A 111720-nucleotide genomic window follows, 5' to 3' on the forward strand; every position below is an offset into this window, starting at 1 on the left:
CTGGGGCGCAATCTGGGGCTGGGGCTGGTGCTGGCGGCCTTTGTCGTGCTGGTCTTTGGCCTGACCGTGGTCAAGGTCACCCGCGGCGATCCGATGCAGGCCTTTGACCATAGCGCGCGGCCCGAGATGGTGCCGGCCGATGCGGCGCAGGGGGCGGGGCAATGAAGCTGTCGCCACAGAACCGCACCGCGGCCTGGCTGGTGGGCGTCGCCGTCACCATGGGCGCGCTGAGCTTTGCCGCCGTGCCCTTCTATGACTGGTTCTGCCGCGTGACCGGCTTTGCCGGCACCACCTCGGTTGCAAGCCAGGGGTCGGATACCGTGCTGGAACAGACCGTGCTGGTGCGCTTTGACGCCTCGAAAGAGGCCGGCATGCCCTGGATCTTCAAGGCCCAGCAGCATTCGATGCGGGTGCGCATCGGCGAAAACGCCATGGCCTTTTACGAGGCGCATAACCCGACCGACCGCACCGTCGGCGGCACCGCCAGCTATAATGTGACGCCCGATGCCGCGGGCGGCTATTTCACCAAGATCGAATGCTTCTGCTTTACCGAACAGGTGCTTGCCCCCGGCGAGACCGCGGTGATGCCGGTCGTGTTTTTTGTCGATCCCGAGATCGTCACCGATCCCGAGGGCAAGTTCGTGAAGGAGATCACGCTCTCCTACACGTTCCACGAAACCCCGCTGCCGGAAAACCAGGCGGCGCTGGCGGTCCCGCAAGGCGGGGCGGTCAACTGAGATAACAACGAGGGAACCCACCATGGCCCACGCCAAGAATCACGACTATCACGTCCTTCCGCCGTCGATCTGGCCCTTTGCGGGCGCGGTCGCCGCTTTTGTCATGCTGTTCGGCGCGGTGCTGTGGATGCACGGCTCGGGCCCGTGGATGGGCCTCGTGGGCTTTGTCGGCGTGCTGTATGTGATGTTCGGCTGGTGGGCCGATGTGGTGCATGAGGGCCAGACCGGCGACCATACCCCGGTCGTGCGGATCGGCCTGCGCTATGGCTTCATCATGTTCATCATGTCCGAGGTCATGTTCTTTGCCGCCTGGTTCTGGTCGTTCTTCAAGCATGCCATGTATCCGATGGGGCCGATGTCGCCGCTGGTCGATGGCGTCTTTCCGCCCGAGGGCATCCAGACCTTCGACCCCTGGCACCTGCCGCTGATCAACACGCTGATCCTGCTCTGCTCGGGCTGTGCCGCGACCTGGGCGCACCACGCCCTTGTGCATGAGAACAACCGCAAGGATCTGGTGAACGGCCTGGCGCTGTCGATCATCCTGGGCCTGTGCTTCACCGTGCTGCAAGCCTATGAATACAGCCACGCGGCCTTTGGCTTTGCCGGCAATATCTACGGCGCCAACTTCTTCATGGCGACCGGCTTTCACGGTTTCCACGTCGTGATCGGCACGATCTTCCTGACCGTCTGCCTGATCCGCGCGCTGAAGGGCCATTTCACCCCCGAACAGCATATCGGGCTGGAAGCCGCCGCCTGGTACTGGCACTTCGTGGACGTGGTCTGGCTGTTCCTGTTCGCCGCCGTCTATGTCTGGGGTCAGGGCTGACCCTGCGTTCGGGGGCGCCTGCCGCCCCCGGCATCTTCCCTCGGAAGCGCGGGCCCTGTAAGACGGGCGCGCGCTTTTTCATTTCAGGGGCCCGCATGCACCGCCGGATGATCCTTCCCTTGCTGTTCGGCCTGATCGGCGCCGCGATCCTGATCGGGCTGGGCAGTTGGCAGGTGCAGCGTCTGCATTGGAAAGAGGGGCTGATCGCCCGCGCCGAGGCCCGCATCGCGGAGGCGCCGGTACCGGTGCCCGCGCAGCCCGACCCCGACACCGACCGCTATCTGTCGGTCACCGCCGCGGGGCGGGTCGCGGGGGCGGAGCTGCATGTGCTGACCTCGATCCAGGGCGAGGGGCCGGGTTTTCTGGTGATCACCGCCTTCGATCTGGCCGATGGGCGGCGCATCCTGCTGGATCGCGGTTTCATCCCCGAAGCGGCCAAGACCGCCGCGCGCCCCCCGCGCGACCTGACGGTCACCGGCAATCTGAACTGGCCCGATGACGTGAATGCCTCGACCCCTGCGCCGGATACGGGGCGCAATATCTGGTTCGGGCGCGATGTGGCGGCGATGGCGGCGGCGCTTGGCACCGATCCGGTGATGCTGGTCGCGCGCGAAGATACCGGCGACGGCATCCGCGCCCAAGGCGTCACCGCCACCTTTCGCAACGATCATCTGGGCTATGCGATCACCTGGTTCTCGCTGGCGGTGGCATGGTTGGGGATGACAGCCGCCTATCTCTGGCGTATCAGGCAACGGACCATATGAGGGCAGACATGCAGTATATCTCCACCCGTGGGCAGGCGCCCGCGCTGTCTTTCGGCGAAGCGATGATGACGGGCCTGGCGCGCGATGGCGGGCTGTATGTGCCGCAGACCATCCCGACCTTCACGCCGGACGAGATCGCCGCCCTGGCCGGCCTGCCCTATGAAGAGATCGCCTTTCGCGTCATGTCCCCCTTCATGGGCGACACCTTTGCCGAGGCAGAGTTCCGCGGCCTGATCGCGCGCGCCTATGCCGGGTTCGGCCATGCCGCGCGGGCGCCGCTGAAGCAGCTTGGCCCCAACCATTTCCTGCTGGAGCTGTTCCACGGCCCGACGCTGGCCTTCAAGGATTTCGCCATGCAGCTCATCGGGCAGATGATGCAGGCGGCGCTGGCCCGGACGGGCGAGCGGATCACCATTGTCGGCGCTACGTCGGGCGATACCGGTTCGGCGGCGATCGAGGCGTTCAAGGGCCTTGCCAATGTCGATGTCTTCATCCTGTTCCCGCATGGCCGGGTCTCCGAGGTGCAGCGCCGCCAGATGACCACCCCGGCCGAGGGCAATGTGCATGCCCTGGCGATGGATGGCGATTTCGACGATTGCCAGGCCCGCGTGAAGGACATGTTCAACGATTTCGCCTTCCGCGATGGCGTGCGGCTGGCGGGGGTGAACAGCATCAACTGGGCGCGGGTTCTGGCGCAGGTGGTCTATTACTTCGCGGGCGCGGTCAGCCTGGGCGCGCCGCATCGCAAGGTCAGCTTCACCGTGCCGACCGGCAATTTCGGCGATATCTTCGCGGGCTATATCGCGCGCAAGATGGGGCTGCCGATCGACCGGCTGGTGATCGCCACCAACCAGAACGACATTCTGGACCGGGCGCTGCGCTCGGGCGATTACATGACCGACGGGGTGAAACCCTCGATCAGCCCGTCGATGGATATTCAGGTCTCGTCCAATTTCGAACGCGCGCTGTTCGATGCCTATGGCCGGGACGGCGCTGCCGTGGCCGCGCTGATGTCGGAATTGAAATCGGGCGGTTTCCACATCAGCCAGGGTGCGCTGGAGGCGCTGCGCGCGCAATTCGACTCGGGCCGCTGCTCCGAGGAGGAGACCCGCGCCACGATCCGCACCATCGCCGCTGCCACGGGTGAGGTTCTGTGCCCGCACAGCGCCGTGGGCGTGAAGGTGGCCGAGGAACATCTGGGCGCCGCGCCGATGATCACGCTGGCCACCGCGCATCCGGCCAAGTTCCCCGATGCGGTGGAACAGGCGACCGGCCACCGCCCGGCGCTGCCCGCGCGCATGGCCGATCTCTTTGCCCGGCCCGAGCGGGTGACGCGGGTGCCCAACGATCTGGCCGCGATCCAGGCACTGATCCGCGCGCGGATCTGACGCGGCCTTGCCGTGCCCCGGGAAATGCCGGGGCAGGCGCGCGTGGCAGAAACCAACGCAAGCCCGCAAATCGTTGCGCCGCCCCTTTCGCCAGGGGGGGCCGCGATGTAAGAACGCGGGGTTCACACAAGGTTCACAGGTGTTTCCTTGACGCTTCGCATCACCACGCTTCCCAACGGCTTTCGCATCGTGACCGAGGATATGCCGGGGCTGAAATCCGCCTCGGTCGGGGTCTGGGTCACGGCGGGCGGGCGGCATGAGCGGGCCGAACAGAACGGCATCGCGCATTTCCTCGAACATATGGCCTTCAAGGGCACCGCGACCCGCAGCGCCCTGCGCATCGCCGAGGAGATCGAGGATGTCGGCGGCTATATCAATGCCTATACTTCCAAGGAAATGACCGCCTATTACGCCCGCGTCCTGTCGGGCGATGTGGCGCTGGCGCTGGACGTGATTTCCGACATCGTGCTGAACCCGGTATTCGACCCGAAAGAGATCGAGACCGAGCGCCATGTGATCTTGCAGGAAATCGGCCAGTCGCTCGATACGCCTGACGACATCATCTTTGACTGGCTGCAAGAAGTCAGCTACCCCGACCAGCCCTTTGGCCGCACCATCCTTGGCCCGTCGGAACGGGTCAGCGCCTTTGGCCGCGATGACCTCGTGCGCTTCGTGCGTGAACATTACGGGCCGGACCAGATGATCCTGTCGGCCTCGGGCGGGCTGGATCATGACGCGATCGTGGCGCAGGCCACGGCGATCTTTGGCGGGCTGAAACCCGTGGGCAACCCGCTGCTGGAGGGCGCGCGCTTCATGGGCGGCGAACGGCGCGAGGTCAAGGCGCTGGAGCAGGTGCATTTCGCCCTTGCCTTCGAGGCGCCGGGCTATCGCCACCCCGATGTCTATACCGCGCAGGTCTATTCCACGGCGCTTGGCGGCGGCATGTCCTCGCGGCTCTTTCAGAAAATCCGCGAGGAGCGGGGGCTTTGCTATTCGATCTTCGCGCAATCGGGCGCCTATGAGGATACCGGCTCGATCACCGTCTATGCCGGCACCTCGGAGGAGGAGATCGGCGATCTGACGCTGCTGACGCTGGACGAGATGAAGCGCGCCGCCGATGACATGTCCGAGGCCGAGGTGGCCCGCGCGCGGGCACAACTGAAGGCCGGGTTGCTGATGGGGCTGGAAAGCCCCTCGGCCCGGGCCGAACGCAATGCGCGGCTCTTGTCGATCTGGGGCCGGGTGCCGGATGTGGACGAGGCCGTGGCGCGGATCGACGCCGTGGGCACCGCCGATGTGCGGCGCTATGCGGGCGAACTGGCCGGGTCGCAGGCGGCGCTGGCGCTTTATGGTCCGGTGGCCGATGCCCCGGGGCTGGAGGCCATCCGTCAGCGTCTGGCCGCCTGACATGATCGGCCTGCGCCGCAAGGTCCGCATCGAGACCGAGCGCATGACGCTGCGCCTGCCTGCGCATTCCGACTATCGCGCCTGGGCCGAGTTGCGGGCGGAAAGCGCGGGCTTCCTCGCCCCGTGGGAGCCGGTCTGGTCTTACGACCATCTCTCGCGCAAGGCCTTTACCAACCGGGTCTATTGGGCCAGCCGGGCCGAGGCGCAGGGCACCGCGCTGCCGGTGCTGATGTTCCGGCGCGAGGATCAGCAGTTGCTGGGGGCGATCACGCTGGACAATATCCGCCGTGGTCCGGTGCAGGCCGGGACGCTGGGCTATTGGGTGGGCGAGCGTTTCACCCGGCGCGGCTATATGCGCGAGGCGATTCTGGCCATGGTGCATCACGCCTTCACGCGGCTCGATCTCAGCCGGATCGAGGCCGCCTGCCTGCCGGAAAACGCCGCCTCGCGCGGGGTGCTGGAAAAGACCGGCTTCAAATATGAAGGCGTCGCGCAAAGCTATCTGCAAATCGCCGGGCGCTGGCGCAACCATGTGCTTTACGCCAATCTGCGGGCCGACCGGCGCGGCCGCACCGATGTCGGCTGATCCCGGATGGGGCGGCGCGTGATCGCGCATCGGCGGAAAGCCGTCGCTGCGCGCGTGCTGACGCGAAGCTGAGCTTTCCGCCGCGCGGTTTCGTGCTATGCCCTGCGGCATGAGCCAAGACCCCGGGCCATCGCGCCGCAAGAGGGTCGCAGGAGCGGTGCCATGATAGTCGATCTGTTTCCCGCGCTGATGGGCGCGGTCGCTGCCTTTGCCGCGCATCTGTTCTTTGATGCCGATCCCGTGCCGGAGGATGACCCCGCCGAGACGGGCGGATCCGAGGCCGACCCTTTCGGACACGGTTAGGGCTTTGCGCCGGGCGCCGCGCGCGCTAGGTCAGGGGCAAGGAGATGCCCGCCATGACGACGCTCAACCCCGCCGATGACGCCTTTCTGGCCCGCCTGCCGGCCGCGCTGCTGCGCCCCGCGACCCCCGCCGATCTGGAGGAGCCGCGCGGCAGATGGACAGGGCAGGGCGCGGCGGTTGCCCGGCCTGCCTCGGTCGATGAGGTCGCGCTGATCCTGCGGGCCTGCGCGGCGGCAAGGGTGGGGGTGGTGCCGCGCGCCGGCGGCACCGGGCTTGTCGGTGGGCAAGTGATGCCCGAGGGACCGGCACCGCTGATCCTGTCGCTGGAACGCATGACCGCGCTGCGCGGGAGCTGGCCCGACGAGGGCGTGATCGAGGTCGAGGCCGGCATGGTGCTGGCCGATGTGCAGGCCGCGGCCGAGGCGGCGGGGCGGCTGTTCCCGCTGACGCTCGCCTCGCAGGGATCGGCGCGGATCGGCGGGCTGCTGGGCACCAATGCGGGCGGGGTCAACGTGCTGCGCTATGGCAATGCCCGCGATCTGGTGCTGGGGGTCGAGGCCGTGCTGGCCGACGGATCGGTGCTGCACGGGCTGAAACGGCTGCGCAAGGACAATACCGGCTATGACCTGCGTCATCTGCTGATCGGGTCCGAAGGCACGCTGGGCGTGATCACCGCGGCCAGCCTGCGGCTGTTCCCGCGCCCGGTGGCCGAAGGGGCGGCGCTGTTCGTGGTGCCGGGCCCCGAGGCCGCGTTGCGCCTGCTGGCGCTGGCCGAAGACCGGCTGCCCGGCATGGTTTCCGCCTTTGAGCTGATCCACCGGCAGGGGCTGGATTTCCTGCGCGAGACCATGCCCGACCTGCGCCAGCCCTTTGCCGCGCCGCCGGAATGGATGGTGCTGGTCGATCTTGGCCTGCCCGCCGGCCTGGACCCGGCCGAGGAACTGGCCACGCTCTATGAGGCCGCGGGCGATCTGGTGACCGATGGCGTCATCGCGCAAAACGGCGCGCAGCGCGCGGATTTCTGGGCCTTGCGCGAATCGATCCCGCTGGCCAATCGCCGCATCGGCGCGGTGTCGTCGCAGGATGTGGCACTGCCGCCGACGCTGTTTCCGGCCTTCATCGCCGAGGCGCGGGCGGCGCTGGCCGAAATCGGCCCGTTCCGCGTCAACTGCTTTGGCCATCTCGGCGATGGCAACCTGCATTTCAACGTGTTCCCCCTTGCCGGCCGGCGGCGCGAGGAGGATGCGCCGCTGGCCGGCGCGGTGAAGACCTGCCTGCATGACATCGTGCATCGCTTGGGCGGTTCCATCAGCGCCGAACACGGGATCGGCCGCGCCAAGGTGGGCGATCTGGAACGCTATGGCGACCCGGCCAAGCTGGCGGCGATGCGGGCGATCAAGGCCGCGCTGGACCCGATGGGCATTCTCAACCCCGGGGCGGTGCTGCGCGGCTGATCCGCCTCAATCGGTCTGGGTCGCGAGCCAGTCCATCACCGCCGGGCGCACCGTTTCCACGCCCTGCGCCATGGCGGCAAAGACCACCTCGCGCGCCTCGGCCAGGTTGACCTGGCGCAGCACGGCCTTGACCGGCCCGATGGAGGCCGGGCGCATCGACAACGTGCTGATCCCGATGGCCGCGAAAACCAGCGCCTCCAGCGGGCGACCCGCATCCTCGCCACAGAAAGACAGCGCGGTGCCACTGTCGCGGCAACGGTCGGTGATCAGCCGCAGAAAGCGCAGGAACGAGGCATTGAGCGTATCGTAACGCCGGCGCACCCGTTCATTCTCGCGGTCGGCGGCAAAGAAGAACTGCTTGAGGTCATTGCCGCCGATCGAGACGAAATCGGCCAGATCGAAAAAGGCCTTGGGCGCATAGGCGAGGCTCGGGGTTTCCAGCATTGCCCCGATGCTCAGATCCGACGGCACCGCATGGCCCATGGCCGCCTCGCGGTCGCGCTGACGCAGCACGCAATCGCGCGCGGCGGTGAATTCGCTCAGTTCGGTGATGAAGGGGAACATGACCTGAAGCGGCCGCCCGGCCGCCGCCCGGATCAGCGCCTGCGCCTGCATCTGCAACACGCCCGGCTTGTCCAGCCCCACCCGGATCGCGCGCCAGCCCATTGCGGGGTTCGGCTCGTCCTGCGGCTTCATATAGGGCAAGACCTTGTCCGACCCGATATCCAGCGTGCGAAAGGCGACGGGCCGGCCCTTGGCGGCCTCGATCACCCGGGCATAAAGCCGGGCGAGTTCGTCCCGCTTGGGCATCTGGTTGCGGATGAGGAACTGCAATTCGGTGCGGAACAGGCCCACCCCTTCGGCCCCCGAGCTTTCGATCGAGGGCAGGTCGGCCATCAGCCCGGCATTCATGTTCAGCCGGGTCACGGTGCCGCATTTCGATTGCGCCGGCAGGTGGCGCAGCACGGCATAGCGTTCCTGCGCCTTGGCCTGCATCGCCATCTTGTCGCGGAAACTGCGCACGACCATTTCGTCGGGCCGCAGATGCACAAAGCCCTGATCGCCATCGACCAGGATATGATCGCCGTTCAGCGCCTCGGCCACGATGCGTTCGGCATGAATCACCAGCGGGATCGCCAGCGCCCGCGCCACGATGGCGGCATGGCTGCCGACCGAGCCTTCCTCCAGCACCACCCCGCGCAGCTTCTTGCCATATTCCAGCAATTCCGCCGGGCCGATATTGCGCGCGATCAGGATCGGGTCTTCGGGCATCTGCGCGCCGGTATCCTGGCCCTGTCCGGTCAGGATGCGCAAAAGCCGGTTCGACAGGTCATCCAGATCGTTCAGCCTTTCGCGCAGATAGGCGTCTTCCACCTGTTGCAGGCGGGCGCGGGCGGCGGATTGTTCCTTTTCCACCGCCGCCTCGGCCGACAGGCCGCGCGCGATGTCTTCCTCCATCCGCCGCAGCCAGCCGCGGCTGTTGGCGAACATGCGATAGGCCTCCAGCACCTGCCGCTGATCCTTGTCGAGCGATTCCGCGCGCAGCAGATCGTCGATCGACACGCGCAACTGGCCCACGGCGTCACGGATACGCTCGATCTCGGTCAGCGGATCGTCGGCGACCGGATTGGTGACGACGACGCGGGGTTCGTGCAGCCAGACATGGCCTTCGGCGCTGCCCTCCTGCGCGATGCCGCCCCGGAACAGCCGGGGCCGGCGATGCAGCGCGCCCGGCCCGTCGCCTTCGCCCAGAAAGGCGCCCAGTTCGGTCATTTCGGCCAGCACCATGGCCACGACCTCAAGCGCATAGACCTCGTCTTCGGAATAAAGCCGCGCGGTCTTTGACTGCACCACCAGCACGCCCAGCTTTTCGCCGACCCGCTGGATCGGCACGCCGAGGAAGCTGGAATAGATCTCCTCGCCCGTTTCGGGCATGTAGCGGAAACCCTTTTCCGAGGGCGCGTCGGCGGTGTTGATCGGCGCGGCCGAACGTGCGACGCGGCCGACCAGACCTTCGCCCACCTTCATGCGGGTCTGGTGGACGGCCTCTTTCTTCAGCCCCTCGGTCGCGCAGAGTTCCAGCGTATCCTCGTCGCGGAACAGATAGATCGAACAGACCTCGGTGCGCATCGAATCCGCGATCAGATGGGTGATGCGGTCCAGACGGTCCTGCCCCTTGCCGGGCAGGGCCAGACTGTCGCGCAGGCGCCGCAGCAATTTGCGGCTGTCACTCTCGCTGCGTTCGGTCATGATCCCCGGTCGTCGTTCTGAAAGGCTTTCCGCCCTTAGATCATAGCGCAACCGGAAACGGAACGCCCCTGCGAACTGCGATTGCGCAGAAATGCGTCACATCGCCCGAAAAACATGCGATCTGGTCGCGGAATGGGCAGGATGCGGCTGGTCAGCCAGAGCCGAGCAGGGGTTTCACGCTGGCCGCTTCGGAAAAGCGCGCGATCACCCGGTCGGCGCCATGGTCTTGCGACAGCCGCAGCAGGCGAAAGCGGATGCGCGCCAATTCGCGGTAATGCGTCAGGAAGGCCGCGTTCAGCGCCGCCCCTGAAACCGCGCCCAGCACCGGCACCGCCTGCGCGGCAAGCTTCTGGCTCAGGGTGGCTGCGATTTTCGGTGCCAGCGCCGTGACCAGCCGGTTCAGCGCCGCCCCCGTCACTGCGAAGCGCGCGCCGACAAAGGCGGTGTTCACCCCGTCATCGCCGCCCAGGGGCGTGCCCGAGGCAAAGCAGCGCAGGATCTCGGCCTTGGTGGCGGGATCGTCGGGGTCAAAGCCCTCGGCCTCGGCGGCGGCGCGGATGGTGCCCAGGATCAGCGTGATCGTCACCGGCAGTTCCGCGACCGAGGTGACCAGCCCGCCCGCGCCCCCGGCGGCCCCGCTCAGCGCGGCGGCGATCGGGGCGGCGGTTTCGCCCATGTCGGGGGCATGGCGGCCCAGGGCGGCCAGCCCGAGCGCGCGTTCCAGCGTGGCCAGGGTCAGCGCCTCGACCTGCTTGCGCAGTGGCGCGGGCAAAAGGCCCATCTGCGCCTCGACCTTGCCGCCCAGCTTTTGCAGGATCGACATCATCGGCCCATTGGCCTTGCGCGCGCGCCGCGCCAGTTCGGCGATCTCGAATTCCGGAAAGGGCGCCCGTTTCACGGCGGGCGGGGGCGGGCTGGCATCGGGGTCGGGTGTGATGTCGCTCATATCCGCAAGGTAGGAAGGGCCGGGGGCCACCGCAACGGGCAAGGCGCGGTGCGATGCGAATATTCCCGCAGCTCAGGACCGGGCCTTGGTCACCGTGCCGGTGACGCCCGCCCAGGCGCCGCGCACCAGTTCCAGGCCCAGCACGCGGTCGGGGTTGGTGGGGGGCGGCATCACCACCCCTTCCAGCTTGTGAAAGCCGAAGCGGCGGTAATAGGGCGCGTCGCCCACCAGCATCACCCGTTCCCATCCCAGGCGCTTGGCCTCGGCCAGGCTTTCATTGATCAACAGCCCGCCCAGCCCCTCGCCCTGGCGGGTGGGGTGAACCGCCACCGGGCCGAGCAGCAGGATGTCATATTCGCCCACTTCGGCCGGCCAATAGCGGATCGCGGCGGCCAGAACGCCGCCCTCGTCGCGCAGCACCAGACAAAGCGGCGCCACCGTCGCCACCCCGTCGCGCAGCCGGTAGGAAGACAGCGCCGTGCGGCCCGGCGCGAAACAGAGGTCATAAAGCGCCTCCACTTCCCACCAATCCGCCTCGGTCTCTTCCTCAAGCTGATACATCCGGCGCCTCCTGTTCGTGGAACGCGGGTAACATGCGAGGGTGACAGGGAAAAGACGCGATTTTGCGACGCAATGCCCCCTCGCGCCCCGCCTGCCGCTGCTCTAGGCTGACCCGCGAACAGACGGAGCAAAGCCATGCAGCGCAGGATCGGGGTCATCGGCGGGTCGGGTGTCTATCAGATCGACGGGCTGGAGGGCGCGGGCTGGCGCGCGGTGGAAACGCCATGGGGGCCGCCCTCGGACGAGATCCTGACCGGCCGCCTGGCCGGGCTGGAGATGTGCTTTCTGCCGCGCCATGGCCGGGGCCATGTGCATCTGCCCGCCGAGGTGCCGGCCCGCGCCAATATCGCGGCGCTCAAGATGCTGGGCTGCACCGATGTCGTGGCGGTCTCTGCCGTGGGGTCGCTGCGCGAGGATTTCCGCCCGGGCGACATGGTGGTGCTGGATCAGCTGATCGACCGCACCACGGGCCGGCCCGGCACCTTCTTTGGCGCGGGCTGTGTCGCGCATGTCAGCCTCGCGGATCCGTTTTGTGCCGAACTGTCAGCGGCTTGCGTCGCGTCCTTGCGGCAGGTCGGCGCGGTGGTGCATCAGGGCGGCACCTATCTGGCGATGGAGGGGCCGCAATTTTCCACCCGCGCGGAATCGCGGCTCTATCGGCAATGGGGCTGCGATGTGATCGGCATGACCGCCATGCCCGAGGCCCGACTCGCCCGCGAGGCAGAGCTTTGTTACGCCTCGGTCGCGATGGTGACGGATTACGATTGCTGGCACGAAACGCATGGCGCGGTGGATGTGGCGCAGGTCATCGCGGTGCTGGGGCAGAATGCGCAACTGGCCCGGTCGATGATCGCGGCGCTGCCCTTGCATCTGGGGGCCAGCCGTGTGCCCTGTCCCTGCGGCTGCGACCGCGCGCTGGATCATGCGGTGATGACCGCGCCCGACCGGCGCGACCCGGCCACGCTGGCGCGGCTGCGCGCCATCGCGGGGCGTGTGCTGTGAAGGTTCTGGTGCTGGGCGCCGATGGCTTCATCGGGCGGCATGTGGCCTTTGCCCTGCGCCGGGCGGGGCATGAGGTCACCGCTTCGGCCCGCCGGCCGGGGCGGCTGGCGCGGATGGGCTTTCCGGTGCTGGCCGCCGATCTGACCGACCCCGCCACCCATGCGCCGGACTTCTGGGCACCGCATCTGGGGCCAGGCGTGGCGGTGGTCAATCTGGCGGGCCTGCTGACCGGGACCGAGGCCGCCTTTCGCGCGGTGCATGTGCAGGCGCTGACGGCGGTGCTTGCCGTGGCCACCGGGCCGTGCCTGCATGTCTCCGCCGTGGGGATTGATGCCGACACCCCCTTTGCCCGCTGGCGCCGGGCGTCCGAACAGGTGGCGCTGGCGGCGGGGGCGATGGTGCTGCGCCCAGGGCTGGTCATGGCCGATACGAGCTATGGCGGCAGTTCCGCCCTGCGCGCCTTCGCGGCCTTTCCGGGCATCGTGCCGGTGGTGGGGGACGGGGCGCAGCGCTTCAACCCGATCCATGCCGAGGATCTGGCGCAGGTGATCGCCACCCTGCTGGCCGCCCCGGTGCCGGGTGTGCATGAGGTGGGCGGCCCCGAGGAGATCAGCCTCGCTGCGCTGACACAGCGCCTGCGCGCCTGGCTGGGCCTTTCGCCCGCGCCGCTCTGGCATGTGCCGGGATGGCTGGCGCGGGGGGCGGGAAGGCTGGGCGCTGCGCTGCGGCTGGGGCCGATCAACACGACGGCGCTGCGGCAACTGGATCACGGGGTGCTGGCCGATGTGGCGCCGCTGCTGGCACGGCTGCCCGCACCGCCGCGCGGGGTGTCGGATTTCCTGATGGCGCGGCCCGCCGGCACGCAGGACATCTGGCAGGCACGGCTTTACCTCTTGAAACCCGTCATCCGGCTGGTGCTGGCCGCGCTCTGGCTCGGCTCCGGCCTGCTGGGCCTGCTGACGCCGGTCACGGGTTTTGCCGGCGATATCGGGCTCCCGGCACCGCTGGCCCTGCTGCTGGCGCGCGGCGGGGGGCTGGTCGATCTGGCGCTTGGGCTGGCACTGTTGCGCGACTGGCGCCCGGTGCCGGTGGGGCTGGCGCAGCTGGGCATGGTGCTGGCCTATACGGCCGGCCTGACGCTGCTGGCGCCGGGCCTCTGGCTCGACCCCTTCGGCGGGCTGTTGAAGAACCTCCCCGTCCTAGCGCTGATCCTCGCGCATCTGGCGCTGGCGGAGGAGCGGTGATGGAGCCCTATCTGCTGGCAAAATGGCTGCATGTCCTGTCCTCGACCCTGCTGTTTGGCACCGGCATCGGCACGGCATTCGCGATGGTCTGGGCGATGCGATCCGACCGGGCCGAGGTGGTGGCCCATGTCGCGGGCGGCGTGGTGCTGGCCGACTGGATCTTCACCACCCCCGCCGGGGTGGCGCAGCCGCTGACCGGTCTGTGGCTGATCCACGAAACCGGGTTCAGCCTGACGGAGGACTGGCTCTTGCTGACCTATGCCGCCTATGCGCTGGCCTTCCTGTGCTGGGCGCCGGTCGTCGCACTGCAAATCCGCATCCGCGATCTGGCCCGCGCGGAAGCACCCGGCCCGCTGCCCGCCCCGGCGCGGCGGCTTTACCGGTTGTGGTTCGCGCTTGGCTGGCCGGCCTTCACCGCGCTTGTGGGGGTGTTCTGGCTGATGATATCGAAACCCGACCTGTTCTGAGAGGCGTGCCATGACCAAGACCGTCCGGGATTACATCCGCACCATCGTCGATTTCCCGCATGAAGGGATCCTGTTTCGCGATGTGACGACGCTGTTCGCCGATCCGCGCGGCTTCCGCATGGCGATCGACCAGTTGCTGCACCCCTATGCCGGCACCCGCATCGACAAGGTGGTGGGGCTGGAGGCGCGCGGCTTCATCCTGGGCGGCGCGGTGGCGCATCAGCTCTCCACCGGCTTCGTGCCGATCCGCAAGAAGGGCAAGCTGCCCGGCCAGACCATTTCCCAGGCCTATACGCTGGAATATGGCGAGGCGGTGGTCGAGGTGCATGACGATGCGATCGCGGCGGGCGAAAAGGTGTTGCTGGTCGATGACCTGCTGGCCACTGGCGGCACCGCCGAGGCCGGTATCAAGCTGGTGGAGCGGCTGGGCGGCCAGATCATCGGCTGCGCCTTCGTGGTGGATCTGCCCGATCTGGGCGGCCGCGCCAAGCTGGAGGCCATGGGAATGGATGTCCACGCCCTTTGCGCCTTCGAGGGGCTTTGAGGCGGTTTTGGTAACCTTGTGTTAACTCCGACTCGCTAGAACAGGGCTACCGGGACCACCCACCCGGGGATGCGCTGCTTGCAACACGTGTCCAACACACCCCACCCAACCCCGTCGGGCACCCACCCGGCGGGGTTTCTTTCTGCCCCCGCGCAGGGGGGGCTGTCTGCCCCCCACGGCCCTTCGGGCCTCCCCCCGAGGATATTTTTGAACAGATGAAGGGGCGGAAGCGCGCCTTGCCCTTCATCTGTTCCCAAATATCCTCAGGGGGTGAATTGAGCCGCAGGCTCAAGAGGGGGCGCGAGCGCCCCCTTTGCCACGGGTCAAACGCGAAACGCCCCGACCGGGGGGCGGGGCGTTTCAGAAAAGCGCGCAGGTGCTGGCGGTCAGGCCTTGTCCAGCTCGAAGGCGTCATGCAGGGCCTGCACGGCAAGCTCCATGTATTTGCGGTCGATCAGCACCGAGATCTTGATCTCCGAGGTGGAGATGACCTTGATGTTCACGCCCTCGTTCGCCAGCGCCTTGAACATGCGGGCGGCGACGCCGGCATGGCTGCGCATGCCGATCCCCACGACCGAGACCTTGGCGACATCGGTGTCGATGATTAGCTCGTCATATTTGATCAGGCCGCTGGCGCGGGCGTCTTCCATCGCCTTCTTCGCGCGCTCGACCTGGTTGATCGGGCAGGAGAAGGTCATGTCGGTGACGGCGCCGGGGTGGCTGTCGTCATAATCCTTTTCCGAGATGTTCTGGACGATCATGTCCACGTTCACGCCGGCCTCGGCCAGCGGGCCGAAGATGGCCTGGGCGACGCCGGGGCGGTCTTCGATGGTGAACAGGGTGATCTTCGCTTCCTCGCGCGAGAAGGCGACGCCCGAGACGACTTTCGATTCCATGATTTCCTCCTCGTCGCAGACCAGGGTTCCAGAGTTTTCGTCGGTATCCTCGAAGGAGGACAGCACCCGCAGCCGCACCTTGTAGCGCATCGCCAGCTCGACCGAGCGGGTTTGCAGCACCTTGGCGCCGAGCGAGGCGAGTTCGAGCATTTCCTCGAAGGCGATCTTGTTCAGCTTGCGCGCCTTGTCCGACACGCGCGGGTCGGTGGTATAGACGCCGTCCACATCGGTATAGATGTCGCAGCGTTCGGCGCCAAAGGCGGCGGCAAAGGCGACGGCGGTCGTGTCCGACCCGCCCCGGCCCAGCGTGGTGACCCGGCCCTCGGGGCTGATGCCCTGAAAGCCCGCGACCACGGCGACCTTGAAGCCTTCGCGGAATTTCGCATCCAGATTGTCGCGCGGGATCGAGACGAAGCGCGCGGCGGAATGGGCGGCGGTGGTATTGATCGGCACCTGCCAGCCCTGCCAGGACCGGGCCGGGATGCCCATTTCCTGCAAGCGCAGCGCCATGAGGCCCGCGGTCACATTCTCGCCCGAGGCGACGACGGCATCATATTCGCGCGCGTCGTAAAGCTTGGAGGTGCCCTCGACCCAGCCGACCAGTTCATTGGTCTTGCCGGACATCGCGCTGACGATGACGATCACGTCATAGCCCCGCTCCACCTCTTTCTGCACCTTCAGCGCGGCGTTTTCGATCCGCGCCAGATCGGCGACCGAAGTGCCGCCGAATTTCATCACCAGAAGCGGCATCCGAGCCCCCCAGTCCGCCAGTCAAACCGCGCGTTCCATAGCAGAAGCGGGGGGGGATGCAAGGGGTGGGCGGGCGAGGGGGAAAGGCCGCATCGAAAGCGCCGCCCTGTCCAAAGGACCGCGTGGCCAGCCGCGCCCGGTCAAAAGGTTTTCGTGCGGCGGGGCGAGGGCCCGGTCTGGTTGCGTGGCCACCCACCACCTTGCCACCGTGGTGCCGCCGGTAGAGTGTCCTCAGTGCCGCTTACGCTTAGGGGATGTTGACCGCGAGGGTCTTTTGACGGCGGGACACTGTGCTGAAGTCAGGCACCGTCCAATCGAGGCCAACCAGCCGCTGTAGGCTCTGGACGAGCCCGGTCGTCTCCCTGAGCGCCATGCCAAAAGCCCGTTCATCGTCAGGCGCTTTGAATGGCACTATTGCAGTAAGTCTGCTGGCGGCCACGCCTGCCCATCGGCCAGGCACCCCAACTCATCTCGGGGTCAAACCAGATCGTCAGTGAGCCCTGCCGTTTCAGCGCTTCATTACAGGCGGGCCAGTTCCTGGTTTTGTAGGTCGGGGGGGCGGTCGGCTCATGCGTTCCATCACCATGCTGGATTCACGAAGTGAATCCCTCGCCGGATTTGTGCACAGAGCCTTCATGAGGCGTACGTTTCTATATAAACTATGGCCGCTGGTAGTCAGACATGATATTGATCAGTATTATTGCTGCCGCTATTGATAGCCATAGCAATGTGCGTCGAGTGGAATAGAGATTCTTTATTCTGTCATCAAAATTCCTGTGGCCAAAAAGTTGCGCCATTGCATCTAGAAATTTTCTGATAGCGTCCATTGTTCATTATGGCGTTGTTGCAGAAGTCTGCCGACGGAGGATTCACTTTGTGAATCCATACCGTTAGACGCGCGGCATGAACAAGCCATCACCTGCCCGCTACCGCACGACGAACTGGTCCAGCTACAACGCGTCGCTGCGCAAGCGGGGGTCTCTGTTGATCTGGGTCGACAAGGACATGACCTGGCGCGCGCCGCGTGACGGTCGGCCCGGACGTCCGCCGGTGTTTTCCGATGCGGCGATACAGTTCTGTCTGTCGATCAAAGTGCTGTTCAAGCTCCCTCTGCGCCAGACCGCCGGGATGGTTGCGAGCCTGCTGAAGCTTGCAGGGCTGGATTGGCCCGTGCCCGACTTCTCCACGCTGTGCCGGAGGCAGAAGACCCTGGCCGTTCAGGTCCCTTATCGCCGCGCGGATGGCCCGCTGAACCTGCTGGTCGACAGCACAGGCATCAAGTTCCTCGGCGATGGCGAATGGCAGGCGCGCAAACACGGGGTGCAGGGCCGGCGCCAATGGCGCAAGGTGCATCTGGCCATGGACACGGCCACCGCCGACATCCGCGCCGTAGAATTCACCCCCAGCCGCGACGGCGACAGCCCCGTGCTTCCAGACCTGCTGAGCCAGATCCCGGCGGACGAGCAAATCGGCACGGTCACCGCCGACGGCGCCTATGACACGCGCCGCTGCCACACTGCCATCGTCAACCGGCAGGGCACCCCGATCATCCCTATCCGCAAGAACGGACGTCTTTGGAAAGAAGACTGCCCGGCAGCACGCGCCAGAAACGACACCCTGCGCGCCACGCGGCATTACGGAAGGGCCTTCTGGAAACGCTGGACCGGATACCACGCCCGCAGCCGGATCGAGGCGAAGATGCGCTGCCTGAAAGCCTTCGGCGAGCGCATCATCGCACGAGACCCCGACCGACAGACCGCAGAAATCCAAATCCGCATTGCCCTCATGAACCGCTTTAACGTCCTCGGCACCGCCGAGATCGTCCGTGTGGCATGACACCAGTGGGGTAAGGGGCATTCACGCCTCAGGCAGGGGTAATGCAACAACGCCGTTCATTATGCTCAAAATACATCCGCGACACGAAGCGTTTTTTCCCTATCGTTAGCTAGGAGCGGTATGGCCCCAATATTCATAATCCATAACCCCATTTATTATTGCGCCGTTCTCATCAACGCCCATGGCATTCTCCAAAAGTTCAAATAAACCGCTTTAGCGTCTCTACTGTTGCTGTCGTAATGTCGAATATTATCCAGAATCCCCAGTCAGCCAGCGTAAAGAGAGAGAAAGATTATACCGAAGAATGAAAGCCTGACAATGTTTGCTATATGCCAGGATGTGAATGATCTTCGCGCTTTCGGGGAACCGCCAGCCAAAAAATAAACAATATCTTTCAAAATCTCTCGTGTGTCACCTCATGGACCCGACCTTTCCCAAGTGGTCTGCCTCTCGACGCCATGATTTCCTGACTTTTGCCGCTGAACAAGCATTTTCTGCCGTGCGTGTTGCTGGAGGTCGCGCAAGCGCCCGTAGTGGGGTGCAGCGGTCCGTAAACCCGGACGGGCGCTGGCGCGCATTTGACCGGGAAGAACTGCTGACAAATGACAAGGCAAGACTCTATCTTTTCTGGCTTCGTGATGCGGCAATGACTGATCGCGACAGCCTTCCAGAGCCTGACGTGCTGGGTGAGGAAATCACGGAGAGCCTGCAATCCGCTCTTGCAAGGTTCTCCGCAGTCGCTTTCGAGCTTTGGTAGAGAGGCCGCTCTGACTAAAAACGCTCCGAGCACCGCTCTCGCCCTTCGTACGAAGCGTTCGCTGGTTCATTGAACCTGTCTGAACCGGAACAGATGGCGAAAACCGTGTTTCGGGGCCCCATAAAATACGTTCCTTTGCAAAGGTTTCGGCTGGTTTCGCCAGGGCGGCCTCGTCCATGCCGACGGGGGGCGCCATTACCTCGATCACCTCGGCGAGCCCGAGGAAGGTATCGCCGACGATGGCGCAGAACAGGGGCGCCGTCCAGCCGGTGCCATCGAGCAGCGCCAGCGGCACGAGCAGGCAGTAGAGCCAGCTCGTGCAATAGGCCAGCATCGAATAGACATAGGGCAGCGGCGTGGTGGCGATGCGTTCGCGGCCGGTCAGCCCATGGGCGAAGGTGGCGATGCGGCTGGTCATCGCCAGCGCGCCGAAGCCGTCGATCACCCCGGCCGCGCCCGCAGTGGCCAGCGAGTCGGTCATCGCGTCCAGCGCGCCGGCGGTGGTGCGGGCCTGGGCATCCGGGGCGATGCCAAGCGGCGCGCAGCGATGCAGGTGGTGAAAAGTCAGCACCTGCCGCAAAAGCCGGTGGTGGCTGCGCGGATCGGCGATGAAGACATCGGCCTCACGCGCGAGGGGGCGGCTGTCGGCGACCAGACCGCCCGCCAGCTTGCGCGCCTCCCACCAGCGGTCATAGGCGGCATTGTTGCGAAAGCCCGGAAACAGCGACAGCGCCACCCCGAACAGTGCGAATGGGGTCGTGGACAGATGCACCAGCGCATCCCACACCACGATCGCCAGCGCCAGCCCGACGATGACCGAAAGCTGCGGCCAGAGCTTTGGCAGGATCGAGCCGCGCAGGGCAAAGATCAGTTCATAGGGGCCGGGTTTTTCGCGAATGATCATGGGGGCGCATCCCTTGGCGTGCCTTGCTCCAGGCCGCGACCGGGCGAACGGCAAGACAGGTGCAAGGCGTCGCCAAGGGTGCTAGGCTCGGCCCCGCATTGGCCGCGCGGCGGCAGAAACAAGGACCCGTTTCGTGACCAGACCCGATCCCCTGCGCCGTGCGCTGCTGGCGACGCCCGCCCTTGTGCTGATGCCTGCGACCCTGCGGGCGGCCGAGCCGATCGGGGCGGCGGTCACAGTGCGGGGCGAGGCGCATCTGGCAACCGCGGCCGGGGTGGCGGCGCTGCGTCCGGCCGATCCGCTGGCCCTGGGCGATACGGTCAGCACCGGCGCCGACGGGGTGGCGGCGCTGGAATTGCGGCAACAGACGCTGGTGCAGATCGGTCCGCAGGCCAGCCTGACGCTGGACCGTTTCATCGCCGAGACGGGTGGCGTCATCACGCTGGGTGGCGGCGCGATGGTGTTTGACCGGCCCGACGACCTGCCGCCGATCGACCTTGCGGTGCGCACCGCATTCGCGCGGATCGGCGTGCGCGGGACGCGGTTCTTTGCGGGGCCGAGCAAGGGCGTCTTCGGGGTTTTCGTGCAGCGCGGCAGCGTGCAGGTGATGGCGGGGGGCGCACGGCGGCGGATTGGCGCGGGCGAGGGGGTGGATATCGCGCATCCAGGCGCCGCGCCGGGGCCGGTCTCGGGCTGGAAACCCGCGCGCATCGCCGCGGCCTTTGCCAGCGTCGGCCTGCGCCCCTAATCGCAGGTCCAGAGCGCGCGCCTGCCGAAAGAGCGGATCTCCACCTCGCCCAGCGGGCGCAGGCCCTCGGGGCAGCGGCGGGCCAGTTCGGGGCCGATGCAGATGCGGCTGCCCAGATCCTTGTTCGCCTCTTGCAGCCGGGCGGCCAGATTGACCGCATCGCCATGCGCGGTGTAGTCGATCCGCCCGCCGGCGCCGACATCGCCCAGCACGGCCGGGCCGGTTTCCAGCCCGATGCGGGTGCGGCCCAGATCATGCGTCGCGGCAAAGGCTTCGGTTGCATCGCGCAGGGCGCGGGCACAGGCGATCGCGGCGGCTTCGTGCCCGGGCTGGTCTAGCGGGGCGTTGAACAGCGCATGGACGGAATCGCCGACCAGCTTGTCGATCATGCCGCCATGGGCCAGCACGATGCGGCAGGTGAGGGTGAAATAATCCTCAAGCTGCGCCACCAGATCGCGCGGGCCGAGGCGGCGGGCCGCGGCGCTGAACCCCTCGATATCGGTGAAAAGGGCGGTCACCTCGCGCGTTTCGCCCTCCAGCCGCAGCAGGCCGGGATCGGCGGCGATGCGGCTGACCAGGGCGGCGGGCAGGGTCTGGGCCAGGCGGGCGCGCAGCGCGGCCTCGGCCCGGGCGGCGCGGGCGGCCCGCAGGCCAAGCGCGCAGCCCAGCACCACCAGCAGCAGAAGGCCCGGCCCCAGCGGGTCGATCAGCCAGAGCCGCGCCTGCCACAGCGTCAGCGCCAGTCCGGCCCAGCCGGCGGCCAGCGCCAGCCCCGCCAGCACCGCGCGGCCCGGGGGCTGGCGCAGCGTCAGCCCCAGCAGCAGAAGGCCCGCCCCCAGCAGGAACGCGGCCTCCAGCCCGGCGGCCCAGCCGGGGCGCGTGGCCATCCGCCCGGACATCAGCGCCCCGGTCAGGTCGGCGGCGATCTGCACCGAAGGGGTGACGGGGCTGGCCGCCGTGGGCCGCAGCCCGCCCCGTTCGGGCAGCGACGACCCGATCAGCACCACCTTGTCGCGCAGCGCGCCGATTGCAGGGGCGCGCAGCAGCCCGGCCGCATCATGGCTGCGGCCGGGCCAGAGATCGGGCGCCGAGGGCACCAGCCGCAGCGCCCCCCGGTCGAGCGGGATCAGCCGCCCCGGCAGGCGCAGCGCCCCGGCGCCGATCAGCGCGGCACCATCGCCCACGCTTGCCAGCCGCGCCAGCGCGAGGGGCAGCGTGGGCAGGGGCTGGCCCGCCACCAGCACCCCGGGCGGGAGACGCCGCACCCGGCCGTCGGCATCACCCGGCAGCGCGATGGAGCCAAGCCCCCGCGCCGCCGCGGTGATCGCGGGGCAAGGCGCCTCGGCCCCCGGCGCGGGCCAGAGCAGCGCGCCGGGCGCGACCGCCAGCGGCGCGGGCGGCAGGGCGCCGCCGGGCTGATCCGCCAGCAGAAAGCCCGTGACCACCGGCGCAGGCGCGCGCGCCATGGCGCTGACCAGCGCCGCGGCGGCGGGGCCGTCGCAATCGCCGGCAAACAGCATGTCGATGCCAATCGCGCGCGGCCCGGCCTCTGCGATCCGCGTCAGCAGCCGCGCTGTCGCCGCGCGGGTCCATGGGGCGCCGGTTTCATCCACGGCGCCGATATCGACGACGGCGATCTCCGGGGCTGGCGCAGGCGGCAGCGCCATCATCACCCGGTCCAGCACCGCATCGCGCCAGGGATCAGCGATCCGCGCCGGCAGCAAGAGCGCCAGCGCGACCAGCAGCACCCCCAAGGGCAGCAGCGACCGCAGCGGGGCCACTTGAAAGGGGGCGCGCGCCACGGCGCTCAGCCCTCGGGCTCGGCCAGGGCGGCGAGGCGGGGCAGGTCGCATTCCCAGACCTCGCCCGCGCGGGTGACCGCCGCCGCCTCTTGCAGCGCCATCAGCGCGCGGTTGACCTTGGGCCGGCTGGCCCCCAGCAGGGCCGCCAGTTCGCCTTGCGAGATCTCCAGCCGCAGCGCGGCGCGCGGGGGCGGATCTTCGCCATGGATCTGGCGCAGTGTCAGCAGAAAGAACCGCGCCAGCCGCGCCTCAAGCGGAAAAAGCGCGATCCCCTCCAGCTGGTCGGTCGTGTCGCGCAGTCGGCGGCAGAAATAGCGCGCCGCCCCCAGCATCAGCGCCGGATGCGTGGCGGCCAGCGCGATGAAGCGCGCCCGCGGCAGGCGCCAGCCCAGTGTCGGGGTGACGGCGGTCGCATCCGCCGACCGCCCGCCGCCATCGACCAGCGCGAATTCACCCAGCGTGTCGCCGCCCTCGGCATGGCGCAGGATCAGCTCGCGCCCCTGCGCCGTCAGCAGCGTCAGCTTGACCCGCCCCTCGGCCAGCGCGACCATCCAGTCGCCGGGATCGCCGCGCTGGAACAGCACCTCGCCGCTGTGCCAGCGTTGCGGCAACGCGATGGCCGAAAGCTGTGCCAGCGCCGGTTCGGGCAGATCCTCGAACAGCGCGAAAGACCGCCAGAAACGCGGCTTCGGCCCCCCTTGCGGCGCCTCTGCGATCATCCTGCCCCCGATCCTGCATCCGTCTTCTGCCCGGCAGACTGCGCGAAGGACGGGGCCGGCGGCAAGCCTGTTCCGCAGGGAACAGCGCCGAATCCGCCCCGGCGGCAATTTGGGTTCAGGCAGGCCAGGATGGCCCTGACCCCTGACAGAAGGACAACCCAAATGGTCGATTTCATCGGCGGCAATGGCAATGACAACCTCAGCGACGGCCTCGTGCTGATCTTTGGGGACAAGTTCTCGGGCTTGGGCGGCAATGACACGATCACCGCGCATATGGGCAATGACACGATCTTTGGCGGCGCCGGCGATGATCTGATCATCGACAGCCACATCCTTGGCCAGTCGGGCAATGACCAGATTTTCGGCGATGAGGGCAATGACCGCATCTTTGCCGGGATCGGCGCCGACAGCATCTTTGGCGGCAGCGGCACCGATACGGTGAACTATACCGCCGCGACCGCCCGGGTGGATATCGACCTGACCCGCAGCAGCCAGATCGGCAATATCGCGCAGGGCGACGTGCTGGTCTCGATCGAGAACCTTCAGGGCTCGGGTTTCGACGACCGGCTGTCGGGCAATTCCGGGGCGAATGTGATCGAGGGGCGGTCGGGCCATGACCTGTTGCTGGGTCAGGCGGGCAATGACTCGCTTCTGGGCGAGGCGGGGCGCGACACGCTGCTGGGCGGGACCGGCGACGACAGCCTGTCGGGCGGCACGGATGCGGATGTTTTGCTGGGCGATCTGGGCAATGACCGGCTGTCGGGCGGCAGCGGCAATGACAACCTGACCGGCGGCGAGGGGGCCGATACCCTGAATGGCGAGGATGGCAATGACCGGCTGGAGGGCGATGCCGGGGCCGATGTGTTGGATGGCGGCACCGGCAATGACACGATGAATGGCGGGGCCGACAATGACCGCCTGCTGGGCGGCACCGGCAACGACCTGATGGATGGCGGGCTGGGCAATGACACGGTCGATGCCGGCGCCGGCAATGATGTGGTGAAGGCCGGGTCGGGCAGCGATGTGCTGGCGGGGGGCGAGGGCAGCGACACGGTCGATTTCTCGGCCACGCAGGCACTGTTCCAGATCCCCGGCAGTTTCCTCAATATCAGCATGGCGGCGGGCACCTTTGGCACCACCACCTTCACCGGGTTCGAGCGTCTGGTCGCCACGGTCAATGCCGACAACATCATCGGCAGCGCCGGGGCCGACACGATCCTGGCCGGGCGCGGCAGCGACCGGGTGCTGGCGGGGCTGGGCAATGATCAGCTGTTCGGCGAGGATGGCAATGACACGATGGACGGCAGTCTGGGCGCCGATCTGCTGGATGGCGGGGCCGGGAATGACCAGTTGAGCGGCGGCTTTGGCGCGGATGCCGACACGATCCGCGGGGGCTTGGGCGATGACATCGTCTCGGGCGGGGCGGGCAACGATCTGTTGCAGGGCGATGCGGGCGCCGATCAGATTCTGGGCGGTGACGGCGACGATCGGCTGCTGGGCGGCAGCGAGAATGACCGGCTGACCGGGGATGCGGGCAATGACCTGCTGGATGGCGGCAGCGGCGATGACCGGCTTCTGGGCGGCAGCGGCGCGGATCTTCTGACGGGGGGGCTGGGCAATGACCTGATCGTGGGCGGTCTGGGGGCCGATGTCATGGGCGGGGGCGCGGGTGCCGATACCTTTGTCTTTGCCTCAACCGAGGATTCGCCGAACCAGCCGGGCGCCTTCGACCGGATCACCGATTTCACCGCCGGGCAGGACCGGATCGACCTTTCCTCGCTGGATGCCAATCCGGCCCTGGCCGGGGATCAGGGCTTTGCCTTCGTGGCCTTCGGCAATGGTGCCGGCACCGTTCATGCCGAACAGGGCAATGGCGTGACGACGGTTCTGGTGAATATCGACGGGGACGCCAATCCCGATCTGGTGATCCAGTTGACCGGCCTTGTGAACCTGACTGCCGCCGACTTTGTCCTGTGATCCCCTCCGGGACCAAGGCGGCAGCCCCCCGGCCGGAAGGCCGGGGGGTTCTTGCATCAGAACCCGCCCGTGAAGACCGAATAAAGCAGGTTGAGGTTCAGCACGATGATGGTCGCCGCGATCAGGCTGCACAGCGCCGTCAGCCAGCGCGGCGCCACCAGATCGCCCATCTTGTCGCGGCTGGCGGTGAACATGACCAGCGGCACGATGGCGAAGGGCAACTGGAAGGACAGCACCACCTGGCTGAGGATCAGCAGCTTGCCGCTTTCGGCGCTGCCATAGATCAGGATCACCGCGATGGCCGGGGCGATGGCCAGCACCCGGGTGATCAGCCGGCGCATCACCGGGCTGATGCGAAAGCGGATGAACCCCTCCATCACGATCTGCCCGGCCATGGTCGCGGTCAGCGTCGCATTCAGCCCGCAGGCCAGCAGCGAGATGCCGAACAGCGTGGGGGCAAGCGACCCGCCGAGCAGCGGCGACAGCAGGGCATGGGCCTTGTCGATCTCCACGATCTCGGTATTGCCGGTGGTGTGGAAGGTGGCCGCCGCCAGGATCAGGATCGCGGCATTGATGCCAAGCGCCAGCATCAGGGCAATGGTGCTGTCCCAGGTGGCCAGCCGCAGCGCCTGCCGCCGCCCCGCCGGATCGGCGCCATAGGCCCGGGTCTGCACGATGCCCGAATGCAGATAGAGGTTATGCGGCATGACGGTCGCCCCGATGATGCCAAGCGCAAGGTAGAGCATTTCGGGGTTGGTCACGATTTCGGTCGTGGGGGCAAAGCCCGCGATGACCGCGGCCCAATCCGGGTCGGCCATGGCGATCTGTACGATGAAACACCCGGCAATCAGCGCCAGAAGCGCGATGACAAAGGCCTCGACCCAGCGAAAGCCCTTGTTCTGCAACAAAAGGATGAGGAAGACATCCGCTGCGGTGATGAAGACGCCGATCTCCAGCGGGATGCCGAACAGCAGGTTCAGGCCGATGGCGGTGCCGATCACCTCGGCCAGGTCGGTCGCGATGATCGCGGCCTCGGCAAAGACCCAGAGCGGGACGGACACCCATTTCGGATAGGCATCCCGGCAGGCCTGCGCCAGATCGCGCCCCGAGGCGATGGCCAGCCGTGCGCAAAGCGATTGCAGCAGGATCGCCATGATGTTTGACAGCAGAGCCACGAACAGCAGCGCATAGCCGAACTTCGCCCCCCCGGCCAGCGAAGTGGCCCAGTTGCCGGGATCCATATAGCCTACGGCGACCAGATAGCCCGGCCCGATAAAGGCCAGAAAGCGCCGGAAAGGCGAGGCCCCGATCGGCACGGCGATGGAGCGGAACACCTCCGACAGGGAGGGCGTCTCGCTGGTGCTGCGCCAGGCATTCGGTGACATGGAGGCTCCTGCAAGCAATGAGATAGGCGTGGCGGTAAAACTTAGCTTTGGCTAATTTGCATTGCTTCGGCTATCGTGTCAAGATCGGCGCAATGAGGAGTGCGTGATGACCGACCAATCCCCCGTTCAGGCCGATCTGCCCGCCGCCGATACCGCTGGCGGGGCGGGGGAGGAGGCGCGCGCGCATGAGATGCGGGCGCCGGAGATGCAGGCCGAGGCGTTTCAGGCCGTGCGCCAGGCCCGCCGCAGCGAGGTGGCCGAGGATTATCTGGAACTGATCGCGGAGCTGATCGAGCTGATGGGCGAGGCCCGGCCCGTCGATATCGCCACGCGGCTGGGGGTGCGGGCGCCGACCGTGGCCAAGACGCTGGACCGGCTGGCGCGGGACGGGCTGATCACGCGGGCGCGCTATCGCTCGGTCTTTCTGACCGAGGAGGGGCGCCAGATCGCCGAGGAATGCCGCCGCCGGCACGAGATCGTCGTGCGCTTTCTGCTGCGGCTGGGGCTGGATCAGGAGACTGCGGAACAGGATGCCGAGGGGATCGAGCATCACGTCTCGGCGCGCACGCTGGCGCTGTTTGCCGAATTTGCCGGGCGCGACTGACCGGCGCCGGCGCGGGTCGTCTGCCCCGGAGGGGTTTTGCACCCCTCCGGACCTCCCCGCAGGATATTTGTGAACAGATGAAAGGGGTTAGTCGGTCTGCCAGCGCGCCAGCCGATGCGCCATCCGCCGGTGCCAGAGCGGCGGGATCAGCGCCACGGCCGAGGCGACGGGCAGCGACCAGGGCAGCCAGGGCGCCTGGTTGGGTTCGGGCAGGCGCAGCGCCGGATAGGGGCGCGACGGGTGGGCGTGGTGATCGGAGTGGCGCGGAGCGTTCAACATCATGCCGGAGGAAAACCAGTGCGGCGCGTTCCAGCTATGGCGGTCGCCCACCGGCTCGTACCGGCCATCGGGCAGGCGGCGGCGGGTCAGGCCGTAATGCTGGACGTAATCCGACAGCATGAGCTGCGCCGTGGCATAGGCCGCAAGGCCCGCCCAGACTGCCATACCCGCCCAGCCCGCCAGCATGAAGCCAAGCGCCAGCGCACCCGTCTGCGCCAGCAGATAGGCGATATAGGGATGCAACCCGCCGGGCCTGCCCTGCCGCCGCGCGCTTTCCGCCGCCAGTCCGGCGCGGAACGACCCGCCATAGGCGCGCGGCAGGAAACGGTAGAAGCTTTCGCCCGTGCGGGCGGAGTTCGGATCGAGCGGGGTCGCCACATGGCGGTGATGCACCAGCCGGTGCGCGCTGGCGTGATGGGCGTTCAGCATCGTCGCATAGACCGCCACCCCCAGCCGATAGAGCCCGCGCCGCCCGCGATGGATCAGCTCATGTGCGGCGGGGTTGGAGATCTGGCCGAAGAACTGGCCAAAGCCCAGAAACAGCGCAACCCGCGCGGCAAGCGGCAGATCGCCCGGTGCCGCGATCGCCCGCACCGCCAGCGGAAAGGTCAGCAGATGAACCAGCCCGATCACCACCAGCAGCACATCGGCGGCGGGGAATTCGGCGCCTTCGGGCGCATCGGGCGCGGTCAGGCGGATCAGGTGATCGAGCAGTGCCGTCAGCACCGCCATATAGGCCAGCCCCGCCAGCACCCAGCCCCCGCCCAGCCAGATGCCAGCCCCCAGCAAGGCCGCCGGCAGCAGCGCCGCCCCGGCAAACAACGCCATGGGCGGCAGGGGCAGGGCACGGCGAAAGGCGCGGCGAACGGCACGGGGCATGGGCAGGCTCACATCGGGGACGCCCCCAGTTACCGCGCTTTGACCACGCGACGCAACGTCCGGGGTGACGCAGTGCCCTTTGCCCGGCAAGCTGCCCCAGACGGGGAGGATCGCATGATCAAGGGATTTGTAGCGCTTTCGGCGCTGTTCGCGGTGGCCTATGATGCGCTCTATGTCGGCAATGCGCAGATCCCGCTGAGCGGGGCGCTGGTCAAGACGCTGCCCGTGGCCTTGCTGGCGCTGGCGGGGCTGTGGGCGGGGGCGCCGCGGGCGATCATCGCGGGGCTGGCGCTGGGGGGCTCGGGCGATTTCCTGCTGGCGCGCCCGGGCGAGGGGGCGTTCCTTGCCGGGATGGCGGCCTTTGCCGCCGGGCATCTGGCCTATGCGGCGGGGTTCGGCCTGCGTCGCCCGCCGCTTGCCGTGGCGCTGCCGCTGGTCCTGCTGGCGCTTTCGACCGAGGTCTGGCTCGCACCGCATACCGGGGCGCTGCTGTGGCCGGTGCGGGCCTATGTGCTGGTGATCTGCCTGATGGCGGCCATGGCGCTGACCCGGCCCGAACCGCTGTTGCGGGCGGGCGCGCTGTTCTTCGTGCTGTCGGACCTTCTGCTGGCGCTTGCACTGTTTCGCGCGGATGGGCAGACGGCGCTGTGGCTGTCGCAGGCGCTCTGGCCCTGCTACTGGCTGGGGCAGGCGCTGATCCTCGCGGCCTTCCTGCCGGCAAAGCCGCCCCTGGCCCTTCCATCCGGCGCGCGAAAGGCTTAGGTGGAAGGAACGTCTCTCGCCGGGTGGCCGCATGTCCTTTTTCAAGAAGCTGAAAGACCGGATGTTCCGGTCCTCCGACAAGATCGCAGGCTCGCTCGACGCGCTGGTGGAGGAGGGCGAGGCCGCCGCCGATGCCGGTCCCGACACCGCCCCGCGGCCGGAACCGGCGCGAGAGCCCGCGACCCCCGGCCTTGTCGGTCGTCTTTTCGGCCGCGAGGCCGATGAGCCGCGCCGCGTCATGGATGACGCGATGCTGGAAAGCCTGGAGGAATTGCTGATCGAGGCCGATCTGGGCGTCGATACCGCGATGCGCGTCGCCGCCAATATCGCCGAAGGGCGCATGGGCCGCCGCATCGGGGCGACCGAACTGAAACGCGCGCTGGCGGAAGAGGTCGCCCGCATCATGACCCCGGTGGCGCGGCCGCTGCCGATCTATCCCAAACGGCCGCAGGTCGTGCTGGTGGTGGGGGTCAACGGCTCGGGCAAGACCACGACGATCGGCAAGCTCGCCTCGCAATTCAAGGCCGCCGGCAAATCGGTGGTGATCGCGGCGGGCGACACGTTCCGCGCCGCCGCCGTCGAACAGCTCCAGATCTGGGGCACTCGTGCCGGCGTGCCGGTGCTGACCGCGCCCGAAGGATCCGACCCGGCAAGCCTTGCCTTCGACGCCATGACGCGGGCGCAGGAAACCGGGGCCGATCTGCTGCTGATCGACACGGCGGGCCGGTTGCAGAACCGCGCCGACCTGATGGAGGAACTGGCCAAGATCGTCCGCGTCATCCGCAAGAAGGACGAAACCGCCCCGCACAACACCCTGCTGGTGCTGGATGCCACGACTGGCCAGAACGCGGTCGCCCAGGTCGATATCTTCCGCAAGATCGCCGATGTCTCGGGCCTCGTGATGACCAAGCTGGACGGCACCGCCAAGGGCGGCGTGCTGGTCAGCCTGGCCGACCGTTTCGGCCTGCCGATCCATGCCATCGGCGTGGGCGAACAGATCGACGACCTCGCCCCCTTCGACCCCGAGGATTTCGCCCGCGCGCTCGTGGGCCTGGCCGACTGATCCCGGCCGGCATGTCTTCATCTGTTCACAAATATCCTCGGGGGGTGCGGGGGGCAGACAGCCCCCCGTCTGACCTTGACGCCCCGCGATGACGGAATGGCTTCTGGCGCAGGAGGGCACGCCGGCGGGGCATGACCTTGCCCTGATGCTGGCCATTGCGGCGGCGCTGCTGCATGCGCTGTTCGGCGCGTTGCAAAAGGGCCGGCACGACCCCTGGCTCAGCCGGGCCGCCATTGACGCGAGCTATGGGCTGATCGCTGCGCCCTTTGCGTTCTTCGTGCTGCCCTGGCCCGAGGCGCGGCTCTGGCCGATCCTTGCCGGGGTCTTTGTCATTCATGCCGTCTACAAGCTGTTGCAGGCGGCGGCCTATGACCGGGGGGCCTATACCGTGGTCTATCCGGTGGTGCGCGGCACCGGGCCGCTGGTGACGGTTGCGCTGGCGGGGCTGGTCTTTGGCGAGCATTTCGCGCCGCTGCAATGGCTGGGCGTGGCCTGCCTCTCGGGCGGGATCCTCGCGCTCGCCGCCTGGAACCTGACCCGCGTGCAGGCGGGGCGCGAGACGATGCTGCCCGCGCTCGGCTTTGCCGCGCTGACCGGGCTGATGGTCGCGGCCTATACGACCTATGACGCCTGGGGCATTCGGCAGGCCGCCGATCCCTTCACCTTTCTGGCCTGGTTCTTTACCGTTGACAGTCTTTTGATGCCGGCGCTGACCTTTCGCCGCTGGCGGGCTATGGGTGTTGCAGGCATCCTGCCGCTGTTGCGGCGCGGGGTGCTGGGGGCGCTGGTGGCCTTTGCCAGTTTCGGCGGCATCATGCTGGCCACGCGGCTTGACAAGGTGGGCGAGGCGGCGGTGCTGCGCGAGACCTCGACCGTGTTTGCCGCGCTGATCGGCTGGCTGGTGCTGGGCGAGCGGTCGGGGCGGATGCAGGTCGCGCTGATGGCGGTGATCGCGGGCGGCGCGGTGCTGGTGGAATGGGGCAGCCCCTGACGGGCGCCCGCAGGAACGGAGGGGCGCATGGCCCGCAGGAAGATCAACCCGATCGTGAAGCTGGTGCTGGAACTGGGGCCGGTGCTCCTGTTCTTCGTGATGTTCGGGCGGCTGAAGGACCAGCAATTCACCTTTGGCGGCAGCAGCTATGACGGGTTCATCGTCACTACGGCGGCCTTCATCGCGCTGATCGTCGTGACCAGCGGCATTCTCTGGGCGCTGACCGGGCATCTGTCGCGGATGCAGATGCTGACGCTGGTCTTGGTCGTGGTGATGGGGGGGCTGTCGGTCTGGCTCAATGACGAGCGGTTCATCAAGATGAAGCCCACGCTGCTTTATGCGGCCTTTGCGGGCGTGCTGGGCTTTGGCCTGTGGCGCGGCAAAAGCTATCTTTCGGCCGTGCTGGACGAGGCGCTGCCGCTGCGCGAGGAGGGCTGGATGATCCTGACCCGGCGGCTGGCGCTGTTCTTCGCCGGGCTGGCGGTCGCGAATGAACTGGTCTGGCGGCTGATGTCCACCGAGGCCTGGGTGAATTTCAAGACCTTCGGGCTGACGCTGGCGCTGTTTGCCTTTTTCATGACGCAGGGCAAGCTGTTGGAGAAATACGCCGAACCGCCCGCCCGCGACTGACACCCGGGATGCGGCGCGCGCCCTTGCGGGCGCGCATTCCCTTTGCCTCGGCCCCCGCGCGCCGCGCGCGGACCTCAGGCGGTGCGGGGCGTCAGCGTTTGAACAGCGTCTCCATCGCCTGCTTGTCCATCGTGGGTTGCCGTGCCTCGGCTGCGACGGCGCGGCCGCGCTGAAACGCCGGGCGCTCGCCAAGCGCCTTGAGCCAGCGGGCGAGGTTCGGCTTGTCGTCCAGGGTCTGTTGCTGCCCCTCCCAGCCCATGGCCCAGGGCCAGATCGCGATATCGGCGATGGTCAGCGCGTCGCCGGTCACGAAGTCGCGCCCGGCAAGCTGGCGATCCAGCACGCCGTAAAGGCGGCCCACCTCCTTGCGGTAGCGTTCCTGCGCATAGGGCAGCACCTGCGGCGGGTCCATCTGCGGGGCATATTTCAGAAAGTGATGCGCCTGACCGGCCATGGGGCCGACGCCGCCCATCTGCCACATCAGCCATTGATCAGTCGCCACCCGGTCGCGTTCGGTCGCGCCGTAAAGCTGGCCGGTCTTGCGCGCCAGATATTGCAGGATCGCCCCGCTTTCAAAGATCGCGATCGGCGCGCCGTCCGGCCCTTCGGGATCGACAATGGCGGGCATCCGGTTGTTCGGTGCGATCTTGAGGAAATCGGGCTGGAACTGGTCGCCCTTGCCGATATTCACCAGATGGAGGCTATAGGGCAGGCCCATCTCCTCCAGCGCGATGGTGATCTTGTGGCCATTGGGGGTGGGCCAGTAGTAAAGCTCGATGGGGCGGGTCATGCGCGGTCTCCTTTTGCCGGGCATGATGGCGCAAGGGGCGGGGGATGCAAGCCGCAGGGTGGCGGCGGTCGCCGCTTCGTGATCAAGACGGCGCGACAGGAAAGGACTGGGCAATGACGGGGCAGGAATTGCTGGATGCGCTGCTTGCGCAAGAACACGGGGTCTGGCAGGCGCTGGTCGCGGGCGATGCGGCGGCGGATGCGGCGCTGCTGGCACCGGGCTTTGTCGGGCTCTATCCCGACGGTTTTGCCGGGCGCGACGATCATGCCGGGCAACTGGCCGGCGGGCCGACGGTGCAAAGCTACGAGATCAGCGCCGCCCGCGCCTTGCCCCTGGCCGAGGGGGTGGCGTTGCTGGCCTATCATGCCAGCTATACCCGCCCCCGGGGCGGCCCGGCGGAACGCATGTGGGTCAGCTCGGTCTGGCGGCGCGAGGGGGCGGGCTGGGTCAACCTGTTCTCGCAGGATACGCCCTGCGACGCGCCCTTCGCCCCGGTCTGACCGCCGTGCCCCGGTTGACGTTTCGCCCATCCGGGCGTATGCGCGGGGCGTGGCGCTTTGTGACCGGATTGCGGGCCACGTTAAACAAACCGCTAAAAGGTGAAGGGTGACGCACCCCGAAGCCTTCGGTCTTCGGGGTTTTGTTTTGCCGGAGGCAGAGATGAGCAAGGACTGGAAAACCCGCACCACGCTGGTGCATGAAGGCAGCCGCCGCAGCCAGTATGGCGAGATGGCCGAGGCGATCTTTCTCACGCAGGGCTTTGTCTACCCGACCGCCGAATCCGCCGAGGCGCGGTTTCTCAAGACCGAGGGCGACGAGTTCATCTATGCCCGCTACGGCAACCCGACCACGCGGATGTTCGAGGAACGCATCGCCGCGCTGGAAGGCACGGAAGACGCCTTTGCCACCGCCTCGGGGATGGCTGCGGTCAATGGCGCGCTGACCTCGATGCTGCGGGCGGGCGATCATGTGGTTTCGGCGCGCGCGCTGTTCGGATCCTGCCTCTATATCCTGGAAGAGATCCTGACGCGCTATGGCGTGCAGGTGACCTTTGTCGAGGGCGCCGATCTGGACCAGTGGCGCGCCGCGATGCGCCCCGGCGTCACCAAGGCCGTGTTCTTTGAAAGCATGTCGAACCCGACGCTGGAACTGGTCGATATCAAATCGGTGTCGGAAATCGCCCATGCCGCCGGCGCGCTGGTGGTGGTGGACAACGTGTTTTCCACCCCGATCTTCAGCCGCGCCGTCGATCTGGGCGCCGATGTCATCGTCTATTCCACCACCAAGCATATCGACGGGCAGGGCCGCGCGCTTGGCGGGGTGATCTGCGGCACGACCGAATTCATCCGCAAGACGGTCGAGCCCTATATGAAACATACCGGCGGCTCCATGAGCCCCTTCACGAGCTGGATCATGCTGAACGGCATGGCGACGCTGGACCTGCGCTGCCGCGCCATGGCCGACAGCGCGCTGAAGGTGGCGCAGGCATTGGAGGGCGACGCCCGGCTGGGTCGCGTGATCTATCCGGGTCTGACCAGCCACCCGCAGCACGATCTGGCCATGGCGCAGATGGGCTCGGGCGGGACGATGATCGCCTTCGAGGTGAAGGGCGGCAAGGAAGCTGCGTTCCGCGCGATCAACGCGCTGGAAATCATCAAGATTTCCAACAATCTGGGCGACGCGAAATCCATTGCCACCCATCCCGCCACCACCACGCATCAACGCCTTCCCGAGGCGCAGAAGGCCGCGCTTGGCATCACGCCGGGGCTGATCCGGCTGTCGGTCGGGCTGGAGGATGCCGATGACCTGATCGCCGATCTGCGGCGCGGTCTGGATCTGGCCTGAGACGGGCGCGGCCCCCGGGGCAATCCTCCCGGGGGCCGCGCGTTTCACACGATGCCGCCGCCGGCGCCGCTGACAGGCGGACGCACCTGCGCCACCCGCGCGCGGTAGCCGCTGGCGCGGAAGGCGGACACGGGGTCGATGGCCCCGCCCGCGCGCAGCCGCGCCATGGCGAGGATCGGCTCCACATCGGTGCGGAACCCGGCGCGCAGCGTGGCGGCCGCCATCAGCGCGTCATTGTCATCGCGATAGCCGGCAAGCGCCGCCCGGTCCACCAGACTGGCCTGCACATAGGCGCGCTGGATTTCCATCGCCGAAACCATCAGGCTTTCGATCGGGTCGGTCACGTTATGGCTCTGGTCGATCATGTGCGACAGGTTCAGGCCGGGCGTATCTTCCAGCTCCACCAACTCGTTCCAGACCAGGAACAGGCGGAACGGGTCGATCGTGCCGCTGTCCAGATCGTCATCGCCATATTTGCTGTCGTTGAAGTGAAAGCCGCCCAGCTTGCCCGCCCGCACCAGCCGCGCCACGATCATCTCGATATTCACATTCGGCGCGTGATGGCCCAGATCGACCAGACACATCGCCTGCGGGCCCAGTTCCTGCGCCGTCATCAGGCTGGTGCCCCAATCCTGCACCACGGTGGAATAGAAGGCCGGCTCATACATCTTGTGTTCGCTGAACAGCCGCCAATCGGCCGGCAGCCCGGCATAGATCGCCTTCATGCTGTCGAGATAACGCTCGAACTGCGCGGAAAGGCTGGTCTGGCCGGGAAAGTTCGATCCGTCGCCGATCCAGACCGTCAGCGCGGTCGAACCGAGGGCGCGGCCGATCTCGATACAGTCCAGGTTGTGTTCCACCGCCTGCGCCCGCGCGGCCGCGTCGGTATGGCTGAGCGAGCCGAATTTGTAGCTGCGCGCCTGATCGGGCTGGTCCTGAAAGGTGTTGGAATTCATGGCGTCAAAGCCAAGCCCGTGCTCCTCGGCCTTGGCCAGCAGATCGCCCGCCGGGGCCTTGTCCCAGGGGATATGCAGGCTGACCTTGGGCGTCGCGCGGGTCAGCGCCTGGATCACCCCGCAATCGTCGAGCTTGTCGAAGATATGGCGCGGCTCGCCCGCGCCGGGAAAGCGGGCAAAGCGCGTGCCGCCGGTGCCGGTGCCCCAGCTGGGCACCGCGACGCCAAAGCCCATGGCGCGGGCGGTCAGATCCTCGATCGCCACCCCGCGCCGGGCCAGCCGGGCGCCAAGCGCGTCATAATCGGCCCGCAGCGCGGCTTCCTGCGCGGCATTTTCCTGTTCGATCAGATGCTTGTCGATCATTCCTGTCACCGCGTGAAGGCTTGGACATTACCCGCATCGACATTGAGGATGTTCCCCGTCGATTTGGCCGAAAGGTCGGAGGCAAAGAAATAGGCGCCTTCCGCGATATCCTCGGGCAGGACCGACCGCTTGAGCATGGAGCGCTGGCGATACATTTCCTCCAGCCCCTCCTTGTCCTTGCCATAGGTCGAGGCGCGCTGGTCCAGCCATTCGCCCGACCAGATCTTGCTGCCGCGCAGCACCGCGTCGGGGTTCACCACATTCACCCGAATGCCCGCTTCGGCCCCTTCCAGCGCAAGGCAGCGCGCCAGATGGATTTCGGCCGCCTTGGCGGTGCAATAGGCGCTGGCATTGGGGCTGGCCGCCAGCCCGTTCTTGGAGGCGACAAAGATCACCGACCCGCCGATCCCTTGCGCGCGCAGGCATTTGAACGCCTCGCGCGAGACGAGGAAATAGCCGGTGGACAGGATGTCCATGTTCTTGTTCCACAGCGCGAGGCTGGTTTCCTCCACCGGGGCAGAGGAGGCGATGCCGGCATTGGAGACAAGGATATCCACGCCCCCGAAAGCCAGCGCCGTCTCGGCATAGGCGGCGATCACCTGGCCTTCATCGGTCACGTTCATCGCCACGCTGCGCACCATGTCGGCGCCAAAGACGCGGGCCATGCCGGCCGCCACATCCGCCGCGGCCGGGCCGTCGATATCGGCCAGCACCACGCAGGCGCCTTCCTTCAGGAACCGCTCCGCCGTGGCCGAGCCGATGCCGCCCGCGCCCCCGGTCACCAGCGCCACCCGCCCGGCCAGGGCCTTGGGCTTGGGCATGCGTTGCAGCTTGGCTTCCTCCAGCAGCCAGTATTCGATGTCAAAGGCCTCTTGCTCCGGCAGGCCCTGATAGGTGGATACCGCGCTGGCGCCGCGCATCACGTTGATCGCATTGACATAGAATTCGCCCGAGATCCGCGCCGTGGGCTTGTCGAGCGCGAAGGTGATCATGCCGACCCCCGGCACCAGCCAGACCACCGCGTTCGGGTCACGCAGCGCGGGGCTGTCGGGGTGTTTGCAGCGGTCGTAATAGGCGGCGTAATCGGCGCGGTAATCGTCGGCGGCCTTGGCCAGCCCGGCGATGGTCGCGTCCAGATCCGGCGCGGCCGGGTCGAAATCCACCAACAGGGGGCGGATCTTGGTGCGCAGGAAATGGTCGGGGCAAGAGGTGCCCATCGGCGCCAGCGTGCCCAGCATGGCCGAGCCGAGGAATTCCAGCACGGCCGGGCTGTCATCGAAATGACCGACCTTGTGCCGCTCTTGCGAGATCAGGCCGCGAATCACCGGCATCAGACGCGCCGCCACCGCACGGCGTTCGGCCGCGGGCAGGGTGGGGCGGGCCGGTCCGCCAAAGGCGGGCTTGCCTGCGGATTTCTCCTCCAGCCAGGTGGCGGCCTTGTTGATGATTTCCAGCGTGGTCAGGTAGCAATCCTTGGCGTCATCGGCCCAGGTGAACAGGCCATGGCTTTCCAGCACCGCGCCGCGCATCTGCGGGTTTTCGGTCGCCAGCTTTTCCAGCCACAGGCCCAGTTCGTAACCGGGTTTCTTCCAGGGCAGCCAGCCGATCTCGTCGCCGAAAATCTCTGCCGTCAGTTGTTTGGAGTTGACCGAAGCCGCAATCGCGATGATCGAATCCGAGTGAACGTGATCGACATGTTTGCGCGGCACATAGGCGTGCAGCGGCGTGTCGATCGAGGCGGCGCGCGGGTTCAGGTTGAAGGTGCAATGCGGCAGATAGCCCACCATCTCGTCTTCATGGGCGACGCCGCGATAGAGGCCCTTCAGGGCGTGCAGCTTGTCCATGTAGAGCGTGGAAAACCCGTCCATCTTCATGGATCCGATATCGCCGCCCGAGCCCTTGACCCACAGAACCTCGGCCATTTCGCCGGTGAGCGGGTCTTTTTCCTGCACTTTGGCGCTGGTATTGCCGCCGCCGTAATTCGTCACGCGCTTGTCGGACCCCAGCAGGTTCGAGCGGTAGAGCAGCTTTTCCGATTCGCTCATCGACGCGGCCTTCGCGTCATCCCACAGGTTTTGCAGCCGGCTGGCGGCGGGGCTGGTCGTCATGCTGTCCTCCTCTGCGCGTGCCCGGATGCCGCGCCTCCTTGTCGGAAATCATGCGCGGATGCGACCGAATGTCAATCAATTTCGATCACGATCAATCATTATGCAGGTGCAGAATGACATTCTGCGATTGAAAATGATTGACATTGATCGAATCCAATGGAAATCTCGCTGCAAGGGAGGACGAGATGCACGAAAGCGAACGCCACAGGATCATTCTGTCTGCGGTGCAGGAACGGCCCGTCGTGACGGTGCCCGATCTGTGCCAGCTGACCGGCGCGTCAGAGGCGACGATCCGGCGCGACATCGCGCAACTCCATGTCCAGAAAAAGCTGCGCCGGGTGCGGGGCGGGGCCGAGGCCATCGCGCCGCCCAGCTTTGTCGGCATCAATGCCCGGCCCTTTGCGCTGAATGAAACCATCCACGCCGCCGAAAAGCGCGCCATTGCCCGGGCGGCGGTGGATCTGTGCGACGATGGCGATGCGATCATCATCAATGGCGGCACCACCACCTTTCAGATGGTGCATCCGCTGACGGCCAAGCGGCTTCAGGTCTTTACCAACAGCTTTCCGATCGCGGAACACCTGCTGAAACATTCGCGCAATACCGTGCTGCTGCCGGCGGGGGCGATCTATCGCGAACAGAACATCATCCTGTCCCCCTTTGACGAGGATGGCAGCCGGCATTTCTATGCCCGGCGCATGTTCATGGGTTGTCGCGGCCTTGGCCCGCTGGGGTTGATGGAAGGCGACCCGCTGCTGGTGCAGGCCGAACAGAAACTGATCGGGCAGGCGGATGAGCTGGTGGTGCTGGCCGACAGTTCCAAGTTCAACCAGCGCTCCAGCCTGCTTCTGTGCCCGCTGGCCCGCATCCATACGGTCATCACCGATGACCGCATCGAAGACCGCGCCGCCGCCATGCTGGAGGCCGCCGAAGTGCGGCTGATCGTGGCCGAGGCGCAGGCCGAAAAGACCCGCGCCCGATCTGACTGAGGCGCGGCCGGACTTCCCCGCAGAGGAACGGGGTGAACGCTCAGGGAGGAACATGATGAGCATTCTGAAAAAGGCACTGACCACGGCGGCGCTCGCCTCCGTGCTGCTGGCGGGCGCGGCCCAGGCCGAAACCACGCGCGTCGCGCTGGTGGTCAAGGCGCTTGGCATCGGCTTTTTCGAGGCGGCCAACAAGGGCGCCGAGGAAGCCGCCAAGGAACTGGGCGATGTGGAGATCATCTATACCGGCCCGACCGACACCACCGCCGAGGGCCAGATCGAGGTGATCAACAGCCTGATCGCGCAAAAGGTCGATGCCATCGCCGTGTCGGCCAATGACACCGACGCGCTTGTGCCCACGCTGAAAAAGGCGATGGAACGCGGCATCACCGTGATCTCGTGGGATTCGGGCGTGGCCAAGGATGGCCGGCTGATGCACCTGAACCCGTCCTCCAGCGCGCTGATCGGCAACACGATCATCAAGCTGGCCGCCGATCACCTGCCCGAGGGCGGCGAGGTCGCGGTGCTGTCGGCCACCACCACCTCCACGAACCAGAACACCTGGATCGAGGAAATGAACAAGGTGATGGGCAATTATCCCGGCATCACCGTGGTCGGCACCGTCTATGGCGACGATCTGGCCGACAAATCCTACCGCGAGGCGCAGGGTCTGATGCAGACCTACCCGAACCTCAAGGCCATCATCGCGCCGACCAGTGTCGGCATCGTGGCCGCGGCGCAGGCGGTGACGGATGCGGGCAAGATCGGCCAGATCAATGTGACCGGCCTGGGCCTGCCGTCGGAAATGGCGGGGCATGTGAAATCGGGCGCGTCGCAATCCTTTGCGATCTGGAACCCGATCGACCTGGGCTATTCGGCCACGATGATCGCCTATCACCTGGCGAAGGGCGACGCCAAGGCCGAGCCGGGCGCCGCGATCCCGATGGGCCGCATGGGCAGCGTGACGCTGGACGACAATACCGAAGGCGCCATGGCCGACCCCTTCACCTATGACGCCTCGAATATCGACCAGTTCTCGTCGATCTTCTGATCCGGGTGCGGCCCGGCGGCATACCGCTGCCGGGCCGGCCTGACCCTTTTGCAAAACGCCCCATCAGGGAAACGCCCATGCAACCCGTCCTGTCGCTTCGCGGCATTTCCAAGAGCTTTCCGGGGGTGCGCGCGCTGGATGGCGTGCAGCTTGACCTCCATCCCGGCCAGGTCACCGCGCTGATCGGTGAAAATGGCGCCGGGAAATCGACCATCGTCAAGATCCTGACCGGCATCTACCAGCCCGATGAGGGCACGATTGCGGTGGATGGCCAGCCGATGACCTTCCCGACCGCGCAGGCCGCGGGGGTGGCGGGCGTGACGGCGATCCATCAGGAAACCGTGCTGTTCGATGAACTGACCGTGGCCGAAAACATCTTCATCGGTCATGCCCCGCGCGGGCGTTTCGGCCTGATCGACCGCGCCGCCATGGTTGACGGCGCGCGGCGCCTGCTGGCGGGGATCGGTGCCGATCTGGACCCCAAGGCGCGGCTGCGCGATCTGGGCATCGCCTCGCGCCATCTGGTTGCCATCGCGCGGGCGCTGTCGATCGACGCAAGGGTGGTCATCATGGACGAGCCGACCGCCGCGCTGAGCCACAAGGAAATTCACGAACTCTATGACCTGGTCGAGACGCTGAAACGGCAGGGCAAGGCGATCCTGTTCATCAGCCACAAGTTCGACGAGATATTCCGCATCGCCGACCGCTATACCGTGTTCCGCGACGGCCAGTTTGTCGCGGAAGGTCAAATGGCCGAGGTGACCGAGGCCGCGCTGGTGCAGATGATGGTCGGCCGCGCGGTGGACCAGATCTACCCCAAGCGCCCGGCCGAGATCGGCCCGCCGGTGCTGACCGTGGCGGGCTACAGCCACCCGACCGAATTCGAGGATATCGGATTTACCCTGCACCGGGGCGAGATCCTGGGCTTTTACGGCCTGGTCGGCGCCGGCCGGTCCGAGGTGATGCAGGCGCTGTTCGGCATCACGCGCCCCTCCAAGGGGGCCTGCCGGGTGGATAACGAGGTGCGGGTGATCCGCTCCACCGCCGAGGCGGTCGCGGCCGGCATCGTCTATGTCCCCGAGGATCGCGGCCGGCAAGGCGCGGTCAAGGGGCTGCCGATCTTTCAGAACGTGACCCTGCCGTCGCTGTCGCGCACCAGCCGCGCCGGTTTTCTGCGGCTGGCCGAGGAATTCGCGCTGGCGCGCGACTATACGCAGCGGCTCGATCTCAGGGCGGCCAGCCTCGATCAGGATGTGGGGCTGCTGTCGGGGGGCAATCAGCAAAAGGTGGTCATCGCCAAATGGCTGGCCACGCGCCCCCGCATCATCATCCTGGACGAGCCGACCAAGGGGATCGACATCGGATCCAAGGCCGCCGTGCATGACTTCATGTCGGAACTGGCGGCGCAGGGGCTGGCCGTCATCATGGTCAGTTCGGAAATCCCCGAGGTGCTGGGCATGTCGGACCGGGTGATCGTGATGCGGGCGGGGCGGATCGCGGCGGAATTTTCCGGCGCGGCGATGACACCGGAAAATCTGGTGCGCGCCGCTGTCGGCATCGGGGAAGGGGAGGCGGCATGAACGCCCTGCTGAAATCGCGCGAGGCGATCCTTGCGCTGGCCATTCTGATCCTGCTCGCGGTGATTGCCAGCCGCTTTCCCGGTTTCGTGCGGCCGGGGAACCTCGCGAATGTGCTGACCGATACCGCGCCGCTGATCATTCTGGCGCTTGGCCAGATGGCGGTGATCGTGACCAAATGCATCGACCTGTCGGTCGCGGCCAATCTGGCGCTGTGCGGCATGATTTCGGCCATGCTGAACGGGGCCGGGGTGCCGCTGCCACTGATCCTGCTGGCGGTGATCGCGCTTGGCGCGGCCCTGGGCGCGGTGAACGGGCTTCTGGTGTGGAAGCTGTCGATCCCGTCGATCGTGGTGACGCTGGGCACGATGACCATCTATCGCGGCATCATCTTTCTGCTGACAGACGGCAAATGGATCAACGCGCATCAGATGAGCGAAGGGTTCAAGGCCTTTCCGCGCGCGGTGTTTCTGGGCCTGCCGGTGATGACCTGGATCGCGCTGGCCATCGTGGCGGCCTTTGCGCTGATCGTCAGCCGCACGCCGCTGGGCCGGGCGCTGTTTGCCGTGGGCGGCAATCCGCATGCGGCGGTCTATGCCGGCATCTCGGTCGGGGGGACGCAGGCGGCGGCCTTTGTCATCTCGGGCGCGCTGGCGGGGCTGACCGGCTATCTGTGGGTGGCGCGCTATGCGGTCGCCTATGTCGATATCGCCGGCGGGTTCGAGCTTGATGTCGTGGCGGCCTGCGTGATCGGCGGCGTGGCCATCGCGGGCGGCGCGGGCTCGGTCGCGGGGGCGGTGATGGGGGCGCTGTTTCTGGGCATCGTCAAGAACGCCCTTCCCGTCATCGGCATCTCGCCCTTCTGGCAGATGGCGATTTCCGGGTCCGCGATCCTGATCGCCATTGCCTTCAACGCACGCGGGCAGGGGCCGGCGGGGCGGATCATCCTGACCAAGGCGGAGCATCGCGCATGACCACCTCACCGACCCTTCGCCAGATCCCCGACCGCCTGCAATCGCCGCTGGCGCGCGCCCTGAAAAGCTGGGAGGCGCTGCTTCTGGCCGTGGCGGTGGCGATCTTTGTCGCCAATGCGCTGGCCTCGCCCTGGTTTCTCGACCCGTGGAACCTGTCGGATGCCAGCTTCAACTTCACCGAAAAGGCGCTGATCGCCTTTGCCATGGCCATGCTGATCATCGCGGGCGAGATCGACCTTTCGGTCGCCTCGATCATCGCGCTGGCCTCCACCGTGATGGGGGCGGCCATGGTGGCGGGGGCGCCGGTCTGGCTGCTGGTGGTGCTGGGCCTGGGCACGGGGCTGGCCTGCGGCGCGGTGAACGGGGTGCTGGTTGCGGGGTTCGGCCTGCCCTCGATCGTGGTGACGATCGGCACGATGAGCCTGTTTCGCGGCATCGCCTATATCGTCCTGGGCGATGGCGCCTATACCGGCTATCCGTCGGGGTTCGGCTGGTTCGGGCAGGGCTATGTCTGGTGGGTGTTCAGCGTGGAACTGGTGCTGTTCGCGGTGATGGCGGTGGTCTTTGGCGTGCTGCTGCATCGCACCAGCTTTGGCCGCATGGTCTTTGCCATTGGCAACAACGCCACCGCCGCGCGGTTTTCCGGCATCCGGGTGGATCGGGTCCGCTTCATCCTGTTCCTGCTGACCGGCGTGATGAGCGGCCTTGCCGCGGTCTGCCTGACCTCGCGCCTCGGCTCCACCCGCCCCTCCATCGCGACTGGGTTCGAACTGGAGGTGGTGACCATGGTCGTGCTGGGCGGGATCAATATCCTGGGCGGATCGGGGTCGATCCCCGGGGTGGTGATCGCGGCGCTGGTCATGGGGCTGGTGACCTTTGGCCTTGGCCTTCTGAACGTGCCGGGGATCGTGATGTCGATCATCGTGGGCGCGCTGCTGATCGGGGTGATCGCGCTGCCCCGGCTTTGGGCCATGTGGAGGCGGTGATGCAGAAATACGCCTTTCGGATGCAGCTGAACCCCGGCCGGGCCGAGGAATACCGCCGCCGCCATGATGACATCTGGCCTGAACTGGTCGATCTGTTGAAAGCGGCGGGGGTGGAGGATTATTCGATCCATCTCGACCCCGAAACCCATGCGCTGTTCGGCGTGTTGTGGCGGCGCGACGATCACGGGATGGACGATCTGCCCGCCCATCCGGTAATGCGGCGCTGGTGGGCGCATATGGCCGATCTGATGGCGGTGCATCCCGACAATGCGCCGGTCGCGGTGCCGCTGATCCCGATGTTTCACCTGCCATGAGCCATGTCGCGGTGATCGACATCGGCAAGACCAACGCCAAGCTCGCGCTGGTCGAAGGCGGCAGCCTGCGCGAGATCGCGGTGGTGACGCGGCCCAACCGGGTGATCCCCGGCCCGCCCTATCCGCATTTCGATCTGGACGGGCATTGGGATTTCTTTCTGGCGCATCTGGCGGCGTTTCAGGCGGCGCATGGGGTGGATGCGATTTCGGTCACCACCCATGGCGCGGCGGCGGTGCTGCTGGATGCGCAGGGCGGTCTGGCCGCGCCGATGCTGGATTACGAACATGCCGGGCCGGACGATCTGGCGGCGGATTATGACGCGCTGCGCCCCGATTTCGCGCTGACCGGATCGGCGCGGCTGCCGATGGGGTTGAATCTGGGCGCGCAACTGCATTGGCTGCTGGAAACGCAGCCCGGCCTGCGCGACCGGCTGGCCCATGTGCTGACCTATCCGCAATATTGGGGCTGGCGGCTGACCGGGGTCATGGCGACGGATGTCACCTCGCTGGGCTGTCACACCGATCTCTGGGCGCCGTTCGAGGCGCGCTTTTCGCCGCTGGTCGCCCGGCTGGGGCTGGAGGGGCGCATCGCGCCGGCGCGGCGGTCGGATGCGGTGCTGGGGGGGCTGCGCGCCGATCTGGCGGCGGCGACCGGCATCGCCCCCGGCACGCCGGTCGCGACCGGCATCCATGACAGCAATGCCTCGCTTTATCCGCATCTTCTGGGGCGGCAGGGGTCGTTCAGCGTGGTGTCCACCGGCACCTGGGTGATTGCCATGGCCATGGGCGGCGACGCGGTGCCGCTGGACCCCGCGCGCGACGTCTTGGTCAATGTGAATGCCCGGGGGCAGGGCGTGCCGACCGCGCGGTTCATGGGCGGGCGGGAATATGAGCTGATCCGCGCCGGGGCCACAGGCGCCGAGGGGGCCGCCCCCGATGCCGCCGATCGCGCGGCGGTGCTGGCGGGGATATGGCTCTTGCCGGCGGTCGAACCGGGCTCCGGCCCTTTTGCCGGCCGCGCGATGCGCTGGCAGGGCGAGGCCGCGACCGCAGGCCAGCGGATGCTCGCGCTTGGCTGGTATCTGGCCCTGATGACCGAGACCTGCCTCGGTCTGATCGGGGCGCGCGGCCCGCTGATCGTCGAGGGCCCCTTTGCCCGCAATGCCGATTACCTTGCGATGCTGGCCGCGCTGCGTCCCGAGGGGGTGGAGGTCGCGGCCTCGGCCACCGGCACCTCGGCGGGGGCGGCGCTGCTGTGTCTGCCGCAGGGCGCGGCACCCGCCACCCGCAAGGTGCCCCCGCCCCAGGACGCCGCGGCGCTGCGGGCCTATGCGGCGGCCTGGCGCGACCGGGCATGACGCGGCGCCAAGGCCGGCTGCCCCTTGAACCGCGCCGCGCGGCCCCCATCTGATAGGGGGTCGCTTTTCCGCCGCAACCCGGCTAGGACGGTGATCTGCGCGGCCCCTGCGCGCGTATACCTGTTGACATTGAAGGCCGCCCCCTGGGCTGCCGGAACCGGAAGGATATGCCATGAATGTGCATCTGCCCGAAATCGACACCCCCCCTTCGGCCGAAGCCGCGGCCGAGGCGCTGGCGCTTTTGCGTCGCTGGAGCGCGGGGGCCACGGCGGCCGAACAGGCGGCACTTGGCCTTTATCCGACGCTGAGCCGGGCCTATCCGCAGGAGTTCGCCGCCGATGCCGCCTACAAGTCCACGCTGCCCGATCTGCAAAACGGGCCGGAAAGCCTGATCCGGGGCGAGCGTCGCGCCATCCAGCATGTCGGCATTTCCAATTTCCGCCTGCCGATCCGCTATCGTCTGCCCGATGGCGGCGACACAAGGCTGGAAACCAGCGTGACCGGCACCGTCAGCCTTGAGGCCGACAAGAAGGGCATCAACATGAGCCGCATCATGCGGTCATTCTATGCCCATGCCGACAGTGCCTTCAGCTTTGACGTCATCGACCGCGCGCTGGACGATTACAAGCGCGATCTGGGCAGTTTCGACGCCCGCATCCAGATGCGCTTCAGCTATCCGGTCAAGGTGACCTCGCTGCGCTCGGGCCTTGCGGGCTGGCAATATTACGACATCGCGCTGGAACTGGTGGAACAGGCCGGCCAGCGGCTGCGCATCCTGCATCTGGATTACGTCTATTCCAGCACCTGCCCCTGTTCGCTGGAACTGAGCGAACATGCCCGTGCCACGCGCGGCCAGCTGGCCACGCCGCATTCGCAACGCTCGGTCGCGCGGCTGTCGCTGGTGCTGAACCCCGGCGCGGCGCTGTGGTTCGAGGACGTGATCGCGCTGTGCCGTCGCGCCATCCCGACCGAGACGCAGGTCATGGTCAAGCGCGAGGATGAACAGGCCTTTGCCGAACTGAACGCCGCCAACCCGATCTTTGTCGAGGATGCCGCGCGGCTGTTCAGCGCCGCGCTGAAATCCGACCCGCGGATCGGCGATTTCCGCGTGCTGGCCAGCCATCAGGAAAGCCTGCACAGTCATGATGCGGTCAGCCTGCTGACCGAGGGGCCGACCTTCGCCCAGACCAGCCTGGACCCGCGCCTGTTCCAGACGCTGTTCCATATCGGCTGAGCGTCGGATGCGGTTCCTTGCCGGGGGCGTGCTTGTCGGCATGACCATGGCGGCGGCCGGTATCGCCTTTCCCCAACAGGCGCGGCTGGTGGCGCAGGCGGTCAGCGGGCTGGTTGTGGCGCCGGGTCGAGGATCGGCTGTTCGACTGGCAGATCACCGGCCATTTCCGGCTGACGCCCGATCTGATCGCGCGTCTGGGCGGGCAGGTCGCCGGGGGCTGACCTATTGGCTTGGCGGGCGAAAGGCCGTGGCCGGGATCGGGGTATAAAGCAGCTGCTCCAGCGGCGCGGTGCGTTCCCATTGGCAGACCGTCGCGACCTTGGCCATCTCGTCGATCACCTGGTTCTGGGTCTGGCCCTCGCTGTTGAACACCCAATCCTCGCAATCGGGGCTTTGCGGCTGATGGGCGCAGGCCGCCTCCAGCAGCCGGGCGGCGCGGAACATCGGGCATAGCGCCGTGCTGGCGGCCGCGCGTTTTTCGGCGCCCGCCCGGCTCAGCCGCGCGGTCACGCCGTCATAGGCCGTGTCGAAATAGGCATCGCGCAGGCGCCGCAGCGGCGTCGGGTCATAATTGCTGAAATGCACCGCATTGATCCGGGCATTGAGGTAACGCGGTTCCGTCTCGACCCCGCGCCCGTCGGTCAGCGTGACCGCGATATCGCCATAGGCCGCCCAGTAATCCGCGCGATATTGGCCCAGCGGCAGCGCCTCTTGCCAGATCGCCCCGGCCTCAAGCGCCTTGCGGGTGATATCGCTGCGCGGCCCCGGGCTGTTGCCCGAAGGGTCGCGCAGCAATTCGGCAATCGCGCTGACCGCCAGATCCACATTCTGCGGCTCGCCCCTGAGGCAATTGCGGCTGATCTGCAATTGCGCCTGTTCGATCTCGGCGATCAGATCGGAGGAATGGCGGATGCGAATGTCGATGAGCCGGGCCGCGTCGCGCATGTAGCGGGCATTTGCATTGCAGCCCATCTGGCCGCGCAGCAGATCGGCCGCGATGCGCCCGGCCTCGGGGCGCTGCGCCCAGACCGACATATAGGCCTGAAGCCGGATCCCGTCCAGAATCGGTTCCGGGCGCCGCTCCAGCGCGGCAATGGCCTCGGGCGACCAGTCGGGGATATGCCAGACCAGCATGAAGTTCGCCTCAAGCTGGCACAGCTCGCGGTCATAGCCGCGCAGATCGCCGGTCAGCCCGTCACAGACCGCGAACATCTGTTCCGCGCTGCCGCCCCAGCGGGGGTGCAGCGCGTCCAGCGTCAGGGAGATCACATGCCGGCCCGGCGCGATGCCAAGCGCCCGGTTCATCAATGCGACCGGGGCGCGGTTGCCGAACCCCGCCTGCCGCAGCAGGATCGCAAGGTCGATCGCGGGCAGGAAATCGTCGCGCACGGCCAGGGCGGCCTCGACCTGCAAGCTCGCCTCGGTCATGGTTTCGACAAAGGTCGCCTGTGTCTCGGGCGCGAGGCTGTTCCAGTAGCCATCGCCCCGCAACTGGAAGGCCCGGCGATAGAGCATCCAGCCCAATGCCGTCGTTGCATAGGGCGAGGTGGGGCGGGCCTTGGCCCAGGCCCGTGTCGGGTGGAGCCTGTCGTCATTGGCAGCTACGAACAGCGTTGCGTAGGCGCTGCGCAGGTCACGGAAATCGCGGCTTGCCAGCGCGGCGGCATGGGCATCCGCCAGATCCCGGTCCAGCGCATCGAAATCGCGCGTCACCAGTTGCGCATGCAGACGATCCATCGAAAGATCCGCTTGCGCGACCATGGGGCATAGCATCAGGGTCAGGACAATCATGAACAGGCTGCGCATCGGGATGCTCTCCTTTTGCGGGAAATTTGGTCGATCAATACGCCTGAATTGTGACGGTTTCGGTGTGGTGCGGCGCGGTGGACATGCCATTGACAGCGCGGCGGAAAGCGGATGAAGGTCGCGCCATGATCGTCTTTGCGCCTGTGGCCAATATTCTGGGGCGGCTGGTCCTGTTGCTGGGCGGGCTGATGCTGCTGCCGGCATTGCTGGACGCAGCGCAAGGCAATGGCAATGCGGGCGGCATCGCCGAGGCCTCGATCATCACCGCGGGGATGGGGGGGCTGGTGGTGCTGGCCACACGCGGCGCGCTGCGCGCGGCCTTTGACACCCGCAGCGCCTTTCTGCTGACGCTGGGCATTTGGGTCGTGACGCCGCTGTTCGGCGCGCTGCCCTTGATGCTGGGCGCGCCGCATCTGGGCTTTACCGATGCCTATTTCGAGGCGGTTTCCGGCATCACCACCACCGGATCGACGGTGATCACCGGGCTGGTCGATCTGCCGGCGGGGATGAACCTGTGGCGCGGCATGCTCAACTGGCTGGGCGGGCTGGGGATCGCCTTCATCGCGATGATCTTCCTGCCGGTGATGCGGGTGGGGGGCATGCAGTTCTTCAAGACCGAGGGGTTTGACACCTTTGGCAAGATCCTGCCCCGCGCCAGCGATATCGCACTGTCGCTGCTGGGGGTCTATGCCGGGCTGACACTTGCCTGTCTCATGGTCTACAAGGCCGTGGGCATGACCGCGCTGGATGCGGTCGTGCATGCCTTTGCCACCATCGCGACGGGCGGATTTTCACCGCAGGACAGTTCGTTCAACGCCTATGCGGGCGCGGGCGAATATGCCGGGGCGTTCTTCATGGCCGCCGCCGCCTTGCCCTATATCCGCTATGTGCAGATGGCGACGGGGCGCAGCGATGCGCTGTGGCGCGACCCGCAGGTGCGGTCCTATCTGGTCTGGCTGGCGGTCGCGGTCGGGGCGGTCACGCTCTGGCGCGTGCTGGCCACGGGCGAGCCGCTGGAGCCGACCTTCCGCGTCACACTGTTCAACATCGTCTCGCTGCTGACCGGCACGGGCTTTGGATCGGGCCCCTATGTGGCCTGGGGCGGATTTGCGCTGGTGGCGGCGTTGGTGGTGGGGGTGATCGGCGGCTGTTCGGGGTCATCCTCGGGGGCGCTGACGGTGTTCCGGGTGCAAATCGCCATGGCGGCGGTGCGGATGCGGCTGCGGCTGATCGGCAGCCCCAGCCGGGTGGAGCCGGTGCGCTATGCCGGCCGCGCGGTGGACAGCGAGACGCTGAACGGCGTGATGATGTTCGTCACCTCCTATATCCTGCTGATCGGGGTGCTGAGCGTGGCGCTGACCCTGACCGGGATCGACCTTGAGACCTCGATCTTCGCGATCTGGTCGTCGATCGGCAATATCGGCTATGCGATCGGGCCGGCGGTGGCGGCGACCTCGACCTATGACCAATTCCCCGAAGCGGCGAAATGGGTGATGATCGCCACCATGCTGCTGGGGCGGCTGGGGCTGCTGACCGTCTTTGTCGTGGTGCTACCGCGGTTCTGGCGTGGCTGAGCGCGGGCACATTGACAGCGCGGCCCGGCGCGGATCAAGGTCGGCATCATGATCGACCTGCGTCCTGTCGGATTTGTCCTTGGCCTGCTTTGTGTGGCCCTTGCGCTGTTCATGGCGCTGCCGATGGCGCTTGACCTTGCGGCGGGCGACGACAACTGGCGCGGGTTTCTGAGCGCGGCCTCGGTCACCGGCCTGGTGGGCGGCGTTCTTGCCTTGTCGAGCGCCAATGCCCTGGGCCAGGGGCTGAGCGTGCGGCAGGCCTTTCTGCTGACCGTTTCGGTCTGGGTGCTGCTGCCGGCCTTCGGCGCCTTGCCGATGACCTTTGGCGCGCCCGGCCTGCGCTTCATCGACGCCTATTTCGAGGCGGTCTCGGGGCTGACCACCACCGGCACCACGATCATCGGCCCCGATCCCGATACGATGGCCCCGGGCCTCGATCACCTGCCGCTGGGGGTGAACCTGTGGCGGGCCATGCTGCAATGGCTGGGCGGGCTGGGCATCGTGATCGTCGCGATGATCTTCCTGCCGGTGATGCGGGTGGGGGGGATGCAGTTCTTCCGCTCGGAAAGTTTCGACACCCAGGGCAAGATCCTGCCGCGGGCCTTCGACATCTCGCGCGCGCTGATCGAGATCTATGTGGCGCTGACCGTCATCTGCGCGCTGGTGTTCCATGCTCTCGGGATGGATGGCTATGACGCGGTGATCCATGCGCTGAGCTGCCTGTCCACCGGCGGCTTTTCCAATTACGACGCCAGCTTTGGCGCGCATGGCGGGGCCGAGCGGGTGGCGGCCACGCTGTTCATGCTGCTGGCCGCCATGCCCTTCATCCGCTTCGTGCAGGTGATGGGGGGCGACCCGAAGGCGCTGTGGCGCGATCCGCAGGTGCGGGGCTTTCTGCGCTGGTCGGGTTATGCGGTGGTGCTGGTCGCGGCGGCGGGCGTGATCTTTGGCGGCGAGGCGCCGCTTTACATGCTGCGCGAGGCGGCCTTCAACGTGGTCACCGTGATGACCGGCACCGGCTATGCCTCGGTCGATGTGACGGCCTGGGGCAGCTTTGCCTTTGTGGTCTTGCTGACCATGGGGCTGATCGGGGGTTGCACCTCCTCCACCGCCTGTTCGGTCAAGGTGTTCCGCTATCAGATCCTGATCGAGGCAGTGCGCGTGCGCATGATGCAGCTGGGGCGGCCGCATGTGGTGGCGCAGCCGCGCTATGCCGGCCAGCCGGTGACCGAGGATGTGCTGGATTCGGTCATCATGTTCTTCACCGCCTTCGTGCTGAGCTTTGGCCTTCTGGCGGTGGCGCTGTCGCTGACCGGGCTGTCGATCGGCACGGCGCTGACCGGGGCCTGGACCTCGATCGCCAATATCGGCCCGGTCTGGGGCCCCGAGGTTGGCCCGACCGGCGCGGTCAACGGCTTTCCCGACAGCGCCAAGATCCTGATGATCCTGGGCATGATCCTGGGCCGGCTGGAACTGCTGTCGGTCTATGTGCTGTTTCTCGCGCGGTTCTGGCGCGACTGAGCCGCTCAGGCCGCCAGGGCGATACCGTCGGCATGGCTGTATTCGACCTGCACGACATCCGTGCGCCCGGTGGCAAAGGTCGCGGCGCATCCCTCCAGATAGTAACGCCAGCCGCGCAGAAAGGCCGCGTCATAGCCGATGCGGCGGATGCGCGGCGCGGCCTCGGCCAGCCGCGCGGCCCAGATCCGGCAGGTGCGCGCATAGTCCTGCCCAAAGGAGAAACTGTCGCGCAGCGCCAGCCCCGCCTGCGCCCCCTGATGCGCAAGGATTGCCGGGCTGGGCAGCATCCCGCCCGGAAAGATATGGTGCCGGATGAAATCGGATCGTTTGCGATAGACCGAAAATTCCGCATCCGGCACGGTGATCGCCTGTAGGACCGCCCGCCCGCCGGGGGCCAGACGCGCCTTGAGCGTGGCGAAATAGGTGGGCCAGTAGCGTTCGCCGACGGCCTCGACCATCTCGACCGAGACGATATTGTCATAGTGCCCGCCGGCATGGCGGTAATCCTGCAAGCGGATCTCGGCCCGCCCATCCAGCCGGGCATCGGCATAGCCCTTTTGCGCGGGCGACAGCGTGAGCCCGGTGACATGGCGCCCGGCATCTGCGGCGCGTTCGGCAAAGCCGCCCCAGCCGCAGCCGATTTCCAGAATGCGCTCGCCCCGCGACAGCCGCGACAAGATGCGGTCATTCTTGCGGGCCTGCGCGGTTTCCAGATCGTCCGTCCCGTCGAACAGCGCCGAGGAATAGCTCATCCCCGGGTCAAGCCAGAGGTGATAGAATTCGTTGCCGACATCGTAATGGGCGCGGATATTGCGCGCGGCCCCCGCAAGGGAATTGGCGCGCAGCCGGTCGATCAGGCGCAGGCCAAGACCCGCCAGCATCCCCTGCCGCCCCTGACCGCCCAGATGATCCAGATTGCGGATGGCAAGGGTCAGCAGTGCCTCAAGATCGGGGCTGTCCCAATGGCCCGCGACATGGGCCTCGCCAAAGCCCACATCGCCGCGCCGCGCCAGCGCGGCAAGCAGCGCCCAGTCGGTGACCTGCATCTCGGCCTCGGGGCCGGTGCTGCCGAAATGATGGCGATGCCCCTCGGGGGTGATCAGGGTCAGGCGCCCCTGTTCGATCCCTTCAAGCGCGGCCAGAAAGCGGGTCTGCGACGATGTCATCAACTGATTTCCTCGGGCGGTGACGGGGGCAGGGGCCGGTAGGCCCCCCCCTTGAGACGCAGGCGCAAGGCCTGCCAATAGATCAGGGCAAGGATGCGCAGCGCGCCCCCCGGCCGACGAAGGGCCGCCGCCAGCAGCCCGGTCTGGCTCAGCGGCCGGGGCCGCGCGCGCAGCGTGGCAACCAGCCCCTCCTCCCCGTCAAGATGGCGGATCAGGACGGCGATATCGGCGGGGTTCAGGCTGAAACGGAATTCATAGCGCCCCGCCACATCCTGAAAGGGCGAGACGTGAAAGACCTTGTCGGTGTCCAGCCGGTCCGCCGGCCCGACCGGCGCGAAACCGGGCAGGTGGCACAGATAGGAATGCCGCTGGCCAAAGGTGTTGTTCACTTCGGCGATCACGGCCAGCAGCGCATCGCCGCGCAGCACCATCCAGAAGCTGACCGGGTTGAACCAGAAACCCAGAAAGCGCGGCTGCGTCATCAGCGCCAAGGTCATGTCGCGCTCGCGCGGCAATCCTGCCCGGGCCAGCACCTCCCATGCCCAGGCGGCGCCCCGGCCCGCGCCCCGCGCGCCACCGTGATCCGCCGCGCAAAAGCTGAACAGCCCGAACCGCCCCAGCCGGAACAGGCCCCGCGCCTGCACGCGCTCGGGGGCGAACAACAGATAATCCACGCGATAGCGAAAGGCATGGCGCAGCGCCCCGCGCCGGGCATGGGTCACATCCGCCGGCAGATGCAGCACCGCACCCGCCGCCAGATCGCAGGAAAGCCCCCCGCCCATCGGCTAGACCCGGGCGGGCAGCAGCGCGCGCGCGATGCGCATCGCACTGGCAAACCCGTCTTCGTGAAAGCCGTTGCGCAGCCAGGCCCCGGCGAACCAGGTCTGCCGCACCCCCTGAAGGGCATGCAGCTGGCCCTGCGCCTCGATCGCGGCCCGGTCGAAAACCGGATGGCGGAAGGTCGTCTCGTCATAGATCAGCCGGGGGTCGATGCCCGCAGCGGGATTGAGGCTGACAAAAAGCGGGTCATCCGCCGGCAGCGATTGCAGGCGGTTCATCCAGTAGGTGACCCCCACCGCCGGCCCCGCCCCGGGATCATCGGCGCGGTAGACCCATGAACTCCAGCAGGCACGGCGGCGCGGCATCACCACCGGGTCGGCATGCAGGACCGCGCGGTTGTCCTGAAACCGGAACGCCCCCAGCCCGGCACGTTCCTCGGGCGAGGGGTCGCTCAGCAATGCCAGCGCCTGATCGGCGTGACAGGCGAGGATCACCTGGTCGAACCGCTCGGCCCCGCCCTGGATCTGGACCGTCGCATCGGCGCCGCTGCGCGATACCGCGCGCACCGGCGTCGCCGGGCGCAGCGCCACGCCCCGCGCCTGCAACGCGGCCACCAGCCGGTTCACATAATTCACGCTGCCGCCGGTGACCGTCCACCATTGATGCTGCCCGCTTTTGGACATCAGCGCGTGATTGCCCAGAAACCGCAGCAGCGTGGCGGCGGGGAAGGCGCCGATGGCCTGCGCGGGCGTGGACCAGATCGCGCCGCAGATCGGATACAGATAATGGTCGCGAAACCGCGAGCCCAGCCCCATCTCCGCAATCAGCCCCTCGATCGTCAGATCCGCCCGGCCCTCTGCCGCCTGCGTCGCCTGGGCGTTGAAGCGGAGGATGTCACGGATCATCCGGTGAAAACCCGGGCGCAGCAGATTGGACCGCTGCGCAAAAAGCGCATTGGCCGACCGCAGCGCGAATTCGACCTGGCCCCCCCCGAGCGAGACGCCAAAGCTCATGTCGCTGCGCTGCACCGGCACATCCAGATCGCGAAACAGCGCCGTCAGATGCGGGTAATTCGCATAGTTGAAGACGATGAAGCCGGTATCCACCGCGACATCGCCCCGCCGTCCCGCCATGACGGTGCGGGCATGTCCACCCAGGCGCGGCGCCGCCTCTAAAAGCGTGACCTCATGGTGCCGCGACAAGAGCCAGGCCGCCGAGAGGCCCGAAATTCCGCCGCCGATGATGGCGATCTTTTGCGGCGCGCCGCGCGATAGGTCAAAAGGCACCGTCGCCCCCGTTGTTTGCTTGTCTTTTCATACGCATCCGCCACGCGCCCGGATCACCCGACCTGACCGGAATTGCATTTTTTCCGGCGGGGTGATCTGTTTGGCGAAAAGGGGCGTATTCCGTCCATGATGCCAGAAGACCTCAGCCAGCAAGACGTGATCCCGTCGCCCGCCCCGGGCGCCATGGGGCCATGCCGCGGGGGCGGGGCGACAGCAGGGGAGAGCGGCCGATTGCCTGCCGAGACGGCACCGCAGACAGACCCGACGCAATGGCTGCTGGCGGTGCGCGATCATCGCGACCGCGCGGCCTTTCTGTTGCTGTTCCAGTATTTTGCGCCCCGGTTAAAGGGCATGTTGATGCGCGGCGGGCTGCGCGACGGCAGCGCCGAAGACGTGGTGCAGGATGTCATGTTGGCCGTCTGGCACAAGGCCGCGCAATTCGACCCCCATCGGGCCGAGGCAAGTGCCTGGATCTATCGTATCGCCCGCAATCGCCGCATTGACCTTGCCCGCCGCAAACCACCGCCCGAGCCAGAGATTCTGGCCGAACCCGAAGATACCGAACCCGACGCCGCGCAGATCCTCGCGCTTGGACAGGAGGCGGCGCTTTTGCGCAGCGCGCTCGGGGCGCTGGCCCCCGATCAGGCCCGCGTCCTGGAACAGGCCTATTTCGAGGAACTGCCCCATAGCCGGATCAGTGAACTGACCGGCATTCCGCTTGGCACCATCAAATCGCGCATCCGCCTGGGGCTGGAACGCCTGCGGCGCGACCTGAACGACCTGAGGCAACCATGACGCCCATCACCCATCACCTTTCAGACGCCCTGCTCGATGCCTATGTCACCGGCAATCTCGACCATCCTTTCGCGGTGGTCGTCGCGGCGCATCTGTCATTGTGCGACAGCTGTCGCGCCCGGGCCGAGGCGGCAGAGATGCTGGGCGGCGCGCTGCTCGACCGGATCGCGCCCGCCCCGGTCAGCCCCGGCGCGCAGGACCGTCTGCTGGCCGCGCTCGATCACGCCCCGCCGCCGCCAAGGCCGATCACGGGCTCCGGCATCTTTCCGGCGCCGGTCATGCAGGCGCTTGGCGGCCAGCCGCCGAAATGGCGCATGCTGGGCGGTGGCATCCGCCAGCAGATCCTGTCGGCGGGGGCCGATGGCGCGCTGCGCCTGCTCTATATCCCGGCGGGACGCGCGGTGCCCGAACACAGCCATGGCGGGCTGGAGCTGACCCTGGTGCTTCAGGGCAGCTTTGCCGACAGCCAGGGCCGCTTTGGCCGCGGCGATGTGGAGATCGCGCAGGACGATCTGGATCACCAGCCTGTCGCCGGATCGGGGGCGCCGTGCATCTGCCTTGCGGCCACCGACGCGCCGCTGCGGTTCCGCGCCATGATCCCCCGGCTGTTGCAACCGCTGTTCCGGATCTGACCGGATGGGCTTTGCCGGCAAGACCGTCTGGATCATCGGCGCAAGCGACGGGATCGGCGCCGCATTGGCGCGGGCGCTTGTTGCACAGGGGGCGCGGCTGATCCTGTCGGCGCGCAACCGGGCCGCGCTGTCGGCGCTGGCCGAGACCTGCGGCGAGGCGCGGGTTCTGCCGCTTGATCTGGCCGCGGCGGATGCGCTGGCCGAGGCCGCCGCCACGATCGCGCCCGCCACGCTGGACGCGGTGATCTGCACCGCCGCGATCTATGATCCGGGCCGGGTCGCAGACCTTGATCCCGCCGCCGCCGCGCAACTCGTGACGGTCAATCTGCTGGGAAGCCTTGAGGTCGCCCGCCTTGCACCGCCCTTGCTGCGTGATGGTGGGCAACTGGTCCTGTTCGGGTCGGTCGCGGGCTATTTCGGCCTGCCCGGCGGGCAACCCTACAGCGCGACCAAGGCGGCGGTGAACAATCTGGCCGAGACCTTGCGTATCGAACTTGCGCCGCGCGTCGATGTGCGGCTGGTCTGCCCGGGTTTCGTGGCCACCCGGCTGACCGCCAGAAACCGCTTTGCCATGCCCGCCATCATCACCCCCGATCAGGCCGCCGAGGCGGTGATCCGGGGCTTGCAGGGCCGCGCTTTCGAGCTGCATTTCCCCCGGCGCTTCACCTGGGCGATGAAGTTCCTGCGCGCCTTGCCCTACGCGCTGTCGCTGCGCCTGACCGCGCGCCTGGGCGTCACGTCACACGACCGCTGAGCGCCGCCACCCCGGCCCATGCGGCAAAGCCGGTCAGGGCCGTGCCCCACAAACCGTCGGTCACCACCTGTTGCCAGGACCAATCCGCCAGTGTGGCATAATTGGTCATCTCATAGGTGCCATAGCACATCGCGCCCAGCAGGGCGCCGTAGGCAAGCGCCTGAAGCGGCGCGCCGGCTTTCAGCGCGGGCCATGACACAAAGACCAGCAGCCCCGCGACATAGAACAGATAGAACACCGCCGCCGGCCCCAGCCGGATCGGCGAGGCCAGGAGCGGCCCGATATGCGTCTCGAAGACCGGGCGGATGAGGTAGCGGATGCCCAGACTGTCCAGCCCCAGAAAGACCGTTGCCGTCGCCGCATAAAGAAGAATGACTTGTCCCATGGTGCTGGCCGCTCCGCCCGGTGTGTTGGTTGTGATACGGCGCGCGCGGCGATGCGGATCACTTCCCGGCACTCCGTTGGCCGCGATTTGTGCGCTTTCAGGGGAAGGGCGTTGCACCGCCGTCCGGCGCCCGCGCTTTCGATGATCTCGATCCGGGCCTTCACGCGGTTTGGTCCCGGCTGCCGAAGTCAAGATATGGAAAAGGCGCCCATTGGGCGCCCCTTATGTTGATGCGGATTGTCGCGGTCTGATCCGGATATCACCCGGCCTGGCCGCGCCCTGCGATCAATGCGTCCAGGCGCCCTTCCGGCTGGTCGCGAAATTCTCGCCATAACCGAGCGGGCGGATATTGGGCTTGCGGGTATTGGGGTCCACCACGTCAAACTCGATGCCATGGGCGCGGGCGTAATCCTCGGCGGCCTCGCGGCTGTCGAAGCGCAGCTTCACCTGGGTCGTGGTGTCGGTGGTCGAGGTCCAGCCCATCAGCGGATCGACCTCGCGGGCCGAGGCGGGCGCGTAATCCAGGATCCAGCCCTTCGTCTTGGCGGTGCCCGATTGCATCGCGTTGCGGGCGGGCTGGTAGATGCGTGCGCGCATGGGAGACTCCTTGCAAATCTGCCCCGTTATTTGCGAAAACCCCCGGCCTGACAAGGGGGAGGCGTCACGAAACCGGGGATTTTGCACCTTTCGCCGCAGGGCTGGGGCGGGATTAACCCCGTCTTAACCCGACTCGCCCAGGCTGGCGGCATGAGATGGATCGCCTGCCTTGCCCTGTGCCTGTTCTGCGTCGCCTGCGGCGCCCAGCCTGCGCCGCTGATGCTGGGGGGCGCGCGGCATGAAACCACTGTCGAGGGGCGCGATTACGTTCTCTATCGCAAGGACAACCGGGTGGAGGTCATCCGGCTCGGCTGGGCCGATCCGGGCGAACATCAGCGCATCCGCGCCACCATGATCGACATCGTGCCCTGGCTCACCGGGTGCAATGTCGTGCCCTCCACCGTGCAGGGCGACAGCGGCGAGATGCGCGCCCGCGTCACTTGTCCGAAGGGCCGACGATGAGGAGCGCCCAGGCCGCATAGGCGCCCGCCGCCCCGAACAGGATGCCCCAGCCCGGATTGCCGGTGGCAAATTCCACCACCGCCCAGACCAGCGGTGCCAGCGCGGTTCCCCAGCGGGCGACCGGGCGTCGGAAGAACGGGTGGTCGGCGTCAAGGAAGCGCATGGATTTCCCTCATCATGGTGCTAGGCTGAAAACCGGGAGGACCGACCATGCCAGAGATCACCGCCGCCTTTCAAGGCCAGACCGTCATCACCACTTTCGAGGTCACGCCCGGCACCGCGCATGACCTGATGGATGCGCTGGAAGAGGCCTATGCGCAATTCATCCGCCATCAGCCGGGCTTTCTGGGCGCAGGGCTGCACATGAACGACGCCCGGACCCGGATCGCCAATTACTCGCAATGGCAGCGCCGCGAGGATTACCAGGCCATGCTGCGCAGCCCCGAAATGCGCGAGCGGAACAAGCTGATCTCCAGCCTGTCGCGCAGTTTCGAGCCGGTGATGTACGAGGTTCAGGCGGTGTTCTGATCCGTCCCCGGCGGCAACAGCACCGCCGCTGCCGCCCGGCGCAGCGCCCGGGTCAGTGGCGCAAGCGCCGGGGCGGTGCGGCGGGCGAATTGCCAATGCAGCGCCTCGTCCAGCGGGGTGTTCGGCACGATCTCTGCCAGCCTGCCCGCCGCCAGCGCATCGGCCACCAGCGGCACGGGGTTCATGCCCCAGCCCAGCCCCGCCAGCGCGGCATCGACAAAGCCCTGGGATGAGGCGATGCGATGGGTCGGCGGCACCAGCGGCCCGCCGAAATGCTGCCGCAACCAGCGGGTCTGCAACCTGTCCTTGTCGGAAAAGGTCAGGCTGGGCGCGCGGCGCATCGCATCGGCCGTGGCGCCTCCGGGCATCCAGCGGTGCAGAAAGCCGGGGCTTGCCGTCGCAAGATAGCGCAGCCGCCCGAGCGGCACCGTATCGCAGCCCTGCAACGGCCCGGGATGCGAGGTGATCGCCCCCGCCACCTCGCCCCGGCGCAGCCAGTCCTGGCTGACCTCCTGATCGTCGATCACGATATCGAACAACAGATCCGGCACGGCGGCCAGCGCGGGAATGACCCAGGTTGCCAGACTGTCGGCATTGACCGCGATGCGCAGCGTGGTTGGCTGCGCATCGGGCAGGGCCAGCGCGGCCTCCATCAGCATGACCTCGTCATGATGGCGGATCAGCCGCAGCCCCGCCTCGGTCGCGACACAAGGCTGGCCGCGCCGGATGAGCAACGTGCCCATCCGTTCCTCCAGCGCCTTCACCCTTTGCGACACGGCCGAGGGCGTCACCCCCAGCTGCGCCGCCGCCAGATCGAAGGAACCACGCCGATGCACCGCCGCCAGCGCGGCCAGGTTGGGATAGTCGAGCATTAGGGATACTTAATCGGCAAGAGAAAGATTAACTGGATTTCGACTGTCGCGCGCCGCTAAGTCAAGCCCGCAAGAGAGAAAGGACATGGCATGGCGGGCGAAACGGATCTGAAAATCCTGCTGGCGCAGATGGCGCCGGAGCTTTGCAGGCGCGATTGGGGCTATGCCGTGGCGCCGCGCTGCCCCGAGGGGCTGACGCCCTTTGCCACCGTCGCCGAGGCCGAGGGGCTGACCCTGATCGCGCCGATGGCGGCGCTGCAGGGCGCGGGTCTGGTGCCGCAGGGACCGATGGCGCGCATCACCCTGACCGTCCATTCCGCGCTGGAGGCCGTGGGCCTGACCGCCGCCGTGTCCGGCGCGCTGGCCGGGGCGGGCATCAGCGCCAACATGATCGCGGGCTTTCACCATGACCATATCTTTCTGCCGGCCGCCGATGCCGACCGGGCGATGACGATCCTGCGCGGGCTGGGCGATGCTTGAGGCGGCGGTTTCGGGCTATCTGGTCGCGCTCAGCCTGATCGCGGCGATCGGGGCGCAGAATGCCTTTGTGCTGCGACAGGGCTTGCGGCGCGAGCATGTGGCGGTGGTCGTGCTGATCTGCGCGGCCTCGGACGCCGTGCTGATCGCGGCGGGGGTGGGCGGTTTTGGCGCCATCGCGCAGGCTGCCCCCTGGTTCGGCACCGCGATGCGCTGGCTGGGGGTCGCGTTCCTCACGATCTACGGGGCGCTGCGTTTTCGTGCCGCGCTCCGGGGCGGCGAGGCGCTGGTGCCGCAGGACGCGCCCCCGGTGCCGCTGCGCCGGGCGGTGATGCTGTGCCTGATGTTCACCTGGGCCAACCCGCATGTCTATCTGGATACGGTGGTGCTGATCGGCTCCATCGCCGCGCAATATGCGCCGCATGGCCTGGCCTTCGGGATCGGGGCCGCGCTGGCCTCGCTCAGTTTCTTTTCGGCGCTTGGCTTTGGCGCGCGGCTGCTGGCGCCGGTTTTCGCCCGGCCCCGCGCCTGGGTGGTGCTGGAGATCGTGATCGGACTGGTGATGTGGACACTGGCGGCGGGACTGGCCTTGGGCGGCTGACGCGGACCAGACCGCTGCCGGCGATTGTGCCCGGCACAATGCCCCCCTTGCGCCCGGACGCGCGCCGGGGTCTTTTTCCGCCATGACAGAGACGCGCGCCCCGATCAATGATCCCAAACCCGTGCAGGGCGTGGCCTGGATGCTGGCCTCGGGCCTCAGCTTTGTCGTGATGACGGGCTTCGTGCGTTGGCTGGGCACCGATCTGCCGGCGCCGCAGGGCGCCTTCATCCGCTTCGGATTTGGGCTTTTGTTCCTGCTGCCCACGCTGCTGCCGCTGCTGCGGCGGGGCTTTCCACCCGGAACCCTGCGCCTGTTCACGCTGCGCGGGCTGGTGCATATGGTGGCGGTGATCTGCTGGTTTCACGCCATGGCGCGCCTGCCGGTGGCCGAGGTGACGGCGATCGGCTACCTGAACCCGGTGCTGGTCACGCTGGGGGGCGTGCTGTTCTTTGGCGAGGTGCTGGCGCTGCGGCGCATCCTGGCGGTGCTGGTCGCGATCTGCGGTGCGCTGATCGTGCTGCGCCCCGGCCTGCGCGAGATCACCGACGGGCATCTGGCACAGGTGGGGGCGGCGTTCTTCTTTGCCGGCTCCTACCTGTTTGCCAAGCGGCTGAGCGCGCAGGTCTCCGCCTCGGCCATTGTCGGCATGATGAGCCTGTGCGTCACCATCGGGCTGGCGCCGCTCGCGTTCTGGGTCTGGGTGCCGGTCAGCCTGACGCAGCTGGGGGCGCTGGCGTTGGTGGCGGTCTTTGCCACGCTGGGGCATTACTGCATGACGCGCGCCTTTGGCGTGGCGCCGCTGACCGTGACCCAGCCGGTGACCTTTCTGCAACTGGTCTGGGCCACGCTGCTGGGCTGGCTGGTCTTTGGCGAGGGGGTGGATGGCTGGGTGCTGCTGGGGGGCGGCACGATCATCGCCGCGATCAGCTATATCACCTTCCGCGAGGCGCAGCTGAAGCGCCGCCCGCTGACCCCGCCACCGCAGGCGACCAAGGTCTGATCTGCCGGTTTGACAGGCCCCGGGTCACCTGCGAAAACGGGGGCGCCAAGAAACAACAGGCGGCCCATGCGCCGCGGGGCAGGCAGGGTAATGAAGATTGCGATGATTGGAACCGGCTATGTCGGGCTGGTTTCCGGGGTGTGCTTCTCGGATTTCGGGCATGATGTGGTCTGCGTGGACAAGGATCCCGCGAAGGTCGAGAAGCTGCGCCGCGGCGAGGTGCCGATCTATGAGCCGGGGCTGGAACAGCTGATGGCCAAGAACGTGGCGGCGGGGCGGTTGTCCTTCACGCTCGATCTGGCCGAGGCGGTGGCGGGCGCGGATGCGGTGTTCATCGCCGTCGGCACCCCCACCCGGCGCGGCGACGGCCATGCCGACCTGCGCTATGTCATGGCGGCGGCCGAGGAAATCGGCGCCGCGCTGACCGGCTATGCGGTGATCGTGACGAAATCGACCGTCCCGGTTGGCACCAATCGCAAGGTGGCCGAGGCGGTGGCCCGCAGCTCGGGTCAGACGCCGTTCGACGTGGCCTCCAACCCCGAATTCCTGCGCGAAGGCGCGGCGATCGACGATTTCATGCGCCCTGACAGGGTGGTGGTCGGCGTCGAAAGCGAACGCGCCCGCAAGGTGATGGAGGCGGTCTATCGCCCACTGTCGCTGCGGGAATTTCCGGTTGTCTATACCAATCTCGAATCCGCCGAGATGATAAAATATGCGGCCAATGCCTTTCTGGCGACCAAGATCACCTTCATCAACGAGATCGCCGCGCTGTGCGAACGGGTGGGCGCGGATGTGAAGGCGGTGAGCAAGGGCATCGGCATGGACGGGCGGATCGGCGCCAAGTTCCTTCATGCGGGGCCGGGATATGGCGGTAGCTGTTTCCCCAAGGATACCAAGGCATTGGCCCGGATCGGCCAGGAACATGCCGTGCCGATGCAGATCACCGAAACCGTGATCCGGGTGAATGACGAGATCAAGCATCGCATGATCGCCAAGATCGAGGATCTCTGCGATGGCGTGCTGCGCGACAAGACGGTCGCGGTGCTGGGCGTGACCTTCAAGCCCAATACCGACGACATGCGCGACGCGCCGGCGCTGACCATCGTGCCCGCGCTGGTGGGGGCGGGGGCGAAGGTGCGCGTCGTCGATCCGCAGGGCCGGCACGAGGGCGAGGCGTTGCTGCCTGGCGTCAAATGGGTGGACGGCCCCTATGGCGCGGCGCAAGGCGCGGATCTGGTGGTGATCCTGACCGAATGGAACGAGTTTCGCGCGCTCGATCTGGGCAAGCTGGCGCGCAAGATGGCGCAGCCGCGCATGGCCGATCTGCGCAACATCTATGACCGCGACGAGGTGCTGGCCGCCGGTTTCGACCGTTACGAGGGCGTGGGGCGCTGATCGCGCCCGCGCTGTCGGCCGGGCCGGGCCGACGGCATTGAAACCAAACGCCGCATTCCCGCCATGCTTTGTTAAGGTCTGACAAAGCAAGCCACGCCATCCTGAACCCGGGTGTGAAAATTCGGGTGTGGGGGGCAGTGTGGGCCGCTTCAGCGCTTTGGGCGTATTCAGAACTGCTGCATCGCAGATGCTGGCAGGGGTCACGGACATCATTTCGCGGGTGGTGGAGGGGCAGGTGCAACTGTTCACCACCACGCGGGCCGGCGGGGGGCTGCTGTCGCTGGAGCTGACCTCGACCGGTTTGCGGCTGCTGGATCAGCAGTCGATTGTCGCCGGCAGCACGATCTCGGCGCCGTCAGAGTTGATGTTCGCCACCCTGGCGGGGCAGGAGCGGCTGGTCTGGACCGGGGGCTGGGCCAGCCATCTGGGCGGCTATGCGCTGTCGGATGCCGGGCAGATCGGCGCGGCCTTCACCTTTGCCAAGGCGCCGGGCGGCGTGGTCGCGGCGCAGACCTTTACCCAGATGAACGGCATGGCCTATGCGGTGCTGGCCCTGCAATCGGCCGGACGGCTGGAGGTGTGGCGGCTGGACAGTGCCGGACGGATGCGCGCGACAGACCGGCAGGATCTGTTCGGCGCCGATGAACAGATGGTGGATATTCGCGGCCTCGTCACCGCCAGCGCGGGCGGGCAGGACTATATCCTGTCGGTCTCGACCGCCGAAGATGCGCTGCGGGTCTGGAAGCTGAGCGCCGACGGCAAGCTGGAAACCGTGTCGAAACTGGGCGCCTCGGCCGGGCTGGGGGTCGCCGCGCCCTCGGCGCTTGAGGTGGTCACGGCGGGCGGCAGGACATGGGTTCTGGTCGCGGGCAGCGGGTCATCCTCGGTTTCGGTGCTGGAACTGGCGGCGGATGGCAATCTGCGGCTGGCCGATCATGTGATCGACACGCTCGATACCCGCTTTCAGCGCGCCGAGGCGCTGGCGACGGCGGTGGTGGGCGACCGGGTCTTTGTCTTTGCGGGCGGGGCCGATTCCGGGGTGCAGGCCTTCATGCTCTTGCCCGACGGGCGGCTGATCACGGCAGGGCAGGTGCTGGCCTCGGGCGCCTTTCCGGCCGACAACCTGACCGCGATCGAGGCGGTGGTCCGCGACGGCCAGGTGGAACTTGTGCTGGCGGGCGAGGCCTCGGGCCTGTTGCGCGCGCGCTTTGACCCCGGCGCGCTTGCCCCCACACAGCGCGGCGGCAGCGGCAATGACACGCTGACCGGCACGGTCGGGGATGATCTGCTGTTCGGGGCGGCGGGCAACGATTCCCTGATCGGGGGGGCGGGCGACGATGTGCTGGTCGATGGTGCGGGGGCCGATACGCTGTGCGGCGGGGCGGGGGCGGATGTCTTTGTGCTGAGCCGTGACGGCGCGGCGGATCTGATCCGAGATTTCGACCCTGCCGAAGACCGGATCGACCTCTCTGCCTGGGGCCGCGTCTATGCGGTGGAGGTGCTGCCCATGGCCGAGCGGCGCGGCGCTGTGGTGATCCGCTGGGGAACCGAGGCGCTGACGGTCTATTCCGCCGACGGGCGCGATTTTTCGCGCGATGTCTTCACCTCGTCGCAGCTGTTCGGGCTGTGGCACATGACCGAACCCGCCGTGGTGGCGGGGCGGCGGCTGACCGGCACCACCGGCGGCGAGACGCTGACCGGCGGGGCGGGCGACGACACCTTTATGGGCAGCGATGGCGGCGATCTGCTGATCGGCGGCGCGGGGGGCGATCTGGTCGATTACGCGGGGCTGACCCATGCTGTCACCGCCAGCCTCAGCTCGCCCCCGCCCGGCGGCGGATCGTCGGGCCAGGATCGCTATCAGTCGATCGAGCATCTGTCGGGCACTGCCTATGGCGACCGCCTTTCGGGCAGTGCGGCGGCCAACCATCTGTGGGGCAAGGCCGGCAATGACCTGCTGGAGGGTTTTGACGGCAATGACCGGCTGACCGGCGGGTCGGGCAATGACACGCTGATCGGCGGCGCGGGGGCCGACCGGCTGACCGGCGGGACCGGGGTCGATATCGCCAGTTGGGCGGGGTCGCGCAGCGCCATCCGCGTCGATCTGCGCACGGGCAGCGCGGCGGGCGGCGATGCGGCGGGGGATGTGCTGATCTCCATCGAGGGGCTGATCGGCAGCGAGGCGGGCGACCGGCTGACCGGCGATCGGGGCGCCAACAGCCTGGGCGGCGGTGGCGGCGCCGATCTGCTGGACGGCCAGGGCGGGCATGACCGGCTGGACGGCGGCAGCGGCGATGACACGCTGATCGGCGGGTCGGGCCATGACACGCTGATCGGCGGCAGCGGCGCCGACTGGGCGGTCTATGAAGGGCGCCCGGCGGTGCGGCTCGACCTGCGGCTGACCGTGGCGCAGAACACCGTGGGCCATGGCAGCGACCTGCTGGTGGGGATCGAGCATCTGGCGACCGGCTGGGGCAATGACACGCTGATCGGCAATGCGGGCGCCAACATCATCCTTTCGGGCACCGGCAATGACCGCGTGGCGGGCGATGGCGGGGCCGATACGCTGCGCGCCAGCCGGGGCCGCGACTGGCTGGAAGGCGGCGCCGGGGCGGATGCGCTTTTGGGCGAAGAGGATGACGATACGCTTTGGGGCGGGTCCGAGGATGACCGGCTCTGGGGTGGGGCGGGCCATGATCTGCTGGATGGCGGCACCGGGCAGGATGGGCTTTGGGGCGAGGACGGCAATGACACGCTGCGCGGCGGCGACGGAGCCGATACGCTGGCGGGCGGCGCGGGCGATGACCTTGGCGATGGCGGCACCGGCGACGATCTGCTGCTGGGCGAGGCCGGGCATGACCGGCTGCAAGGCAATGACGGGCGCGACATGCTGGATGGCGGCATTGGTCGCGACACGCTGGACGGCGGCGCGGGCGATGATCTGCTGCGCGGCGGGGCCGATGCCGATCTGCTGCTCGGCGGGGCGGGCAATGACCTGATCTATGGCGGCACCGGCAATGACCGCATCGACGGCGGCGCGGGCTTTGACCGGCTGGTCTTTCAGACCGGCGCCGCCATGCGGCTCGATCTGCGCAAGGTCACGCCGCAGGTGACGGGCGAGGGGCAGCTGACCCTGATCGGTATTGAACAGGTGGTGACCGGCGCCGGCCGTGACGTGCTGATCGGCAGCCTGCGGGCCGAGCGTCTGATTTCAGGCGCGGGGGATGACCGGCTGCGCGGCATGGGCGGGCGCGACACGCTGTCGGGCGGCGCCGGGCAGGATACCCTTTCGGGCGGGGCCGGCGCGGACACCCTGCGCGGCGGGGCCGGGCATGACCGGCTTTATGGCGGGGCGGCGGCCGATCTGCTGACCGGTGCCAGCGGCAATGACCGCCTGTCGGGCGGCAGCGGCGCCGACCGGCTGTTCGGCGGGCGCGGCAGCGACTGGCTGATGGGCGGGGGCGGCAACGACCTGCTGAATGGCGGCCGCGGGGCCGATATCGCGGTCTATGCCGGCTCGCAGGGGGTGCGCGTGTCGCTGATGCAGCGCGGCGCGCAAGAGACCGGGCAGGGCCGCGATATCCTGCGCGGGATCGAGGGGCTGCAAGGCGGCGCGGGGGCTGACCGGCTGATCGGGTCGGGCGGGGCCAATCTGCTGGACGGGCGCGGCGGGGCCGATCGGCTGTCCGGGCTGGCGGGCGCCGACCGGCTGTTCGGCGGGGCGGGCCATGACACGCTGATCGGTGGCTCTGGCAATGACCGGCTGGCGGGCGGGCGCGGCAATGACCTGCTGACCGGCGGGCGCGGCGCGGATGATTTCGTCTTTGACGGCGGGCAGGACCGCATCACCGATTTCCGCCGCGCGCAGGGCGATGACCTGTGGCTGGATCGCAGCGCCCTGCCCATGCTGCGCGGCCTGTCGGTCACGACCATCGTCTCGCGCTATGGCGAGGATCTGGGCGACAGTGTCGCGCTCGATTTCGGGGCGCGGGGCGCGATCGAGGTGCAGGGCATCGCGACGCTGGCCGGCCTGCGCCAGGTGATCGAGCTGTTCTGACCGCGCCCGATCAGAACACGAAGATATCGTCGGCCAGATCGGCGATGCGGTCGGCCCCGCGCACCAGCAGGCTGGCGCTGCCGAATTGCAGCAATACCCCGGCCGTCCGCAGCACCGCGTCATCCAGAATGGCGGCCACGCTGCGCCGCCCGCCGCCCCAGAGCGCGTCGTCAAGGCCGATCCGGTCTATATCGTCCTGAAAATCGAGGATCGTGTCGCGCCCGGCGCCAAAGCGGAAGGTATCGGCCTGCGCGCCGCCGCGCAGCAGGTCATTGCCCGCGCCGCCATCCAGCAGATCGCGGCCATGCCCGCCTGTCAGCGTGTCGGACCCGCCGGCGCCGAACAGCCGGTCGGCGCCGGCATTGCCCGAAAGCCGGTTGGCCAGGCCATTGCCGGTCAGCCGGTCGCCAAAGGCGCCCCCGGCCAGCCCTTCGATCCCGATCAGGATGTCGCGGCCCTGGCCGGTATCCTGCGCGCGGGTCAGACCCAGTTGCACGGTCACGCCGCTGGCGGCGCCGCGATAATCGGCCATGTCGCGCCCCCCGCCGCCGACCAGCCGGTCACTGCCGGTGCCTCCCTTGAGCACGTCATTGCCGCGCCCGCCCGACAGCAGGTCATTGCCGGCGCCGCCGCTCAGCCGGTTGTTCAGCGCATTGCCCAGGATGACATCGCGCGCATAGCCGCCATTCGCCGCCTCGATCCTGGTGCCGCGGGCGATCGACATGTTCAGGTCATAGCCGCCCACCGAAGACAGGCTGCCTTCGGTCATGCGGATGGTCTGCGCCGCGCGGGTGGTCGAAAAATCCAGCCGGTCATACCCGCCGGTATCATAGACGGTAAAGGCGATGTTCTCGCGCAGCCAGATGCGCTGGCCGGGGTTTTCACCATCGAACATCGCGCCGAACAGATCGCCCAGATAGCCCGTGACATTGCTATGCGCGCCATAGACGGTATTGCCGCCGCGCGTGCTGAAATTCAGCCCATACAGGTTCTGGATCGCCACGATATCGGCCGACATGGCGGTGACGACATTGCCCCAGTCACCCAGATAATTGGGGTTGGTGCTGCTGCTGTCGCCCTCTTGAAAGAAATAGGACATGACGGTGAACAGCACGCTGTCCTGCGCATAATGCGCATCCGTCGGCCAGGTTGCCTCGCCGTTGTAATTGCCCCCATGGCCGAGGCCAAGCGCATGGCCGATCTCGTGGATATAGGTCTGGAACCAGTAGCTGTCGAGCGAGACCGGCGTTTCCACCCAGTCGCTTGCGATGTTGATCAGCGAGGAAAGGATGCGATTGCCCGACAGATCCGAGGTGGAAAAGGCGCCGCCCTGCGGATTGTCATTGGTGAAGACCAGCTCGGCGCTGCCGCTGGTGCCGCCCCCTTCGCGCAGCGTCAGCGCGTAATCGCCGCTGTCAAAGCTGGAGGCGCTGCCGATGCCCAGAAAATAGGTGCCGCTGCGATCGGCGGTAAAGGTCAGCTGGCTGTCCAGCCCGCCGGCGGAATCGTCGTCTTCGTCGATCACCGTGCCGCTGGCATCGGCCAGCAAGAGGTAAGGGTCGCTCATCCCCATGGCGCCGCGGGATTCCAGCGTGATCGTATAGGTCTTGCCGGCGACCAGGCTGACCTTCACCGCGTCTTCGTCATTCGATCCGGTCAGACTGCCCTGAAACACGCCATTGACCGGCATCGTCTTGGCCGTGCTGGTATCGGCGGCGGCATCGGTGCCTTCGTTCACCACGACAAGACGCGGGGTCGTATAGGCGACAAAGCGGATGCCGCTGACATCGGTCCAGGCTTGCAAGGCGGCGCGCGCCACATATTGTTCGGCGCTGCTCAGCCCCGACATGTCATAGGTCAGCGCCCGGTCCGTGCCCAGCACAAAGGCCCGGCGGCTTTCGCCGTTATAGTTCCAATAGCCGTCGGTCAGCTGGGCCGCGATCTGGTTCAGCGTATAGTCGGGCTTGCTGCCCAGCGAGGCGGCAAGGTGCTGGTCCAGAACCGAGGTGGCATTGGTGGGCGAAAGGGCGGCGCAAAGCGTACACATGAGGAGGACAGCAATCTGATCAGGGGCAAAATCCGGTAAAGCCTAACAAATCGTGAAAGGCGAGGAAACCCGAGAGCGGGCAACAATATGTTGCGCAACGTTACGCCGTGCCGAACAGCACTCCGCAGAGATCCGACGCCGGATCGGCCAGCGCGTCGATCACGTCGAAATGGTGCCGCCCGGGGGCGACCGACCAGGGGCAGGCCCAGCGTTCCGACAGAAGCCGCGCCTGCCACAGAAAGGCCGGGCGTTCCTGCCCGCCGACATGGACATGGGCGGCGATGCCGGGGCGCGGGGTCAGCCGGGCGGGGCTTTGCCTGGCACATTCCGCCGCATCCAGCCGCAGCGTCGCGTTCATGCCGGTCTGCATCAGCGGCGCCAGATCGGCCAGCGGCGAGATCGGCACCACCCGGCGCAGCCCGGGCAGGGCGATATCGTCGCAGGCCATGCGCGCCGACAGATGCCCGCCCGCCGAATGGCCGGTCACCACCAGGGGCAGGTCGGGCAGCCGGGCGGCGGCAGCGGTGCAGGCGGCGGCAACCTCTTGCACCATATCGGAAATCCGGGCTTCGGGTGCCAGGGTGTAAGACGGCATGGCACAGGCCCAACCGCGTGCCAGCGCGCCGGCGGCCAGATGCGACCAGCCCTCGCGCCCGAAGGCCATCCAGTAGCCGCCATGCACAAAGACCAGCAACCCGCGCGGCGCGGTCTCGGGCAGGAACAGATCGAAACGATGGCGCGCGCCCGGCCCATAGGGCAGGTCGCATTGCGCCCGGTCGCCCAGACCCGCGCGGAACGCCGCACTTGCGGCCTGCCAGCGCGGCGGAAAGCCGTCAGCCCCCGCGATATGGGCGCCATTGGCGTAATCGTCAGACAGATCCTGCATCGCGCGCCCCTTCCGCATCCGGGCCGCAGAGTGCCGCCGCCCGTGCGGATTGGCAAGCCGCCCTCAGCCGCCCTCAGCCGAGCGCGTAGCCCGCGCCGCGCACCGTGCGCAAGGGATCTTCGCCGCCATGCTGCATCAGCGCCTTGCGCAGCCGCCCGATATGCACATCCACCGTCCGGGTATCGACATAGATGTCGCGCCCCCAGACCCGGTCCAGCAGGGCCTCGCGGCTCCAGACCCGGCCGGGCTTTTCCATGAAGGTGGTCAGCAGGCGGAACTCGGTCGGGCCCAGCTTGAGCATCGCGCCCTGACGGGTGACGCGATGGGTTTCCGGGTCGAGCAGGATATCGCCGAATTCCAGCACCACCCCGGCGGTCGAGGGGCGCACCCGGCGCAGTTGCGCCCGCGCCCGCGCCATCAGTTCCAGCACGGAATAGGGCTTGATGACGTAATCGTCGGCCCCGGTTTCCAGCCCGCGCACGCGATCCACCTCTTCGGCGCGGGCCGACAACAGGATGATCGGGATCGCGCGGGTTTCGGGGCGCATCTTCAGGCGGCGGCAGACCTCGATCCCCGAAAGGTTGGGCATCATCCAGTCGAGGATGATGATGTCGGGGGCGGTTTCCTCCACCAGCATCATCGCCTCCTCGCCATCGGCGGCCTGGGTGACGGCAAAGCCCTCGGCCTCCAGATTATAGGCCAGAACCTCGCGCTGTGCCGGCTCGTCCTCGACCAGAAGCACCGTGGGCTGTTCGTGTCGCGCCATCTGTTCAGGCCCCCGCATCCGGGGCGACCGACAGGGCGGTGACGCCGGTTTCCTTGGGGCGTTCGTCCTCGGGCATGCGGCCCTCGACCAGATAGATCACCTGTTCGGCGATGCCGGTCGCGTGGTCACCCACCCGTTCGATGTTCTTGGCGATGAAATGCAGATGCATGCAGGGGGTGATGGTGCGGGTATCCTCAAGCATATGCGTGAGGAATTCGCGGAACAGCCCGTTATACATCTGGTCGATCTCGCGGTCGCGCTGGCGCACATCGGCGGCCATGCGGGTATCGCGGGCGATATAGGCATCCAGCGCATCCTTGAGCTGCATCACCACCGCGCGGCTCATCCGGCGGATCGACCCGGTGGCGCCGTCGATCGGCATCATGCCATTCAGCACGACCGAGCGTTTGGCCAGGTTCTTGGCGTAATCGCCGCAGCGTTCCAGATTGGCCGCGATGCGCATCACCGTCAGCACGGTGCGCAGGTCGCTGGCCGTGGGGCCGCGCAGTGCGATCAGGCGGGCGCATTCGGTATGGACCTGTTCCTCCAGCGCGTCGATCACCTTGTCATCGGCGCGCACCCGGGCGGCCAGTTCCTCGTCGCGGGTATCAAGGGCCTGGGCGGCATCCAGAAGCGCGGTTTCCACCAGCCCGCCCATCTTCATCACCATGGCCTGCACGCCCTCCAGATCGCGGTCGAAGGACGAAACGATGTGCTTTTCGCTGTGCATGAACTGCCCCCGCTCAGCCGATACGGCCGGTAATGTAGGATTCGGTGCGCGGATCGCGCGGATTGGTGAAGATCTGGCCGGTCTCGCCGAATTCGACCAGATTGCCGAGATGGAAGAACGCCGTGCGCTGGCTGACGCGGGCGGCCTGCTGCATCGAATGGGTGACAATCACGACCGAGAACTGGCTGCGCAATTCGTCGATCAGCTCCTCCACCTGCGCGGTGGCGATCGGGTCGAGCGCGGAACAGGGTTCGTCCATCAGCAGCACCTCGGGCGAGGTGGCGATGGCGCGGGCGATGCAGAGGCGCTGTTGCTGGCCCCCCGACAGGCCGGTGCCGGGCGCCGACAGGCGGTCCTTCACCTCGTTCCAGAGGGCGGCCTTTTTCAGCGCGGTCTCCACCACCTCGTCCAGATCGGCTTTTGACCGGGTCAGCCCGTGGATCTTGGGGCCGTAGGCCACATTGTCATAAATCGACTTGGGAAAGGGGTTGGGCTTCTGGAACACCATCCCCACCCGGGCGCGCAGCGTCACCGGGTCCACCCGCTTGTCGTAGATATCCTCGCCCTCCAGCAGGATCTGGCCCAGAACGCGGGCCGAGGCGACGGTGTCGTTCATCCGGTTCAGGCAGCGCAGGAAGGTGGATTTGCCGCAGCCCGACGGGCCGATGAAAGCGGTGACGGTATTTTGCAGGATGTCGATATCCACATCCTTGAGCGCGTGGTTGTCGCCGTAATAGACCTGCACGCCCCGCGCGGTCATCTTGGCGGTCTGGGTCTCCACGTCCCGTTCCAGGATACGCATGTCGTTCATATCGGTGCCCCCTTACCAGCGGCGTTCAAAGCGGCGGCGCAGTATGATTGCGACCGCGTTCATGATCAGAAGAAAGACCATCAGCACGATGATGGCCCCGGAGGCGCGTTCCACAAAGGCCGGATCGGAACGCTGCGTCCATTGATAGACCTGCACGGGCAGGGCGGTGGCGGGCTGCATCAGCCCTTCGGGCGGCGCCGAGGGGAAATCCTTGACGAAGGCCACCATGCCGATCAGCAGGAGCGGCGCGCTTTCGCCAAGCGCCCGCGCAAGGCCCAGGATGGTGCCGGTCAGGATGCCCGGCATCGCCAGCGGCAGCACATGGTGAAAGATCGCCTGATTGCGCGAGGCGCCGACGCCAAGTGCCGCGTCACGGATCGAGGGCGGCACGGCCTTCAGCGCGGCGCGCGTCGCGATGATGATCGTGGGCAGCGTCATCAGCGTCAGCACCAGGCCGCCGACGATGGGGGCCGATTGCGGCAAGCCCATGAAGTTGATGAACAGCGCCAGCGCGAGGATGCCGTAAACGATCGAGGGCACCGCCGCGAGATTGGCGATATTCACCTCGATCAGGTCGGTCCACCGGTTCTTGGGCGCCATTTCCTCCAGATAGATCGAGGTGGCCACCCCGATGGGCAGCGACAGGACCAGCACGATCAGCATCATATAGGCCGATCCCAGGATCGCGACGCCCAGACCCGCGGCCTCGGGGCGCAGTTCGGAGGCGTCCGCGCCGGTCAGGAAGGCCATGTTGAAGCCCAGCCCGATCAGCCCGGCCTCGCGCATCTTCTGCGCCAGTTCCAGTTGCGCGGGCGAAATGTTGCTGTCGCGCGCCGCACTTTCCAGCGTGACGCGGCCCTTGAAGAACCCGTCCACCCGGCCATTGGCCAGAAGCTTTACCTCGACCGTCTGCCCGACCAGCGTCGGGTCGGCCAGCACCTGATTGCGCAGGGTCGCCGCGGCCTCTTGCGACAGAAGGCCCGACAGTTCCTTCTTGCTCAGCCCTTCGGTGGACAGGCCCTTGGCGGCCAGTGCCTCGGTCAGCGCGGTGTCGATCAGCTTGCTGTAGCCGATGGTGGTGACCTTCTTCATCACCTCGGGGTCGCGGGTGCCGGATTTGTCGAGCGTCTTTTCCGTCAGCGTGATCGGCAGGGTGACAAAGGTCTGGCGAAAGGCGCCCAGACCATTGCCCAGAACCGAGGTCAGCAGCACCACAAGCGCCAGGATCGAGATCGCGATGGCAGCGGCGCCATAGAGGCGAAAGCGCGTCTCGGCGGCCTTGCGCGCCTTGGTGCGGGGATCCAGCACCAGAAGCGAGCCTCGGGCCGCGATAGGATGGGTCGCGTCGGTCATTCGTATTGTTCCCGGTATTTGCGCACGATCACCAGCGCCAGCACATTGAGCGCGAGCGTGAAGCAGAACAAGGTCAGGCCAAGGGCAAAGGCCACCAGCGTCTCGGGGCTGGCGAATTCGGTATCGCCGGTCAGCTGGCTCACGATCTTCACCGTCACGGTGGTCATCGCCTCAAAGGGGTTGAGGCTCATCTTCGCGGCGGCGCCGGCGCCCATCACCACGATCATCGTCTCGCCGATGGCGCGGCTGGCGGCCAGCAGCACCGCGCCGACGATGCCGGGCAGGGCGGCGGGCAGCACCACCTGTTTCACGGTCTCCGATTGCGTGGCACCCAGGCCATAAGACCCGTCGCGCATCGCCTGCGGCACCGCGTTGATGATGTCATCCGACAGCGAGGAGACAAAGGGAATGAGCATGATGCCCATCACCAGCCCCGCCGTCATCACCGACGAGGACGAGGCGCCAAGGCCCAGCGGTTGCGCGAACCAGTCGCGCAGGAAGGGGCCGACGGTGATCAGCGCAAAGAGGCCATAGACGATGGTCGGGATGCCCGCCAGGATCTCGATCGCGGGCTTGGCAAAGCTGCGCACCTTGCGGCCGGCATATTCCGACAGATAGATCGCCGCCATCAGCCCGATCGGCACCGAAACCACCAGCGCGATCACCGAAACGTAAAGCGTGCCCCAGACCAGCGGCCACAGGCCCAGATCGGAGCCGCCACCGAATTTCGGGTTCCAGGTGGTCGAGAAGAAGAATTTGCCGAAATCGTAGATGCGGAAGAAATGCACGCTTTCAAAGACCAGCGAGGCGACGATGCCAAAGGTCGTGGCGACCGCAATCAGCGAACAGCCGATCAGCACCAGCGTCGTCAACTGCTCCACCAGGTTGCGGGCGCGCAGGTCGGGGCGGATGCGCCACAGCGCGATGGCGAAACCCGCCGCCGCGATCAGCGCCACCACCAGCACCATGGCACCCTGTCCGCGGGTGGCGGCGGCGCGATAATCGGTCGCGGCCTTCAGCACCGCCGGGTCGATCTCAGCGCCCAGGGCGACGCCGGCCGACGCCAGTTGCCCGCGCAGCGCGGCCGGGTCTTGTGTCAGCGCGGCCAGATCGGCGGCGGGCAGGCTGCCCTCCAGCCGGTCCAGCCCCGAGGCGATGCGGCGCAGGTCGGCCATGGCCAGATCGGTGCTGCCGGCGGCATCGGCGGGCAGTTGCGCCGCGATCTGCCCTTGCAGCAGCGCCGGCTGCACGAACAGCCAGGCCGCCAGCACCAGCAGCGCCGGTACCGCCGTCGCCAGCGCGACCGACCAGCCGTAATAGGCGGGCAGGGAATGCAGCGCGCGCGGGTCGCCCTTGACGGACGAAAGGGCGCGCCCGCGCCCCAGAAGAAAACCGAAGGCCGCGAGGCCCAGAACGATCAGCGTCAGAAGACCAAGGCTCATCTGTCTTGCGTCCGTGAAAAGGGATCGGGGGGCGACGGTTCGCCCCCCGCAATCGTCAGCTTATTGCAGCGGGCCCATCGGGGTTTCCGCGGCAACCATTTCCTGCGTCGCGGCCAGGTCCGGGTCCGACACCAGGCCATAGGCGGCCAGCGGGCCTTCCGGGCCGGCCATGTCATCCGACACGAAGAATTCGAGATATTCCTTCAGGCCGGGGATCACGCCCAGATGCGCCTTCTTGACGTAGAAGTAGAGCGGGCGCGACACCGGATATTCGCCCTTGGAGATCGTCTCGACCGAGGGGACGATCCCGTCGATGGTGGCGACCTTCAGCTTGTCGGTGTTGTTCTGGTAGAAGGACAGGCCGAACACGCCCACGGCGGCCTTGTTGGCGGCGATGCGGGCCAGCGTCTCGGTATAGTCGCCGTCGATATCGACCGAAGCGCCGTCGGTGCGCACTTCCAGGCACTTTTCGCCGGCTTCTTTCTTCTTGGCGTCGTCATCGGCGCCGGTCGAGGCGGCGAGGAACAGGTCATAGGCGCCGGTGGTCTTGCAGCCTTCCTCCAGCAGCTTCACGTCGAACACCTCGCGGGTGCCGTGCTTGGTGCCGGGGATGAAGGCCAGAATGTCCTGGGCGGGCAGGGCGGCGTTCACATCGGCCCATTGCTTCGCGCCATTGGCGGCCAGCGCGCCGTCCTTGGCCACATTGGCGGCCAGGGCGCCGTAGACATCGGCGGGGGTCAGCGCGAAATCGGCGCCGCCGATATCCGAGGCGAAGACGATCCCGTCATAGCCTATGCGCACTTCCATGATTTCGTTCACGCCGTTCTGGGCGCAAAGGTCGATATCGGACTGCTTGATGCGGCTGGAGGAGTTGGCGATGTCGATGGTGTTTTCGCCCACGCCTTCGCACAGCTTCTTGCGGCCCGCGCCCGAACCGCCACCCTCGACCACCGGGGTCGGGAAGTCGAAATTCTCGCCAAAGGCTTCGGCGACGATGGTCGCATAGGGCAGCACCGTCGAGGAGCCGGCGATCTGGATATTGTCGCGGGCCAGGGCGCCGGTGGCCGAGGCGGCCACCATGGCAATGGCAGAGACGGTGAGTTTCATGGCAGACATCGGGTTCTCCATCTGTGTCCGGTCGGGCACTTGCCCTTGAGCCGAGGGGGTAGCCGCCGGATGTGACGGTCATGCAAGATTTCTGTGACAGTTTTGTAAAACCCGCCGGGGCCGGTGCCGGGGTGACGCCACGTTTGCGATGCGCGGCGGCGCTCCGGTGATAGTCTGCGCGCCATGGCGGAGGAAAATACGGTGCTGGAACAAGTGTTTGAGGCGCAGGGCGCTGCCGGGGCGGCACGGCGGCGCGATTTTGGTCTGGCGGCGCGGCGGGCGGCTCTGGGGCGGCTGGCACAGGCCGTGCAGCGCGCCGAATCCGCGATTTGTGACGCGCTGGCCGCCGATCTGGGGCGTGCCCCGGCAGAATCGCTGCTGGTGGAGGTCACGCCGCTGTTGCAAGACCTCGCCGAGGCGCGCCGCCACCTGCCGCGATGGATGCGCCCGCGCCGGGTGCGCGGTGGGCTGGCCGGGCTGGGCACCGTGGCGCGGCTGGTGCCCGAACCGCGCGGCCGGGCGCTGATCATCGCGCCCTGGAACTATCCGGTCTCGCTCGCGCTCGGACCGCTGGTTTCGGCGCTGGCGGCGGGGTGCAGCGCCATCATCAAGCCCTCGGAACTGGCGCCCGCCACATCGGCCCTGATCGCGCGGCTGGTGGCCGATTGCTTTCCGCCCGATCTGGTCGCGGTGGTCGAAGGCGACATGGACGTGGCAACGCGGCTGCTGGCGCTGCCCTTCGACCACATCTTCTTTACCGGCTCGCCCGCCGTGGGGCGGGTCGTCATGGCCGCCGCCGCCCGGCATCTGACTTCGGTCACGCTGGAGCTGGGCGGCAAGTCGCCCTGCATCATCGGCCCCGGCGCCGATCTGGCGCGCGCGGCCCGCTGGGTGGCCTTTGGCAAATTCGCCAATGCCGGGCAGACCTGCATCGCGCCCGATCATCTGTTCGTGCATGACAGCATCGCCGCGCCCTTCAAGGCCGCCCTGCTGGCCGAGATCGCGCGCATATACCCCGCAGGGCGCGATCTGGCCGCCATTGTCAGCGACCGCCACGCGACGCGGCTGCGTGACATGCTGGCCGAGGCGCTGAACCGCGGCGCGCGGCTGCTGACCGGCGGGCCGGGGCAGGGGCGGCAGATGCCGCCCTCGGTGCTGGAGGCGCTGGCCCCCGACACGCCGCTCGCCTGCGAGGAAATCTTTGGCCCGATCCTGCCGATCTTGCCTTTTTCAGACATCGAGACGGTGATTTCCCGCATCAATGCCGGGGACAAGCCGCTGGCGCTTTATATATTCGATCATGACCGGGCCATGATCGACCGGGTGATCGCCGGCACGTCCTCAGGCGCGGTCGGGGTCAATCTGACGATGATCCACTTCTCGCATCCCGGCCTGCCCTTTGGCGGGGTGGGGGTGTCGGGGCAGGGGCAGGCGCATGGCCGCTGGGGGTTTCTGGCCTTCAGCCACGAAAAGCCGGTGCTGGAAAACCGCTTCAGCCCGGCGCCGCTGCTGTTCCCGCCCTATGGCGCCCGCAGCCGCCGGATGATCGGCTGGGTCAAGCGGCTGACCGCGTGGTCGCTGCCGCGCCGCTAGGGCCCCCGCTGCCCTGATTGTGATGGCGCCGGGGCTTTCCCCGCCCGCGCGGCCGGGCTAGACTGCGGCACAGCCAAAGGAAACCATCCATGCTTCGCCCCCTTGCCGCCGCCCTTGCCCTCAGCCTTGCCGCCAGCCCGCTGCTGGCCTGGACCCATCGCGATGGCGCCCGGATCGAGCCGCGCGGCGCAGGCGGGTTCGAGGTGCTGGCCCGCCCCGGCCTTTCCGCCTCCGAGGCATGGTGCGCGGCGGGCGATTATGCCGGGCAGGCGCTGAACCTTGGCCCGCAGGCCCGGATCTGGCGCGCCTCGCCGGCGCCGCGCCGGGTGGGGCAGGGCATCGCCTTTACCCTCTCGCCCGAAGGCAGCGCCGGCAAGACCGGGCTTTTCCTGTTCGGCCCCGATGACGGGTCGATCAGCGTGGCCTTTGCCCGGCAATTGTGCTGGGGCCAGCACGGGCGCGGCTGACCAAACCCCCGGCGCCTGACGCCCCCCTGAGTCCTGCGCGCCACAGTTGCACCCCCAGATGATGCGGTGCAATTTTCCGTCTGGCCGAAACCTGTGCCCTTGCGCTAGCCTCTGTGGATAACTGGGGTCCGCCTTCAAGGAACCCCGGACGAGGCAGGACAGACAGAAACAAAGGGGGACGGCCGATGCGCTGCCCATTCTGCGGCAATATCGACACCCAGGTGAAAGACTCGCGCCCGGCCGAGGATCACGTCTCGATCCGCCGCCGGCGCTTTTGCCCCGCATGCGGCGGGCGCTTCACCACCTATGAGCGCGTGCAGTTGCGCGATCTGGTGGTGATCAAATCCAGCGGCAAACGCGAGGATTTCGACCGCGACAAGCTGGAACGGTCCATCCGTATCGCGATGCAGAAACGCCCGATCGACCCCGAGCGCATCGACCAGATGATCTCTGGCATCGTGCGGCGTCTGGAAAGCCTGGGCGAGACCGATATCCCCAGCCGGTCGATCGGCGAGATCGTGATGGAAAGCCTCGCACGGATCGACACCGTGGCCTATGTGCGCTTTGCCAGCGTTTACAAGAACTTCCAGGCAGCGGACGATTTCGACAAATTCGTCTCCGAACTGCGCCCCGCCCCCGGCGTGACCGAGGAGTGAGCGACGCCGCCCATATGCGGACGGCCCTTGCGCTGGCGGCGCGGGGGCTGGGAAATACATGGCCCAACCCGGCGGTTGGGTGCGTGATCGTGACCAGCGGACCCGGTGGGGGCCGCGTAGTGGGGCGCGGCTGGACCCAACCGGGCGGCCGCCCCCACGCCGAACGCCGGGCGCTGGCACAGTCGGGCGAGGCTGCCCGCGGCGCCACCGCCTATGTGACGCTTGAACCCTGCGCCCATCACGGCCAGACCCCGCCCTGTGCCGAGGCACTGATCGACGCCGGGCTGGCGCGGGTGGTGACCGCGCTCACCGACCCCGATCCGCGCGTCGCCGGGCGGGGCCATGCCATGCTGCGCGCCGCCGGCATTGCCGTCACCGAAGGGGTGGGGGCCGAGGCCGCCCGCGCGCTCAATGCCGGGTTTCTCAAGCGGGTGACGCAGGGCCTGCCTTTTGTCACGCTGAAACTGGCTACCACGCTGGATGGCCGCATCGCCACTGCCAGCGGCGAAAGTCGCTGGATCACCGGGCCTGCGGCGCGGCGCGCGGTGCATGCCATGCGGCTGAGCCATGACGCGGTGCTGGTCGGATCGGGCACCGCCCTGGCCGATGACCCGGATCTGAGCGTGCGCGATATCGGCGCCCGGCATCAACCGCTGCGCATCGTGATCGACAGCCGCTTGCGCCACAGCCCCGACAGCCGGCTGGGTCGCAGCGCCGGAGCGATCCCGGTCTGGCTGGTGCATACCGCCGCCGCCCCCGCCGCCGCCCGCGCCGCCTGGGCCGCGACCGGGGCCGAGCTGATCGAGGTGCCGGCTGCGGGGGACCATGCCGATCTGCGCGCCGCGATGCAGGCTTTGGCCGCGCGCGGCCTGACGCGCATCTTTTGCGAAGGCGGCGCCGATCTCGCCGCCGCGTTGATCCGCGCCGGGCTGGTCGATGAGCTGGCGCAATTCACCGCCGGCGCGCTGATCGGGGCGGAGGGGCGGCCCGCGCTTGGCCCGCTGGGGCTGGCGGCACTGGCCGAGGCGCCGCGCCTGACCCGGCTGTCGGTCGAACCCATCGGCGCCGATACGCTGACGCGCTGGCGCTTCTGATCAGTTGCCCTTCAGGATGCGGTCCAGAATGCGGCCGGTTTCGGCCTCCACCGCCTCGCGCGCGCGGCGTTTCGCGGCGTCTTCCAGGCTTTCCGTGCCCTGCGTGGCGACGCCCAGCTTGTCTTGCGCCAGTTCCTCCAGCCGCTGCTTGGCCAGCGCCTCGGCCCGCGCGGCCTCGGCCTTGGCCCGCTCGCGCGCCAGCCATTCCAGATCGAGCCGCACCTTGGGCGCGGCCCAGGGCCCCTTGATCAGCACCGGCACCTCCAGCCCGCCCGAGCCGTCGGCCTTTGGCGCCAGACGCGGCAGCAGGCGGTAATCCACCGTCCGCGCCCCCAGATCGACCGTGCCACGCCCGCCGGCATGGAACAGGTTGTCGCTGATCGCCAGGTCCTCGCTGCGCAGGATGCCCTTGTCGATCTGGCCGGTCACGCTCAGCCCGTCAAAGATGGTCTTGCGCCCCTCGCCGACATAGCCCGGATCCATGGTGCGCAGCATGCCGGCGATGTCGAGGCCCAGCACCTCGCCCTTGCCCAGCACGACGCCCACCGACCCCTTGAGGCTCTGGATCAGCGCCGCCTGACTGGGGCCAGAGGCCAGCAGCTTCAGCCGCAGATCGCCATCGCCCGCCAGCCGCGCGGTGCCCGCGATCTCGGTCAGCAGCGCCTGAAGGTCGATCCCCGACAGCGTCAGATTGGCACTGGCGGACAGACCCTTGCGCGCATTCACCACGATCTGCCCGCGCGCGCTGCCGCCATGCAGCGCCGCCTCGGTCAGATCGACGACCAGGCGCCCGGCCTCCAGCCCGGCCCGCGCCTTGACCGGGCCAAAGCCCAGATCGCCCAGCGACAGCGCCCGGGTGGTCAGTGCGATCTCGGCATCGAGCGCATGCAGCCCCGACAGGTCGATCGGCGCATCGGACCAGCCCGCTGGCGCCGCCCCGCCATCGCCCCCGTCCGGGGGGCCGGGCAGGCGCAGCGCCTCGGCACCCAGCCGCGCGACCAGCCGGGGCCGGTCGGTGCCCGGTGTCAGGTCGAGATCAAGGCTCAGCCGCGTCTCGTCGGCCTCCAGCGCGGCCTCGCGCAGATGCAGGCTGCCCTCGGGCGTCAGGGTCAGCGCGCCCTTCAAGGCGATGCCGCCCGCGCCCAGGCCTTCGGGCAGGGCCGGCAGCGCGTGGCCCGACAGCGCGGCCAGTGCCGGCCGGTCGGTCAGCCGGGTGTCGATCTGCCCCTCAGCCATTGCGGGCGAGAGGCCGGCCCGCCCGGCAAAGCGCAGGCTGTTGCCTCCGGCGGTCACGACCAGATCCAGATCGCCGCTGCGGCCCGCCAGCAATTCCGGCAAGGTGCCGCTTTCGGCCTGCACGCTCAGCGGTTGGCCCGCCAGCAGCGCCTTGGCACTGATCCGCGCCGGCGTCTCGCCCCCGGGCAACAGCAAGGCCAGATCAAGCCCGGTCAGATCGAGCGCGCGTGTCGGGTCGCCATGATCGACAAAGCGCAGCCGCCCGTCGCGGATCTGGATATCGCCCAGCGTCACATCCGGCGCCTCGCCCGACGGCTCTGCCGCATCCGCCGGCCCCGGCGCGCGGATCAGCCAGTTGCCGCGCCCATCCGCGCCCCGTTCCAGCAACAGTTCGGGCCGCGCGAGTTCCACCCGCCGGATGACGATCCGCCCGTCCAGCAAGGCCAGCGGATCAAGCCCGATGTCGATCCGGTCGGCGACCAGCATGTCCGGCTCCGATCCCCAGCCCGCATTGGCCAGCCGCACCGGCCCCGCCGACACGCCCAGCACCGGCCAGATCGCCACCTTGGCGCCGCGCCCGATCTGCAATTGCCGCCCCGTTGCCTCGGTGAATTTCCGCGCCGCCAGATCCAGCACGGCGTCCTTGGGCATCAGCACCACCATCAGCCCCAGCAGCAGCACCAGAACCACGAGACTTGCCAAAGCGCGGATCAGCCAGCGCATCATCGCTCCTCCTGCCTTTTGGCCGAATCATGCCCCGCCGGGCAGACCGGCGCAACCCCGCCCCGGGCGGGCGCGCCTTTCCTTCTTCTGTTCGCAAATATCCCCGGGGGCTGAGACGCTTGCGCAAAGGGGGGCAGACAGAAGCCCTTTGCGACGCCCCCGCCAGATGCGCCCTTTGCGGCGGGCGCGCTTCCCCGCTATATGGGCGGCATGAGCCAGAACCCGCCCGATCTCCGCCCCGATCTTGCCCGCGCCCTTGTCCCTGACGAGCGGCGCGCGGGCCAACCCACCATCGGCATGGTCAGCCTCGGCTGCCCCAAGGCGCTGGTGGACAGCGAACGCATCCTGACCCGGCTGCGCGCCGAGGGCTATGCGATCAGCCCCGATTACAAGGGCGCCGATGCGGTGATCGTGAACACCTGCGGCTTTCTCGACAGTGCCAAGGCCGAAAGCCTGGAGGCGATCGGCGAGGCCTTGCAGGAAAACGGGCGCGTCATCGTCACCGGCTGTCTGGGCGCCGAACCCGACTACATCACCGGCGCGCATCCGAAGGTGCTGGCCGTGACCGGGCCGCAGCAATATGAAAGCGTGCTGGATGCGGTGCATCTGGCCGTGCCGCCCAGCCCCGACCCCTTTATCGACCTGCTGCCGGCCAGCGGGGTGAAGCTGACGCCGCGCCATTACAGTTACCTCAAGATTTCAGAGGGTTGTAACCACAAGTGCAAGTTCTGCATCATCCCCGACATGCGCGGGCGTCTGGTCAGCCGCCCGGCAAATGCCGTGCTGCGCGAGGCCGAAAAGCTGGTCGAGGCCGGGGTGCGCGAATTGCTGGTCATCTCGCAGGATACCTCGGCCTATGGGCTGGACCGCAAGCATGACCTGGCGCCCTGGAAAGGGGCCGAGGTGCGGGCGCATATCACCGATCTGGCGCGCGAGCTGGGCCGGCTGGGCGCGGGGAACGAGCTGTGGGTGCGGCTGCATTACGTCTATCCCTATCCGCATGTGCGTGACCTGATCCCGCTGATGGCCGAGGGGCTGGTGCTGCCCTATCTCGACATTCCGTTCCAGCATGCCCATCCCGACACGCTCAAACGCATGGCGCGGCCGGCGGCGGCGGCGAAAACGCTGGACGAGATCGCGGCCTGGCGCCGCGACTGCCCCGACATCACCCTGCGCTCCACCTTCATCGTGGGCTATCCGGGCGAGACCGAGGCCGAATTCCAGACGCTGCTGGATTGGCTGGACGAGGCGCAACTGGATCGCGTCGGCTGCTTCCAGTATGAAAATGTCGCGGGCGCGCGGTCGAATGACCTGCCCGATCATGTGCCCGCCGAGGTGAAGCAGGACCGCTGGGACCGTTTCATGGCAAAGGCGCAGGCGATTTCCGAGGCCAAGCTGGCGGCAAAGGTCGGCCAGACCCTGCGCGTGCTGGTCGATGAGGTCGATGACGAGGGCGCGACCTGCCGCACCATGGCCGACGCGCCCGAAATCGACGGCAATCTGTTCATCGACGAGGGATTCGAGGGGCTGGCGCCCGGCGATTTCGTCACGGTCGAGGTAGAGGAAGCCGGCGAATACGATCTCTGGGGCCGCCGCGCGTGACGCCCCGGCCATGCAGGCGGCGCCCCGGCCGGTCGGCTGCGGTGCCCGGCGGTCTTGCGCCGCCGTCCGGCCATGGCGGCTGCGGTGCCGTGGCCCGGCGCGGGGGGCGGGCCGATGGCTGATCCGCTGGTGTTGGCCACGGTGGTGGCGGGGGCGCTGATCGCCGGTTTCGTCAATGGTTTCGCGGGCTTTGGCACCGCGCTGATCGCCTCGGGCTTCTGGTTTCTGGTGCTGCCCGCGCCGATGGTGCCGCCGCTTCTGGTCATTGCGGCGGTGGCGGGGCAACTGGTCGGGCTGATCCGGCTGCATGGGCATCTGGACTGGCGCAAGGGGCATTGGCTGATTTCCGGGGGCCTGGCCGGGGTGCCGCTGGGCACCTGGTTGCTGACGCTGGCGCGGCCGGAATCGCTCAAGCTCGTGGTGGGGCTGGTGCTGCTGACCTATGTCGCGGCGCAGGCGACGCGGCTGGGGGCCTTGCGGCTGAACCGGCCCGGCGATGGCTGGGCCGATCGGCTGGTCGGCTTCATCGGCGGGGTGCTGGGCGGCTTTGGCGGCGTGTCCGGCCCGCCGCCGCTGGTCTGGTTGCAGATCCGCGGGCTGAGCGGCGCCGAGGCGCGGGCGCGCTATCAGCCCTTCAACTTTGCGGTTCTGGCGCTGGCCATGGTGACGATGGCGGTCGCGGGCAAGGTCGATGGCGCGGTGCTGGCCTGGTCGGCGCTGACCGTGCCGCTGAGCGTGATCGGCGCGCTGATCGGGCTGCGCGCCTTTCTGGGCGTCAGCGAAGGCGCCTTTCGCCGGGCGGTGCTGGTCTTGCTGCTGGCCTCGGGGCTGGCGCTGTCCTGGCAGGGGCTGGCGGGGTAAGGCTCAGCCCTCGCGCCGTTCCAGCCGGTAGCTGCCTTCGGGCAGGTCGAGCGCCGCCGCCAGATCGCGCAGCTGCACCATGGAGAGGGTGATGATCATCGGCTCTTGCGTGACGGGATGCACCTGTTCCAGCGTGACGCAATCGTCAAAGGCGGAAATGGTGATGTCTTCCTGCAAGGCCACGGAACCCTCGTCGATGAGGGTGATCACGGTGGCGTCGAATTCGTGCTCGATGGTGAACATGGCGCCAGCCTAGCAGGTGGCGCCCCGGCTGCAACGGGAAATCGCGACCCGGGGCGCTGACGGCTCTGTGATCGCGCGGGGGGCTTTCCGTGCCGCGCCGCGGCGCCTAGATTCGCGCGATAACAGGCAGGGGCGGGCAGGGCATCATGGGACGAATCGGGGCGATCATCGCCGTGCTGATGCTGGCGGCCTGCATTCCGGCGATCGAGGCCCCGCGCCCCGCGCCGCTGCCCGATGCCGCCACGGTGCTGCCGCCGGTGATGACGCCGCAGGGGCTTGTCGTGCCGCCCCGCGCGGCGGCGGAAACCTTTGTGCAGGTGGTTGCCCGGGTGGAGCCGATGGCGGAATCGGCCTGTCAGGCACTCGCGGCGCGCGGCACCGATTGCGCCTTTGACATCCGCGTCGATCCGCGCCCGGATCAGGAGCCGAACGCCTTTCAGACGCTGGATCCGCGCGGCCGGCCGGTGATCGTCTTTACCCTGTCGCTGATCTCTGCGGCGCGCAATGCCGACGAGCTGGCCTTCGTGCTGGGCCATGAGGCGGCGCATCACATCGCCGGCCATATTCCGCGCCGCATGCAGACGGCCGAGCGTGGGGCGCTTCTGGGGGCGGTCTACGGGTCGGTCACCGGGGCCGATGCCGCCACCATGGCGCAATTGCAGCGCATGGGGGCCGAGATCGGCGCCCGCCGCTATTCCAAGGAATTCGAGCTGGAGGCCGATGCCCTGGGCGCCCAGATCGCCTGGCGCGCGGGCTATGATCCGGTGCGCGGCACGGGGTTCTTTGAACGTCTGCCCGATCCGGGGGATCAGTTCCTCGGCTCTCACCCGCAGAATGCGCAGCGCAGCGCCCAGGTCGCGGCGGTGGTGGCCGAGCTGGAGCGCGGCGCGATCCGCTGAGCCCGCTTGATCCATGTCAAGGCCGGGCGCCGCGCGCGGGCGCAGCATGGCGCCATGCGCGACGACAGGAGGAGTGCGATGCTGGGATATGTCGAGGCGCCGGAGGCCTGGTGGCGGGTCAATGGCATGGCGCGGTCGCTGGGCGTCAGCCTGCCGCGGGCGGTGACGGACGGCGTGCTGACCCGCAAGGAACTGGTGGGGCTGGTGCAATGCTGTGAAAGCTGCGGTCAGGCGGGGCCTTGCAATGACTGGCTGGGCGATGCCGATCACGGGGTGGATCTGCCGGAATTCTGCGCCAACAGCGCGCAGTTGACCGGCCTGCGCGACGAAGGCTGACGCCGCCCGCCGGGGAAATTGCGCTTGTCCGCGCGCCGCGATCCGGCCTATGCCGGGCGCGGAGGATCACGGCATGATGCAGATCGAGGATGTGCTGCGCGACCGCGGGTCGCGCTATGCCGTGTCGGGCGGCAAGGTCGCGGGCCGGGCGGGCTGCGCGGCCTTTGTGGCCGACCTGCGCCGCGTGCGCAAATTCGCCAAGGCCACCCATCACAGTTGGGCCTGCGTGCTGAGCGAGGGCGGCCCGGTCAAGGATGATGACGGCGAAAGCGGCGCCGGCGCGGTGATCCTGCGCATGCTGGAACGCGAGGGGCTGGTGGACACCATCGTCGTGGTGACGCGCTGGTATGGCGGCGTGCATCTGGGTGGCGACCGCTTTGCCCATATCGTCACCTGCGTCCGCGCCTTTCTGGCCGATTGGCGGGGCTGATCGCGCGCAACGCCAGTGGACAGACGCAACCGGCCCGTGCCACGCTCTGCCCCGGGACGGAGGAACGCGATGCGGGCATGGCTGGCGGCCGAAGGGCGGCGGTTTGCAAATACGGTGATCTGGTCCTGGCAGGGCTGGCGCGCCAGCTGGGCCAGCGAAAAGACCCTGCGGCAATGGACGCTGGCCAATATCCTGTCGGACGCGCTGGCCTTTGCCCTGCCGCTGACGGCGGGGGAACGCGCGCTGATCGTGGCGCTTGGGCTGATGGTCCTGGTGGCCGAGCTGCTGAATACCGCGATCGAGGAGACGGTGGATTATATCTCCACCGCGCAGGATCCGCGCGCGGGCCGTGCCAAGGATGCCGGATCGGCCGCCGTGGCGGTGGCCGCCATCGCGGGCGGGCTGGCCTGGGTCATCATCCTGATCGGCTGACCCTTGCATCGCGCCCCAAGCTGGCGCAGTCAGGGGCCATGACGCATGCGCCCCTTCCCATCGACGATGCCTTGCCCGAACTGCTTGCTGCCTTGCGTGCGGGCGGGCAGGCGGTGTTGCAGGCGCCGCCGGGGGCGGGCAAGACCACCCGCGTGCCGCTGGCCTTGCATGCGGCGGGGCTGGTCGCGGGCCGCATCGTCATGCTGGAGCCGCGCCGCCTGGCCGCCCGCGCCGCCGCCGAACGCATGGCCGAGACCCTGGGCGAGCCGGTGGGCGAAACCGTTGGCTACCGCATCCGGGGCGAGGCGAAAGTGTCGCGCGCGACCCGGATCGAGGTGGTGACCGAAGGCATCCTGACCCGGATGCTGCAATCCGACCCCGGGCTTGACGGGATCGGCGCGCTGATCTTTGACGAATTTCACGAACGCAGCCTGAATGCCGATCTGGGCCTTGCCCTGGCGCTGGAGGTGCGGGGCGCGCTGCGCGAGGATCTGATGCTGGTCGTGATGTCGGCCACGCTGGACGCGGGGCCGGTCGCCGCGCTGATGGGCGACGCGCCCCTCATCACCAGCGAGGGCCGCGCCTTCCCGGTGGAAACCCGCTGGCTGCCCCGGCCGCTCGACCCCGGCGCCCGCTTTGATCAGGCGCTGGCGCGGCTGGTCGTGCAGGCGGTGGAGGAGTGCCCCGAGGGCGGCGTTCTGGTCTTTCTGCCCGGCGAGGGCGAGATCCGCCGGGTGGAGGGGCTGCTGAAATCGCTGCCGGGTTGCGACATTCGCCCGCTGTTCGGCGCGATGGATTTCGCGGCGCAACGCGCGGCGCTGGCCCCGCCCGCGCCGGGGCGGCGGCGGGTGGTGCTGGCGACCTCCATCGCGGAAACCTCGCTCACCATCCCGGATGTGCGGGTGGTGGTGGATGGCGGCCGCGCGCGGCGGTCGCGGTTCGACGCGCCTTCGGGCATGGCGCGGCTGGTGACGGAACGGGTGACCCGGGCCGAGGCCGAACAGCGCCGGGGCCGGGCGGGCCGGGTGGCGACGGGCGTCTGCTACCGGCTGTGGTCACGGGGCGAGGAGGGCGGTCTGGCCGCCTTTCCGCCGCCCGAGATCGCGGCGGGCGACCTGACCGCGCTGGCGCTGGAACTCGCGGTCTGGGGATCGGCCGATCTGCCCTTTCTCACCCCGCCGCATCCCGGCGTTCTGGCCGAGGCGCAGGCGCTCCTGACCGGGCTGGATGCGCTGGATGCGCAGGGCCGCATCACCGCGCATGGCCGCCAGATCGCGGCGCTGCCGCTGCATCCGCGTCTGGCGCATATGCTGATCCGCGCGGGCGGCGGGGCCGAGGCCGCGACGCTGGCCGCGCTGCTGGCCGAGCGTGACCCGCTGCGCGGGGCGCCGCCCGATCTGACCGCGCGCATGGGGGCGATCCGCGATCCGGGCCGGTTTGCCACCGCGCATCGCCCCACCATCGAACGCATCCGCGCCGAGGCGCGGCGGCTGGCCCGCGCGGTGCCCGAGGCGCCGGCGGGGCTGGGCCTTGGGCAGATGGCGGCGCTGGCCTATCCCGACCGCATCGGGCTGCGCCGCAAGGGCGAGGCGCCGCGCTGGATCCTGTCGGGCGGCAAGGGCGCGCATATGGCGCCGGGCCTGCCGCTGTCGGGCGCGCGGCTGCTGGTCGCGACCGATCTGGACGGCGATCTGCGCGAGGCTGCGATCCGTCAGGCGGTGCCGCTGACCGAGGCGGAGTTGCGCGCGGTCGAGGGGGGCCGCATCGTCTGGCGCGAAGGCGTGGCATGGTCGAAACGCGACGGGCGGGTGCTGGCGCGGCGGCAGGAATGTCTGGGCGCGCTGGTGCTGGAGGACCGGCCCTGGCCCGACGCGCCCGACGAGGCCGTGGCCCTGGCCGCGCTGGAGGGGCTGCGGCAGTTGGGCCTTGCCTGGTCGCCGGCGGCGCTGCGTCTGGCCCGGCGCGTCGATCTTTGCCGCCGCGATGGCGCCGATCTGCCCGATGTCTCGGAACAGGCGCTGCTGGCGGCCGACGCGCTGCTGCCCTGGCTGCGGGGCCGGCGGACCGAAGCCGATCTGCGCGGCCTCGACCTGCTGGAACCGCTGCGCGCCCTGCTGGGATGGGAGGGGACGCAGTTGCTCGACCGGCTGGCGCCGGCGCATTTCGAAACCCCGCTGGGTCGCCGCGTGCCGATCGACTATGACGGCGACGTGCCGGCGATCGAGCTGCGCTTGCAGGAACTGTTCGGCGTGACGCGGCATCCGACCGTGGGGCCCAAGGCGCTGCCGCTGAAGATCACCCTGCTCAGCCCCGGGGGCAAGCCGGTGCAGGTGACCTCGGATCTGCCGGGTTTCTGGGCGCAATCCTATGCCGATGTGCGCCGCGACATGCGCGGCCGCTATCCGCGCCACCCCTGGCCCGAAGACCCGCGCGAGGCCGATCCGACCACCCGCGCCAAGCCGCGCGGCACCTAGATCAGCCGCGCCGCTGCCTCTGCCCTGCCGGACCGCGCCGGGGCGGCCCGCTGCGACTGGCACCAGACCCGCGCCTCATGCGCCTTGAGGATGGGCCGCGCGCTTTGCTGGCGGCCCAGCCGTTCCAGTTCCCAGGGCAGGAACACGGCCTCCAGCGCCGCCCGCGACCGGCGCGGCAGGTCGGCCAGCGCCAACGGCCCGGGATGCAGGCTTTCGGCCGCCGCCCCCTCGGCCAGCACGATTTCGTGCCGGTCGAACAGCAGATGGTAATAGCCGACCCGCGCCGGCTCGTGATCCTGCGTGATGCCGGGCAGGCCGAGCAGGTCTTTCGCGGCGGCCAGAACCTCGGCCTCGCCAAAGAGCAGTTCCACCATCGGACCCGACAGCACCAGCCGGTGCAAGGGCGAGACCCGCAGCGCGCGCCTATTGCCCAGCACGCCGGGCGCGATGCAGATCGGCAGATCCGCCCCCTCGACCGCGACGCCGCCCCCGCCGCGCCAGCGCAGGGGCTGCGCGCCGTGATCGCGCGTCAGCACCGCATCGCCGGGGCGCAGCGTCTCGACCGCGCGCCAGCCCTCGGGGGTGGCGATCCGCGTGCCCGCCACGAAACAGACCGGCCGCCCGTTCAGGAACCGCGTGGACCACACCCCGCCCGTCTCGCCCGGGTCCAGCGTCGAACTCGGATAGTTCAGCAAGGCCGAGGACGACCCCGAGCCCGGCAGGATGTAATCATTGCTGCCGCCATCGGTCATCCCTGCCTGGGCCACGCCGCTATAGCCATTGGTCCACTGGATCTGCTGATAGATGAAGTCGATCTCGAAATTGCCGTCATGGGTATGTTCCAGCACCACCTGAAAGGTGTTGGTGCCCTGGCTGTTGGGGTTCTGATAGGCCTTGACGCCCAGCCAGGTGATCGTGACCCGCCCGGTGGTCGGATCGAGATCCCAGTAGATGTTGTTCGTCCCGGTGGCCGAGCCGGAGGTGATGTTCACATCCGACCAGAAGGGCGCGATGGCCGGATAGGTCAGGTTCGCCAGCGACGAGGGCGTATAGGCGGTCTGCGGCCCGGTAAAGGTGATCAGCCCGTTGGTGTTGATGTAGATGCCGTTGTAATTGGTGCCGAAATAGTTGATCCCCTGCGATCCGAAGACCGAGCGGATATCGACATAGATCGACCCGTCATCGTAATTGCCCGCCGTCAGCGTGGAGCCGCGAAAGCTGCCTTCGCCCACCCCGCGCGGCCCGCCAAGGCCTGTATTGATCGTGGCCATTCTGGCCCCCGTTCCGGTTGTTGTTTCTGCTCTGGCACCAGTAGGCCCCGGCGGCATGGCCGTGGCGCGGCGCAGCCAAGGCCCTGTCGGGGCAATTTTGCGGCATCGCGCCCAATTTGGCCGGAAGCGCCGGATTGTCGCCCGGGCGGCAACATGGCCGCGCGCGACTGTTTCCGCCACAGGCCTTGAAATGCGACGACACCATCTGTGAAGGGCAGGGGGCTGGCCTGTCCGGGCGCGTCGGGTTACAAGCGCCCAAACCGCTTTGGGTTGGGGGTATCATGCAATCTGTGACGCGCGGCCGCTGGGCCGTGGCCGCGATGTTTCTGGTCAATGGCTTTGTCATGGGGGCCTGGGCGCCGCAGATCCCGCTTCTGCTGCCGCGCCATGGCATCGGCGAGGCGGTGATGGGGCTGCTGATCCTCGGGCTGGGGATCGGCGCAGTCGGGGCGATGATGTTCGCGGGGCGTCTGATCCAGCGCTTCGGCTCGGTGCCGGTGGTGCTGGGCTTTGCCTGCGCGCTGGTCACGGTGCTGCCCGCGATCGTGCTGGCGCCTTCGCTGCCGCTGCTGGCGCTGGCCATGGTGGCCTTCGGTGCGCTTGCCGGCAGCATGGATGTGGCGATGAACGCCAATGCGGTCGAGGTGGAGCGGGGATTGGGCCGGGCGATCATGTCCTCCTCGCACGGGTTCTGGAGCCTTGGGGGTTTCCTTGGCGGCAGTCTGGGCGGGCTGGCCCTGGCGGCCTTCGGGCCGGTGGCGCAGGCGTTTGGCGTGGCGGGGGTGATCGCACTGGTGATCGCCGGGGCCGCGCGCTTTCTGTGGCGCGCCGCCCCGCCGCCCCGGGATACCGAGACGACACCGACAGAGACGGGCACCGCGCCCGGAGCGGCCGGGCGGATCGAGATCTGGATCCTCGGCCTTGTCGCGCTGCTCTGCATGGTGCCCGAGGGCGCGATCATGGATTGGTCGGCGCTCTATCTTACCCAGGAACTCAGCCTGCCCGCCGCCGCGTCTGGGCTGGGCTTCGCGCTGTTCTCGGGCTGCATGGCGGTGATGCGCTTTGCCGGCGACACGATCCGCAACCGGCTGGGCGCGGTGCGCACGCTGCGTGTCTCGGCGCTGGTCGCGGCGGGCGCGCTGGTGGGGGCGGCACTGGCGCCCGGCATGGGGCTGGCGCTTGCGGCCTTTGCGCTGGCGGGGCTGGGCATCGCCAATACGGTGCCGATCCTGTTTTCGGCCGCCGGCAACCTGCGCGGCATGTCGCCGGGCGCCGGTCTCGCCACGGTCACCATGATCGGCTATGCCGGCATCCTTGTGGCGCCCTCCTCCATCGGGTTCATCGCCGAACATGCGGGCTTTCGCGGCACCTGGGCGGGGCTGGCGCTCTGCCTCGTGCTGGTGGCAAGCCAGGCCGGGCGCGTGCGCGACGCGGACGGGATCAGAGCCTGAGATCCGCCGCCGCGACGATCGCGGCGAAATCGCCGAGGCCGGCCAGCGTGACATCGCGCACCACCCGCGCCGGCAGCGCAGTGCCGTCGGGGGCCGTCGCGTCGAAACAGAAACAGGCATCCGCCACCAGACGGGCGCGCAACCCCAGATCGGCCGCCGACCGCAGGGTAGAGCTGACGCAATAGTTCAGCGCGGCCCCGATCACCACCAGATCGCGATCCCCCGCCAGCGCCGGCAGCAAGCCCGGCGCCGCAAAGGCCGAGGAGGTGGTCTTGACCACGACCGCCTCGCCCGGCAGGGGCGCGGTGGCGGCGATCGGCGCGCCGGTGGGCTTGTCGCGCCGGAAGCCGCTTTCGGGGCGGGGGTCGTCATGATGCACATGCACGACCGCAATCCCGGCCTTGCGCGCCTGCGCCAGCACGGCCGCCGCCTGCGCCAGCGCGCCCGGATCGCTGCAATCGCGCCCGGCCGCGATACGGCGGGAAAATTCCTGTTGCAGGTCGATCACCAGTAGCGTCGTCATGCGTTTCTTCTTTTCCCAGTTATTCCTGGGGGGCAGACGCCCCCCGGCGAGGCTTGTCGCCCCGCGCCGGTCTCAGACCCCCAGACACCAGCGCATGATCGCCTTTTGCGCATGCAGCCGGTTCTCGGCCTCGTCGAAGATCACCGAATGCGGGCCATCCATCACCGCGCTCGTCGCCTCGTCATTGCGATGCGCGGGCAGGCAATGCATGAACAGCGCATCGGGCTGGGCCAGGGCCATCAGCGCCTCGTTCACCTGATAGGCGCGCAACTGGTTGTGGCGCCGTTCTTTCGCGCTTTCGGGGTCATGCATGCTGACCCAGGTATCGGTCACCACCAGATCGGCCCCCGCCACCGCCTTGTGCGGGTCGCGCTGGATGGTCACCGGATGCCCCTTCGACGCGGCGAAATCCAGCCAGACCCGTTCGGGGTCCAGCGTTTCGGGGCCGGTAAAGGACAGATCGAACCCGAATTGCCCGGCGGCATGGGCGAAGCTTGCAAAGACATTGTTGCCATCGCCGCACCACACGACCTTCTTGCCGGCGATCGGGCCGCGATGTTCCTCATAGGTCATCACATCGGCCATGATCTGACAGGGATGGGTGCGGTTGGTCAGCCCGTTGATCACCGGCACATCGGCATGTTCCGCCATCTCGTGCAGGGTGGCCTCCTCGAAGGTGCGGATCATGATCAGATCGACATAGCGCGACAGCACCCGCGCGGTATCGGCGATGGTCTCGCCATGGCCGAGCTGCATTTCCTTGCCCGACAGCACCATCGTCTCGCCGCCCATCTGGCGCACGCCCACGTCAAAGCTGACCCGGGTGCGGGTCGAGGGTTTTTCAAAGATCAGCGCGACCATGCGCCCCTTCAGCGGCTGCTCGTCATCCGGCGTGCCCTTGGGCCGGCCGTTGCGCGCAGATTTCATCGCGCGGGCGCTGTCGATCATCTGCCGCAGGTCGGCGGCGGCGGTGGTATGGATATCAAGGAAATGCGTCATGTCAGCGTCTTTCTGGCGGCTGGCGCCGGGGGCTTCACGCCCCCGGACCCCCGTGGGATATTTGGAAACAGATGAAGATCACGCGGTTTCGAGGCGCGTGGCCGTGGCGTCGAGACGGCGCAGCGCCTCGGCGAGATCGGCGTCGGAAATGGTCAGCGCGGGCAAGAGCCGCAGCACATTGTCCGAAGCGGCGACCGTCAGGATCTGCTGGTCATAGCCCGCCTTCACCACATCGGCATTGGGCAGCACGCATTCGAGGCCCAGCATCAGCCCCTGGCCGCGCACCGCCTTGAAGACGGCGGGATGGGTGGCAACCAGCCCCTCCAGCCCCTGCCGGAACAGGGCGGCCTTGCGGTTCACCTCGGCCAGAAAGGCATCGTCCGAGACGATGCGCATCACCGTGGCGCCCACGGCGCAGCCCAGCGGGTTGCCGCCATAGGTGGAGCCATGCGTGCCCGCGACCATGCCCGAGGCGGCCTTTTCGCTGGCCAGCACCGCGCCCAGCGGAAAGCCGCCGCCAATGCCCTTGGCCACCATCATGATGTCGGGGCTGACGCCGGCCCATTCATGGGCGAACAGCTTGCCCGTGCGCCCCATGCCGCATTGCACCTCGTCAAAGATCAGGAGCGCCCCCGTTTCGTCGCAGAGGTCGCGCAGCCCCTTGAGACAGGCATCCGGCAGGGTGCGGATACCGCCTTCGCCCTGGATCGGTTCGATGATCACCGCGGCGGTCTTGTCGCTGATCGCGGCGCGCAGCGCGTCGTGATCGCCGAAGGGCAGCTGCCGGAAGCCCGGCATCAGCGGGCCAAAGCCCTTGACCATCTTTTCCGACCCCGCCGCCGCGATCGCCCCGGTGGAGCGACCATGAAAGGCGCCCTCGAAGGCGATGATCTCGCTGCGCGGCTCGCCTTTGTCATACCAGTATTTCCGCGCCATCTTGATGGCGAGTTCGGCCGCCTCGGTGCCGGAATTGGTAAAGAACACCGTATCGGCAAAGGTCTTTTCCACCAGCAGATCGGCCAGCGCCTCCTGTTCGGGAATGCGGTAGACATTCGACACATGCCACAGCTTCTGCGCCTGCGCGGTGATCGTTTCCACCAGTGCCGGATGGGCATGGCCAAGCGCGTTCACCGCGATGCCCGAGCCGAGATCGAGGTATCGGCCCCCGTCCTCGGCAATCAGCCAGCTGCCCTCGCCCTTCACGAAGGCAAGGGGGGCGCGGTTATAGGTCGGCAGGACGGAGGTGATCATATGGGTATACCCTGAATTGGCCGAAGCCCAGACGTGCCAAAGCACCGGGGGGCTGTCAACGTGCGAAGCGGGATTTGTGGGGGCGCGGGAGGCGCCGGATGATCGCGCATGAAGGCGCGGCGCTGTTCAGAAGCGTCGGCGTCGGGGCAGGGAAAGGAAGGTGCCATTTGCGATCATGCCGCACGGGTAGCCGGAAACCGCCCGCCACGCAAGACCGAATGTGCCGCATTGACCGCGGGGGCGCCGCGCATCACGGTGCTGCAATGACGCGCGTGACCGACCTTCCCGCAGACCTTCAGGCCCGCATCGGCGGTGCCGACCTCGTGGTCTTCGACGGGGTTTGCGTGCTGTGTTCGGGGTTCTTCCGCTTCATGCTGCGGCAAGACCGGCACGGGCGCTTCCGTTTCGCTACCGCCCAAAGCGAGATCGGCCAGGCGCTCTATGCCGCGCTGGACCTGCCGCGGGAGGATTTCGAGACCAATCTGGTGATCGTCGAGGAGCGCATCCATCAACGGCTCGATGCCTTTGCCGCCGCGATGCGCGCGCTTGGCGGGCTGGTCGGCCCGCTGTCCTGGCTTGCCCTTCTGCCCGTCGGCGTGAAGGACGGGGCCTATCACGCCATTGCGCGCAACCGCTACCGGCTGTTCGGGCGGCGCGCGACCTGCCTCTTGCCCGAGGCGGCCTTGCGCGGGCGTTTCCTGCCGGGGGGATGGTGAGCGATCCTTTCCTGACCCTGTTGCCCGGCCTGCCACCGCCGCTTGACCGGCTGCATGACGGCCAGGCGCAGGTCTGGCGGGGCGAGGGGCGGATCGAGCCGGGCCGGTCGCCCGCGGCGCGGCTGGCGCTCTGGCTCGGCGGCTATCCCCGGCACGAGAGGGCCGGGCCCCTGCGGCTGGTCATCACGCCCGTCGGGCCGGACGGCGCCGTTCACTGGCAGCGCCATTTCGGCCCCCATGTCACCCGGTCGCGGCTGACGCGCGCCGGCGCTCGCGTGATGGAGCGTTTCGGCCCGGTGACACTTGTGCTGCACCCGGTCGCGACCGGGGCGGGATTTGCCCTGACGGTAGCGGGCGCGCGCATCTTCGGACTGCCCTTGCCGCGCGTTTTCTGGCCAAAGGCAGAGGCGCGGGAATGGGCCGAGGCCGGCGCGGTTGCCTTCGACATCGCGGCCCGCCTGCCCTGGGGCGCGTCGCTGATCCGCTATACCGGGCGCCTGAGACCCGCCTGACCGCCCCTTCATCTGTTCACAAATATCCTGCGGGGAGGTCCGGAGGGGTGCAAAACCCCTCCGGCGCTGGCCACAGGGCGCGCGGCCCGGGGGTCAGACCGTGTGCAGATACAGATCGAAATCGACCTCCGACACGGTGCGCGCCACGCGCGCATATTCGGCGGCCTTGATCGCGGTGAAGGTGCGGTGCATCTCCGGGCCGAGGGCCTCTTGCAGGAAGGCCGACCCTTTCGCCGCCTCGATCGCCGATCGCCAGTCCACCGGGATCGGCGGCGCGTCCTGACCGCCCTCATAGCCGTTGCCGGTGGTTTCAGGGCCGGGGTCGATCTTTTCGGCCAGCCCCTTGCGGATGCCGGCCAGCACCGTGGCCGCGACCAGATAGGGATTGGCATCCACCCCGGCGGGGCGGTGTTCGATCCGCCGCGCCCGGATGTCGCCCGCCGGAATGCGCAGTGCGACCGAGCGGTTGTTCACCCCCCAGGTCGGGCTGACCGGCGCGTAGGACTGGCTGGAGAACCGGCGCCAGCTGTTCGCATGGGGCGCGAAGACCAGCATGCTTTCCCCCATCGTGGCCCGCAACCCGCCAAGCGCATGGCGGATCGTGTCGGACCACTGGCCCGGCACCGACTCCATGAACACGTTCTGCCCCGCGCCATCCTGCAAGGACACATGGAAATGCATCCCCGACCCGGCATAATCCTCATTCGGCTTGGCCATGAAACAGGCGGTCACGCCATGTGCCCGGGCCTGTGCCCGCACGATGCGCTTGAGCCGCATCAGATCATCCGCCGCCTGCATCACATCGGCGCGGTAATGCAGCGTCAGCTCATACTGGCCGGGGGCGTATTCGCTGATCATCGTCTCGGCGGTGATGCCCGATTTGCCGGCGGCGGCATAGATATCGGAAAACAGCGGCAACATGCCGTGCAGGTGATCGACGGAATAGACCTCGGTCTTGGTCGAGGGGCGGCCATCCAGCACGTCGCGCGCCGGCACCATCTTGCCGCGCGCGTCGCGCTCGTTGGCCAGCAGGAAGAATTCCAGCTCGAACGCGCCCGCCGGATGCAGGTCCATCGCCGCCAGTGCATCGACCTGAGCTTGAAGCGCGTGGCGCGGGTCTGAGCCCATCTTGTGCCCTTCAAGGTCATACATCGACATGAAGACCTCGCCCCGGGGCGGGGTGGTGTTGTGCAGCGGCTTCAGCGTGCCGGGGATCGGCCAGGCCCGCAGGTCGCCATCGCCCTGATCCCAGATCAGCCCGGTCTCATGCACATCCTCGCCGCAGATGTCGAGCCCGAGGATCGAAATCGGCAGATGCCGGCCATTGTTGTAAAAAGACAAAAGCTCATGGCGGCGGATGATCTTTCCCCGGCCAATTCCGTTCGCATCGTGCAAGACGATATCGAAGGCTTCGATCTCGGGATGGGCGGCGAGAAAGGCTTCGGCCTCGGCGGGAGAGGAGCCAGAGGGGCTGTGCATCTGGGTCATGGATCAGAACAGTTCGTCAAGGATGGAATCGAAGGCGGCGATCAGACGGTCAATCTGTTTCGCCTTGGTGGCGGGGCTGACCAGCATCATGTTGTGGAAGGGCGCAATGAGACAACCGCGATTGAGCAGCGCCGTATGCAGCGCAGCCTCGACCGCGGGCTGATGGGCCTGCGCGGCGGCGGCACCGTTCTTGAGCGGCCCCGGCGCGCAAATGAATTCCACCCGCGCGCCCACCCGCACCACATGCCAGGGCGCACGATGTTTCTCGATGCTGCGGCGCAGGCCGGCGGACAGACGCTCGGCGCCTTTTTCCATGTGGCGATAGGCTTTTGGCGTCATGACTTCAGACAGGTTGGCGCGCAGGCAGGCGAATTGCAGCGGGTTGCCCGACAGGGTGGTGCCCATGCCGGAATGCCCTGCCGGGCGCCGCGCGTCATAGGCGGCGAAACGCTCGGCCACCTCGGCGCGCATGCCCCAGACCGCCGTCGGCAGCCCGCCCGCCACGCATTTGCCCACCACGAACATGTCGGGATTGAGCGAATGCACCCGCGTATAGCCGCCATAGCCCGAAGAAATCGTATGCGTTTCGTCGATGATCAGCAGCGCGCCATACTTGCGGCTGAGCTGGCGCAGCCCGTCATGAAAGCCCGCCTCGGGCAGGACCATGCAGGAATTGGTCATCACCGGCTCGGTCAGGATCGCCGCGATCTCGCCGGTTTGCAACGCGGCCTCGACGGCGGCCAGATCGTTGAATTCAACCGCCGTGGCCCCTTGCGACAGATCTGAGAATTGTCCGACAAGACCCTGACGTGATTGCGTTTTTCCGTCGCGCAGTTCCACCATCGTATCGTCCAGCGTGCCGTGATAGCAGCCGTTGAACACCAGAACCTTGCGCCGCCCCGTCACCGCCCGCGCCACCCGCAGGGCAAAGCGGTTGGCATCGGTCGCGGTGGTGGCGATCTGCCACTGGAAGGCGCCGAAGGTCTGGGTCAGCAGCGCGGCCGCCTCCAGCGACGCTTCGGTCGGCAGCATGTAGGTCAGGCCGTGCCGGGCCTGCCGGCGGATCGCGCGGGCCACCGCGGCCGGCGAATGGCCGAACATCGACCCGGTATCGCCCAGACAGAAATCGTCGATCTCATGCCCGTCCAGATCGGTCAGCCGCGCGCCGCTGGCGGTTTTCACCAGCAGCGGAAAGGGCATGGGCCAATCCTTCATCCAATGCATCGGCACGCCGTCCAGAAAGGCGGCGGCCCCCTCGGCCAGCGCGGCCTGCGTGCGGGGGCGGGCCTTGGCATAGGCGGCCGCCTCGCGCCGGATCAGGCGGTCAAGACGGTCGCGGCGCAGGCCGGCGACAAGATCGGGTTCGGGCATGGCATCCTCCGCAGTTGACTGCTTATCTCGCCTAATTTGATCAAATTCAAGCGCGACTTTTGGCCGGGCACTGCGTTTCATGGGCATGTCATGCAAAAATTGCATGTCTGCTGCCGGCAGAACAGACTTGCCAGCCCCCCGGCGGCGCGGCACCAAGCGCGGCAGACCGGCCCAGGAAGGAACGCCCCCGTGACCCAGCTTGACACCCGCATCCGCAACAGCGCACTGCGCCAGCGCGTCACCGATGCCGATGCGGCGGCGGCGCTGATCCAGGATGGCATGGTGGTGGGCATGTCGGGCTTCACCCGCTCGGGCGAGGCCAAGGCGGTGCCGATGGCGCTGGCGGCGCGCGCCCGGGCGCATCCGATGAAGATCACGCTGATGACCGGCGCCAGCCTCGGGCATGATCTGGACCGCACCCTGGCCGAGGCGCATGCCCTGTCACGCCGCATCCCCTTCATGTCCGATCCCGGCCTGCGCGCCGCGATCAACCGGGGCGAGGTGATGTATGTCGATCAGCACCTGTCGGAAACGGTGGAGATGCTGCGCACCCGCCAGATGCCCGGCGTCGATGTCGCGGTGATCGAGGCGGTGGCCATCACCGAAAACGGCGGCATCGTGCCCACGACCTCGGTCGGCAATTCCGCCAGTTTCGCGATTCTCGCCGAAAAGGTGATCGTGGAGATCAATCTCAACCAGCCCGTCACGCTGGAGGGGCTGCACGATATCTATATCCCCACCTGGCGCCCGAACCGGCAGCCGATTCCGGTCATGCACCCCGAAACCCGCGCGGGCCTGCCCTATATCCCGGTGCCGCCGGAAAAGATCGCGGCCATCGTGGTGACGGAAAAGACCGACAGCTACGCCACCATTCAGGGCCCCGATGACGAAACCCGCGCCATTGCGGGGCATCTGACGGAATTTCTGCTGAACGAGGTGCGGCAGGGGCGGCTGGATACCACTCTGGCGCCGCTTCAGGCCGGGATCGGCACCATCGCCAATGCGGTGTTGCACGGCTTCATCGACACGCCGTTTCACGACCTGACCATGTATTCCGAGGTCTTGCAGGATTCGACCTTCGATCTGATGGATGCGGGCAAGCTGGTCTTTGCCTCGGGGTCGGCCATCACCTTGTCGGAACAGCGGTTCCGCCAGATCCTGCCCCGGCTGGAGGACTACAAGCCGAAACTGCTGCTGCGCCCGCAAGAGATCTCGAACCACCCCGAGGTGGTGCGGCGGCTGGGGCTGATCTGCATCAACACGGCGCTGGAATTCGATCTTTATGGCAATGTGAATTCGACCCATGTCGCGGGCACGCAGATGATGAACGGCATCGGCGGGTCAGGCGATTTCGCGCGCAACGCCTATCTGTCGATCTTTGTCAGCAAATCCACCGCCAAGGGCGGGGCGATTTCCTCGGTCGTGCCGATGGTCAGCCATGTCGATCATACCGAACATGACGTGGATATTCTGGTCACCGAACATGGGCTGGCCGATCTGCGCGGGCTGGCCCCGCGCGAAAGGGCGCGGGTGATCCTGGCCCATTGCCCGCATCCCGACTGGCGCCCCGCGCTGGAGGATTACCACGCCCGCGCCCTGGCCAGAGGCGGCCATACCCCGCATCTGCTGGAGGAGGCGCTGAGCTGGCATGTCCGCCTGCGCGATACCGGCCGGATGCGTTGAGGGCGCGGTTCAGCCCGCGCGGATCTCGATCAGGCGCGGGCCGGTGGCCGGGGCGGCCAGCGCCGCGCGCAGGGCATCGGGCCGCGATTCGACGCTGGTAAAGGGCAGGTCGCAGGCGGCGGCAAACGCCTCCAGCCGCAGGGGCGAGGGGGTGCAGCCGGTGACCGGCACCGCCGCCGCCGTCATCGCCTCGGCGATTTCGCGGTACCCGGCATTGTTCCAGACCACAAAGGTCACGGGCAGGTTTTCATCCCGCGCGACGCGCAATTCGGCGGCGGAAAATTGCAGCCCGCCATCGCCGATCAGGCAGATCACCGGCAGGCCGGGGGCGGCGATGCTGGCCCCGATGGCGGCGCCCGGGCCATAGCCAAGCGCACCAAAGCCGGTCGCGGCATTGAACCAGCCGCCGGGCCGGTCGTGATCGTAGAACAGGTTGCCGGCATAGACCGGCTGGGTGCTGTCGCCCACGATCAGCGCGCCGGGCAGGGCGTCGCGCATGGCCTCGACCATGGCAAGCTGATGCGGCATGGCGGGATGCAGCCCCGCCAGTTCGGCCCGCGCCGCGGCGCGGGCGGTGGCGGCGTGATCGGCGCCGGCGGCCTGGCGCGGGCGCAGGCGCGGCAGCAGCGCCAGCAGGGCGGCGGTGCTGTCGGCCTCGACCCGGCAGGCCGCCGCGTGCCGGGCCAGTTGCAGCGGGCAGAGATCGACCCGCACCATCCCGGACAGGTCGGGGAAGTTGCCACGCACATACATGTCGTAATCGGTTTGCCCCAGTTCGGTGCCCAGGGCCAGCACGCGATCCGCCGCCGCGATCAGCGCGCGCGTGGCGTCCAGACTGGGTGAGGCCGGCACGCACAGCGGGTGCCCGTGCAGCAGCCCGCGCGCATTGGTGGTCAGCACCACGGGCGCATCCAGCCGTTCCGCCACCTGCCGCAGCGCGGTCTCGGCCCGGCGGGCGCCGCCGCCGGCCAGGATGACCACGCGCCCGGCGGTGTTGAGCAGCGCCGCCGCCTCGGCCACCGCGCCGGGATCGGGCGCCTTGGGCGCGGCGGGGGAAGGCAGGCGGGGCGGGGCGGCGGGCAGGGGCATCACATCGGTCGGCACCTCCAGATGCACCGGGCCGGGGCGGCCGCTGTCCAGCGCGGCAAAGACCTGCGCCAGAACCGGCTCCAGCATCTCGGGCGCGGTGATCTGGAAGCTGGGGCAGAGCGCCCTGACCATCGCCGCCTGATCGGGCAGCTCGTGCAGAAGACCAAGGCCCTGGCCCAGGCTGGCGCGGCGATTGACGCCCGAGATGACCAGCATCGGCACGCTGTCGGCCCGGGCCTGCGCCATCGCGGTCAGCGCATTGGTCAGCCCCGGCCCGGTGATGACAAACGCCACCCCCGGCTTGCCGCTGACCCGCGCATAGCCATCTGCCATGAAGGCCGCGCCCTGTTCGTGGCGCGGCGTCACATGGCGCAGGCCCGACCCCGGCAGGCCGCGATACAGTTCGATCGTATGGACCCCGGGGATGCCGAAGACCACCTCGACCCCGCGGGATTTCAGCCCCGCGACAAGGGCTTGGCCGACAGAGAGGCTCATGGCGGATGTCCTTTCAGGAAGGGGCGTTCAGGCGGCGCGGGCGCGCAGTTGCGCGGCATGGCGCAGGATGCGGGTGCAGCCCTCGGCGGTCTGGGCATCGGGCTGGGTCAGCGCCAGCCGCAGCCAGCCCGTCAGCGCGGGGCCGAAACTTTCGCCCGGCATCACCGCCACATGTTCGGCCTCCAGCAACGACAGCGCAAAGGCCTCGCCGCTCAGGCCGGTGGCGCGGATATCGACCAGCGCGAACATCCCCGCCTGCGGCACATGCACCCGCAGCCCGTGCTGACCATCCAGCCGGTCCCGAAGCATGGCGGCGCGGGCGGCAAAGCGCGCGGTCATCCCCGGCGCCACCTCGGACGGCGCGTTGACCGCCTGCGCGGTCATGTCGGCGATGAAGGGCTGGTTGCCGAACAGCATCGTTTCCGACAGCGGCAGCAGGCGGGCGCAGAATTCGGCCGGGCCCACGCACCAGCCCGACCGAAAGCCGGGCGCCGCGTGGGATTTGGAGATCGAGGCGCAGGCGATGCTGCGATCCGCCAGTTCCGGCAGATCGAGCGGCGAGGCGAAACTGACCCCCGGAAAGACCAGATCCTCATAGACCTCGTCCGACACGATCCACAGGTCATGCGCCGCGGCGACCGCGCCGATGGCGACCAGATCGTCGCGCGTCAGCACCGCGCCCGTGGGATTGTGCGGGGTATTGAGCAGGATGGCGCGCGTGCGCGGTGTCACCGCCGCCGCCAGATCGGCGGGGTCAAGGCGAAAGCCGCGCTCGGCCCGCAGCGACACCGGCACCGGCACCGCGCCGGTCGCGCGGATCAGCCCTTCATAGGTGGCATACATCGGGTCGCCCACCAGCACCTCGTCGCCGGTTTCGGCCAGCGCCATCAGCACGGCGTAAAGCGTGGTCTGGGTGCCGGGAAAGCACATGACGTTTTCCGGCCCGAAATGCCGCCCGCGCCGGGCGGAATAGCGCGCGGCCAGCGCCCGGGTCAGCCCCGGCTCGCCCTGACCGTTGGAATAGCCGGTGCGCCCCGCGAACATCGCCCGCGACGCGGTTTCCATCAGCGCCTCGGGGCAGGGCACATCGGGTTCGCCAATGGTGAATTCCAGAATGCCATGCCCCTCGGCCTTCATCTGGCGCGCCTTCAGATGCACGGCCCATTTGGCCCCGCCAAGGCCCGACAGACGGTCAAGGATGGTCGCGTAGCGCATCAGTCACTCTCCAGTTCCGGCAGATGGGCCAGCAGGTCGCGCCCCAGAATGGCGCCGACCGATTGCAGGCCGATGGTTTCCAGCTCGCGCGGGGCAAAGGCGTCGGGCAGGGCGCAGCCTTCCAGCCACAGCCCGTCGATCACCCCGTTACAGGCAATCGCCAGTGCCCGCAGCCGCGCGGGATCGTTGGGGCCAAGCGCCGCGATCAGCGATTCCAGCAGGTCGCGATAGCCCAGATAGGTTTCGGCATGGACCGCCGCCATGTCAGGATCGCCGCGCACCTGATGGATGAACCCGGCCCACAGCCCCATGCGATGCGGATCCATCACCGGCGGACGCAGGGCGGCCGCGACAAAGGCCGCCAGCCGCGCCTCGGCCGAGGGGTGGGGGGCTTGCAGCACGGCGGCGTTGTCGTCGCTCATGGCTGTCATCATGGCGCGATAGGCCTCGCGCACCAGATCTTCCTTGCTGCGGAAGTAATGGCGGATCAGGCCCGGCGTCACGCCCGCGCGGTCGGCGATGGCGCGCACGGTGGCGGCTTGCGGTCCGCCCGCGGCGATCAGGTCAAGCGCGGCCGCAATCAGCGCCTCGCGCCGCCGCTCCTCGCCCTCGCGGGTGAATTTCTTGCGTTCGCCCGTCATGAACCCCACCATGCCGCCCGTCCGGCAGATTGATCGACCCCTGCAATTATACACTTGCATAATTACAGAAGCGGGGTCTTACTGCAATCAGCAAGTGACGGAGTCCCGATGCCAGTGACCGCCGACAATGCCATGACAGCCGCCGCCGACGCGCGACCCGAGGCGATCCGGGTCGAGGGGTTGCGCAAATCCTTCGGCACGCTGGAGGTGCTGAAAGGCGTCTCGCTGACCGCGCGCGAGGGCGATGTGGTGGCGATCATCGGCGGCTCGGGCTCGGGCAAATCGACCATGTTGCGCTGCATCAACTTTCTGGAAACCCCAAGCGCCGGGCGGATCGTGATCGGCGGCGAGGCGGTGGCGATGCGCCCCGATGGCAGCCCCGCCGACCGGCGCCAGATCGAACGGCTGCGCCAAAGCCTTGGCATGGTGTTTCAGCAGTTCAACCTGTGGAGCCACCGCACCATCCTGGAAAACCTGATCGAGGTGCCGGTGCATGTGCTGGGCGTGCCGAAGGCCGAGGCTGTGGCCCGCGCGCAGACCCTGCTTGACCGGGTGGGGCTGGCGGCCAAGGCCGATGCCTGGCCCGCCTTCCTGTCGGGCGGCCAGCAACAGCGCGCGGCCATCGCCCGCGCTTTGTGCATGCAGCCGCGCGCGATGTTGTTCGACGAACCGACCAGCGCGCTGGACCCCGAACTGGTGGGCGAGGTGCTGGCCGTGATCCGCGATCTGGCCGCCGAAGGGCGCACCATGATCCTGGTCACGCATGAGATGAAATTCGCCCGCGAGGTCGCGGATCATGTGATCTATCTGCATAACGGCGTGATCGAGGAGGAGGGCCCGCCCGAGGCCCTGTTCGGCGCGCCCCGCTCCGACCGGCTCAAGCAATTCCTGAGAAGTGTGGGATAACCCACCGTTACCAACAGAGAGGTATGCCCTGATGAAGAAACTTGCCCTGACCGCGCTGGCCGCCCTGATGCTTTCGGGTGCCGCCATGGCCGAGACCGTGAAGGTGGGCATCGCCGCCGAGCCCTATCCGCCCTTCGCCTCGCCCGATGCCAGCGGCAAATGGACCGGCTGGGAGGTGGACCTGATCGGCGCCGTCTGCAAGGCCGCCGAGATGGAGTGCGAAATCGTGCCGGTGGCCTGGGATGGCATCATCCCCGCGCTGACCGCCGGTCAGATCGACGCGATCATGGCCTCGATGTCGATCACCGAGGAACGGCTGAAGACCATCGACTTTTCCAACAAGTATTACAACACCCCGACCGTGATCGTGGCCGCCAAGGGCGGCGACATCGCCGCCACGCCCGAGGGGCTGGCCGGCAAGATCCTCGGCGTGCAGGTTTCGACCATCCATGAGGCCTATGCGCAAAAGCACTTTGCCGGCAGCGTGGCCGAGATCAAGGTCTATCAGACCCAGGACGAGGCCAATCAGGATCTGGTCGCCGGCCGGATCGACGCGACCCAGGCCGACAGCATCGCGCTGGATGCCTTCCTCGCCTCGGCCGAAGGGGCGGCCTGCTGCGAGGTGAAGGGCGCGGTGGCGGATGACCCGGATGTGCTGGGTCTGGGCGTCGGCGTCGGCCTGCGCAAGGGCGAGGATGCGCTGAAGGAAAAATTCAACGCGGGCATCGCCAAGGTGCTGGAGGATGGCACTTATGAAGCGATCTCCAAGCGCTATTTCGCCTCGTCGATCTATGGCGGCTGAGCGCCGTGTCGGGGCTGGTTGCGGCCACCGCGACGCTTGAGCTGCTGCAACTGGAGCCCCCCGGCTGGGGGGCGCCCTTGCTGCGCGGGCTGGCCAGTTCGATGATGATCGCCTTTGGCGCCTATGGGCTGGGCCTGCTGCTGGGCCTGTGCGGCGCCTTTGGCAAGCTTTATGGCGGGCCGGTGCTGCGTGACCTGATGGCGGTCTATACGACCGTGGTGCGGGCGGTGCCGGAACTCGTGCTGATCCTGATCCTGTTCTATGCCGGCACCGATGCGGTGAACCAGATCCTGCTGGGGCTGGGCTATGACCGCATCCAGATTTCCGGTGTGGCGGCGGGGATCGGGGTTCTGGGCGTGGTGCAGGGCGCCTATGCGACCGAGGTGCTGCGCGGCGCCATTCAGGCGGTGCCGGCGGGCCAGATCGAGGCCGCGCGCGCCATGGGCATGGCGCCCGCCATGATCGCGCGACGGGTGACGCTGCCCCTGATGCTGCCCAATGCCCTGCCGGGCCTGGGCAATCTGTGGCTCAATGCCACCAAGGATACCGCGCTGCTGGCGGTGGTGGGCTTTGCCGAACTGACCCAGACCACGCGACAGGCCGCCGGCGCGACCAAGGCCTATTTCACCTTCTTCATGGCGGCGGGGGTGCTTTATCTGACCATCTCGTTGATTTCGGGCTGGATTTTCGCCCGGATGGAACGCCGCGCCCGTCGTGGCATGCCGGAGATGCGCGCATGATCCTGACCCGCGCCTTCTGGCAACCGCATCGCATTGTGCTGGCCGCGATCGCCATCGCCATCGTGGTGTTTTGCGCGGTGACGCTGCGATGGGACTGGGTGCCGAAATATCTGCCGCTGGCGGCACAGGGCCTGTGGCGCACGATCTGGATCCTGCTCACCTCGGTCGTGCTGGGCCTGATGCTGGCGATTCCGCTAGGGCTGGCGCAGGCCGTGGGGCCGTGGTTCCTGGCCTGGCCGGCGCGTGCCTTCTGCACGGTGATCCGGGGCACGCCGCTGCTGCTGCAACTCTGGCTGCTCTATTACGGGCTGGGCTCGCTGTTCCCGCAAATCCCCTGGATCCGGCAAAGCGATCTCTGGCCCATCCTGAGGCAGGCCTGGCCCTATGGGCTGCTGGCGTTGACGCTCAGTTTCGCGGGCTATGAGGGCGAGGTGATGCGCGGCGCCTTCAAGGGCGTGCCCAAGGGGCAACTGGAGGCCGCCAAGGCCATGGGCATGCCGCGCTTCACCACCCTGCGCCGTATCTGGCTGCCGCAGGCGCTGCACCGGGTGCTGCCCACGCTGGGGGGCGAGACCGTGCTGCAACTGAAGGCAACCCCGCTGGTCGCCACCATCACCGTGGTCGATATCTACGCCGTGGCGAGCCGTGTGCGGCAGGACACTTTCCTGACCTATGAGCCGCTTTTGCTGCTGGCGCTGGTCTATATGGCGGTGACGGCGGTGATCGTCGTGATCTTCCGCTGGTTCGAACGCCGGGTGCCGACCCGCGTCGCCTGACCTGCCAAAGGAAAACCCCCGCCGGCAAGGGCGGGGGTTTCGGGGTCAGTCTTCCATCGCCTCCAGTTCGTCGATGAAGCCCGCGATCATCGACAGGCCCTTGTCCCAGAATTTCGGATCGCTCGCATCCAGACCAAAGGGCGCCAGCAATTCCTTGTGGTGTTTGGAACCGCCCGCGCTCAGCAGGTCGAAATACTTGTCCTCGAACCCCGGCAGGCCATCGGCATAGGCGGCATAAAGCGCATTCACCAGCCCGTCACCAAACGCATAGGCATAGACGTAGAACGGCGAATGCACGAAATGCGGGATATAGGCCCAGAAGGTTTCATACCCATCCATGAAATCGAAGGCCGGGCCAAGGCTTTCGGCCTGCACGCTCATCCACAGGGCGTTGATGTCGTCGGGGGTCAGCTCGCCCTCGGCCCGGGCCGCATGCAGCTTGCATTCGAAATCGTAGAACGCGATCTGGCGCACCACGGTATTGATCATGTCCTCGACCTTGCCGGCCAGCAGGGTCTTGCGTTCGGCCTTGGTTTTCGCGCCATCCAGCAACTTGCGGAAGGTCAGCATCTCGCCAAAGACGCTGGCGGTTTCGGCCAGTGTCAGCGGGGTGGAGGACAGCAATTCGCCCTGCGCCGCCGCCAACCGCTGATGCACGCCATGCCCCAGCTCATGCGCCAGCGTCATCACGTCGCGCGGCTTGCCCAGATAGTTCAGCATCACATAGGGATGCACCGTGGTCACGGTCGGGTGGGCAAAGGCGCCCGGGGCCTTGCCGGGTTTCACGCCGGCGTCGATCCAGCCCTTTGTGAAGAAAGGCTCCGCCAGTTCCGCCAGCCGGGGCGAGAAGGCGGCATAGGCATCCGACACCGTCTTGCGGGCGTCGTCCCAGCCGATGACCTTGGGCTGTTCGATCGGCAGGGGGGCGTTGCGATCCCAGACCTGCAACCGCTCCAGCCCCAGCCATTTCGCCTTGAGCGCGTAATAGCGGTGGCTCAGCTTGGGATAGGCCGCGACCACGGCATCGCGCAGCGCCTGCACCACCTCGGGTTCCACATGGTTCGACAGGTGGCGGCCATGCTGCGGGCTGGGCATCTTGCGCCAGCGGTCATGGATTTCCTTTTCCTTGGCCAGCGTGTTGTGGACACGGGCAAAGAGCTTGATATGGCGGTCGAAAACCCCGGCCAATGCCCGCGCCGCCGCCTCGCGTTTGGTGCGGTCGGTATCGGTCAGCAGGTTCAGAGTCGCCTCCAGGTTCAGCTCCTCCGCCTCGCCCGCGACCGAGAACATCAGCCCCGCCATCGTCTCGTCGAACAGCTTGTTCCAGGCGCTTGCCCCCACCACGCTTTCGTCATGCAAAAAGCGTTCGAGTTCGTCCGACAACTGATGCGGGCGCATGGCGCGCATGCGGTCAAAGACCGGCCTGTAGCGCGCCAGATCGGCATTGGCCGCCAGCAGCCCAGCCAGATGCGCATCATCCAGCCGGTTGAATTCCAGGCTGAAGAACACCAGCGGCGTGGTATAGGCGGTGACGCGATCCTGCGCATCGGCCATGAACTTGGCGCGTTCGCTGTCCATGGTGTTCTGGTAATAGCGCAGGCCCGCATAGGACATCAGGCGGCCGGCGATGATGTCGATCGCCTCGTAATCGCGCACGCAGGCCAGCAGACCGGCCGCGTCGAGGCTGGCAAGCCGGCCCTCATATCGCGTCGCGAAATCGGCGCAGGCAGTTTCCAGCCAAGCCATGTCGCGGGTCAGTTCCGGCGCGTCGGGGGCGGGGTAGAGATCGCGCAGATCCCAATCGGGCAGGTCGCCAAGGCCCCCCCCGGCGGCATGGGCGTCGAAAACCGGATGGGGCAGCGGCAAAGTCATGGGATACCTCGGATTGCTTTGCCCTCATCTAGGGGCGCGGGTCGGCCAAGCGCAAGAGCGGGCCCCGCATTTGCGCCGGCCCGCCGCCGCCCGCACCTTGCCCGGCACCGCATCGGCCGGCGCCGAAAGCGCAAGGATTCGACATTGCGGCCCGGATTTCTGCTGTTTCACCCCGCATCTGCACAAAAAACAGGCATTGCGCCGCGATCTTATCGGCGGTTCCGGCCCGCTGGTGCCTAAAATGCGACCGGCGCTTTTCTCTCCCCAAAGCGGTTGCTTAACTGGAACCAGAACAGATCAGGCCGCGACCGGGGGGTGGTTCAGGTGACCGACTATTTCAACGAGATGTATCAGAACGGCGCGGTGCGTCCCCCCTATGCCCGGCTGGAAGACTGGATGAAGCTGATGCCGGCCGAGTTGCGGCAGATGAAGCAGGCCGAGGCCGAAAGCCTGTTCCGCCGCATCGGCATCACCTTTGCCGTCTATGGCGAGGGCGGCGATCCCGACCGGCTGATCCCCTTTGACATGTTTCCCCGCGTTTTCACCGGGCAGGAATGGTCACGCCTGGAACGCGGCATCAAGCAGCGCGCCCGCGCGCTCAATGCCTTTCTGGTCGATGTCTATGGACGGGGCGAGATCGTGAAGGCCGGCCGCATCCCCGCGCGGCTGGTCTATCAGAACGAGGCCTATGAAAAGGCGGTGGTCGGTTTCGTGCCGCCCAAGGGGGTCTATTCCCACATCGTCGGCATTGATCTGGTGCGCACCGGCCCCGACGAATTCTTCGTGCTGGAGGACAATTGCCGCACGCCCTCGGGCGTCAGCTACATGCTGGAAAACCGCGAGATCATGATGCGGATGTTCCCCGACCTGTTCCGGGAAAACCGCATCCAGCCGGTTGATAGCTACAGCGAACGCCTGCGCCGGACGCTTGCCAGCGTGGCACCGGCCAAATGCAAGGGCGATCCCTGCATCGTCATCCTGACGCCGGGGCATTTCAACAGCGCGTATTACGAACACAGCTTTCTGGCCGACCTGATGGGGGTCGAACTGGTCGAGGGGCAGGATCTGTTCGTGGAGGGCGAATATGTCTACATGCGCACCACCGAAGGCCCGCGCCGGGTGGATGTGATCTATCGCCGGATCGACGACGCCTTCATCGACCCGCTCTGTTTCCGCCCCGACAGCATGCTGGGCGTGCCGGGGCTGATGGATGTCTACCGCTCGGGCGGGGTCAGCATCTGTTCTGCGCCGGGCGCGGGGGTGGCCGATGACAAGGCCGTCTACACTTTCGTGCCGGAAATGGTGCGCTTTTACCTGGGCGAGGAGCCGATCCTGAACAATGTCCCGACCTGGCAATGCGCCAAGGCGGATGACCTGAAATATGTGCTGGAACACCTGCCCGAACTGGTGGTCAAGGAGGTGCATGGCTCGGGCGGTTACGGGATGCTGGTGGGACCGAAGGCCACGAAGGACCAGGTGGAAACCTTCCGCAAGAAGATCGAGGACGACCCCGACAATTACATCGCCCAGCCGACGCTCGCGCTTTCGACCACGCCGACCTTCGTGGCCGAAGGCATCGCGCCGCGCCATGTGGATCTGCGGCCCTATTGTCTGGTCGGCGAACAGATCGACCTCGTGCCCGGCGGGTTGACCCGCGTCGCGCTGACCGAGGGCAGTCTTGTGGTGAACTCGTCGCAGGGTGGCGGGGTCAAGGATACCTGGGTGCTGGCGGAGTAAGACCATGCTGAGCAGAACCGCAGACAACCTCTACTGGATCGCCCGCTACATGGAGCGCGCCGATATCGCGGCGCGGCTGCTGGAGGTGGGGGCGCGCATCTCGCTGCTACCGTCCGCGCATGGCTATCGCAGCGAATGGGACAGCCTGTTGCAATCCTCGGGCACCGCCGACGGCTTTGCGAAGAAATATGGCGACCCGGTGCAACGCAATCTGGAAAGCTGGCTGTTCTTTGACCGCGACAACCCGTCTTCGGTCGCCAGTTGCATCACGGCGGCGCGCGAAAACGGCCGCATCGTGCGCACCGCGCTGACCAGCCAGGTCTGGGATGCGCTGAACACCGCCTTTCAGGAATTGCGCCAGATGGAGCGCAAGCCCCGGTCGGAGCTGGAGCTGAGCCTGCTGACCGAATGGGTGATGCGCCACGCCGCCATGGTGCGCGGCGCCATCGACGCCACGCTCTTGCGCAATGACGGCTACAACTTTCTCAATCTCGGCTATTATCTGGAACGCGGCGACAACACCGCCCGGATGATGGATGTGAAATATTACGTCCTGCTGCCCCGGATCGAATTCGTGGGCTCGGGGCTGGACAATTACCAGTGGACCACGCTTCTGCGGGCCATGGGCGCGCATCGGGCCTTTCACTGGGCCTATGGCGGCGAGGTGACGGCGGCCAAGATCGCCGATTTCCTGATCCTCAACCCGCAAAGCCCGCGCTCGCTCATCACCTGCGTCGCGGGGATGAACAACCATCTGGGGCGGCTGGCCAAGGCCTATGGCCGCGTGACGCGCGCGCAGGGCAAGGGGGCGGCGATGCTGGCGGAACTGGAAACGACGACGGTGGAAAAGGTCTTTGACGAGGGGCTGCACGAATTCCTCAGCCGCTTCATCGGTGAAAGCGCCGAACTGGGCGGGCTGATCCATGAGGGCTATCTGAGCGGGGATGTGCGCTGATGCGTCTGACTGTCGATCATGTGACCCGCTACAGCTATGACCAGCCGGTGCGCGGCGTGGTGCAGAGCCACCGCCTGACGCCCACGGCATTCGAGGGGCAGACCGTGCTGGACTGGACGGTCGAGGTGACCGACGGCCTGGCCGGCGGCGCCTTCCGCGATGGTGCGGGCGACCGGATCCAGAGCTGGTCGGTGCAGGGGCCGGTGTCGGAAATCGTGGTGCGGGTGCGCGGCACGGTGGAAACCGTCGATCTGGCCGGCATGTTGAAGGGCCATCGCGAAACCGTGCGCCCCGAGGTCTATCTGCGCGAAACTCATGCCACCTGGGCCGATGCCGCGCTGGTGGCGC

The 111720-nt window shown here is 67.7% G+C and carries 107 protein-coding genes, 1 pseudogene and 1 riboswitch (2 of these 109 running past the window's edge); of the genes and pseudogenes, 67 read left to right on the top strand and 41 right to left on the bottom strand.

Features of this window, described 5'->3' with window-relative positions:
- From FOA17_RS17125 to FOA17_RS17160, 9 genes are all read left to right on the top strand, one after another.
- A protein-coding gene (locus FOA17_RS17125; protein WP_149142725.1) for a hypothetical protein crosses the window boundary here: on the top strand, positions 1-165 show its 3' portion. Its footprint begins 39 nt before the window's first position; 165 of the gene's 204 nt are visible here — the last part of the coding sequence; its start codon lies off the left edge, out of view; it ends in the stop codon at positions 163-165.
- A complete protein-coding gene (locus tag FOA17_RS17130; protein WP_149142726.1) occupies positions 162-737 on the top strand; it encodes a cytochrome c oxidase assembly protein in 576 nt (191 codons plus the stop codon). Before FOA17_RS17125 ends, FOA17_RS17130 begins: the two co-directional genes overlap by 4 nt.
- A 22-nt stretch (positions 738-759) precedes the next feature.
- Complete coding sequence (locus FOA17_RS17135; protein ID WP_149142727.1) at positions 760-1563, top strand: cytochrome c oxidase subunit 3; 804 nt, start codon at positions 760-762, stop codon at positions 1561-1563.
- Between the two features lie 95 nt (positions 1564-1658).
- A complete protein-coding gene (locus FOA17_RS17140) occupies positions 1659-2327 on the top strand; it encodes an SURF1 family protein (protein ID WP_149142728.1) in 669 nt (222 codons plus the stop codon).
- An 8-nt stretch (positions 2328-2335) separates the two neighbouring features.
- Positions 2336-3715, top strand: a complete 1380-nt coding sequence (gene thrC, locus FOA17_RS17145) for a threonine synthase (RefSeq protein WP_149142729.1) — start codon at positions 2336-2338, stop codon at positions 3713-3715.
- A 147-nt stretch (positions 3716-3862) separates the two neighbouring features.
- Positions 3863-5122, top strand: a complete 1260-nt coding sequence (locus FOA17_RS17150; RefSeq protein ID WP_149142730.1) for a M16 family metallopeptidase — start codon at positions 3863-3865, stop codon at positions 5120-5122.
- Between the two features lies 1 nt (position 5123).
- On the top strand, positions 5124-5708 hold the full coding sequence (locus FOA17_RS17155) for a GNAT family N-acetyltransferase (protein ID WP_149142731.1): 585 nt from the start codon (positions 5124-5126) through the stop codon (positions 5706-5708).
- Positions 5709-5870: 162 nt separating this feature from the next.
- Positions 5871-6011: a hypothetical protein gene (locus FOA17_RS19800; protein WP_162528301.1), complete on the top strand. Its 141-nt coding sequence runs from the start codon at positions 5871-5873 to the stop codon at positions 6009-6011.
- 44 nt (positions 6012-6055) lie between these two features.
- On the top strand, positions 6056-7465 hold the full coding sequence (locus FOA17_RS17160) for an FAD-binding oxidoreductase (RefSeq protein WP_420841723.1): 1410 nt from the start codon (positions 6056-6058) through the stop codon (positions 7463-7465).
- Between the two features lie 6 nt (positions 7466-7471).
- Here the strand turns inward: FOA17_RS17160 and ptsP are convergent, their stop codons facing one another.
- The 3 genes from ptsP to FOA17_RS17175 all read right to left on the bottom strand — a co-directional run bounded on the left by ptsP (position 7472) and on the right by FOA17_RS17175 (position 11222).
- A complete protein-coding gene (gene ptsP, locus FOA17_RS17165) occupies positions 7472-9715 on the bottom strand; it encodes a phosphoenolpyruvate--protein phosphotransferase (protein WP_149142733.1) in 2244 nt (747 codons plus the stop codon).
- 151 nt (positions 9716-9866) lie between these two features.
- On the bottom strand, positions 9867-10661 hold the full coding sequence (locus tag FOA17_RS17170) for an EcsC family protein (protein ID WP_149142734.1): 795 nt from the start codon (positions 10659-10661) through the stop codon (positions 9867-9869).
- A 72-nt stretch (positions 10662-10733) separates the two neighbouring features.
- Positions 10734-11222: a GNAT family N-acetyltransferase gene (locus tag FOA17_RS17175; protein WP_149142735.1), complete on the bottom strand. Its 489-nt coding sequence runs from the start codon at positions 11220-11222 to the stop codon at positions 10734-10736.
- A gap of 135 nt (positions 11223-11357) precedes the next feature.
- On the opposite strand from FOA17_RS17175, the gene FOA17_RS17180 reads away from it, so the two are divergent.
- From FOA17_RS17180 to FOA17_RS17195, 4 genes are read left to right on the top strand one after another with little or no spacing between them, the layout of a single operon-like run.
- Positions 11358-12224, top strand: a complete 867-nt coding sequence (locus tag FOA17_RS17180) for an S-methyl-5'-thioadenosine phosphorylase (protein WP_149142736.1) — start codon at positions 11358-11360, stop codon at positions 12222-12224.
- Positions 12221-13468, top strand: a complete 1248-nt coding sequence (locus FOA17_RS17185) for an SDR family oxidoreductase (protein WP_162528302.1) — start codon at positions 12221-12223, stop codon at positions 13466-13468. The genes FOA17_RS17180 and FOA17_RS17185 overlap by 4 nt, the downstream gene beginning before the upstream one ends.
- Positions 13468-13935, top strand: a complete 468-nt coding sequence (locus tag FOA17_RS17190) for a DUF2269 family protein (protein WP_149142738.1) — start codon at positions 13468-13470, stop codon at positions 13933-13935. The genes FOA17_RS17185 and FOA17_RS17190 overlap by 1 nt, the downstream gene beginning before the upstream one ends.
- Before the next feature lie 10 nt (positions 13936-13945).
- Positions 13946-14479 carry an adenine phosphoribosyltransferase gene (locus FOA17_RS17195; protein WP_149142739.1) on the top strand — a complete coding sequence of 178 codons (534 nt, stop codon included), beginning with the start codon at positions 13946-13948 and terminating at the stop codon, positions 14477-14479.
- A 386-nt stretch (positions 14480-14865) separates the two neighbouring features.
- On the opposite strand, the gene FOA17_RS17200 is transcribed toward FOA17_RS17195, so the two are convergent.
- Both FOA17_RS17200 and FOA17_RS17205 read right to left on the bottom strand, forming a co-directional pair.
- Complete coding sequence (locus FOA17_RS17200) at positions 14866-16125, bottom strand: aspartate kinase (RefSeq protein ID WP_149142740.1); 1260 nt, start codon at positions 16123-16125, stop codon at positions 14866-14868.
- A gap of 250 nt (positions 16126-16375) precedes the next feature.
- A pseudogene (locus FOA17_RS17205) lies at positions 16376-16696 on the bottom strand (transposase); the annotation flags it as partial.
- 332 nt (positions 16697-17028) lie between these two features.
- Between FOA17_RS17205 and FOA17_RS17210 the strand changes: the two are divergent.
- Both FOA17_RS17210 and FOA17_RS17215 read left to right on the top strand, forming a co-directional pair.
- Complete coding sequence (locus FOA17_RS17210; RefSeq protein ID WP_149142741.1) at positions 17029-17961, top strand: IS5 family transposase; 933 nt, start codon at positions 17029-17031, stop codon at positions 17959-17961.
- A gap of 343 nt (positions 17962-18304) precedes the next feature.
- A complete protein-coding gene (locus FOA17_RS17215; protein WP_149142742.1) occupies positions 18305-18718 on the top strand; it encodes a hypothetical protein in 414 nt (137 codons plus the stop codon).
- Here the strand turns inward: FOA17_RS17215 and FOA17_RS17220 are convergent.
- On the bottom strand, positions 18657-19622 hold the full coding sequence (locus FOA17_RS17220) for a bestrophin family protein (RefSeq protein ID WP_149142743.1): 966 nt from the start codon (positions 19620-19622) through the stop codon (positions 18657-18659). The two genes, FOA17_RS17215 and FOA17_RS17220, sit on opposite strands and share 62 nt — an antisense overlap.
- 133 nt (positions 19623-19755) lie before the next feature.
- Between FOA17_RS17220 and FOA17_RS17225 the strand changes: the two genes are divergently transcribed.
- Positions 19756-20370 carry a FecR family protein gene (locus FOA17_RS17225; protein WP_149142744.1) on the top strand — a complete coding sequence of 205 codons (615 nt, stop codon included), beginning with the start codon at positions 19756-19758 and terminating at the stop codon, positions 20368-20370.
- Here FOA17_RS17225 and FOA17_RS17230 read toward each other — a convergent pair.
- Together FOA17_RS17230 and FOA17_RS17235 are read right to left on the bottom strand one after the other, a co-directional pair.
- The gene (locus tag FOA17_RS17230; protein ID WP_162528303.1) at positions 20367-22172 is read right to left on the bottom strand and encodes an adenylate/guanylate cyclase domain-containing protein; all 1806 of its coding nucleotides are present in this window, start codon (positions 22170-22172) and stop codon (positions 20367-20369) included. The two genes, FOA17_RS17225 and FOA17_RS17230, sit on opposite strands and share 4 nt — an antisense overlap.
- A gap of 5 nt (positions 22173-22177) precedes the next feature.
- Positions 22178-22891, bottom strand: a complete 714-nt coding sequence (locus FOA17_RS17235) for a Crp/Fnr family transcriptional regulator (protein WP_149142746.1) — start codon at positions 22889-22891, stop codon at positions 22178-22180.
- 162 nt (positions 22892-23053) lie between these two features.
- On the opposite strand from FOA17_RS17235, the gene FOA17_RS20345 reads away from it, so the two are divergent.
- Positions 23054-24868: a calcium-binding protein gene (locus tag FOA17_RS20345; protein ID WP_162528304.1), complete on the top strand. Its 1815-nt coding sequence runs from the start codon at positions 23054-23056 to the stop codon at positions 24866-24868.
- A 56-nt stretch (positions 24869-24924) separates the two neighbouring features.
- Here the strand turns inward: FOA17_RS20345 and FOA17_RS17245 are convergent, their stop codons facing one another.
- Entirely contained in the window at positions 24925-26253 is a 1329-nt protein-coding gene (locus FOA17_RS17245; protein WP_149142748.1) for an Nramp family divalent metal transporter, read from the bottom strand.
- A gap of 106 nt (positions 26254-26359) precedes the next feature.
- Between FOA17_RS17245 and mntR the strand changes: the two genes are divergently transcribed.
- Entirely contained in the window at positions 26360-26857 is a 498-nt protein-coding gene (mntR, locus tag FOA17_RS17250) for a manganese-binding transcriptional regulator MntR (protein ID WP_149142749.1), read from the top strand.
- Positions 26858-26944: 87 nt separating this feature from the next.
- On the opposite strand, the gene FOA17_RS17255 is transcribed toward mntR, so the two are convergent.
- Positions 26945-28015 carry an alkane 1-monooxygenase gene (locus tag FOA17_RS17255; protein WP_238991867.1) on the bottom strand — a complete coding sequence of 357 codons (1071 nt, stop codon included), beginning with the start codon at positions 28013-28015 and terminating at the stop codon, positions 26945-26947.
- Between the two features lie 114 nt (positions 28016-28129).
- Here FOA17_RS17255 and FOA17_RS17260 point away from each other — a divergent pair, with 114 nt between their 5' ends.
- From FOA17_RS17260 to FOA17_RS17275, 4 genes are all read left to right on the top strand, one after another.
- Complete coding sequence (locus FOA17_RS17260) at positions 28130-28777, top strand: lysoplasmalogenase family protein (RefSeq protein WP_149142750.1); 648 nt, start codon at positions 28130-28132, stop codon at positions 28775-28777.
- A 31-nt stretch (positions 28778-28808) separates the two neighbouring features.
- Positions 28809-29840: a signal recognition particle-docking protein FtsY gene (ftsY, locus tag FOA17_RS17265; protein ID WP_149142751.1), complete on the top strand. Its 1032-nt coding sequence runs from the start codon at positions 28809-28811 to the stop codon at positions 29838-29840.
- 88 nt (positions 29841-29928) lie between these two features.
- Positions 29929-30831, top strand: coding sequence for a DMT family transporter (locus FOA17_RS17270; protein ID WP_149142752.1), 903 nt, complete (start codon positions 29929-29931; stop codon positions 30829-30831).
- 27 nt (positions 30832-30858) lie between these two features.
- A complete protein-coding gene (locus FOA17_RS17275; protein ID WP_149142753.1) occupies positions 30859-31461 on the top strand; it encodes an inner membrane-spanning protein YciB in 603 nt (200 codons plus the stop codon).
- Between the two features lie 91 nt (positions 31462-31552).
- Here FOA17_RS17275 and FOA17_RS17280 read toward each other — a convergent pair whose 3' ends face one another.
- Positions 31553-32251, bottom strand: coding sequence for a glutathione S-transferase N-terminal domain-containing protein (locus tag FOA17_RS17280; protein WP_149142754.1), 699 nt, complete (start codon positions 32249-32251; stop codon positions 31553-31555).
- Between the two features lie 113 nt (positions 32252-32364).
- Between FOA17_RS17280 and FOA17_RS17285 the strand changes: the two genes are divergently transcribed.
- Together FOA17_RS17285 and metZ are read left to right on the top strand one after the other, a co-directional pair.
- Entirely contained in the window at positions 32365-32751 is a 387-nt protein-coding gene (locus FOA17_RS17285) for a nuclear transport factor 2 family protein (RefSeq protein WP_149142755.1), read from the top strand.
- A gap of 39 nt (positions 32752-32790) precedes the next feature.
- Positions 32791-32867: riboswitch (SAM riboswitch) on the top strand.
- Between the two features lie 44 nt (positions 32868-32911).
- Positions 32912-34096 carry an O-succinylhomoserine sulfhydrylase gene (metZ, locus tag FOA17_RS17290; RefSeq protein WP_149142756.1) on the top strand — a complete coding sequence of 395 codons (1185 nt, stop codon included), beginning with the start codon at positions 32912-32914 and terminating at the stop codon, positions 34094-34096.
- 44 nt (positions 34097-34140) lie between these two features.
- On the opposite strand, the gene rhaI is transcribed toward metZ, so the two are convergent.
- The gene (gene rhaI, locus FOA17_RS17295) at positions 34141-35415 is read right to left on the bottom strand and encodes an L-rhamnose catabolism isomerase (protein ID WP_149142757.1); all 1275 of its coding nucleotides are present in this window, start codon (positions 35413-35415) and stop codon (positions 34141-34143) included.
- A gap of 5 nt (positions 35416-35420) precedes the next feature.
- Complete coding sequence (locus FOA17_RS17300; protein ID WP_149142758.1) at positions 35421-37523, bottom strand: bifunctional rhamnulose-1-phosphate aldolase/short-chain dehydrogenase; 2103 nt, start codon at positions 37521-37523, stop codon at positions 35421-35423.
- Between the two features lie 185 nt (positions 37524-37708).
- Here FOA17_RS17300 and FOA17_RS17305 point away from each other — a divergent pair, with 185 nt between their 5' ends.
- The 9 genes from FOA17_RS17305 (at position 37709) to FOA17_RS20205 (ending at position 46224) form a co-directional block, all read left to right on the top strand.
- Positions 37709-38512, top strand: a complete 804-nt coding sequence (locus FOA17_RS17305) for a DeoR/GlpR family DNA-binding transcription regulator (RefSeq protein ID WP_149142759.1) — start codon at positions 37709-37711, stop codon at positions 38510-38512.
- A gap of 55 nt (positions 38513-38567) precedes the next feature.
- The gene (gene rhaS / locus FOA17_RS17310) at positions 38568-39560 is read left to right on the top strand and encodes a rhamnose ABC transporter substrate-binding protein (protein WP_149142760.1); all 993 of its coding nucleotides are present in this window, start codon (positions 38568-38570) and stop codon (positions 39558-39560) included.
- Between the two features lie 77 nt (positions 39561-39637).
- Positions 39638-41140, top strand: a complete 1503-nt coding sequence (locus FOA17_RS17315) for a sugar ABC transporter ATP-binding protein (protein ID WP_149142761.1) — start codon at positions 39638-39640, stop codon at positions 41138-41140.
- Entirely contained in the window at positions 41137-42111 is a 975-nt protein-coding gene (locus FOA17_RS17320) for an ABC transporter permease (RefSeq protein WP_149142762.1), read from the top strand. The genes FOA17_RS17315 and FOA17_RS17320 overlap by 4 nt, the downstream gene beginning before the upstream one ends.
- On the top strand, positions 42108-43097 hold the full coding sequence (locus FOA17_RS17325; RefSeq protein WP_149142763.1) for an ABC transporter permease: 990 nt from the start codon (positions 42108-42110) through the stop codon (positions 43095-43097). The genes FOA17_RS17320 and FOA17_RS17325 overlap by 4 nt, the downstream gene beginning before the upstream one ends.
- Entirely contained in the window at positions 43097-43411 is a 315-nt protein-coding gene (gene rhaM / locus FOA17_RS17330; RefSeq protein ID WP_149142764.1) for an L-rhamnose mutarotase, read from the top strand. Before FOA17_RS17325 ends, rhaM begins: the two co-directional genes overlap by 1 nt.
- A complete protein-coding gene (locus FOA17_RS17335; RefSeq protein ID WP_149142765.1) occupies positions 43408-44769 on the top strand; it encodes an FGGY-family carbohydrate kinase in 1362 nt (453 codons plus the stop codon). The genes rhaM and FOA17_RS17335 overlap by 4 nt, the downstream gene beginning before the upstream one ends.
- A 172-nt stretch (positions 44770-44941) precedes the next feature.
- On the top strand, positions 44942-46003 hold the full coding sequence (gene folE2 / locus FOA17_RS17340; protein ID WP_149142766.1) for a GTP cyclohydrolase FolE2: 1062 nt from the start codon (positions 44942-44944) through the stop codon (positions 46001-46003).
- 113 nt (positions 46004-46116) lie between these two features.
- Entirely contained in the window at positions 46117-46224 is a 108-nt protein-coding gene (locus FOA17_RS20205; protein WP_149142767.1) for a DUF1287 domain-containing protein, read from the top strand.
- Position 46225: 1 nt separating this feature from the next.
- Here FOA17_RS20205 and FOA17_RS17350 read toward each other — a convergent pair whose 3' ends face one another.
- Positions 46226-47809 (bottom strand): DUF4034 domain-containing protein, encoded by a 1584-nt coding sequence (locus tag FOA17_RS17350; RefSeq protein WP_162528305.1) that lies wholly within the window; start codon positions 47807-47809, stop codon positions 46226-46228.
- Positions 47810-47934: 125 nt separating this feature from the next.
- Here FOA17_RS17350 and FOA17_RS17355 point away from each other — a divergent pair, with 125 nt between their 5' ends.
- Positions 47935-49383, top strand: a complete 1449-nt coding sequence (locus FOA17_RS17355) for a TrkH family potassium uptake protein (protein WP_149142769.1) — start codon at positions 47935-47937, stop codon at positions 49381-49383.
- A gap of 48 nt (positions 49384-49431) precedes the next feature.
- Entirely contained in the window at positions 49432-50904 is a 1473-nt protein-coding gene (locus tag FOA17_RS17360) for a TrkH family potassium uptake protein (protein ID WP_149142770.1), read from the top strand.
- 5 nt (positions 50905-50909) lie between these two features.
- Here the strand turns inward: FOA17_RS17360 and FOA17_RS17365 are convergent, their stop codons facing one another.
- The 3 genes from FOA17_RS17365 to FOA17_RS17375 are packed head-to-tail and all read right to left on the bottom strand — an operon-like array spanning position 50910 to position 54136.
- The gene (locus FOA17_RS17365) at positions 50910-52070 is read right to left on the bottom strand and encodes an SAM-dependent methyltransferase (protein WP_149142771.1); all 1161 of its coding nucleotides are present in this window, start codon (positions 52068-52070) and stop codon (positions 50910-50912) included.
- Entirely contained in the window at positions 52070-52852 is a 783-nt protein-coding gene (locus tag FOA17_RS17370; protein ID WP_149142772.1) for a DUF1365 domain-containing protein, read from the bottom strand. Before FOA17_RS17370 ends, FOA17_RS17365 begins: the two co-directional genes overlap by 1 nt.
- A gap of 3 nt (positions 52853-52855) precedes the next feature.
- Complete coding sequence (locus FOA17_RS17375) at positions 52856-54136, bottom strand: NAD(P)/FAD-dependent oxidoreductase (protein WP_149142773.1); 1281 nt, start codon at positions 54134-54136, stop codon at positions 52856-52858.
- Between the two features lie 129 nt (positions 54137-54265).
- Here FOA17_RS17375 and FOA17_RS17380 point away from each other — a divergent pair, with 129 nt between their 5' ends.
- From FOA17_RS17380 to FOA17_RS17390, 3 genes are read left to right on the top strand one after another with little or no spacing between them, the layout of a single operon-like run.
- Positions 54266-54931 carry a sigma-70 family RNA polymerase sigma factor gene (locus FOA17_RS17380; protein ID WP_238991868.1) on the top strand — a complete coding sequence of 222 codons (666 nt, stop codon included), beginning with the start codon at positions 54266-54268 and terminating at the stop codon, positions 54929-54931.
- A complete protein-coding gene (locus tag FOA17_RS17385; protein ID WP_149142774.1) occupies positions 54928-55563 on the top strand; it encodes a ChrR family anti-sigma-E factor in 636 nt (211 codons plus the stop codon). Before FOA17_RS17380 ends, FOA17_RS17385 begins: the two co-directional genes overlap by 4 nt.
- A 4-nt stretch (positions 55564-55567) precedes the next feature.
- Positions 55568-56317 carry an SDR family NAD(P)-dependent oxidoreductase gene (locus FOA17_RS17390; RefSeq protein ID WP_149142775.1) on the top strand — a complete coding sequence of 250 codons (750 nt, stop codon included), beginning with the start codon at positions 55568-55570 and terminating at the stop codon, positions 56315-56317.
- On the opposite strand, the gene FOA17_RS17395 is transcribed toward FOA17_RS17390, so the two are convergent.
- Positions 56298-56702: a DUF2177 family protein gene (locus FOA17_RS17395; protein ID WP_149142776.1), complete on the bottom strand. Its 405-nt coding sequence runs from the start codon at positions 56700-56702 to the stop codon at positions 56298-56300. The genes FOA17_RS17390 and FOA17_RS17395 overlap by 20 nt on opposite strands.
- A 285-nt stretch (positions 56703-56987) precedes the next feature.
- Entirely contained in the window at positions 56988-57299 is a 312-nt protein-coding gene (locus FOA17_RS17400) for an ETC complex I subunit (RefSeq protein ID WP_149142777.1), read from the bottom strand.
- Positions 57300-57449: 150 nt separating this feature from the next.
- Between FOA17_RS17400 and FOA17_RS17405 the strand changes: the two genes are divergently transcribed.
- Positions 57450-57761 (top strand): hypothetical protein, encoded by a 312-nt coding sequence (locus tag FOA17_RS17405; protein WP_149142778.1) that lies wholly within the window; start codon positions 57450-57452, stop codon positions 57759-57761.
- Here FOA17_RS17405 and FOA17_RS17410 read toward each other — a convergent pair.
- Positions 57736-57924 (bottom strand): hypothetical protein, encoded by a 189-nt coding sequence (locus FOA17_RS17410; RefSeq protein ID WP_149142779.1) that lies wholly within the window; start codon positions 57922-57924, stop codon positions 57736-57738. The genes FOA17_RS17405 and FOA17_RS17410 overlap by 26 nt on opposite strands.
- 47 nt (positions 57925-57971) lie before the next feature.
- On the opposite strand from FOA17_RS17410, the gene FOA17_RS17415 reads away from it, so the two are divergent.
- A complete protein-coding gene (locus tag FOA17_RS17415) occupies positions 57972-58289 on the top strand; it encodes an antibiotic biosynthesis monooxygenase family protein (RefSeq protein WP_149142780.1) in 318 nt (105 codons plus the stop codon).
- Here FOA17_RS17415 and FOA17_RS17420 read toward each other — a convergent pair.
- Positions 58274-59161, bottom strand: a complete 888-nt coding sequence (locus FOA17_RS17420) for a LysR family transcriptional regulator ArgP (protein ID WP_149142781.1) — start codon at positions 59159-59161, stop codon at positions 58274-58276. The genes FOA17_RS17415 and FOA17_RS17420 overlap by 16 nt on opposite strands.
- A gap of 90 nt (positions 59162-59251) precedes the next feature.
- Here FOA17_RS17420 and FOA17_RS17425 point away from each other — a divergent pair, with 90 nt between their 5' ends.
- The 5 genes from FOA17_RS17425 (at position 59252) to FOA17_RS17445 (ending at position 66691) form a co-directional block, all read left to right on the top strand.
- Entirely contained in the window at positions 59252-59641 is a 390-nt protein-coding gene (locus tag FOA17_RS17425) for an ACT domain-containing protein (RefSeq protein WP_149142782.1), read from the top strand.
- On the top strand, positions 59634-60239 hold the full coding sequence (locus FOA17_RS17430) for a LysE/ArgO family amino acid transporter (RefSeq protein WP_149142783.1): 606 nt from the start codon (positions 59634-59636) through the stop codon (positions 60237-60239). The genes FOA17_RS17425 and FOA17_RS17430 overlap by 8 nt, the downstream gene beginning before the upstream one ends.
- Positions 60240-60321: 82 nt before the next feature.
- Positions 60322-61239 (top strand): DMT family transporter, encoded by a 918-nt coding sequence (locus FOA17_RS17435; RefSeq protein WP_238991869.1) that lies wholly within the window; start codon positions 60322-60324, stop codon positions 61237-61239.
- Positions 61240-61329: 90 nt separating this feature from the next.
- Positions 61330-62634 (top strand): UDP-glucose dehydrogenase family protein, encoded by a 1305-nt coding sequence (locus FOA17_RS17440; RefSeq protein ID WP_149142784.1) that lies wholly within the window; start codon positions 61330-61332, stop codon positions 62632-62634.
- 187 nt (positions 62635-62821) lie between these two features.
- Entirely contained in the window at positions 62822-66691 is a 3870-nt protein-coding gene (locus FOA17_RS17445; RefSeq protein ID WP_149142785.1) for a calcium-binding protein, read from the top strand.
- A 10-nt stretch (positions 66692-66701) separates the two neighbouring features.
- On the opposite strand, the gene FOA17_RS17450 is transcribed toward FOA17_RS17445, so the two are convergent.
- The 8 genes from FOA17_RS17450 to FOA17_RS17485 all read right to left on the bottom strand — a co-directional run bounded on the left by FOA17_RS17450 (position 66702) and on the right by FOA17_RS17485 (position 75842).
- On the bottom strand, positions 66702-68738 hold the full coding sequence (locus FOA17_RS17450) for a M10 family metallopeptidase C-terminal domain-containing protein (protein ID WP_149142786.1): 2037 nt from the start codon (positions 68736-68738) through the stop codon (positions 66702-66704).
- A 100-nt stretch (positions 68739-68838) separates the two neighbouring features.
- Entirely contained in the window at positions 68839-69624 is a 786-nt protein-coding gene (locus FOA17_RS17455) for an alpha/beta hydrolase (RefSeq protein WP_238991870.1), read from the bottom strand.
- 73 nt (positions 69625-69697) lie between these two features.
- Positions 69698-70390: a phosphate regulon transcriptional regulator PhoB gene (phoB, locus tag FOA17_RS17460; protein WP_149142788.1), complete on the bottom strand. Its 693-nt coding sequence runs from the start codon at positions 70388-70390 to the stop codon at positions 69698-69700.
- Positions 70391-70394: 4 nt separating this feature from the next.
- Complete coding sequence (phoU, locus tag FOA17_RS17465; RefSeq protein WP_149142789.1) at positions 70395-71120, bottom strand: phosphate signaling complex protein PhoU; 726 nt, start codon at positions 71118-71120, stop codon at positions 70395-70397.
- Positions 71121-71133: 13 nt separating this feature from the next.
- Positions 71134-71931: a phosphate ABC transporter ATP-binding protein PstB gene (gene pstB, locus FOA17_RS17470; RefSeq protein WP_149142790.1), complete on the bottom strand. Its 798-nt coding sequence runs from the start codon at positions 71929-71931 to the stop codon at positions 71134-71136.
- A 12-nt stretch (positions 71932-71943) separates the two neighbouring features.
- Positions 71944-73284: a phosphate ABC transporter permease PstA gene (gene pstA / locus FOA17_RS17475; protein WP_149142791.1), complete on the bottom strand. Its 1341-nt coding sequence runs from the start codon at positions 73282-73284 to the stop codon at positions 71944-71946.
- Positions 73281-74726 (bottom strand): phosphate ABC transporter permease subunit PstC, encoded by a 1446-nt coding sequence (pstC, locus tag FOA17_RS17480; RefSeq protein ID WP_149142792.1) that lies wholly within the window; start codon positions 74724-74726, stop codon positions 73281-73283. The genes pstA and pstC overlap by 4 nt, the downstream gene beginning before the upstream one ends.
- A gap of 60 nt (positions 74727-74786) precedes the next feature.
- Positions 74787-75842: a substrate-binding domain-containing protein gene (locus FOA17_RS17485; protein ID WP_149142793.1), complete on the bottom strand. Its 1056-nt coding sequence runs from the start codon at positions 75840-75842 to the stop codon at positions 74787-74789.
- A gap of 174 nt (positions 75843-76016) precedes the next feature.
- Between FOA17_RS17485 and FOA17_RS17490 the strand changes: the two genes are divergently transcribed.
- The 4 genes from FOA17_RS17490 (at position 76017) to ribD (ending at position 79643) form a co-directional block, all read left to right on the top strand.
- Entirely contained in the window at positions 76017-77426 is a 1410-nt protein-coding gene (locus FOA17_RS17490) for an aldehyde dehydrogenase family protein (RefSeq protein WP_149142794.1), read from the top strand.
- A gap of 89 nt (positions 77427-77515) precedes the next feature.
- Positions 77516-77893, top strand: coding sequence for a hypothetical protein (locus FOA17_RS17495; RefSeq protein WP_149142795.1), 378 nt, complete (start codon positions 77516-77518; stop codon positions 77891-77893).
- 185 nt (positions 77894-78078) lie between these two features.
- Positions 78079-78549 carry a transcriptional regulator NrdR gene (nrdR, locus tag FOA17_RS17500; RefSeq protein ID WP_149142796.1) on the top strand — a complete coding sequence of 157 codons (471 nt, stop codon included), beginning with the start codon at positions 78079-78081 and terminating at the stop codon, positions 78547-78549.
- Positions 78550-78563: 14 nt separating this feature from the next.
- Complete coding sequence (gene ribD, locus FOA17_RS17505; RefSeq protein ID WP_149142903.1) at positions 78564-79643, top strand: bifunctional diaminohydroxyphosphoribosylaminopyrimidine deaminase/5-amino-6-(5-phosphoribosylamino)uracil reductase RibD; 1080 nt, start codon at positions 78564-78566, stop codon at positions 79641-79643.
- On the opposite strand, the gene FOA17_RS17510 is transcribed toward ribD, so the two are convergent.
- A complete protein-coding gene (locus tag FOA17_RS17510) occupies positions 79644-81605 on the bottom strand; it encodes an AsmA family protein (RefSeq protein WP_149142797.1) in 1962 nt (653 codons plus the stop codon). It abuts the gene before it with no gap.
- A 198-nt stretch (positions 81606-81803) separates the two neighbouring features.
- Between FOA17_RS17510 and rimO the strand changes: the two genes are divergently transcribed.
- On the top strand, positions 81804-83204 hold the full coding sequence (gene rimO / locus FOA17_RS17515) for a 30S ribosomal protein S12 methylthiotransferase RimO (protein ID WP_149142798.1): 1401 nt from the start codon (positions 81804-81806) through the stop codon (positions 83202-83204).
- Between the two features lie 114 nt (positions 83205-83318).
- On the top strand, positions 83319-84065 hold the full coding sequence (locus tag FOA17_RS17520) for a sulfite exporter TauE/SafE family protein (protein ID WP_162528306.1): 747 nt from the start codon (positions 83319-83321) through the stop codon (positions 84063-84065).
- A gap of 3 nt (positions 84066-84068) precedes the next feature.
- On the opposite strand, the gene FOA17_RS17525 is transcribed toward FOA17_RS17520, so the two are convergent.
- Entirely contained in the window at positions 84069-84308 is a 240-nt protein-coding gene (locus tag FOA17_RS17525) for a hypothetical protein (protein WP_149142800.1), read from the bottom strand.
- A 146-nt stretch (positions 84309-84454) separates the two neighbouring features.
- Between FOA17_RS17525 and FOA17_RS17530 the strand changes: the two genes are divergently transcribed.
- The 5 genes from FOA17_RS17530 (at position 84455) to hrpB (ending at position 88879) form a co-directional block, all read left to right on the top strand.
- Positions 84455-85207, top strand: coding sequence for a M48 family metallopeptidase (locus FOA17_RS17530; protein ID WP_149142801.1), 753 nt, complete (start codon positions 84455-84457; stop codon positions 85205-85207).
- 78 nt (positions 85208-85285) lie between these two features.
- Positions 85286-85543 carry a DUF6455 family protein gene (locus FOA17_RS17535; RefSeq protein WP_149142802.1) on the top strand — a complete coding sequence of 86 codons (258 nt, stop codon included), beginning with the start codon at positions 85286-85288 and terminating at the stop codon, positions 85541-85543.
- Positions 85544-85616: 73 nt separating this feature from the next.
- The gene (locus FOA17_RS17540) at positions 85617-85973 is read left to right on the top strand and encodes a YigZ family protein (protein ID WP_149142803.1); all 357 of its coding nucleotides are present in this window, start codon (positions 85617-85619) and stop codon (positions 85971-85973) included.
- Between the two features lie 69 nt (positions 85974-86042).
- Complete coding sequence (locus FOA17_RS17545) at positions 86043-86405, top strand: diacylglycerol kinase (RefSeq protein ID WP_149142804.1); 363 nt, start codon at positions 86043-86045, stop codon at positions 86403-86405.
- 38 nt (positions 86406-86443) lie between these two features.
- A complete protein-coding gene (gene hrpB / locus FOA17_RS17550; protein WP_149142805.1) occupies positions 86444-88879 on the top strand; it encodes an ATP-dependent helicase HrpB in 2436 nt (811 codons plus the stop codon).
- Here the strand turns inward: hrpB and FOA17_RS17555 are convergent.
- Entirely contained in the window at positions 88876-90150 is a 1275-nt protein-coding gene (locus FOA17_RS17555; RefSeq protein ID WP_162528307.1) for a Hint domain-containing protein, read from the bottom strand. The genes hrpB and FOA17_RS17555 overlap by 4 nt on opposite strands.
- 281 nt (positions 90151-90431) lie before the next feature.
- On the opposite strand from FOA17_RS17555, the gene FOA17_RS17560 reads away from it, so the two are divergent.
- On the top strand, positions 90432-91601 hold the full coding sequence (locus tag FOA17_RS17560; protein ID WP_149142807.1) for an MFS transporter: 1170 nt from the start codon (positions 90432-90434) through the stop codon (positions 91599-91601).
- On the opposite strand, the gene FOA17_RS17565 is transcribed toward FOA17_RS17560, so the two are convergent.
- From FOA17_RS17565 to FOA17_RS17575, 3 genes are all read right to left on the bottom strand, one after another.
- Positions 91591-92124 (bottom strand): isochorismatase family protein, encoded by a 534-nt coding sequence (locus FOA17_RS17565; RefSeq protein WP_149142808.1) that lies wholly within the window; start codon positions 92122-92124, stop codon positions 91591-91593. The two genes, FOA17_RS17560 and FOA17_RS17565, sit on opposite strands and share 11 nt — an antisense overlap.
- Before the next feature lie 72 nt (positions 92125-92196).
- Positions 92197-93123 carry an ornithine carbamoyltransferase gene (argF, locus tag FOA17_RS17570; RefSeq protein ID WP_149142809.1) on the bottom strand — a complete coding sequence of 309 codons (927 nt, stop codon included), beginning with the start codon at positions 93121-93123 and terminating at the stop codon, positions 92197-92199.
- 78 nt (positions 93124-93201) lie between these two features.
- On the bottom strand, positions 93202-94374 hold the full coding sequence (locus tag FOA17_RS17575) for an aspartate aminotransferase family protein (protein ID WP_149142810.1): 1173 nt from the start codon (positions 94372-94374) through the stop codon (positions 93202-93204).
- 263 nt (positions 94375-94637) lie between these two features.
- Here FOA17_RS17575 and FOA17_RS17580 point away from each other — a divergent pair, with 263 nt between their 5' ends.
- Entirely contained in the window at positions 94638-95090 is a 453-nt protein-coding gene (locus FOA17_RS17580; RefSeq protein ID WP_149142811.1) for a thiol-disulfide oxidoreductase DCC family protein, read from the top strand.
- The gene (locus FOA17_RS17585; protein ID WP_162528308.1) at positions 95087-95602 is read left to right on the top strand and encodes a DUF4166 domain-containing protein; all 516 of its coding nucleotides are present in this window, start codon (positions 95087-95089) and stop codon (positions 95600-95602) included. The genes FOA17_RS17580 and FOA17_RS17585 overlap by 4 nt, the downstream gene beginning before the upstream one ends.
- 93 nt (positions 95603-95695) lie before the next feature.
- Here the strand turns inward: FOA17_RS17585 and FOA17_RS17590 are convergent, their stop codons facing one another.
- Both FOA17_RS17590 and FOA17_RS17595 read right to left on the bottom strand, forming a co-directional pair.
- The gene (locus FOA17_RS17590) at positions 95696-97090 is read right to left on the bottom strand and encodes a glutamine synthetase family protein (RefSeq protein ID WP_149142813.1); all 1395 of its coding nucleotides are present in this window, start codon (positions 97088-97090) and stop codon (positions 95696-95698) included.
- Between the two features lie 3 nt (positions 97091-97093).
- A complete protein-coding gene (locus FOA17_RS17595; RefSeq protein WP_149142814.1) occupies positions 97094-98461 on the bottom strand; it encodes an aspartate aminotransferase family protein in 1368 nt (455 codons plus the stop codon).
- A 189-nt stretch (positions 98462-98650) separates the two neighbouring features.
- Between FOA17_RS17595 and FOA17_RS17600 the strand changes: the two genes are divergently transcribed.
- Positions 98651-100144 (top strand): acetyl-CoA hydrolase/transferase family protein, encoded by a 1494-nt coding sequence (locus FOA17_RS17600; RefSeq protein WP_238991871.1) that lies wholly within the window; start codon positions 98651-98653, stop codon positions 100142-100144.
- A 9-nt stretch (positions 100145-100153) separates the two neighbouring features.
- Here FOA17_RS17600 and FOA17_RS17605 read toward each other — a convergent pair whose 3' ends face one another.
- From FOA17_RS17605 to FOA17_RS17615, 3 genes are read right to left on the bottom strand one after another with little or no spacing between them, the layout of a single operon-like run.
- Complete coding sequence (locus tag FOA17_RS17605) at positions 100154-101728, bottom strand: 5-guanidino-2-oxopentanoate decarboxylase (RefSeq protein WP_149142816.1); 1575 nt, start codon at positions 101726-101728, stop codon at positions 100154-100156.
- A 27-nt stretch (positions 101729-101755) separates the two neighbouring features.
- Positions 101756-102943 carry a pyridoxal phosphate-dependent aminotransferase gene (locus FOA17_RS17610; protein ID WP_149142817.1) on the bottom strand — a complete coding sequence of 396 codons (1188 nt, stop codon included), beginning with the start codon at positions 102941-102943 and terminating at the stop codon, positions 101756-101758.
- Complete coding sequence (locus FOA17_RS17615) at positions 102943-103584, bottom strand: TetR/AcrR family transcriptional regulator (RefSeq protein WP_149142904.1); 642 nt, start codon at positions 103582-103584, stop codon at positions 102943-102945. Before FOA17_RS17615 ends, FOA17_RS17610 begins: the two co-directional genes overlap by 1 nt.
- Positions 103585-103692: 108 nt before the next feature.
- Here FOA17_RS17615 and FOA17_RS17620 point away from each other — a divergent pair, with 108 nt between their 5' ends.
- Genes FOA17_RS17620 through FOA17_RS17635 form a run of 4 tightly spaced genes read left to right on the top strand, consistent with a single transcriptional unit; the run spans position 103693 to position 106808 of the window.
- Positions 103693-104490: an ABC transporter ATP-binding protein gene (locus FOA17_RS17620; RefSeq protein WP_149142818.1), complete on the top strand. Its 798-nt coding sequence runs from the start codon at positions 103693-103695 to the stop codon at positions 104488-104490.
- A gap of 31 nt (positions 104491-104521) precedes the next feature.
- On the top strand, positions 104522-105292 hold the full coding sequence (locus FOA17_RS17625; RefSeq protein WP_149142819.1) for a transporter substrate-binding domain-containing protein: 771 nt from the start codon (positions 104522-104524) through the stop codon (positions 105290-105292).
- A complete protein-coding gene (locus FOA17_RS17630; protein ID WP_420841724.1) occupies positions 105289-106032 on the top strand; it encodes an ABC transporter permease in 744 nt (247 codons plus the stop codon). The genes FOA17_RS17625 and FOA17_RS17630 overlap by 4 nt, the downstream gene beginning before the upstream one ends.
- Complete coding sequence (locus FOA17_RS17635; RefSeq protein WP_149142820.1) at positions 106029-106808, top strand: ABC transporter permease; 780 nt, start codon at positions 106029-106031, stop codon at positions 106806-106808. Before FOA17_RS17630 ends, FOA17_RS17635 begins: the two co-directional genes overlap by 4 nt.
- 45 nt (positions 106809-106853) lie before the next feature.
- On the opposite strand, the gene FOA17_RS17640 is transcribed toward FOA17_RS17635, so the two are convergent.
- Complete coding sequence (locus FOA17_RS17640; protein ID WP_149142821.1) at positions 106854-108680, bottom strand: M3 family oligoendopeptidase; 1827 nt, start codon at positions 108678-108680, stop codon at positions 106854-106856.
- 345 nt (positions 108681-109025) lie between these two features.
- Here FOA17_RS17640 and FOA17_RS17645 point away from each other — a divergent pair, with 345 nt between their 5' ends.
- The 3 genes in view from FOA17_RS17645 to FOA17_RS17655 are tightly spaced (at most 4 nt apart) and all read left to right on the top strand, a layout consistent with a single transcriptional unit that may run on beyond the window.
- On the top strand, positions 109026-110417 hold the full coding sequence (locus FOA17_RS17645) for a circularly permuted type 2 ATP-grasp protein (RefSeq protein ID WP_162528318.1): 1392 nt from the start codon (positions 109026-109028) through the stop codon (positions 110415-110417).
- A 4-nt stretch (positions 110418-110421) separates the two neighbouring features.
- Positions 110422-111372 (top strand): alpha-E domain-containing protein, encoded by a 951-nt coding sequence (locus tag FOA17_RS17650; RefSeq protein WP_149142823.1) that lies wholly within the window; start codon positions 110422-110424, stop codon positions 111370-111372.
- Positions 111372-111720, top strand: the start of a protein-coding gene (locus tag FOA17_RS17655) for a transglutaminase family protein (protein ID WP_149142824.1). It continues 485 nt past the right edge of the window; 349 of the gene's 834 nt are visible here — the first part of the coding sequence; its start codon is at positions 111372-111374; the stop codon falls past the right edge of the window. The genes FOA17_RS17650 and FOA17_RS17655 overlap by 1 nt, the downstream gene beginning before the upstream one ends.

The organism is Gemmobacter caeruleus (assembly GCF_008271655.1).
GTDB lineage: Bacteria > Pseudomonadota > Alphaproteobacteria > Rhodobacterales > Rhodobacteraceae > Gemmobacter > Gemmobacter caeruleus.

Coding starts and splice junctions, on each gene's coding strand:
- FOA17_RS17130 (WP_149142726.1), top strand. CDS start 162: ATGAAGCTGTCGCCACAGAACCGCACCGCGGCCTGGCTGGTGGGCGTC.
- FOA17_RS17135 (WP_149142727.1), top strand. CDS start 760: ATGGCCCACGCCAAGAATCACGACTATCACGTCCTTCCGCCGTCGATC.
- FOA17_RS17140 (WP_149142728.1), top strand. CDS start 1,659: ATGCACCGCCGGATGATCCTTCCCTTGCTGTTCGGCCTGATCGGCGCC.
- thrC (WP_149142729.1), top strand. CDS start 2,336: ATGCAGTATATCTCCACCCGTGGGCAGGCGCCCGCGCTGTCTTTCGGC.
- FOA17_RS17155 (WP_149142731.1), top strand. CDS start 5,124: ATGATCGGCCTGCGCCGCAAGGTCCGCATCGAGACCGAGCGCATGACG.
- FOA17_RS19800 (WP_162528301.1), top strand. CDS start 5,871: ATGATAGTCGATCTGTTTCCCGCGCTGATGGGCGCGGTCGCTGCCTTT.
- FOA17_RS17160 (WP_420841723.1), top strand. CDS start 6,056: ATGCCCGCCATGACGACGCTCAACCCCGCCGATGACGCCTTTCTGGCC.
- ptsP (WP_149142733.1), bottom strand. CDS start 9,715: ATGACCGAACGCAGCGAGAGTGACAGCCGCAAATTGCTGCGGCGCCTG.
- FOA17_RS17170 (WP_149142734.1), bottom strand. CDS start 10,661: ATGAGCGACATCACACCCGACCCCGATGCCAGCCCGCCCCCGCCCGCC.
- FOA17_RS17175 (WP_149142735.1), bottom strand. CDS start 11,222: ATGTATCAGCTTGAGGAAGAGACCGAGGCGGATTGGTGGGAAGTGGAG.
- FOA17_RS17180 (WP_149142736.1), top strand. CDS start 11,358: ATGCAGCGCAGGATCGGGGTCATCGGCGGGTCGGGTGTCTATCAGATC.
- FOA17_RS17190 (WP_149142738.1), top strand. CDS start 13,468: ATGGAGCCCTATCTGCTGGCAAAATGGCTGCATGTCCTGTCCTCGACC.
- FOA17_RS17195 (WP_149142739.1), top strand. CDS start 13,946: ATGACCAAGACCGTCCGGGATTACATCCGCACCATCGTCGATTTCCCG.
- FOA17_RS17200 (WP_149142740.1), bottom strand. CDS start 16,125: ATGCCGCTTCTGGTGATGAAATTCGGCGGCACTTCGGTCGCCGATCTG.
- FOA17_RS17210 (WP_149142741.1), top strand. CDS start 17,029: ATGAACAAGCCATCACCTGCCCGCTACCGCACGACGAACTGGTCCAGC.
- FOA17_RS17215 (WP_149142742.1), top strand. CDS start 18,305: ATGATCTTCGCGCTTTCGGGGAACCGCCAGCCAAAAAATAAACAATAT.
- FOA17_RS17220 (WP_149142743.1), bottom strand. CDS start 19,622: ATGATCATTCGCGAAAAACCCGGCCCCTATGAACTGATCTTTGCCCTG.
- FOA17_RS17235 (WP_149142746.1), bottom strand. CDS start 22,891: ATGATCGCAGAGGCGCCGCAAGGGGGGCCGAAGCCGCGTTTCTGGCGG.
- FOA17_RS20345 (WP_162528304.1), top strand. CDS start 23,054: ATGGTCGATTTCATCGGCGGCAATGGCAATGACAACCTCAGCGACGGC.
- FOA17_RS17245 (WP_149142748.1), bottom strand. CDS start 26,253: ATGTCACCGAATGCCTGGCGCAGCACCAGCGAGACGCCCTCCCTGTCG.
- mntR (WP_149142749.1), top strand. CDS start 26,360: ATGACCGACCAATCCCCCGTTCAGGCCGATCTGCCCGCCGCCGATACC.
- FOA17_RS17255 (WP_238991867.1), bottom strand. CDS start 28,015: ATGCCCCGTGCCGTTCGCCGCGCCTTTCGCCGTGCCCTGCCCCTGCCG.
- FOA17_RS17260 (WP_149142750.1), top strand. CDS start 28,130: ATGATCAAGGGATTTGTAGCGCTTTCGGCGCTGTTCGCGGTGGCCTAT.
- ftsY (WP_149142751.1), top strand. CDS start 28,809: ATGTCCTTTTTCAAGAAGCTGAAAGACCGGATGTTCCGGTCCTCCGAC.
- FOA17_RS17270 (WP_149142752.1), top strand. CDS start 29,929: ATGACGGAATGGCTTCTGGCGCAGGAGGGCACGCCGGCGGGGCATGAC.
- FOA17_RS17275 (WP_149142753.1), top strand. CDS start 30,859: ATGGCCCGCAGGAAGATCAACCCGATCGTGAAGCTGGTGCTGGAACTG.
- FOA17_RS17280 (WP_149142754.1), bottom strand. CDS start 32,251: ATGACCCGCCCCATCGAGCTTTACTACTGGCCCACCCCCAATGGCCAC.
- FOA17_RS17285 (WP_149142755.1), top strand. CDS start 32,365: ATGACGGGGCAGGAATTGCTGGATGCGCTGCTTGCGCAAGAACACGGG.
- metZ (WP_149142756.1), top strand. CDS start 32,912: ATGAGCAAGGACTGGAAAACCCGCACCACGCTGGTGCATGAAGGCAGC.
- rhaI (WP_149142757.1), bottom strand. CDS start 35,415: ATGATCGACAAGCATCTGATCGAACAGGAAAATGCCGCGCAGGAAGCC.
- FOA17_RS17300 (WP_149142758.1), bottom strand. CDS start 37,523: ATGACGACCAGCCCCGCCGCCAGCCGGCTGCAAAACCTGTGGGATGAC.
- FOA17_RS17305 (WP_149142759.1), top strand. CDS start 37,709: ATGCACGAAAGCGAACGCCACAGGATCATTCTGTCTGCGGTGCAGGAA.
- rhaS (WP_149142760.1), top strand. CDS start 38,568: ATGAGCATTCTGAAAAAGGCACTGACCACGGCGGCGCTCGCCTCCGTG.
- FOA17_RS17315 (WP_149142761.1), top strand. CDS start 39,638: ATGCAACCCGTCCTGTCGCTTCGCGGCATTTCCAAGAGCTTTCCGGGG.
- FOA17_RS17320 (WP_149142762.1), top strand. CDS start 41,137: ATGAACGCCCTGCTGAAATCGCGCGAGGCGATCCTTGCGCTGGCCATT.
- FOA17_RS17325 (WP_149142763.1), top strand. CDS start 42,108: ATGACCACCTCACCGACCCTTCGCCAGATCCCCGACCGCCTGCAATCG.
- rhaM (WP_149142764.1), top strand. CDS start 43,097: ATGCAGAAATACGCCTTTCGGATGCAGCTGAACCCCGGCCGGGCCGAG.
- FOA17_RS17335 (WP_149142765.1), top strand. CDS start 43,408: ATGAGCCATGTCGCGGTGATCGACATCGGCAAGACCAACGCCAAGCTC.
- folE2 (WP_149142766.1), top strand. CDS start 44,942: ATGAATGTGCATCTGCCCGAAATCGACACCCCCCCTTCGGCCGAAGCC.
- FOA17_RS17350 (WP_162528305.1), bottom strand. CDS start 47,809: ATGCGCAGCCTGTTCATGATTGTCCTGACCCTGATGCTATGCCCCATG.
- FOA17_RS17355 (WP_149142769.1), top strand. CDS start 47,935: ATGATCGTCTTTGCGCCTGTGGCCAATATTCTGGGGCGGCTGGTCCTG.
- FOA17_RS17360 (WP_149142770.1), top strand. CDS start 49,432: ATGATCGACCTGCGTCCTGTCGGATTTGTCCTTGGCCTGCTTTGTGTG.
- FOA17_RS17365 (WP_149142771.1), bottom strand. CDS start 52,070: ATGACATCGTCGCAGACCCGCTTTCTGGCCGCGCTTGAAGGGATCGAA.
- FOA17_RS17370 (WP_149142772.1), bottom strand. CDS start 52,852: ATGGGCGGGGGGCTTTCCTGCGATCTGGCGGCGGGTGCGGTGCTGCAT.
- FOA17_RS17380 (WP_238991868.1), top strand. CDS start 54,266: ATGCCAGAAGACCTCAGCCAGCAAGACGTGATCCCGTCGCCCGCCCCG.
- FOA17_RS17385 (WP_149142774.1), top strand. CDS start 54,928: ATGACGCCCATCACCCATCACCTTTCAGACGCCCTGCTCGATGCCTAT.
- FOA17_RS17390 (WP_149142775.1), top strand. CDS start 55,568: ATGGGCTTTGCCGGCAAGACCGTCTGGATCATCGGCGCAAGCGACGGG.
- FOA17_RS17395 (WP_149142776.1), bottom strand. CDS start 56,702: ATGGGACAAGTCATTCTTCTTTATGCGGCGACGGCAACGGTCTTTCTG.
- FOA17_RS17400 (WP_149142777.1), bottom strand. CDS start 57,299: ATGCGCGCACGCATCTACCAGCCCGCCCGCAACGCGATGCAATCGGGC.
- FOA17_RS17405 (WP_149142778.1), top strand. CDS start 57,450: ATGAGATGGATCGCCTGCCTTGCCCTGTGCCTGTTCTGCGTCGCCTGC.
- FOA17_RS17410 (WP_149142779.1), bottom strand. CDS start 57,924: ATGCGCTTCCTTGACGCCGACCACCCGTTCTTCCGACGCCCGGTCGCC.
- FOA17_RS17415 (WP_149142780.1), top strand. CDS start 57,972: ATGCCAGAGATCACCGCCGCCTTTCAAGGCCAGACCGTCATCACCACT.
- FOA17_RS17420 (WP_149142781.1), bottom strand. CDS start 59,161: ATGCTCGACTATCCCAACCTGGCCGCGCTGGCGGCGGTGCATCGGCGT.
- FOA17_RS17425 (WP_149142782.1), top strand. CDS start 59,252: ATGGCGGGCGAAACGGATCTGAAAATCCTGCTGGCGCAGATGGCGCCG.
- FOA17_RS17430 (WP_149142783.1), top strand. CDS start 59,634: ATGCTTGAGGCGGCGGTTTCGGGCTATCTGGTCGCGCTCAGCCTGATC.
- FOA17_RS17435 (WP_238991869.1), top strand. CDS start 60,322: ATGACAGAGACGCGCGCCCCGATCAATGATCCCAAACCCGTGCAGGGC.
- FOA17_RS17440 (WP_149142784.1), top strand. CDS start 61,330: ATGAAGATTGCGATGATTGGAACCGGCTATGTCGGGCTGGTTTCCGGG.
- FOA17_RS17445 (WP_149142785.1), top strand. CDS start 62,822: ATGCTGGCAGGGGTCACGGACATCATTTCGCGGGTGGTGGAGGGGCAG.
- FOA17_RS17450 (WP_149142786.1), bottom strand. CDS start 68,738: ATGTGTACGCTTTGCGCCGCCCTTTCGCCCACCAATGCCACCTCGGTT.
- FOA17_RS17455 (WP_238991870.1), bottom strand. CDS start 69,624: ATGCAGGATCTGTCTGACGATTACGCCAATGGCGCCCATATCGCGGGG.
- phoB (WP_149142788.1), bottom strand. CDS start 70,390: ATGGCGCGACACGAACAGCCCACGGTGCTTCTGGTCGAGGACGAGCCG.
- phoU (WP_149142789.1), bottom strand. CDS start 71,120: ATGCACAGCGAAAAGCACATCGTTTCGTCCTTCGACCGCGATCTGGAG.
- pstB (WP_149142790.1), bottom strand. CDS start 71,931: ATGAACGACATGCGTATCCTGGAACGGGACGTGGAGACCCAGACCGCC.
- pstA (WP_149142791.1), bottom strand. CDS start 73,284: ATGACCGACGCGACCCATCCTATCGCGGCCCGAGGCTCGCTTCTGGTG.
- pstC (WP_149142792.1), bottom strand. CDS start 74,726: ATGAGCCTTGGTCTTCTGACGCTGATCGTTCTGGGCCTCGCGGCCTTC.
- FOA17_RS17485 (WP_149142793.1), bottom strand. CDS start 75,842: ATGTCTGCCATGAAACTCACCGTCTCTGCCATTGCCATGGTGGCCGCC.
- FOA17_RS17490 (WP_149142794.1), top strand. CDS start 76,017: ATGGCGGAGGAAAATACGGTGCTGGAACAAGTGTTTGAGGCGCAGGGC.
- FOA17_RS17495 (WP_149142795.1), top strand. CDS start 77,516: ATGCTTCGCCCCCTTGCCGCCGCCCTTGCCCTCAGCCTTGCCGCCAGC.
- nrdR (WP_149142796.1), top strand. CDS start 78,079: ATGCGCTGCCCATTCTGCGGCAATATCGACACCCAGGTGAAAGACTCG.
- ribD (WP_149142903.1), top strand. CDS start 78,564: ATGCGGACGGCCCTTGCGCTGGCGGCGCGGGGGCTGGGAAATACATGG.
- FOA17_RS17510 (WP_149142797.1), bottom strand. CDS start 81,605: ATGATGCGCTGGCTGATCCGCGCTTTGGCAAGTCTCGTGGTTCTGGTG.
- rimO (WP_149142798.1), top strand. CDS start 81,804: ATGGGCGGCATGAGCCAGAACCCGCCCGATCTCCGCCCCGATCTTGCC.
- FOA17_RS17520 (WP_162528306.1), top strand. CDS start 83,319: ATGGCTGATCCGCTGGTGTTGGCCACGGTGGTGGCGGGGGCGCTGATC.
- FOA17_RS17525 (WP_149142800.1), bottom strand. CDS start 84,308: ATGTTCACCATCGAGCACGAATTCGACGCCACCGTGATCACCCTCATC.
- FOA17_RS17530 (WP_149142801.1), top strand. CDS start 84,455: ATGGGACGAATCGGGGCGATCATCGCCGTGCTGATGCTGGCGGCCTGC.
- FOA17_RS17535 (WP_149142802.1), top strand. CDS start 85,286: ATGCTGGGATATGTCGAGGCGCCGGAGGCCTGGTGGCGGGTCAATGGC.
- FOA17_RS17540 (WP_149142803.1), top strand. CDS start 85,617: ATGATGCAGATCGAGGATGTGCTGCGCGACCGCGGGTCGCGCTATGCC.
- FOA17_RS17545 (WP_149142804.1), top strand. CDS start 86,043: ATGCGGGCATGGCTGGCGGCCGAAGGGCGGCGGTTTGCAAATACGGTG.
- hrpB (WP_149142805.1), top strand. CDS start 86,444: ATGACGCATGCGCCCCTTCCCATCGACGATGCCTTGCCCGAACTGCTT.
- FOA17_RS17555 (WP_162528307.1), bottom strand. CDS start 90,150: ATGGCCACGATCAATACAGGCCTTGGCGGGCCGCGCGGGGTGGGCGAA.
- FOA17_RS17560 (WP_149142807.1), top strand. CDS start 90,432: ATGCAATCTGTGACGCGCGGCCGCTGGGCCGTGGCCGCGATGTTTCTG.
- FOA17_RS17565 (WP_149142808.1), bottom strand. CDS start 92,124: ATGACGACGCTACTGGTGATCGACCTGCAACAGGAATTTTCCCGCCGT.
- argF (WP_149142809.1), bottom strand. CDS start 93,123: ATGACGCATTTCCTTGATATCCATACCACCGCCGCCGCCGACCTGCGG.
- FOA17_RS17575 (WP_149142810.1), bottom strand. CDS start 94,374: ATGATCACCTCCGTCCTGCCGACCTATAACCGCGCCCCCCTTGCCTTC.
- FOA17_RS17580 (WP_149142811.1), top strand. CDS start 94,638: ATGACGCGCGTGACCGACCTTCCCGCAGACCTTCAGGCCCGCATCGGC.
- FOA17_RS17590 (WP_149142813.1), bottom strand. CDS start 97,090: ATGACCCAGATGCACAGCCCCTCTGGCTCCTCTCCCGCCGAGGCCGAA.
- FOA17_RS17595 (WP_149142814.1), bottom strand. CDS start 98,461: ATGCCCGAACCCGATCTTGTCGCCGGCCTGCGCCGCGACCGTCTTGAC.
- FOA17_RS17605 (WP_149142816.1), bottom strand. CDS start 101,728: ATGAGCCTCTCTGTCGGCCAAGCCCTTGTCGCGGGGCTGAAATCCCGC.
- FOA17_RS17610 (WP_149142817.1), bottom strand. CDS start 102,943: ATGCGCTACGCGACCATCCTTGACCGTCTGTCGGGCCTTGGCGGGGCC.
- FOA17_RS17615 (WP_149142904.1), bottom strand. CDS start 103,584: ATGACGGGCGAACGCAAGAAATTCACCCGCGAGGGCGAGGAGCGGCGG.
- FOA17_RS17620 (WP_149142818.1), top strand. CDS start 103,693: ATGCCAGTGACCGCCGACAATGCCATGACAGCCGCCGCCGACGCGCGA.
- FOA17_RS17625 (WP_149142819.1), top strand. CDS start 104,522: ATGAAGAAACTTGCCCTGACCGCGCTGGCCGCCCTGATGCTTTCGGGT.
- FOA17_RS17635 (WP_149142820.1), top strand. CDS start 106,029: ATGATCCTGACCCGCGCCTTCTGGCAACCGCATCGCATTGTGCTGGCC.
- FOA17_RS17640 (WP_149142821.1), bottom strand. CDS start 108,680: ATGACTTTGCCGCTGCCCCATCCGGTTTTCGACGCCCATGCCGCCGGG.
- FOA17_RS17645 (WP_162528318.1), top strand. CDS start 109,026: ATGTATCAGAACGGCGCGGTGCGTCCCCCCTATGCCCGGCTGGAAGAC.
- FOA17_RS17650 (WP_149142823.1), top strand. CDS start 110,422: ATGCTGAGCAGAACCGCAGACAACCTCTACTGGATCGCCCGCTACATG.